This window comes from Dactylosporangium sp. NPDC050588 (assembly GCF_040654975.1).
Lineage (GTDB): Bacteria > Actinomycetota > Actinomycetes > Mycobacteriales > Micromonosporaceae > Dactylosporangium > Dactylosporangium maewongense.
The window spans coordinates 57,672-170,619 of record NZ_JBFAJA010000009.1; the positions used below are offsets into that span (position 1 = coordinate 57,672).

The 112,948-nt window shown below is 72.1% G+C and carries 111 protein-coding genes and 3 pseudogenes (2 of these 114 only partly in view); 93 read left to right on the forward strand and 21 right to left on the reverse strand.

The window, feature by feature from the left end; genetic code table 11:
* The 13 genes from AB0I21_RS07945 to AB0I21_RS08005 all read left to right on the forward strand — a co-directional run.
* A protein-coding gene (locus AB0I21_RS07945) for a DUF402 domain-containing protein (RefSeq protein WP_360559627.1) crosses the window boundary here: on the forward strand, positions 1–58 show its 3' portion. The gene continues 593 nt to the left of window position 1, outside the view; 58 of the gene's 651 nt are visible here — the last part of the coding sequence; the start codon falls outside the window, past its left edge; its stop codon occupies positions 56–58.
* Positions 59–60: 2 nt separating this feature from the next.
* Complete coding sequence (locus AB0I21_RS07950; protein WP_360559714.1) at positions 61–714, forward strand: DUF402 domain-containing protein; 654 nt, start codon at positions 61–63, stop codon at positions 712–714.
* Between the two features lie 154 nt (positions 715–868).
* Entirely contained in the window at positions 869–1,339 is a 471-nt protein-coding gene (gene rpsP / locus AB0I21_RS07955) for a 30S ribosomal protein S16 (RefSeq protein WP_360559628.1), read from the forward strand.
* Entirely contained in the window at positions 1,314–1,571 is a 258-nt protein-coding gene (locus AB0I21_RS07960) for an RNA-binding protein (protein ID WP_033357826.1), read from the forward strand. Before rpsP ends, AB0I21_RS07960 begins: the two co-directional genes overlap by 26 nt.
* 3 nt (positions 1,572–1,574) lie before the next feature.
* A complete protein-coding gene (gene rimM, locus AB0I21_RS07965; RefSeq protein ID WP_360559629.1) occupies positions 1,575–2,126 on the forward strand; it encodes a ribosome maturation factor RimM in 552 nt (183 codons plus the stop codon).
* A complete protein-coding gene (gene trmD / locus AB0I21_RS07970; protein WP_360559630.1) occupies positions 2,123–2,839 on the forward strand; it encodes a tRNA (guanosine(37)-N1)-methyltransferase TrmD in 717 nt (238 codons plus the stop codon). Before rimM ends, trmD begins: the two co-directional genes overlap by 4 nt.
* Before the next feature lie 98 nt (positions 2,840–2,937).
* Entirely contained in the window at positions 2,938–3,294 is a 357-nt protein-coding gene (gene rplS, locus AB0I21_RS07975) for a 50S ribosomal protein L19 (protein WP_033357828.1), read from the forward strand.
* An 813-nt stretch (positions 3,295–4,107) separates the two neighbouring features.
* Positions 4,108–4,920, forward strand: a complete 813-nt coding sequence (gene lepB / locus AB0I21_RS07980; RefSeq protein WP_360559715.1) for a signal peptidase I — start codon at positions 4,108–4,110, stop codon at positions 4,918–4,920.
* Between the two features lie 21 nt (positions 4,921–4,941).
* On the forward strand, positions 4,942–5,583 hold the full coding sequence (gene lepB / locus AB0I21_RS07985; RefSeq protein WP_360559631.1) for a signal peptidase I: 642 nt from the start codon (positions 4,942–4,944) through the stop codon (positions 5,581–5,583).
* Positions 5,584–5,602: 19 nt separating this feature from the next.
* The gene (locus AB0I21_RS07990) at positions 5,603–6,064 is read left to right on the forward strand and encodes an NUDIX domain-containing protein (RefSeq protein ID WP_360559632.1); all 462 of its coding nucleotides are present in this window, start codon (positions 5,603–5,605) and stop codon (positions 6,062–6,064) included.
* The gene (locus tag AB0I21_RS07995) at positions 6,064–6,810 is read left to right on the forward strand and encodes a ribonuclease HII (protein WP_360559633.1); all 747 of its coding nucleotides are present in this window, start codon (positions 6,064–6,066) and stop codon (positions 6,808–6,810) included. Before AB0I21_RS07990 ends, AB0I21_RS07995 begins: the two co-directional genes overlap by 1 nt.
* A complete protein-coding gene (locus AB0I21_RS08000) occupies positions 6,807–7,127 on the forward strand; it encodes a DUF2469 domain-containing protein (RefSeq protein ID WP_033357832.1) in 321 nt (106 codons plus the stop codon). Before AB0I21_RS07995 ends, AB0I21_RS08000 begins: the two co-directional genes overlap by 4 nt.
* A gap of 94 nt (positions 7,128–7,221) precedes the next feature.
* Positions 7,222–7,740 carry a M23 family metallopeptidase gene (locus AB0I21_RS08005; RefSeq protein WP_344507935.1) on the forward strand — a complete coding sequence of 173 codons (519 nt, stop codon included), beginning with the start codon at positions 7,222–7,224 and terminating at the stop codon, positions 7,738–7,740.
* On the opposite strand, the gene AB0I21_RS08010 is transcribed toward AB0I21_RS08005, so the two are convergent.
* From AB0I21_RS08010 to AB0I21_RS08020, 3 genes are read right to left on the reverse strand one after another with little or no spacing between them, the layout of a single operon-like run.
* Entirely contained in the window at positions 7,737–8,924 is a 1,188-nt protein-coding gene (locus AB0I21_RS08010) for an aminotransferase class V-fold PLP-dependent enzyme (protein ID WP_360559634.1), read from the reverse strand. The genes AB0I21_RS08005 and AB0I21_RS08010 overlap by 4 nt on opposite strands.
* Positions 8,925–8,974: 50 nt before the next feature.
* On the reverse strand, positions 8,975–9,943 hold the full coding sequence (locus AB0I21_RS08015) for a tyrosine recombinase XerC (RefSeq protein ID WP_360559635.1): 969 nt from the start codon (positions 9,941–9,943) through the stop codon (positions 8,975–8,977).
* A complete protein-coding gene (locus tag AB0I21_RS08020) occupies positions 9,940–10,278 on the reverse strand; it encodes a hypothetical protein (protein WP_360559636.1) in 339 nt (112 codons plus the stop codon). The genes AB0I21_RS08015 and AB0I21_RS08020 overlap by 4 nt, the downstream gene beginning before the upstream one ends.
* A gap of 86 nt (positions 10,279–10,364) precedes the next feature.
* Here AB0I21_RS08020 and AB0I21_RS08025 point away from each other — a divergent pair.
* From AB0I21_RS08025 to dprA, 5 genes and pseudogenes are all read left to right on the forward strand, one after another.
* Positions 10,365–10,655: pseudogene (locus AB0I21_RS08025) on the forward strand (helix-turn-helix domain-containing protein); the annotation flags it as partial.
* Between the two features lie 45 nt (positions 10,656–10,700).
* Positions 10,701–11,270 carry a GNAT family N-acetyltransferase gene (locus tag AB0I21_RS08030; RefSeq protein ID WP_360559716.1) on the forward strand — a complete coding sequence of 190 codons (570 nt, stop codon included), beginning with the start codon at positions 10,701–10,703 and terminating at the stop codon, positions 11,268–11,270.
* Between the two features lie 87 nt (positions 11,271–11,357).
* Entirely contained in the window at positions 11,358–11,717 is a 360-nt protein-coding gene (locus tag AB0I21_RS08035) for a YraN family protein (protein WP_344507927.1), read from the forward strand.
* Positions 11,717–13,231, forward strand: coding sequence for a YifB family Mg chelatase-like AAA ATPase (locus AB0I21_RS08040; RefSeq protein ID WP_360559637.1), 1,515 nt, complete (start codon positions 11,717–11,719; stop codon positions 13,229–13,231). Before AB0I21_RS08035 ends, AB0I21_RS08040 begins: the two co-directional genes overlap by 1 nt.
* Positions 13,228–14,436, forward strand: a complete 1,209-nt coding sequence (gene dprA, locus AB0I21_RS08045; protein ID WP_360559638.1) for a DNA-processing protein DprA — start codon at positions 13,228–13,230, stop codon at positions 14,434–14,436. The genes AB0I21_RS08040 and dprA overlap by 4 nt, the downstream gene beginning before the upstream one ends.
* A gap of 902 nt (positions 14,437–15,338) precedes the next feature.
* Here dprA and AB0I21_RS08050 read toward each other — a convergent pair.
* A complete protein-coding gene (locus AB0I21_RS08050; RefSeq protein WP_360559639.1) occupies positions 15,339–16,517 on the reverse strand; it encodes a pyridoxal phosphate-dependent aminotransferase in 1,179 nt (392 codons plus the stop codon).
* Positions 16,518–16,631: 114 nt separating this feature from the next.
* Here AB0I21_RS08050 and AB0I21_RS08055 point away from each other — a divergent pair, with 114 nt between their 5' ends.
* The 8 genes and pseudogenes from AB0I21_RS08055 to AB0I21_RS08090 all read left to right on the forward strand — a co-directional run bounded on the left by AB0I21_RS08055 (position 16,632) and on the right by AB0I21_RS08090 (position 24,417).
* Positions 16,632–17,534: a hypothetical protein gene (locus tag AB0I21_RS08055; RefSeq protein WP_360559640.1), complete on the forward strand. Its 903-nt coding sequence runs from the start codon at positions 16,632–16,634 to the stop codon at positions 17,532–17,534.
* 531 nt (positions 17,535–18,065) lie between these two features.
* Positions 18,066–18,890: a 30S ribosomal protein S2 gene (rpsB, locus tag AB0I21_RS08060; protein WP_344507918.1), complete on the forward strand. Its 825-nt coding sequence runs from the start codon at positions 18,066–18,068 to the stop codon at positions 18,888–18,890.
* A 37-nt stretch (positions 18,891–18,927) separates the two neighbouring features.
* On the forward strand, positions 18,928–19,755 hold the full coding sequence (gene tsf / locus AB0I21_RS08065) for a translation elongation factor Ts (RefSeq protein ID WP_360559641.1): 828 nt from the start codon (positions 18,928–18,930) through the stop codon (positions 19,753–19,755).
* 100 nt (positions 19,756–19,855) lie between these two features.
* Complete coding sequence (gene pyrH, locus AB0I21_RS08070; protein WP_344507914.1) at positions 19,856–20,647, forward strand: UMP kinase; 792 nt, start codon at positions 19,856–19,858, stop codon at positions 20,645–20,647.
* Positions 20,644–21,201, forward strand: a complete 558-nt coding sequence (frr, locus tag AB0I21_RS08075) for a ribosome recycling factor (protein WP_344507912.1) — start codon at positions 20,644–20,646, stop codon at positions 21,199–21,201. The genes pyrH and frr overlap by 4 nt, the downstream gene beginning before the upstream one ends.
* A 107-nt stretch (positions 21,202–21,308) precedes the next feature.
* Positions 21,309–22,127 (forward strand): annotated as a pseudogene (locus AB0I21_RS08080) (phosphatidate cytidylyltransferase); the annotation flags it as partial.
* Between the two features lie 59 nt (positions 22,128–22,186).
* Complete coding sequence (gene rlmN / locus AB0I21_RS08085) at positions 22,187–23,377, forward strand: 23S rRNA (adenine(2503)-C(2))-methyltransferase RlmN (protein WP_344508179.1); 1,191 nt, start codon at positions 22,187–22,189, stop codon at positions 23,375–23,377.
* Positions 23,374–24,417 (forward strand): DivIVA domain-containing protein, encoded by a 1,044-nt coding sequence (locus AB0I21_RS08090; RefSeq protein ID WP_360559642.1) that lies wholly within the window; start codon positions 23,374–23,376, stop codon positions 24,415–24,417. The genes rlmN and AB0I21_RS08090 overlap by 4 nt, the downstream gene beginning before the upstream one ends.
* A 64-nt stretch (positions 24,418–24,481) precedes the next feature.
* Here AB0I21_RS08090 and AB0I21_RS08095 read toward each other — a convergent pair whose 3' ends face one another.
* Positions 24,482–24,700 (reverse strand): DUF2631 domain-containing protein, encoded by a 219-nt coding sequence (locus AB0I21_RS08095; RefSeq protein ID WP_360559643.1) that lies wholly within the window; start codon positions 24,698–24,700, stop codon positions 24,482–24,484.
* A gap of 132 nt (positions 24,701–24,832) precedes the next feature.
* Between AB0I21_RS08095 and AB0I21_RS08100 the strand changes: the two genes are divergently transcribed.
* The gene (locus AB0I21_RS08100; RefSeq protein WP_360559717.1) at positions 24,833–26,440 is read left to right on the forward strand and encodes a Rieske 2Fe-2S domain-containing protein; all 1,608 of its coding nucleotides are present in this window, start codon (positions 24,833–24,835) and stop codon (positions 26,438–26,440) included.
* A gap of 20 nt (positions 26,441–26,460) precedes the next feature.
* Entirely contained in the window at positions 26,461–27,168 is a 708-nt protein-coding gene (locus tag AB0I21_RS08105) for a DUF2786 domain-containing protein (protein WP_360559644.1), read from the forward strand.
* Positions 27,169–27,521: 353 nt separating this feature from the next.
* Here AB0I21_RS08105 and AB0I21_RS08110 read toward each other — a convergent pair whose 3' ends face one another.
* Positions 27,522–28,556 (reverse strand): YihY/virulence factor BrkB family protein, encoded by a 1,035-nt coding sequence (locus AB0I21_RS08110; protein ID WP_360559645.1) that lies wholly within the window; start codon positions 28,554–28,556, stop codon positions 27,522–27,524.
* Between the two features lie 217 nt (positions 28,557–28,773).
* On the opposite strand from AB0I21_RS08110, the gene aspS reads away from it, so the two are divergent.
* The 6 genes from aspS (at position 28,774) to AB0I21_RS08140 (ending at position 35,383) form a co-directional block, all read left to right on the forward strand.
* Positions 28,774–30,003: an aspartate--tRNA(Asn) ligase gene (gene aspS, locus AB0I21_RS08115; RefSeq protein ID WP_360559646.1), complete on the forward strand. Its 1,230-nt coding sequence runs from the start codon at positions 28,774–28,776 to the stop codon at positions 30,001–30,003.
* A gap of 189 nt (positions 30,004–30,192) precedes the next feature.
* Positions 30,193–31,380, forward strand: coding sequence for a 1-deoxy-D-xylulose-5-phosphate reductoisomerase (dxr, locus tag AB0I21_RS08120; protein WP_360559718.1), 1,188 nt, complete (start codon positions 30,193–30,195; stop codon positions 31,378–31,380).
* Positions 31,380–32,678 carry a site-2 protease family protein gene (locus AB0I21_RS08125; protein ID WP_360559647.1) on the forward strand — a complete coding sequence of 433 codons (1,299 nt, stop codon included), beginning with the start codon at positions 31,380–31,382 and terminating at the stop codon, positions 32,676–32,678. Before dxr ends, AB0I21_RS08125 begins: the two co-directional genes overlap by 1 nt.
* A 33-nt stretch (positions 32,679–32,711) precedes the next feature.
* The gene (gene ispG, locus AB0I21_RS08130) at positions 32,712–33,878 is read left to right on the forward strand and encodes a flavodoxin-dependent (E)-4-hydroxy-3-methylbut-2-enyl-diphosphate synthase (RefSeq protein ID WP_344507898.1); all 1,167 of its coding nucleotides are present in this window, start codon (positions 32,712–32,714) and stop codon (positions 33,876–33,878) included.
* A gap of 70 nt (positions 33,879–33,948) precedes the next feature.
* Positions 33,949–34,788, forward strand: a complete 840-nt coding sequence (locus tag AB0I21_RS08135; protein WP_360559648.1) for a GNAT family N-acetyltransferase — start codon at positions 33,949–33,951, stop codon at positions 34,786–34,788.
* A 76-nt stretch (positions 34,789–34,864) separates the two neighbouring features.
* Positions 34,865–35,383 carry a hypothetical protein gene (locus AB0I21_RS08140; protein WP_360559649.1) on the forward strand — a complete coding sequence of 173 codons (519 nt, stop codon included), beginning with the start codon at positions 34,865–34,867 and terminating at the stop codon, positions 35,381–35,383.
* 7 nt (positions 35,384–35,390) lie between these two features.
* Here AB0I21_RS08140 and AB0I21_RS08145 read toward each other — a convergent pair whose 3' ends face one another.
* Positions 35,391–36,215: a helix-turn-helix transcriptional regulator gene (locus AB0I21_RS08145; RefSeq protein ID WP_360559650.1), complete on the reverse strand. Its 825-nt coding sequence runs from the start codon at positions 36,213–36,215 to the stop codon at positions 35,391–35,393.
* 114 nt (positions 36,216–36,329) lie between these two features.
* Here AB0I21_RS08145 and AB0I21_RS08150 point away from each other — a divergent pair, with 114 nt between their 5' ends.
* Positions 36,330–37,037, forward strand: a complete 708-nt coding sequence (locus AB0I21_RS08150) for an SDR family oxidoreductase (RefSeq protein WP_360559719.1) — start codon at positions 36,330–36,332, stop codon at positions 37,035–37,037.
* Here AB0I21_RS08150 and AB0I21_RS08155 read toward each other — a convergent pair.
* Positions 37,007–37,912 (reverse strand): LysR substrate-binding domain-containing protein, encoded by a 906-nt coding sequence (locus AB0I21_RS08155; protein ID WP_360559651.1) that lies wholly within the window; start codon positions 37,910–37,912, stop codon positions 37,007–37,009. The two genes, AB0I21_RS08150 and AB0I21_RS08155, sit on opposite strands and share 31 nt — an antisense overlap.
* 70 nt (positions 37,913–37,982) lie before the next feature.
* On the opposite strand from AB0I21_RS08155, the gene AB0I21_RS08160 reads away from it, so the two are divergent.
* Positions 37,983–38,330 carry a nuclear transport factor 2 family protein gene (locus tag AB0I21_RS08160; protein ID WP_360559652.1) on the forward strand — a complete coding sequence of 116 codons (348 nt, stop codon included), beginning with the start codon at positions 37,983–37,985 and terminating at the stop codon, positions 38,328–38,330.
* A gap of 91 nt (positions 38,331–38,421) precedes the next feature.
* Here AB0I21_RS08160 and AB0I21_RS08165 read toward each other — a convergent pair whose 3' ends face one another.
* The gene (locus tag AB0I21_RS08165) at positions 38,422–40,845 is read right to left on the reverse strand and encodes an FAD-dependent oxidoreductase (RefSeq protein WP_360559653.1); all 2,424 of its coding nucleotides are present in this window, start codon (positions 40,843–40,845) and stop codon (positions 38,422–38,424) included.
* Positions 40,846–41,044: 199 nt separating this feature from the next.
* On the opposite strand from AB0I21_RS08165, the gene AB0I21_RS08170 reads away from it, so the two are divergent.
* The 10 genes from AB0I21_RS08170 to AB0I21_RS08215 all read left to right on the forward strand — a co-directional run bounded on the left by AB0I21_RS08170 (position 41,045) and on the right by AB0I21_RS08215 (position 50,696).
* A complete protein-coding gene (locus AB0I21_RS08170; RefSeq protein WP_360559654.1) occupies positions 41,045–41,965 on the forward strand; it encodes a phosphotransferase in 921 nt (306 codons plus the stop codon).
* Between the two features lie 17 nt (positions 41,966–41,982).
* Entirely contained in the window at positions 41,983–43,524 is a 1,542-nt protein-coding gene (locus AB0I21_RS08175; protein WP_360559655.1) for an amino acid permease, read from the forward strand.
* 62 nt (positions 43,525–43,586) lie between these two features.
* Complete coding sequence (locus AB0I21_RS08180; RefSeq protein ID WP_344507879.1) at positions 43,587–44,330, forward strand: FCD domain-containing protein; 744 nt, start codon at positions 43,587–43,589, stop codon at positions 44,328–44,330.
* 37 nt (positions 44,331–44,367) lie between these two features.
* Positions 44,368–45,693, forward strand: a complete 1,326-nt coding sequence (locus AB0I21_RS08185; protein WP_360559656.1) for a glutamine synthetase family protein — start codon at positions 44,368–44,370, stop codon at positions 45,691–45,693.
* A gap of 6 nt (positions 45,694–45,699) precedes the next feature.
* Positions 45,700–47,049, forward strand: a complete 1,350-nt coding sequence (locus AB0I21_RS08190; protein ID WP_360559657.1) for an aldehyde dehydrogenase family protein — start codon at positions 45,700–45,702, stop codon at positions 47,047–47,049.
* A complete protein-coding gene (locus tag AB0I21_RS08195; protein WP_360559658.1) occupies positions 47,050–47,817 on the forward strand; it encodes a 3-oxoacyl-ACP reductase in 768 nt (255 codons plus the stop codon). It abuts the gene before it with no gap.
* Positions 47,814–48,500 carry a gamma-glutamyl-gamma-aminobutyrate hydrolase family protein gene (locus AB0I21_RS08200; RefSeq protein ID WP_360559659.1) on the forward strand — a complete coding sequence of 229 codons (687 nt, stop codon included), beginning with the start codon at positions 47,814–47,816 and terminating at the stop codon, positions 48,498–48,500. Before AB0I21_RS08195 ends, AB0I21_RS08200 begins: the two co-directional genes overlap by 4 nt.
* Positions 48,501–48,510: 10 nt before the next feature.
* Positions 48,511–49,404 carry an LLM class flavin-dependent oxidoreductase gene (locus tag AB0I21_RS08205; protein ID WP_360559660.1) on the forward strand — a complete coding sequence of 298 codons (894 nt, stop codon included), beginning with the start codon at positions 48,511–48,513 and terminating at the stop codon, positions 49,402–49,404.
* Positions 49,405–49,409: 5 nt separating this feature from the next.
* On the forward strand, positions 49,410–50,129 hold the full coding sequence (locus tag AB0I21_RS08210; RefSeq protein ID WP_360559661.1) for a gamma-glutamyl-gamma-aminobutyrate hydrolase family protein: 720 nt from the start codon (positions 49,410–49,412) through the stop codon (positions 50,127–50,129).
* An 18-nt stretch (positions 50,130–50,147) separates the two neighbouring features.
* Entirely contained in the window at positions 50,148–50,696 is a 549-nt protein-coding gene (locus AB0I21_RS08215; protein WP_360559662.1) for a Uma2 family endonuclease, read from the forward strand.
* On the opposite strand, the gene AB0I21_RS08220 is transcribed toward AB0I21_RS08215, so the two are convergent.
* Positions 50,667–50,864, reverse strand: a complete 198-nt coding sequence (locus AB0I21_RS08220) for a hypothetical protein (protein WP_360559663.1) — start codon at positions 50,862–50,864, stop codon at positions 50,667–50,669. The two genes, AB0I21_RS08215 and AB0I21_RS08220, sit on opposite strands and share 30 nt — an antisense overlap.
* Before the next feature lie 53 nt (positions 50,865–50,917).
* Here AB0I21_RS08220 and map point away from each other — a divergent pair, with 53 nt between their 5' ends.
* Both map and AB0I21_RS08230 read left to right on the forward strand, forming a co-directional pair.
* The gene (map, locus tag AB0I21_RS08225) at positions 50,918–51,775 is read left to right on the forward strand and encodes a type I methionyl aminopeptidase (RefSeq protein WP_344507862.1); all 858 of its coding nucleotides are present in this window, start codon (positions 50,918–50,920) and stop codon (positions 51,773–51,775) included.
* A 79-nt stretch (positions 51,776–51,854) separates the two neighbouring features.
* Positions 51,855–52,589, forward strand: a complete 735-nt coding sequence (locus AB0I21_RS08230) for a VIT1/CCC1 transporter family protein (protein ID WP_360559664.1) — start codon at positions 51,855–51,857, stop codon at positions 52,587–52,589.
* Positions 52,590–52,859: 270 nt separating this feature from the next.
* Here the strand turns inward: AB0I21_RS08230 and AB0I21_RS08235 are convergent, their stop codons facing one another.
* Positions 52,860–53,291 carry a ferritin-like domain-containing protein gene (locus AB0I21_RS08235; protein ID WP_360559665.1) on the reverse strand — a complete coding sequence of 144 codons (432 nt, stop codon included), beginning with the start codon at positions 53,289–53,291 and terminating at the stop codon, positions 52,860–52,862.
* On the reverse strand, positions 53,288–53,752 hold the full coding sequence (locus AB0I21_RS08240) for a hypothetical protein (protein WP_360559666.1): 465 nt from the start codon (positions 53,750–53,752) through the stop codon (positions 53,288–53,290). Before AB0I21_RS08240 ends, AB0I21_RS08235 begins: the two co-directional genes overlap by 4 nt.
* 290 nt (positions 53,753–54,042) lie before the next feature.
* On the opposite strand from AB0I21_RS08240, the gene rimP reads away from it, so the two are divergent.
* The 18 genes from rimP (at position 54,043) to dapB (ending at position 72,258) form a co-directional block, all read left to right on the forward strand.
* Positions 54,043–54,645 (forward strand): ribosome maturation factor RimP, encoded by a 603-nt coding sequence (gene rimP, locus AB0I21_RS08245; protein WP_360559667.1) that lies wholly within the window; start codon positions 54,043–54,045, stop codon positions 54,643–54,645.
* Positions 54,642–55,700 (forward strand): transcription termination factor NusA, encoded by a 1,059-nt coding sequence (gene nusA, locus AB0I21_RS08250; RefSeq protein WP_360559668.1) that lies wholly within the window; start codon positions 54,642–54,644, stop codon positions 55,698–55,700. Before rimP ends, nusA begins: the two co-directional genes overlap by 4 nt.
* Positions 55,701–55,705: 5 nt before the next feature.
* Positions 55,706–56,002, forward strand: coding sequence for a YlxR family protein (locus AB0I21_RS08255; RefSeq protein WP_344507850.1), 297 nt, complete (start codon positions 55,706–55,708; stop codon positions 56,000–56,002).
* 159 nt (positions 56,003–56,161) lie between these two features.
* Positions 56,162–59,224 carry a translation initiation factor IF-2 gene (gene infB, locus AB0I21_RS08260; RefSeq protein WP_360559669.1) on the forward strand — a complete coding sequence of 1,021 codons (3,063 nt, stop codon included), beginning with the start codon at positions 56,162–56,164 and terminating at the stop codon, positions 59,222–59,224.
* An 82-nt stretch (positions 59,225–59,306) separates the two neighbouring features.
* Positions 59,307–59,681, forward strand: a complete 375-nt coding sequence (locus AB0I21_RS08265; RefSeq protein ID WP_360559670.1) for a hypothetical protein — start codon at positions 59,307–59,309, stop codon at positions 59,679–59,681.
* 20 nt (positions 59,682–59,701) lie between these two features.
* Complete coding sequence (locus AB0I21_RS08270; RefSeq protein ID WP_344507844.1) at positions 59,702–59,998, forward strand: DUF503 domain-containing protein; 297 nt, start codon at positions 59,702–59,704, stop codon at positions 59,996–59,998.
* Positions 59,999–60,097: 99 nt separating this feature from the next.
* Positions 60,098–60,571, forward strand: coding sequence for a 30S ribosome-binding factor RbfA (gene rbfA, locus AB0I21_RS08275; protein WP_360559671.1), 474 nt, complete (start codon positions 60,098–60,100; stop codon positions 60,569–60,571).
* Positions 60,568–61,602, forward strand: a complete 1,035-nt coding sequence (locus tag AB0I21_RS08280) for a bifunctional oligoribonuclease/PAP phosphatase NrnA (RefSeq protein ID WP_360559672.1) — start codon at positions 60,568–60,570, stop codon at positions 61,600–61,602. The genes rbfA and AB0I21_RS08280 overlap by 4 nt, the downstream gene beginning before the upstream one ends.
* 53 nt (positions 61,603–61,655) lie before the next feature.
* Complete coding sequence (locus AB0I21_RS08285) at positions 61,656–62,057, forward strand: hypothetical protein (protein ID WP_360559673.1); 402 nt, start codon at positions 61,656–61,658, stop codon at positions 62,055–62,057.
* A gap of 129 nt (positions 62,058–62,186) precedes the next feature.
* Complete coding sequence (locus tag AB0I21_RS08290) at positions 62,187–62,405, forward strand: DUF6186 family protein (RefSeq protein WP_360559674.1); 219 nt, start codon at positions 62,187–62,189, stop codon at positions 62,403–62,405.
* Between the two features lie 536 nt (positions 62,406–62,941).
* Positions 62,942–64,228, forward strand: a complete 1,287-nt coding sequence (locus AB0I21_RS08295) for an MATE family efflux transporter (RefSeq protein WP_360559720.1) — start codon at positions 62,942–62,944, stop codon at positions 64,226–64,228.
* 13 nt (positions 64,229–64,241) lie between these two features.
* Positions 64,242–65,108, forward strand: a complete 867-nt coding sequence (locus AB0I21_RS08300) for a DUF3626 domain-containing protein (RefSeq protein ID WP_360559675.1) — start codon at positions 64,242–64,244, stop codon at positions 65,106–65,108.
* Positions 65,109–65,119: 11 nt separating this feature from the next.
* On the forward strand, positions 65,120–66,010 hold the full coding sequence (gene truB, locus AB0I21_RS08305; protein WP_360559676.1) for a tRNA pseudouridine(55) synthase TruB: 891 nt from the start codon (positions 65,120–65,122) through the stop codon (positions 66,008–66,010).
* Positions 66,011–66,228: 218 nt separating this feature from the next.
* Positions 66,229–67,170 carry a bifunctional riboflavin kinase/FAD synthetase gene (locus AB0I21_RS08310; RefSeq protein WP_360559677.1) on the forward strand — a complete coding sequence of 314 codons (942 nt, stop codon included), beginning with the start codon at positions 66,229–66,231 and terminating at the stop codon, positions 67,168–67,170.
* A gap of 98 nt (positions 67,171–67,268) precedes the next feature.
* Positions 67,269–67,538 carry a 30S ribosomal protein S15 gene (gene rpsO, locus AB0I21_RS08315; RefSeq protein WP_360084705.1) on the forward strand — a complete coding sequence of 90 codons (270 nt, stop codon included), beginning with the start codon at positions 67,269–67,271 and terminating at the stop codon, positions 67,536–67,538.
* A 207-nt stretch (positions 67,539–67,745) separates the two neighbouring features.
* Entirely contained in the window at positions 67,746–70,193 is a 2,448-nt protein-coding gene (locus tag AB0I21_RS08320) for a polyribonucleotide nucleotidyltransferase (RefSeq protein WP_360559678.1), read from the forward strand.
* Between the two features lie 3 nt (positions 70,194–70,196).
* Positions 70,197–71,510, forward strand: a complete 1,314-nt coding sequence (locus tag AB0I21_RS08325) for a pitrilysin family protein (protein ID WP_360559679.1) — start codon at positions 70,197–70,199, stop codon at positions 71,508–71,510.
* Positions 71,511–71,520: 10 nt separating this feature from the next.
* Positions 71,521–72,258 carry a 4-hydroxy-tetrahydrodipicolinate reductase gene (gene dapB, locus AB0I21_RS08330; RefSeq protein WP_360559680.1) on the forward strand — a complete coding sequence of 246 codons (738 nt, stop codon included), beginning with the start codon at positions 71,521–71,523 and terminating at the stop codon, positions 72,256–72,258.
* Between the two features lie 83 nt (positions 72,259–72,341).
* On the opposite strand, the gene AB0I21_RS08335 is transcribed toward dapB, so the two are convergent.
* A complete protein-coding gene (locus AB0I21_RS08335) occupies positions 72,342–72,950 on the reverse strand; it encodes a GNAT family N-acetyltransferase (protein ID WP_360559681.1) in 609 nt (202 codons plus the stop codon).
* A 186-nt stretch (positions 72,951–73,136) separates the two neighbouring features.
* Here AB0I21_RS08335 and AB0I21_RS08340 point away from each other — a divergent pair, with 186 nt between their 5' ends.
* The 18 genes and pseudogenes from AB0I21_RS08340 to AB0I21_RS08425 all read left to right on the forward strand — a co-directional run bounded on the left by AB0I21_RS08340 (position 73,137) and on the right by AB0I21_RS08425 (position 93,310).
* Positions 73,137–74,474, forward strand: coding sequence for a glycosyltransferase 87 family protein (locus AB0I21_RS08340; RefSeq protein ID WP_360559682.1), 1,338 nt, complete (start codon positions 73,137–73,139; stop codon positions 74,472–74,474).
* A gap of 69 nt (positions 74,475–74,543) precedes the next feature.
* Positions 74,544–75,758, forward strand: a complete 1,215-nt coding sequence (locus AB0I21_RS08345) for a crosslink repair DNA glycosylase YcaQ family protein (RefSeq protein ID WP_360559683.1) — start codon at positions 74,544–74,546, stop codon at positions 75,756–75,758.
* An 89-nt stretch (positions 75,759–75,847) separates the two neighbouring features.
* The gene (locus AB0I21_RS08350) at positions 75,848–76,435 is read left to right on the forward strand and encodes a DUF2752 domain-containing protein (RefSeq protein ID WP_360559684.1); all 588 of its coding nucleotides are present in this window, start codon (positions 75,848–75,850) and stop codon (positions 76,433–76,435) included.
* A 12-nt stretch (positions 76,436–76,447) separates the two neighbouring features.
* Positions 76,448–77,185, forward strand: coding sequence for an FAD-dependent thymidylate synthase (gene thyX, locus AB0I21_RS08355; protein WP_344507818.1), 738 nt, complete (start codon positions 76,448–76,450; stop codon positions 77,183–77,185).
* 36 nt (positions 77,186–77,221) lie between these two features.
* Complete coding sequence (dapA, locus tag AB0I21_RS08360) at positions 77,222–78,175, forward strand: 4-hydroxy-tetrahydrodipicolinate synthase (protein WP_360559685.1); 954 nt, start codon at positions 77,222–77,224, stop codon at positions 78,173–78,175.
* The gene (locus tag AB0I21_RS08365) at positions 78,172–79,860 is read left to right on the forward strand and encodes a ribonuclease J (RefSeq protein WP_360559686.1); all 1,689 of its coding nucleotides are present in this window, start codon (positions 78,172–78,174) and stop codon (positions 79,858–79,860) included. The genes dapA and AB0I21_RS08365 overlap by 4 nt, the downstream gene beginning before the upstream one ends.
* A gap of 4 nt (positions 79,861–79,864) precedes the next feature.
* Positions 79,865–80,266, forward strand: a complete 402-nt coding sequence (locus AB0I21_RS08370; RefSeq protein ID WP_344507811.1) for a DUF2784 domain-containing protein — start codon at positions 79,865–79,867, stop codon at positions 80,264–80,266.
* 2 nt (positions 80,267–80,268) lie between these two features.
* A complete protein-coding gene (locus AB0I21_RS08375) occupies positions 80,269–82,908 on the forward strand; it encodes a DNA translocase FtsK 4TM domain-containing protein (RefSeq protein ID WP_360559687.1) in 2,640 nt (879 codons plus the stop codon).
* 1,726 nt (positions 82,909–84,634) lie between these two features.
* Positions 84,635–85,564 (forward strand): AEC family transporter, encoded by a 930-nt coding sequence (locus AB0I21_RS08380; protein ID WP_360559688.1) that lies wholly within the window; start codon positions 84,635–84,637, stop codon positions 85,562–85,564.
* Between the two features lie 8 nt (positions 85,565–85,572).
* Positions 85,573–86,184 (forward strand): helix-turn-helix domain-containing protein, encoded by a 612-nt coding sequence (locus AB0I21_RS08385; protein ID WP_360559689.1) that lies wholly within the window; start codon positions 85,573–85,575, stop codon positions 86,182–86,184.
* A 25-nt stretch (positions 86,185–86,209) separates the two neighbouring features.
* The gene (locus AB0I21_RS08390; RefSeq protein WP_360559690.1) at positions 86,210–86,653 is read left to right on the forward strand and encodes a DUF3291 domain-containing protein; all 444 of its coding nucleotides are present in this window, start codon (positions 86,210–86,212) and stop codon (positions 86,651–86,653) included.
* Positions 86,654–86,681: 28 nt separating this feature from the next.
* Entirely contained in the window at positions 86,682–88,112 is a 1,431-nt protein-coding gene (rimO, locus tag AB0I21_RS08395; protein WP_344507801.1) for a 30S ribosomal protein S12 methylthiotransferase RimO, read from the forward strand.
* Positions 88,109–88,669: pseudogene (pgsA, locus tag AB0I21_RS08400) on the forward strand (CDP-diacylglycerol--glycerol-3-phosphate 3-phosphatidyltransferase); the annotation flags it as partial. The gene rimO and the pseudogene pgsA, both read left to right, overlap by 4 nt.
* A gap of 228 nt (positions 88,670–88,897) precedes the next feature.
* The gene (locus AB0I21_RS08405) at positions 88,898–89,383 is read left to right on the forward strand and encodes a CinA family protein (protein ID WP_360559691.1); all 486 of its coding nucleotides are present in this window, start codon (positions 88,898–88,900) and stop codon (positions 89,381–89,383) included.
* A gap of 99 nt (positions 89,384–89,482) precedes the next feature.
* Positions 89,483–89,959, forward strand: coding sequence for a helix-turn-helix transcriptional regulator (locus tag AB0I21_RS08410; protein WP_344507797.1), 477 nt, complete (start codon positions 89,483–89,485; stop codon positions 89,957–89,959).
* Between the two features lie 756 nt (positions 89,960–90,715).
* A complete protein-coding gene (locus tag AB0I21_RS08415) occupies positions 90,716–91,504 on the forward strand; it encodes a hypothetical protein (protein WP_360559692.1) in 789 nt (262 codons plus the stop codon).
* A 156-nt stretch (positions 91,505–91,660) separates the two neighbouring features.
* Positions 91,661–92,524: a PspA/IM30 family protein gene (locus AB0I21_RS08420; RefSeq protein ID WP_344507793.1), complete on the forward strand. Its 864-nt coding sequence runs from the start codon at positions 91,661–91,663 to the stop codon at positions 92,522–92,524.
* A 33-nt stretch (positions 92,525–92,557) separates the two neighbouring features.
* The gene (locus AB0I21_RS08425) at positions 92,558–93,310 is read left to right on the forward strand and encodes a hypothetical protein (RefSeq protein WP_360559693.1); all 753 of its coding nucleotides are present in this window, start codon (positions 92,558–92,560) and stop codon (positions 93,308–93,310) included.
* A 29-nt stretch (positions 93,311–93,339) separates the two neighbouring features.
* Here the strand turns inward: AB0I21_RS08425 and AB0I21_RS08430 are convergent, their stop codons facing one another.
* From AB0I21_RS08430 to AB0I21_RS08445, 4 genes are all read right to left on the reverse strand, one after another.
* Positions 93,340–94,128, reverse strand: coding sequence for a hypothetical protein (locus AB0I21_RS08430; RefSeq protein WP_360559694.1), 789 nt, complete (start codon positions 94,126–94,128; stop codon positions 93,340–93,342).
* A 76-nt stretch (positions 94,129–94,204) separates the two neighbouring features.
* Positions 94,205–94,681 (reverse strand): carbohydrate-binding protein, encoded by a 477-nt coding sequence (locus tag AB0I21_RS08435; RefSeq protein ID WP_360559695.1) that lies wholly within the window; start codon positions 94,679–94,681, stop codon positions 94,205–94,207.
* A gap of 55 nt (positions 94,682–94,736) precedes the next feature.
* On the reverse strand, positions 94,737–95,549 hold the full coding sequence (locus tag AB0I21_RS08440; protein ID WP_360559696.1) for a DNA-formamidopyrimidine glycosylase family protein: 813 nt from the start codon (positions 95,547–95,549) through the stop codon (positions 94,737–94,739).
* Between the two features lie 9 nt (positions 95,550–95,558).
* The gene (locus AB0I21_RS08445; RefSeq protein ID WP_360559697.1) at positions 95,559–96,494 is read right to left on the reverse strand and encodes an LLM class F420-dependent oxidoreductase; all 936 of its coding nucleotides are present in this window, start codon (positions 96,492–96,494) and stop codon (positions 95,559–95,561) included.
* Positions 96,495–96,506: 12 nt separating this feature from the next.
* Here AB0I21_RS08445 and AB0I21_RS08450 point away from each other — a divergent pair, with 12 nt between their 5' ends.
* The 4 genes from AB0I21_RS08450 to AB0I21_RS08465 all read left to right on the forward strand — a co-directional run bounded on the left by AB0I21_RS08450 (position 96,507) and on the right by AB0I21_RS08465 (position 100,250).
* A complete protein-coding gene (locus AB0I21_RS08450; RefSeq protein ID WP_360559721.1) occupies positions 96,507–97,283 on the forward strand; it encodes an SAM-dependent chlorinase/fluorinase in 777 nt (258 codons plus the stop codon).
* A gap of 108 nt (positions 97,284–97,391) precedes the next feature.
* Positions 97,392–98,234, forward strand: a complete 843-nt coding sequence (locus tag AB0I21_RS08455; protein ID WP_360559698.1) for an SAM-dependent methyltransferase — start codon at positions 97,392–97,394, stop codon at positions 98,232–98,234.
* 70 nt (positions 98,235–98,304) lie between these two features.
* A complete protein-coding gene (locus tag AB0I21_RS08460) occupies positions 98,305–99,510 on the forward strand; it encodes a cellulase family glycosylhydrolase (protein ID WP_360559699.1) in 1,206 nt (401 codons plus the stop codon).
* Positions 99,511–99,923: 413 nt separating this feature from the next.
* Positions 99,924–100,250 (forward strand): GNAT family N-acetyltransferase, encoded by a 327-nt coding sequence (locus tag AB0I21_RS08465; protein WP_360559722.1) that lies wholly within the window; start codon positions 99,924–99,926, stop codon positions 100,248–100,250.
* Between the two features lie 19 nt (positions 100,251–100,269).
* Here AB0I21_RS08465 and AB0I21_RS08470 read toward each other — a convergent pair whose 3' ends face one another.
* Positions 100,270–100,740: an oxidoreductase gene (locus AB0I21_RS08470; protein ID WP_360559700.1), complete on the reverse strand. Its 471-nt coding sequence runs from the start codon at positions 100,738–100,740 to the stop codon at positions 100,270–100,272.
* A gap of 307 nt (positions 100,741–101,047) precedes the next feature.
* Positions 101,048–106,204, reverse strand: coding sequence for a DEAD/DEAH box helicase (locus AB0I21_RS08475; RefSeq protein WP_360559701.1), 5,157 nt, complete (start codon positions 106,202–106,204; stop codon positions 101,048–101,050).
* 130 nt (positions 106,205–106,334) lie between these two features.
* On the opposite strand from AB0I21_RS08475, the gene AB0I21_RS08480 reads away from it, so the two are divergent.
* Positions 106,335–106,730, forward strand: coding sequence for a hypothetical protein (locus AB0I21_RS08480; RefSeq protein ID WP_344507776.1), 396 nt, complete (start codon positions 106,335–106,337; stop codon positions 106,728–106,730).
* 81 nt (positions 106,731–106,811) lie between these two features.
* Here the strand turns inward: AB0I21_RS08480 and leuE are convergent, their stop codons facing one another.
* Positions 106,812–107,450, reverse strand: coding sequence for a leucine efflux protein LeuE (leuE, locus tag AB0I21_RS08485; protein WP_360559702.1), 639 nt, complete (start codon positions 107,448–107,450; stop codon positions 106,812–106,814).
* On the reverse strand, positions 107,450–108,640 hold the full coding sequence (locus AB0I21_RS08490; protein WP_360559703.1) for a bifunctional pyridoxamine 5'-phosphate oxidase family protein/GNAT family N-acetyltransferase: 1,191 nt from the start codon (positions 108,638–108,640) through the stop codon (positions 107,450–107,452). The genes leuE and AB0I21_RS08490 overlap by 1 nt, the downstream gene beginning before the upstream one ends.
* A 77-nt stretch (positions 108,641–108,717) precedes the next feature.
* On the opposite strand from AB0I21_RS08490, the gene AB0I21_RS08495 reads away from it, so the two are divergent.
* From AB0I21_RS08495 to AB0I21_RS08510, 4 genes are all read left to right on the forward strand, one after another.
* Complete coding sequence (locus AB0I21_RS08495; RefSeq protein WP_360559704.1) at positions 108,718–110,040, forward strand: aminotransferase class I/II-fold pyridoxal phosphate-dependent enzyme; 1,323 nt, start codon at positions 108,718–108,720, stop codon at positions 110,038–110,040.
* A 143-nt stretch (positions 110,041–110,183) separates the two neighbouring features.
* Positions 110,184–110,975: a hypothetical protein gene (locus AB0I21_RS08500; RefSeq protein ID WP_360559705.1), complete on the forward strand. Its 792-nt coding sequence runs from the start codon at positions 110,184–110,186 to the stop codon at positions 110,973–110,975.
* 197 nt (positions 110,976–111,172) lie between these two features.
* Positions 111,173–111,904, forward strand: a complete 732-nt coding sequence (locus tag AB0I21_RS08505) for a hypothetical protein (protein ID WP_360559706.1) — start codon at positions 111,173–111,175, stop codon at positions 111,902–111,904.
* A gap of 68 nt (positions 111,905–111,972) precedes the next feature.
* A protein-coding gene (locus tag AB0I21_RS08510) for an acyl-CoA dehydrogenase family protein (protein ID WP_344507765.1) crosses the window boundary here: on the forward strand, positions 111,973–112,948 show its 5' portion. The gene runs 167 nt beyond the window's last position; only the first 976 of its 1,143 coding nucleotides appear in the window; its start codon is at positions 111,973–111,975; the stop codon falls past the right edge of the window.

The window sequence follows — 112,948 nt, forward strand, 5'->3', positions numbered from 1 at the left end:
CTGGAGCATCCCCCCGCCCGTCGCCGAGGGCTGGGACCGACCGAGGGAGCGTCGTTGAGCGTGAGGTTCACGCCCGGGCAGGTCGTCGTGCACCGCAACGTGCGCCTGGGCCGGATCGGCTGGGTCCGGCCGGCCCGGGTCGTCTCCGACGACGAGCGCGGCCTGCTGCTGTGGATCGCCCGGGGCACCCCGGTGGTCAACGAGGTCTCCGGCGACGGCTTCGGCATGCGCACGATGCCCTTCGCCGAGTTCGTGACCCGGGGCACGGCGCTGAAGCACAGCACCTGGGACGGGCCCGGCGTGCTCAAGCTGCACCGGCCCGGCGACCCGGCGCACTCGGTCTGGTGGTTCCACGACGATCGGGACCGCTTCAAGAACTGGTACGTCAACCTGGAGCGCCCGGCGGTCCGCTGGAGCGACGAGGGCGGCGCGTCCGGCGTCGACGTCACCGACTGGGACCTCGACATCGTGGCGGCTCCGGACCGGACCTGGCACTGGAAGGACGAGGAGGAGTTCCTGGAGCGCCTCGCCCTGCCGGAGCACTACTGGGTGCCTGACGAGGCCTTCGTGCGGGCCGAGGGTGAGCGGGTCGTGAAGGAGATCGAGGCGGGCGACTTCCCGTTCGACGGCACGTGGACCGACTTCACCCCGCCGGCGAACTGGACGGTCCCGGATCTTCCGCGGGGTTGGGACCGCGGTTTTTGCGGTGGGTAGCGGGTCTGGCACAATGGACGGCTGGTATCAGGTTTCGCGTCGAGCCCTCTAACCCGGCGTCGGGTCCTTTCCATCAGAGCAGCCGAAGGCGCCAATCCCCACGGTGTCCGGACGTTCGCTCGGCTTCCACACAGATCCAGGAGCGAGCAACCAAGTGGCCGTCAAGATCCGGCTCCTGCGGATGGGCAAGATCCGCAACCCGCAGTACCGCATCGTCATCGCCGACTCGCGCACCAAGCGTGACGGTCGGGCGATCGAGTTCGTCGGGCTCTACCACCCGAAGGAGGAGCCCTCGCGCATCGAGGTCAACTCCGAGCGCGTCCAGCACTGGCTGTCGGTCGGCGCGCAGCCGAGCGAGGCCGTGCAGGCGATCCTCTCCAAGACCGGTGACTGGCAGAAGTTCAAGGGTCTGCCCGCGCCGGCCGAGCCGCTGAAGGTCAAGGCCGTCGCCGCCGACCGCCGCGCCACCTACGAGGCCGAGGCGCAGGCCGCCGCCGGTCTCGCCGAGGCGCCGAAGGCGAAGAAGGCCGAGCCCAAGAAGAAGACCGAGGCCGAGGCTCCGGCCGAGGCCCCGGCCGCGCAGGCTGAGGAGCAGACCGGTGCCGGCGCCGGCGCGGAGGCCTGACGTGTTGCGCCCCGCGCTGGAGCACCTGGTCAAGGGCATCGTCGACAACCCTGACGATGTCCGCGTCCGCATGGTCGACTCCCGTCGCGGTCAGCGCCTCGAGGTCCGGGTCAACCCGGAGGACCTCGGCACGGTGATCGGTCGCGGTGGCCGCACCGCGAAGGCGCTGCGCCAGGTGATCACGTCGATCGGTGGTCGCGGCGTCCGCGTCGAGATCGTCGACGCGTACTGATCCATGCTCCTCGTCGTCGGTCAGATATTCCGTGCGCACGGCATCCGCGGCGAGGTCGTCGTGGACATCCGCACGGATGATCCGGCAGATCGTTTCGCCGTCGGGTCGGTCCTGGTGACCGACTCGACGGCGGTCCGGCATCTGCAGAAGGTCCCGGCCGGTGCCTGGCGCCCGCCGGCGACCCTCACCGTCGAGTCGGTCCGCCCGCACCAGGGCCGGCTGCTCGTCGTGTTCGAGGGCATCTACGACCGCAACCTCGCCGAGGACATGCGCGGCGTGCTGCTCTGCGTCGACAGCGCCGACATCCCCGCCCCGACGGACCCCGATGAGTTCAACGACCACGACCTCGTCGGTCTCTCGATCGTCGACGCGGCGGGGGAGAAGGTCGGCGAGCTGCTGCGCATCGACCACGCCCCGGCGCACGACCTGCTCGTCGTGCGGCTGGTCGACGGGCGGACCGGCCTCGTGCCGTTCGTCCGCGAGATCGTGCCCGAGGTCGACGTGCCGGGTGGGCGGATCGTCATCACCCCGCCGGAAGGCCTCTTCGACCTATGAGGGTCGACGTCGTCACGATCTTCCCGGAGTATCTCGCCCCGCTCGACCTGTCGCTCATCGGCAAGGCCCGCCGCACCGGGATCCTCGAGCTCGCCGTGCACGACCTGCGGACCTGGACGCACGACGTGCACCGCACCGTCGACGACACACCGTATGGCGGCGGTCCGGGCATGGTGATGCGGCCCGAGCCGTGGGGGCAGTGCTTCGACGACCTCGCGTCGCCTTCCACGCATCTCGTCGTTCCCACGCCCGCCGGTGTGCCGTTCACACAGGACCTCGCACGCGCGTTTTCTGCGGACCCGCACCTTCTGTTCGCTTGTGGGCGATATGAGGGGATCGACCAGCGGGTGATCGACCACGCGGCCACCCGGATGCGGGTGAGTGAGGTCTCGCTCGGCGACTACGTCCTGTTTGGCGGCGAGGTCGCCGTGCTGGTCGTCATGGAGGCGGTGACCCGGCTGCTGCCCGGTGTGCTCGGCAACGCCGACTCCCTGGTGGAGGAGTCGCACGCCGCCGGTGTACTGGAAGCGCCCATGTACACGAAGCCGCCGACCTGGCGGGGGCTGGACGTGCCCGAGGTGCTGCGCTCCGGCGACCACGGCAAGATCGCCCGCTGGCGGCGCGAGGAAGGCCTGCGACGCACCGCTTCCCGGCGGCCCGACCTGCTCGAGGGGACCGGATTTCAGGTTCCGGGTGTCGATGTGGCAAAGTAGTGGGGTTGCTGCGGGCTGATGCCTGCGCACCTCCTGATCATCTTTACGTTCGCGCGCCATGGATTCGGGCGTGCCTTGAGTGACGAGGAACTGCCGCGATGAACACGCTGGACGCGCTCGACGCAATGTCGCAGCGGACCGATATCCCGAGCTTCCGCGCCGGCGACACCATCAAGGTGCACGCGCGGGTCGTCGAGGGCAACCGGTCCCGGGTCCAGGTCTTCCAGGGCGTCGTGATCCGTCGCCAGGGCGACGGCCTGCGCGAGACCTTCTCGGTCCGGAAGGTGAGCTTCGGCGTCGGCGTCGAGCGCACCTACCCGGTCAACAGCCCCGCCGTCGACCGCATCGAGGTCGTCACCCGCGGTGACGTGCGCCGGGCCAAGCTCTACTACCTGCGCGACCTCCGTGGCAAGAAGGCCAAGATCAAGGAGAAGCGCGAGACCAAGGTCGGCTGAGCCGCACCCTGATCGACTTCCGGCGAGGAGGACCCGTCCACGGGCCCTCCTCGCAGTCGTTCGCCTGAAAGCTCGCGTTCCGGTCAACCGGCGCCGGGCTCCCCATTTTGGTCTTGTGCCTCTAGGCTGACGCCGATGGCAAGCGACTACGGCCGCGATGGTTACGACGATCGCGGCGATGACATACACCCACGCCGCCGCCCCCTGGATCAGGAGGGCGGGGAGCGTGGGCGTCCTGGTTTCGGCGGCAACACCTACCCGGAGCACGACTACTGGGGGCAGACGCAGGCGGGGCAGTCCCAGCAGGCGTTCGACGCCTGGGGGCGGCACCGTGGTGGTGACCCGGACCGGGATGATCAGCGCGGCGGTGACTGGAACCGGCCCGCCCGGTCCTGGGACGACGACCCGCACGGCGACCGTGGGCGCGAGTCCGGCCGGGGCCGCTGGGACCGCGACGAGCCGCCGGTCGTGCGTGACCGGGCGTTCGAGGACCGGGGCTATGCCGACCAGGGCTACGGCGACCGGGGGCGTGACGGCGGGGGCTACGACGACCGCGGCTATGACCAGCGGGGCCGCGGCGACCGCGGCTATGACGCGCAGGGTTACGACACGCGCGGCTACAACCGCCGCGGCTACGACGACCGTGGTTACGACGACCGTGGTTACGACGACCGCGACGGCTACGACGACCGCCGCTCCGGCGAGCAGGGCTCGTACCGGGGCCGGGGCGCGTCCGCCGGCCGCCGCGGCGCCTATGACGACGACAGCTCCGCCGCCTCGTGGAGCAGCAAGGTCCGCAAGAAGCGCAAGAACATGCCGCTGTGGCAGGAGCTGCCGCTGCTGCTGATCGTCGCGTTCTGCCTGGCGGTGCTCATCCGCACGTTCCTCGTGCAGGCGTTCTTCATCCCGTCCGGCTCGATGGAGAACACCCTCCTCGTCGGCGACCGGGTGCTGGTCAACAAGGTGCTCTACGACGTCCGCGAGCCTCAGCGCGGCGAGGTCGTCGTGTTCGAGGGCCCGGCCAACTGGGCGCCGGAGAACCAGGTCGACAAGGACGCCGGCTTCTTCGCCGAGCTCGGCCGCACGGTCGGCGACCTGGTCGGCTTCAGCCAGCCCGGCGAGAAGGACTTCATCAAGCGCGTCATCGGCCTGCCCGGCGACACCGTCTCCTGCTGCGACGTGCAGGGCCGCGTCTTCGTCAACGGCTACCCGCTGGACGAGTCCGCGTATGTCTACGAGGACTCGCCCCTGGACGCCACCCCCAACCCGAAGCAGTGCACGGCGCGCCGCTTCGGCCCGATCAAGGTCGAGCCGGGGCAGATGTTCGTGATGGGTGACCACCGCGGCGTCTCGCAGGACTCCCGCTGCCAGGGACAGGTGCCGATCGACAACGTCATCGGCCGGGCCTTCGTCATCCTGTGGCCGAGCGGGCGGTGGGCCTGGCTGCCGGTACCGGACACATTCAAGAACGTGCCGAAGAGCGCTTCGGCCTCGGTCGGCCCGCGGGTCACCAGAACGCCTGATTTACCTTTGGTGCCCGATATGGTGCTTGCACCACTCGCGGTGACTCTCACGGTTTCGACCCGTTCGGCGCGTCAGGAGCGGTTGAGACGTCGCCGATGGTGACGAGCACGTACCCTTCAGGGCGTGATTGACGAGCAGACCAAGCGCCCCAACACGTTTTGGCGCGAGTTGCCAGTGCTGCTGGGCGTGGCGATCATCGTCGCCGTCGTGGTGCGGGCATTCGTCCTTCAGACGTTCTACATCCCGTCCGAGTCGATGGAGAACACCCTCCTCATCCGCGACCGCGTGCTCGTCAACAAGCTCGTCTACGACTTCCGCTCCCCGCACCGGGGTGAGGTGATCGTCTTCGAGGCGCCCGCGTCGTGGCGCAACGACCCGTCCGAGGAGGACTTCATCAAGCGGGTCATCGCGACCGGCGGCGACCACGTCGTGTGCTGCGACGACAAGCAGCGCATCACCGTGAACGGCAAGGCCCTCGACGAGACCTACATCTACGCCGACGAGAACGGGCTGCAGGATCTCCCCAGCGAGGAGCAGTTCGACGTCACGGTGCCGGCCGGGCGGCTGTGGGTGATGGGCGACCACCGGTCGAGGTCGGGCGACTCGCGGTACAACTTCGTCCGGTACAAGGACCCCGTCCAGGCGACGATCCCCGAGGACAACGTCGTGGGCAGGGCGTTCGTGGTGTTCTGGCCCTTCTCCAGGGCGAAATGGCTCAGCGTGCCGGAGACCTTCGACAAGGTGCCGGCGCCGACTGCGAAGTGAGACGTCGTAATCTCGTCGTATGACCCACGACGGGGGACGACACATCGACCGTCGGGCCGCGCGGGTGCTCCTGCTCGACCCGGACGGCCGCGTGCTCATGCTGCACGGGTGGGACCCCGCGCGCCCGTCGCACACCTACTGGTTCACCGTGGGCGGCGGGCTGGAGCCGGGGGAGACCCTGCTCGACGCCGCCGTGCGGGAGGCGTTCGAGGAGACCGGGCTGCTGTTCTCCCCGGCGGACATGGTCGGCCCGGTGCGCACCGACACGGTGTCGTTCCCGTTCGACGGTTCCTGGTTCGCGCAGGAGCAGTCGTTCTTCGTGGCACGGACCGCTGACACCCGTGTCGATCTGTCCCGACTCAACGAGGCGGAGCAGGGCTGCATCGACGAGGCGCGCTGGTGGTCGCCCTCTTCGCTGGAGTCCTCCGGTGAGCTCTTCTACCCACCGGACCTGCCCGCGTTGCTGAGGGAGGTGGCGTGATGCTGGCGCCACCCCGCACCGTCGTGCACCGTGCCGCCGGGCTTTGGGCCCTGGAGCGGGCGCTGCAGCGGCGCGGCTTCGAGCGGGTCGCCGGCGCCGACGAGGCCGGCCGGGGTGCCTGCGCCGGGCCGCTCGTGGTGGCCGCGGTCATCCTCCCGCAGGGCCGCCGCGGCGAGATCGAGGAGCTCAACGACTCGAAGCTGCTCACCGCCGCCGCCCGGGAGCGGATCTACGACGAGGTCGTCGCCCGGGCCCTCGCCTGGTCGGTGGTGATCATCCCGCCGGGTGATATCGACCGCCGGGGGCTGCACGTGTCCAACCTCGCCGGCATGCGGCGCGCCTTGGCCGGCCTCGCCGAGCGCCCCGACTACGCCCTCACCGACGGCTTCCGGGTCGACGGGCTCGGCACGCCCGGCCTCGCCGTGTGGAAGGGTGACCAGGTCGCCGCCTGTGTGGCGGCGGCGAGCGTGGTGGCGAAGGTCACCCGGGACCGGATCATGCGGGGGCTGCACACCACGCACCCTGAATACGGCTTCGACGAGCACAAAGGGTATTGCACGCCGGTGCACCAGGCGGCGCTCGTTGCGCACGGGCCGTGCGCCGAGCATCGTTTCTCCTACGCGAACGTGGCGGCGGTGGGGCAGCGGAGGCAAAGGCGCGGTAACGTCGGCGTGGCGCCCGGCGAGGCCGCGACGGTGCCGGCGCAAGTGGGCGACAATGTGGCTATGGAAGGCGGACCGCGATGAGCGCCGAGGATCTCGAGAAGTACGAAACCGAGATGGAGCTCCAGCTCTACCGGGAGTATCGCGACATCGTCCGCCAGTTCTCGTACGTGGTGGAGACCGAGCGCCGGTTCTACCTGGCCAACCAGGTCGATCTGCACGTGCGCAACTCCGACGGCGAGGTCTACTTCGAGGTCGAGATGCACGACGCGTGGGTCTGGGACATGTATCGTCCTGCCCGGTTCGTGAAGAACGTCCGGGTGATGACCTTCAAGGACGTCAACGTCGAGGAGTTGGAGAAGCCCGACATCTCGCTGCCCGACAACGGCTTCGGAGGCTGACGCTGCCCGCCCGCTTGTCCACAAGGCCTCTGTTGTCCACAGGTCGGTGGGCCGGCGGGTGAGGGGGCGGGTGGGATCGGCATAGCTTCGTCGCATGCCGTTCCGCTTCTTGGCGCTGGTACTGGTAGCGCTGTCGTTCGCTGTTCCCGCTGTCGCCCCTGGCGCTCCCGCGCGTGCCGCACCGGCGGTGCCCGACGGTGGTCCGGGGGCGTTTCGCTGGCCGCTGGGGCCGCCGGTGGCCGTGGTCCGCCGGTTCGAGCCGCCACCCGGACCGTATGGCGCCGGACATCGCGGCGTGGATCTGCGCGGCTCCCCGGACGCCGTGGTGCACAGCGCGGGCCCCGGGGTGGTCGCGTTCGCCGGGATGGTCGCCGGGCGGCCGGTGGTGAGCGTGTCGCACCCGGGTGGGCTGCGCACGACCTACGAGCCAGTGGACCCCTCCGTGAAGGCCGGCACCGTCGTCTCCGCCGGCACCCCGCTCGGCACGCTGCGGCCCGGCCACGCCGGCTGCCCGGCGGCCGCCTGCCTGCACTGGGGGCTGCGCTCCGGGGAGGTGTATCTCGACCCGCTGACGCTGCTGCGCCGCGGCCGGGTCCGGCTCCTGCCGCGCTAACGCCGCAGGAGCTTGGGCAGGCCCTCCACGAGGCGCTGGAAGTCGTCCTCGCGGTTGTAGACCTGCGCCGACAGCCGTAGGTAGCCGCGGCCGCGCCAGGCGGCGAGCCCGACCTCGGTGGCGAGCTCGTCGGAGATCCTGCGGCGCAGGGCGGTGGCCGCCGCCGGCTCCGTCACCGCGCCCTGAGGCAGCGGCACGACGGTCATCGGCAGCCCGGTCCGCGGCGGCACGGCCTCGCCGAGGGCCTCGGCGAGCAGTGCCTGGCCGTGCTCGGCGAGCGCGGTGTTGTGCCGGCGCACCGCGTCGAGGCCGAGGGAGCGCAGCACGAAGAGGCCCGTCGGCGCGGCGAGCCACGGCGTGTAGTCGCGCGCGCCCAGCCACTCCAGGCTGTCCGGGAAGCCGGCGTCCTGGTTCCAGGACACGACCAGCGACTGGAGCCGCTCCCGCCAGCGCGGCGCCACCGACAGCAGGGCCGTGCCGCGGGGTGCGTAGGCCCACTTGTGCAGGTTGCCGACCCAGAAGTCGGCGCCGATGCCGGCGACCGGGTCGGGCAGGATGCCGGGCGCGTGCGCCGCGTCGACCAGGACCGCGGCCCGTTCGCCGGCGCGGCCGCGGACCGCCTCGACGATCCTGCGGACCGGCAGGACCCGCGCGGTCGCCGCGGTGATGTGGTCGACGACCACCAGCCGCGTCCTGCCGGTGACGGCGTCGAGGACCGCCTCGACCGCGGCGTCGTCGTCGGGGGCGAGCGGCATACGGGCCACCCTCCGGCTCGCGCCGGTCCGGCGGCAGAAGGCGTCCACGGCGAGGTCGACCGCGCCGTAGCCGTGGTCGGTGGTGACGATCTCGTCGCCGCTGCCGAGGCTCCCGCCATCGCCGCCAATGCCGCCGCCGAGCGCGGCGAGGACCGTGGACGTGCCGGTCGTGGCGTTGTCGACGAGGGCCGTCAGGCCGGGGTCGGCGCCGACGAACGCGGCGAGGTGCCGGCGCACGTGCGCGATGCGCTCCTCCAGGCCGACGCTGAAGAACCGCGGCGGGTTGGCCTCGACCTCGTCGCGCAGCCGCTGCTGGGCCCGCTGCACCGGGATCGGCACCAGGCCGAAGGAGCCGTGGTTGAGCTGCGCGACCGCCGCGTCGTTGGAGAACAGCAGGCGTGCGCCGGGAATCGGCTCCGGAGCGGACATATCCACGATCTTAAGGTCCTGCGCCGCCCTTCCGGGTCGCGTTGCCGGAGTCAGGCGCGGGGGTGGGCCTGCTCGTACGCGGACCGGAGCCGCTCGATCGACACGTGGGTGTAGATCTGGGTGCTGGCCAGCGAGGCGTGCCCCAGCAGCTCCTGCACCGAGCGCAGGTCGGCGCCGCCCTCGAGCAGGTGGGTCGCGGCGGAGTGGCGCAGGTCGTGCGGGGAGGTGTGCGGCAGGCCGGTCGCCCTGGCGTGCCCGTCGACGAGGCGCCGGGCGGCCGTGGGCTGCAGGCGGCCGCCGCGCGCGCCGAGGAGCAGCGCCGCGCCGCTCGCGGGGCCGGCGAGGGCCGGGCGGCCGCTGCGCAGCCACTCGGTCAGCGCCTGCTCGGCGGGCAGCCCGTAGGGCACCGCGCGCTCCTTGTCGCCCTTGCCGATGACCCGCACGACACGGCGCATCCGGTCGACGTCGCCGACGTCCAGGCCGCACAGCTCGCTGACCCGGATGCCGGTGGCGTACAGCAGCTCCAGCACCAACCGGTCGCGCAGCCCCACGGCGTCGTCGCGGCCCGCGGGGGCGGTCACGAGCGTCTCGGCCTGGTCGGCGCGCAGCACGGTCGGCAGGTCGCGGTGCGCCTTCGGACTGGCGAGGCGCTGGCCCGGGTCGGTGGCGAGCAGGCCCTCGCGGTGGGCCCAGGCGGTGAACGTCCGCGCGGCGGCGGCGTGCCTGGCCAGGCTGGCACGGGCGGCGCCGGCCGCGCGCCGGCGGGCGAGCCAGCCGCGCAGCACCGCCAGCGTCAGCTCGCCCGGGGCGGTCGCGCCGGCGCGGGAGGCGTGGTCGAGCAGGGAGACGACGTCGCCGACGTACGCGCGGACGGTGTGCTCGGAGCGGTTGCGCTCGGCGGCGAGGTGGCGGGCGAAGTCGTCGACCGCGGTGCGCATGCCGTCCGGCAGCGCTTCATGCTGTTCCGCGACGCCGGTCGTCTGCGGCGGAGCCGCTCTTCTCGTCTTTTGCGTCGTCATTTGCGGCGGAGCTGGTCTTCGAGGAACCGCTCGATCAGGCCCCGGACCACCGCCGCCATCGTGAAACCGTGCTCGGCGCACCAGGCGCGCAGCTCGGCGTGCCGCTCGGTCGGCAGGCGAAACGTGACGAGCTGGCTCTCCTCGCCCGCCGGCAGGGCGCCGCCGAGGGCGTTGTTCAGCACGCCGGCGCGCATCTCGACGGCTGCGGCGAGCAGGTTGCCGCCGCCGGCCTGGGCCGGCGTGCCACGGTCGAGGAGCCAGACGGTGATCTCCTGGCGGGTTGGGGCGGGGAGCGTCTCGAGCAGCTCCACGAGCTTGTCGGCAGGGGCAGTCATGCCACCAACGATAGTGCCCGCTATCGCTGTGCGATATCGCCTTGAGTTCTTTGACTCCGTCAGGAAAATCGTTGACTATGTCAAGTATGACTGTCGCGGCCGTACGGGAGTTCAACCGCTACTACACGAACCTCATCGGGGTGCTGCGGGCCGGCCTGCACGACTCCGCCTACTCGCTGGCCGAGGTGCGGGTGCTGTACGAGCTGGCCGTGGACAGCGCGCACGACACGGCCGAGCTGCGGCGGCTGCTCGACATCGACGCCGGGTACCTGAGCCGGATCCTCGGCAGGCTGGAGGCCGACGGGCTCGTCGCGCGGTCCCGGTCCGCATCGGACGCGCGCCGCCGCCGCATCGAGCTGACGCCGGCCGGGCGGGAGGCGTTCGCGGCGCTGGACGCGCGCTCCGAGGAGCAGATCGCCGGGCTGCTCGCCTCCGTCGGCGAGGTCGACCGGCGGCGGCTGGTCGGCGCGATGGACACGATCCGGTCGGTGTTCGAGGGCGTCCTGCCGCCGCGCGCCGTGGTCCTGCGGCCGCCGCTGCCCGGCGACCTGGGCTGGGTCGTGCAGCGCCACGGCGCGCTCTACGCCGCGGAGTACGGGCTGGATGCCACCTTCGAGGCGCTGGTGGCCCGCATCGTCGCCGACTACGCGGCCTCGCACGACCCGAGGACCGAGGCGGGGTGGATCGCCGAGGTCGACGGCGCTCCCGTCGGGTCGATCTTCTGCGTACGGGCGGACGAGGGCGTGGCGAAGCTCCGGCTCCTGTTCGTGGAGCCGGCGGCGCGGGGGATGGGCGTCGGCGGCACGCTGGTGGACGAGTGCGTGCGGTTCGCGCGCCGGGCCGGGTATCGGGAGATGGTGCTCTACACGCAGGACGTGCTGCTCGCCGCCCGGCGCATCTACCAGCGGGCCGGGTTCGTGCTGGAGAGCGCCACCCCGGCGTTCGTGTACGGCGTGGACGTCGCCGAGGAGCAGTGGCGCCTGTCGCTGTGACGTTCCCGTTTTCCACAAGCGGCCCGTTGTCCACAGGTTGCCCGCTCGCGTCGCGCCCCGTTTCGCGAAACGCGGCAGGCTCCCGACATGACCAACACCAACCAGATCGTGGGCCGCTTCGGCGAGCGCCTGGCCGTGCGGCATCTCATCGCCCGTGGCCTCGTCCCCCTCGACCGCAACTGGCGCTGCCCGTCCGGTGAGATCGACGTGGTCGCCCGCGACGGGCCGGTGCTGGTGTTCGTCGAGGTGAAGACCCGCCGGGGCGCCAAGTTCGGGGCGCCGGCGGAGGCGGTCAGCGCCGACAAGGCCCGCCGCGTGCGCCGGCTCGCCGCCCGCTGGCTGGCCACGCACGGCGCCGGCGACCGGCGGCAGGTCCGCTTCGACGTGGTGGCCGTCCTGCTCGGCGCCGACACCGTCGGCGTGCGGCACCTCCGCGGGGTCTTCTGATGGGCTACGCGAAGATCCGCTCCGTCGCCCTGCAAGGGGTGGTCGGGCAGGTGATCGTGGTCGAGGCCGACGTCGCGCCCGGGCTGCCGAGCCTCGTCGTGTCGGGCCTGCCCGACGCCGCGCTCACCGAGGCCCGCGACCGCATCCGGGCCGCCGTGCACAACTCCGGGGCCACCTGGCCGCAGCAGCGCATCACGGTCAACCTGTTGCCCGCCCATGTGCGCAAGCACGGCTCCGGGTTCGACACCGCCATGGCGCTCGCCGTGCTCGCCGCCGGCGCCGACCTGCCGACGCGCCTGCTGGTCGACGCGGTCATCCTCGGCGAGCTCGGCCTCGACGGCACCCTCCGGCCCGTCCGCGGGGTGCTGCCCGCCGTGCTCGCCGCCAGCCGCGCCGGCGCCGGCCTCGTCGTCGTCCCACCCGGCAACGTCGACGAGGCGCGGCTCGTGCCCGACGTGCGGGTCCGCGCCGCCGACTGCCTCGGCCGCATCATCGGCTTCGTCCACGGCACCGAGACGCTGCTCGACCCGCCCACGCAGCCGCCACCGGCGCAGCGCCCGCCGGCCGACCTCGCCGACGTCCTCGGTCAGGAGCGCGGCCGCCGCGCCATCGAGCTGGCCGCCGCCGGCCGGCACCACCTGGCGATGTTCGGCCCGCCCGGCGCCGGCAAGACGCTGCTCGCCCAGCGGCTGCCCGGCATCCTGCCCGAGCTCACCGAGCGGGAGTCCATCGAGGTCACGGCGCTGCACTCGGTCGCCGGCGAGCTGCCTGCCGGCGCCGGCCTGATCCGCCGGGCGCCGCTGCAGGCGCCGCACCACACGTCCTCGATCGCGGCGCTCGTCGGCGGCGGCTCCGGCATCGCCAAGCCCGGCGCGATCAGCCTCGCCCACCACGGCGTGCTGTTCCTCGACGAGTGCGCCGAGTTCCAGGCCAGCGCCCTCAATGCCCTGCGCGAGCCGCTGGAGCACGGCGAGGTGCGGCTGCGCCGGGTCCACGGCGAGACGGTCTATCCAGCAAGGGCCCAGCTGGTCCTCGCCGCCAACCCGTGCCCGTGCGCCCGGCCCGGCGGCGACGCCATGTGCCAGTGCCCGCCGGGGGTGCGCGTCCGGTACCGGTCCAGGCTCTCCGGCCCGCTGCTGGACCGGGTCGACCTCCAGGTCGACGTGGTGGCGGTGCGCTCGGCGGCGCTCTTCGGCACCGAGCCGGCCGAGTCGTCCGCGACCGTCGCGGCGCGGGTCGTGCGGGCGCGGCAGGCGGCGGCGAGCCGGTGGGCGCCGCACGCCCGGTCCAACGGGGAGGTCCCCGCCGCCGTCCTGCGCGACCGGCGCTTCCGGCTGCCGCGCGCCGTGCTGCACCCGCTGTCCACCGCGATGGACCGCGGCCAGCTGTCGGCCCGGGGCATGGACCGCGCGACCCGCGTCGCGTGGACCGTCGCCGACCTCGACGGCCGCGACCGCCCCACCATCGGCGACGTCCATGAAGCCCTCGAGATGCGGTCAAGGAGAGGCCGATGAGCACCATCGACCGGGCGGCGCGGCTGGCGCTGGCCCATCTGGTGGAGCCCGGCAGCCGGGAGCTCGGGCTGCTGGTGCGGGCTGTCGGGGCGCCGGAGGCGCTGGTCATGGTGCTGCACGGGCACGGCGTCACCGAGGCGCTCGCCGGCGCGGTCCACGCCCGCCTCGACGCCACCCTGCTCGACGCGCGCACCGGCTCCGCGGACGCGTGGGCCGAGCGGGTCGCGCTCACCCTGGCCGGCGAGATGACCGAGCGGGCCGGCCGGCTCGGCGCTCGCATGGTCACCGCCGTCGACGACGAGTGGCCCACCGCGCTCGACGACCTCACCCGGGTCAGCCACGACGGCGCCGACGCCCTCCGCCGCGACACCGACCCGCCGTTGTGCCTGTGGCTGCGCGGGCCCGTCCGGTTGGAGGAGGCGCTGGAGCGGTCGGTGTCCGTGGTCGGTGCCCGGGCCATCACCCACTATGGCGAGTTCGTCGCGTCGGAGCTCGCCTTCGGCCTGGCGGAGCGCGGCTGGGCGGTGGTCTCCGGCGGCGCGCTCGGCGTCGACGTCACCGCCCACCGGGGCGCCCTCGCCGCCGGCGGGGTGACCTGCGCGGTGCTCGCCTGCGGCATCGACCAGGTCTACCCGGTCTCCAACGCGGCCGTGTTCGAGCGCATCACCGAGGAGGGGCTCCTGCTGACCGAGTGGCCGCCGGGCACCCGGCCGCACAAGACCAGGTTCCTGACCCGCAACCGGGTCATCGCCGCCGCCACCCGCGGCACCGTGATGGTCGAGGCCGGCTCCCGCAGCGGCGCGCGCAACACGCTGTCCTACGCCCGCCGCCTGGAGCGCTCCGCCATGGTCGTCCCCGGCCCGATCACCTCCGCGATGTCGGTCGGCTGCCACGTCGAGCTCCGCACCCCCGGCACCGTCCTCGTCACCCGCGTCGACGAGATCGTCGAGGAGGTCGGGCGGCTCGGGGAGCTCGCCGACCCCATCCACGGCGACGAGCGCCCCGAGGACGCCCTCGATGCCACCCAGGCCAGGGTCCTCGACGCGGTGGCCCCTCGGGCCGCCCGCTCGGCGGAGGAGATCGCCGCCATCGCGGGCGTCGCCACCCGCGCCGCCCGCCGGACCCTTCCCGTTCTGGAGCAGCACGGCTTCGTCGTCAGCACCGAAGCCGGCTACCGCCTCGCCCCGAAGAAGGCCCGCTCGTGACAGCCTCCCCGACCCGGCACGCCGTCAGCCGGCCGTCCTTGCCACCGCGCACGCCGGCCGCATCCGGACGGGTGCGCCCGCGAGCAGTGGCCAGACCGCACCCGCGGAAGGAGCGCCGGGCCGCCCGGGATGCCTCTCCTGGCCCGCAGCCCTGGCCCGCAGCCCTCGCCCGCAGCCCTGGCCCCCGACCGTCGCCGGTTCGCCCCGCGCCTCCGGGCGGCGTTGCCTCCGGGCGGCGTTGCCTCCGGGCGGCGTTGCCTCCGGGCGGCGTTGCGTCCGGGCGGGGGTTGCGTCCGGGCGGCGTTGCGGTTGGGTGGCGTTGTGTCCGGGCGGCGTTGCGTCCGGGCGGGGTTGTGTCCGGGCGGCGTTGCGGTTGGGTGGCGTTGCGTCCGGGCGGGGGTTGCGTCCGGGCGGCGTTGCGGTTGGGTGGCGTTGTGTCCGGGCGGCGTTGCGTCCGGGCGGGGTTGTGTCCGGGCGGCGTTGCGGTTGGGTGGCGTTGCGTCCGGGCGGGGGTTGCGTCCGGGCGGGGTTGTGTCCGGGCGGCGTTGCGTCCGGGCGGGGTTGTGTCCGGGCGGCGTTGCGGTTGGGCGGGGTTGTGTCCGGGCGGCGTTGCGTCCGGGCGGGGTTGTGTCCGGGCGGCGTCGCGTCCTGCGGGGTCGGGTCTGGGCGGGGGTCGTGTCCGAGGTTGTCGTGTCAGGCGGGGGCGGGTCTGGGCCGGGTTGCGTCTGGGCGGCCTCGTGTCCGGGGGCGTCGTGTCTGGCGGCGTCGGCTGCCAGATGTGTTCTCTGATCAGTCGGGTCGGCCGGGTTCGTGGATGGTCAGCGCTCTGGGCGTGGTGCGGTGCCGCTTGTCGAACGGCTGCTGTGGCCGTCCACACCCACGATCATGTGACGGGGGCGGGGTCAGAGGCGGCGGAGGCGGGTGATGGCTTCCTCGATGACCTCGTCGCGCTTGCAGAAGGCGAACCGGATGATGTGGCGGCCGGCGGCGGCGTCGTCGTAGAAGACCTGGGTGGGCACGGCGACGACGCCGCAGCGGTCGGGCAGGGCCAGGCAGAAGTCGACGCCGTCGGTGCCGCCGAGAGGGGTGATGTCGGCCGTGACGAAGTAGGTACCTTCCGAGCGGAGGACGGCGAAGCCGGCGGCGGTCAGGCCCTCGCAGAGGCGGTCGCGCTTGCGCTGGAGGTCGTCGCGGAACTGCTCGTAGTAGGAGGGCGGGGAGTTCAGGGCCACGGCGATCGCGGGCTGGAGGGGGCCGGCGTTGACGAAGGTGAGGAACTGCTTGACGCGCAGGGCGGCGGAGACCAGGTCGCGGGGGCCGCAGATCCAGCCGATCTTCCAGCCGGTGCAGGAGAAGGTCTTGCCGGCGGAGGAGATCTGCAGCGTGCGGGCGCGCATGCCGGGCAGGGACGCGATCGGCACGTGAGGGGCGTCGGCGTCGGTGAAGACCAGGTGCTCGTAGACCTCGTCGGTGACGGCGACCGCGTCGAACTCCTCGCAGAGGGCGGCGATCTGCGCCAGCTCGTCGGGGGTGAAGACCTTGCCGGTCGGGTTGTGGGGGGAGTTGAGCAGGACGAGCCGGGTGCGGGAGCCGAAGGCGGCGCGCAGCTCCGCCGGGTCGAAGGCGTAACCGCCGTCGTGGGCGCGCAGGGTCACCGGGCGGCGGACCGCGCCGGCGAGGGCGATGGAGGCGGCATAGGAGTCGTAGTAGGGCTCGAAGCAGACGACCTCGTCGCCGGGCTCGCAGAGGGCGAGGATGGTGGCGGCGATCGCCTCGGTCGCGCCGGCCGTGACGATGATCTCTCCGTCGGGGTCGTAGTCCAGGCCCCAGAACGCCTTCTGGTGGGCCGAGATCGCCGCGCGGAGCTCCGGGACGCCGGGGCCCGGCGGGTACTGGTTGCGACCGGAGCGGAGGGCCTCGGCGGCGGCGTCGAGCATGGCGGCGGGGCCGTCGGTGTCGGGAAAGCCCTGGCCGAGGTTGACCGCGCCGGTGCGGACCGCGAGTGCCGACATCTCGGCGAAGATGGTCGTGCCGAAGGGGCGCATCCGGGCGACGAGTTGATCACGCGAGGCGTCAGTCACCCACCGAGTATGCGACGCCGGTCACTGCTGGAGTTGCCCAGGACCGTCACCGGCGGATATCCGGCAGTGCACCGGAGTGGCGGGGATCATCCGGACCGCCTACCGTGACGGACCGTGGATGGACGCCGGAACTACTCCCCGGACCCGGATGCGGAGCCCCGCTGGTACCCGGACGACCGTGGATACGACGAGCCTGGCCGCGGCGAGCGCCGCGACGACCGCCGGGACGACCGGTCGCGCGACGACCGCGGCTACGGGGACGACCGCGGCTACACGCCGACGCGGTACGCCGACGAGCGTGAGTACGACGACGGCTACCGGGTCCCGGAGCCGCGCAGCGCGTCCCGCGGTTACGGCGGCGACCCGCTGCCGTACGGCGACAGTCCGAGCGGGCAGTTCAGCGCCCCGCTCCCATCGGCTCCCGAGCACCCCGACGCCGCCGAGTCGGTCTCCAGGTCACGGCGCTCCGAGGCGATCGACCGCAGCGCGCTGCAGCGGCCGGTGTCCGGCGGTGCGCCGAGCGCGCCCGTGAGCGCTCTGTCGTCGCCCGTGGTGACGGTGCCCACGGTGCCGGCGCCCCCGGCGGCGCCGCAGGGCGGGTACGGCCAGCAGGCTCAGCAGAGCCAGCAGGACGCGTTCGCGGCGCCGACGACCCTGACCGCGGCGATCCCGCCGCCGTCGGCGGCGCCCGCGGCCGCTGCCGCGGAGCCGGGCGGTGCGGTGTACCGGTCGAAGCGGCCGGGGCTGGCCGTCGTGCTGGTGCTGCTCACGATCGTCTTCGAGGTGCCGGTGCTGCGGTTGTTCCTGACCGCGATGACCGCCGACAAGATCGAGGCCACCGGCACGCTCGCGAGCATCTTCATGATCCTCGGGCTGCCGATGTTCGCCCTCGGCCTGTACGGGCTGATCGGTGGCGCCGCGGCCGCCGCCTCGGGGGCGCGGGCCTGGCTGCGGACGCCGCTGGCGTACCTGCCGATCGCGGTGCTGCTGTTCATCGCCGCGGCCCTGTCCACCTGACCGGCCGCGCCGTTCCCACGTGACGAGCCGGCGGCCGGTCCACGTGACCGGCCGCGGCCTGTCCACCGCAGACGCGCCGCGGCCCTGTCCACGTGACGAGCCGCGGCTTGCGCATAGGACCGGCCTCGGCCTGTCCGGCCCGACGGGCTGCGACCCTGTCCACGTGACGAGCCGACGACCGGCTGACCGGCGAGCGCTGAACCAGACACCGAGGCCCTCCGCCGCGGTGGGCGGACGAGGCCCTGCCGGGTGACGGACCGGCCTGGTCGGCGCGGCGGCCGGGGGCGGATTCGTGGGTCGGCGGCGACTGCGCGTACACTTCCGGACGGCGACCGTGCACGCACGGTCGACCTCGCGCGCCCTCCCGCAGCCCGCCGCTTTCTCGCGCCGGGCCAGAAACCAGGGCGGCGGCCGCCCTGGTCCCGATCCGCAGCCACGCGCTGGGTCGGGTGAGACGGCCGACGACCGGGCGCCAGGACGGCGGACCGACCGGACCGTCGTGGAAACCAGGATCGAAAGGATCCCACGAACATGGCTGTGACCATGCGTCAGCTGCTGGAAAGCGGCGTGCACTTCGGACACCAGACCCGCCGTTGGAACCCGAAGATGAAGCGCTTCATCTTCACGGAGCGCAACGGTATCTACATCATCGACCTGCGCCAGACGCTGGACTACATCGACAAGGCCTACGACTACATCCGCAACACCGTCGCCGAGGGTGGCTCGGTGCTGTTCGTGGGCACGAAGAAGCAGGCGCAGGAGGCGATCGCCGAGCAGGCGACGCGTGTCGGTCAGCCGTACGTCAACCACCGCTGGCTGGGTGGCATGCTGACCAACTTCCAGACCGTCTACAAGCGGCTGCAGCGGATGAAGGAGCTCGAGTCCCTCGACCTCACCGGCACCGCGCAGGGCTACACGAAGAAGGAGACCCTGCAGCTGTCGCGCGAGCAGACCAAGCTGAGCCGCACGCTCGGTGGTCTGCGCGACATGCAGAAGCTCCCGTCGGCGATCTGGGTCATCGACACCAAGAAGGAGCACATCGCGGTTGACGAGGCCCGCAAGCTGGGTATCCCGGTCATCGCCGTGCTCGACACCAACTGCGACCCCGACGAGGTCGACTTCCCGATCCCGGGCAACGACGACGCCATCCGCTCCGCCGCCCTGCTGACCCGCGTGGTCGCGGACGCGGTCGCGGACGGTCTCATCGCCCGGTCGGGCCGCGCCACCCGTGCCGACCAGAAGCCCGAGCCGGGCGTCGTGGCCGGCGACGAGCCGCTCGCTGAGTGGGAGCGTGAGCTGCTCGAGGGTGCCAAGCCCGACGACGCCGCTCCCGCCGCCGAACCCACCCAGGCCTGACACGAGCCGTCAAGGCGAACTCAAGCGAGAGAGAGTCATGTCCAACTTCACCGCCGCGGATGTCAAGCGACTCCGCGATCTGACCGGCTCCGGCATGATGGACTGCAAGAAGGCGCTCGAGGAGGCCGAGGGCGACTTCGACAAGGCCGTCGAGCTGCTGCGTATCAAGGGTGCGAAGGACGTCGGCAAGCGTGCCGGCCGCACCACGGCCAACGGCCTGGTCGCCCACGTCGGCTCGGGTCTGGTCGAGATCAACTGTGAGACCGACTTCGTCGCCAAGAACGAGGCGTTCGTCGAGCTCGGCCAGAAGCTGGCCAAGCATATCGACGAGACCAAGCCGGCCGACGTCGAGGCCCTGCTGGGCTCGAAGCTCGGCGACAGCACGGTGGCCGAGCTGATCCAGACCGAGTCGGCGCGCATCGGCGAGAAGCTCGTCATCAACCGCCTCGCGGTCCTGGGCTCGCCGGTCGCGATCTACATGCACCGCAAGAGCCCGGACCTGCCCCCGCAGGTCGGCGTCGCGGTCGAGTTCACCGGCAAGGACGACGAGGCCGCCCTCGCCGACGCGCGTGGCATCGCGATGCAGATCGCGGCCATGCGGCCGAAGTACCTGACCCGCGAGGACGTCCCGGCCGACACGGTCGAGTCGGAGCGCCGCATCGCCGAGCAGACCGCTCGCGAGGAGGGCAAGCCGGAAGGCGCCCTGCCGAAGATCATCGAGGGCCGGGTCAACGGCTTCTTCAAGGACTTCGTCCTCGTCGAGCAGGCGTCGGTCAGCGACAACAAGAAGACCGTCAAGCAGGTGCTGGCCGAAGCCGGCATCGAGGTGACACGGTTCGTCCACTTCGAGGTCGGCCAGGCCTGATAGCAGGGCGCGGAGGGGGTCACGGAATCCACACTGGATGCCGGGACCCCCTCGTCATATCCCCTTCCAGCGGCAGAACGGACACGGAGAGGTTGCCCAGATGACGCACACCGCTGTGGAAGCGGCAAGGCAGGCATTGACGCCGGCCCCGATCGGGGTGCGACGCGTCGTGCTGAAGCTCTCCGGCGAGGTGTTCGGCGGTGGCGCCGTCGGCGTCGACCCGAACGTGGTGCGGCACATGGCCCGCCAGATCGCGGCCGTGGTCCGCCGCGGTGTCCAGGTGGCCGTCGTCGTCGGTGGCGGCAACTTCTTCCGGGGCGCCGAGCTGTCCCGGGCCGGCATGGACCGGTCCCGCGCGGACTACATGGGCATGCTCGGCACCGTCATGAACTGCCTCGCGCTGCAGGACTTCCTGGAGAAGGAAGGCATCGACACGCGGGTGCAGAGCGCGATCAGCATGGCGCAGGTCGCGGAGCCGTACATCCCGCGCCGCGCGATCCGGCACATGGAGAAGGGGCGGGTCGTGATCTTCGGCGCCGGCGCCGGCATGCCGTACTTCTCGACCGACACCGTCGCCGTGCAGCGCGCCCTGGAGATCCACGCGCACACGGTCCTGATGAGCAAGAACGGCGTCGACGGTGTGTACACGGCCGACCCCCGTACCGACCCGACGGCCCGCAAGCTCGACAGCCTGACGTTCGCCGATGCCCTGCTGCAGGGCCTGCGGGTCGTCGACCAGACCGCGTTCAGCCTCTGCCAGGAAAACGCGCTGCCGATGCTCGTGTTCGGCGCCGAGGGGGAGGACAGCGTGGCTCGCGCGTTGAGTGGTGAGAGGATCGGCACGCTCATCACCGCTGAGCCCATCCCGGACCGAGGAGGAAAGACCACGTGATCGAAGAAGCTCTCTTCGAGGCCGAAGAGAAGATGGAGCGCGCGATCGAGCACGCCAAGGAGGAGTTCGCGGTCATCAGGACCGGCCGAGCGACCCCGGCGATGTTCGGCAAGGTGATGGTCGACTACTACGGCACGCCCACCCCGCTGCCGCAGATGTCGTCGATCGCCATCCCGGAGCCTCGTATGGCGATCATCAAGCCGTACGACGCCTCGGTGATCGGTGCGATGGAGAAGGCGATCCGCGACTCGGACCTCGGGGTCAACCCCAACAACGAGGGCACGCAGATCCGGATCAACCTCCCGCAGATGACCGAGGAGCGGCGCCGCGAGATGATCAAGATCGCGCGGCACAAGGCCGAGGACGCCCGGGTCGCCGTGCGCAACGTGCGCCGTAAGGCGAAGGAAGAGCTCGACCGCATCGTCAAGGACGGCGAGGCGGGCGAGGACGACGGGCGCCGCGGCGAGAAGGAGCTCGACGACCTGACGCACAGGTTCGTCGCCCAGATCGACGAGCTGCTCAAGCACAAGGAATCAGAGCTCCTCGAGGTCTGATGACGCCCCCCGGTAACCCTTCGACCAGGGCGCGGCACATTGATGCCGCGCCCGAGGCGTCTATGCCAAACGAACCAGCGCCGGCCGGCGAGAAACCCAAGCGCCGCGCCGGCCGCAACCTTCCCGCCGCGATCGGTGTCGGCGTGGGCCTGGGCGGTGCGGTCATCGCCTCGCTCTTCGTGTGGATCCCGGCGTTCCTCGGTCTGGTGGTGCTCGCCGTCCTGGTCGGCATCTGGGAGATGGTCCGTGCCGTCAGCGTCAACAAGGCGAGGCCGCCGCTCGCGCCGCTGCTCGTCGGCGGGCCGGCCATGGTGGTGCTCGCCTGGTTCGGCGGCGCCGAAGTCCTGCCGGTCGGCCTGCTCCTGACGCTGCTGGCGGTGTTCGTGTGGCGGTTCGCCGGCGGTCCCCGCGACTACCAGCGGGACGTCACCGCAGGTGCCCTGATCGCGGTGTACGTGCCGTTCCTCGGCGCCTTCGCGGCGCTGCTCGCGCACCCCGGCAAGGACGTCTCCGACGGCGCGGTGCGGGTCCTGGTGACGATCGTCGCCGTGGTGCTGTCCGACACGGGTGGATATGTGACCGGTGTCTTCCTCGGCAAGCACCCGATGGCACCTTCCGTCAGCCCGGCGAAGTCGTGGGAGGGCTTCGCGGGGTCGGTCGTGTGGACCGGTGCCGGCAGCGCGGTGGCGATTCCGCTGCTCCTGTCCGACGCCGTCTGGTGGCACGGGGTCGTCTTCGGGGTCGCGGTCGCGGCCGCGTCGGTGCTCGGCGACCTCGGCGAGTCGCTGATCAAGCGCGACCTGGGCGTCAAGGACATGAGCAACCTGCTACCAGGTCACGGTGGGCTCATGGACCGGCTGGACTCGATCCTGCTCGCCCTGCCGACCGCGTACGCCGTTCTGGCGTTCCTGGTGCCCCCGTCCTAGTGCCCTTGGCCAGCGGTACTGAAGATCACGCGACTCGGCATGGGACACTTGAAGACGTCATGACACAGCTTCCCGTTCTGAACCTCGAATCCACCGCGACCGGCACGACGAGTGACGGCCGCCGGGCGACCATGCCACCGCGTCACCTGGCCGACCTCGATCTCGCCGGGCGCCGGGCCGCCGTCGCCGAGCTGGGGGAGCAGGCGTTCCGCGCGGGGCAGGTGTCGGCGCACTACTTCGGCCGGCTGGTCCGCGACCCCGCCGACATGACGGACCTTCCCGCCAGGAGCAGGGACGCGATCGCGGAAGCGCTGCTGCCGCGCCTGCTGCACCCCGTACATGAGAAAGCCACCGACGACGGGGCGACCCGCAAGACGTTGTGGCGGCTTCACGACGGCTCCCTCGTCGAGAGCGTTCTCATGGGATATCCAGACCGCGTGACGGTGTGCGTGTCGAGCCAGGCGGGCTGCGGGATGGCGTGCCCATTCTGTGCCACCGGCCAGGCCGGGCTCACCCGCAACCTCTCCACCGCGGAGATCGTCGACCAGGTCGTCTGGTTCGCCGGGATGGCCGCCCGCGGGGTCCTGCCCGGCAGCCCGGACCGGCTGTCGCGGGTCGTGTTCATGGGCATGGGCGAGCCCCTCGCCAACTACAACCGGGTCGTCGCGGCGGTCCGCAGGCTCACCGACCCCGCCCCGGAAGGGCTCGGGCTCTCCCAGCGGCACATCACCGTGTCCACCGTCGGGCTGGTCCCGGCGATGCGCCGGTTGACGCAGGAGGGGCTGTCGGTGACGCTTGCGCTGTCGCTGCACGCACCCGATGATGATCTGCGCGACACGCTCGTGCCGGTCAACCAACGTTGGAAGGTCGCCGAAGTGCTTGATGCCGCGTGGGAGTATGCGGCTCGCACTGGTCGGCGCGTGTCCATTGAATACGCAATGATCCGGGATGTGAACGACCACCCGTGGCGGGCGGATTTGCTCGGCCGGCTCTTGTCCGGCCGTCTCGCGCATGTCAATCTCATCCCGCTCAATCCGACACCCGGGAGTAAGTGGGACGCTAGTCCCAAGCCGGTGGAGCGAGAGTTCGTCCGGCGCCTCCGGGCGGCAGGGGTCGCGACCACGGTGCGCGACACCCGCGGCCGGGAGATCGACGGGGCCTGCGGGCAGCTTGCCGCCTCAAACGGTGGCAAGGTGGGAGAGCGTGAAACAGGCTTGCTAGCACGGCGAGCGAACGAGGAGACACAGTGAGTCAGGGTCAGCGGTTCCGGCGCCGTGCGCTGCGGCGGGGATACAAGGTCGACGAGGTCGACTCGTTCCTCGACCGGGTCGAGGCCACCCTCTCCGGTGACCCGATGGGCGCGCCGGTGAGCGCTCAGGAGGTCCACGATGTGGTCTTCCGGGTGCGCTTCGGCGGATATGACGAGTGGCAGGTGGACCTGCACCTCGACCGGGTCGAGCGCCAGCTGGCCGAGCTGGAGGAGCGCGGCGGCGGTGGCTTCGGCCGCGCTCTCGACTCCCGCGGTGGCGAGATGCGCAGCGGCGAGATGCGCATGGCCCCCGAGCGGATGCCCGAGCGCATGCAGCCCGAGCGCATGGGCCCGCCCCCGATGGAGCGCATGCAGCCCGAGCGGATGGGCCCCCCGCCCATGGAGCGCATGCAGCCGGAGCGGATGGGCCCGCCCCCGATGGAGCGGATGCAGCCGGAGCGCATGGGCCCCCCGCCGATGGCGCCGCCGCCCCCCCTGCCGCCGCGGCCGGCCCCCACTCCCGCCGGCCCGCCCCGCGACCCGAACTACGGCCGTTACGACGAGCCCACGTACGGTGGCGCCTTCGACGACGACCGGGGCTACGAGGCGCCGCGCCAGCCGCGCGCGGACATGACCGCCGAGATCCGCATGGACCGCGACCGGCCCGAGCCGGCGACCTACGGCGGCGCGCCCGACCGTGACCGCGACCCGTATGGCGGCGGCCCCGACCGCGACCCGTACGGCGAGCCCTACGGCGGCCCGCCCCAGGCCGCGCCGGTGCAGCACCAGTCGACCGAGGTGGCCCGCATCGACCAGCTGCGTCGCACGTTCCAGCTGCGCCGCTTCGGCAGCGGCTACGACCGCGCGCAGGTCGACCGGCTGTTCGAGGGCGTCATGGCGTCACTGTCCGGCCGTGGCGGCCCGCTCACCGACGGTGACCTCGACCCGTCGCACTTCAACCTGGTGCCCGGCGGCTACTTCGAGGCGGAGGTCGACGCCGCCCTCAAGGAGGTCCGTGACCTCGTGATGCGCCGCCGCTGAGCGCAGACGCGAAAAGGCGCACCGGTGCTTCCGGTGCGCCTTTTGCCGCATGTACGACCAGCGACTACCGAAGGCCGTTCCGGCGCAGCACCCAGTCCCCGACGAGGGCGAGCACCAGTACACCGGCGGTCGCGATCAACCAGATGTCCTCGACCCGGCCCTGGTGGTTGCCGACCAGCATCCCGAGGATGAGCAGCACGGTGACGGCAGCACCGAAGCGGGCGGCCCGCGGGTGTCCCGGCTTGTGCTGGTCGGGAGAGGTCACAGGCTCGTGCTCGGCCACGACGCGTCCTTTCGCTGCAGGTGTGCTTCGCGACAAAGTCTGGCATGCGGCACCCGGACCGACGGTTGCGGGTCGGTCGGGTAGCGTCGGAGCGGCATGCCAGTTGTAGTTCGAGGGAGGAACGCGGTGCGGATCACCGGGACGGGACACGCCAGCCTGCGCATCGACACCGATGCCGGCAGCATCCTCTGTGATCCGTGGGTCAACCCGGCGTACTTCGCGTCGTGGTTCCCGTTCCCCGACAACTCCCTGCTCGACTGGGAGACGCTCGGCGACTGCGACTACCTCTACGTGTCCCACCTGCACCGGGACCACTTCGACGCGGAGCACCTGAAGCGCTTCGTGTCGAAGAAGGCGACGGTGCTGCTGCCCGAGTTCCCCACGTCGGAGATGCGCGACGAGCTCGAGGCGCTCGGCTTCACCAGGTTCCTGGAGACCAAGAGCGACCACGTCCACGAGCTCGACGGCGGCCTGAAGATCATGATCCAGGCGCTCACCTCGCCGACCGACGGGCCGATCGGTGACTCCTCGCTGTGGGTCGAGCACAACGGCGTCCGCGTTCTCAACCAGAACGACGCCCGCCCGACCGACCTCACCACGTATGCCGAGCTCGGGCACGTGCACGCGCACCTGCTCCAGTTCTCCGGCGCCATCTGGTACCCGATGGTCTACGACCTGCCGCAGGCCGCGAAGACCGCGTTCGGCAAGCAGAAGCGCGACCGGCAGTTCGACCGGACCTTCCGGTACATCGACGACCTCAAGGCCTCGCACGTGGTGCCCATCGCGGGGCCGCCGTGCTTCCTCGACGACGAGCTCTGGCAGTTCAACGACATCTTCGGTGACGAGGGCAACATCTTCCCCGACCAGTGGGTGTTCCAGCAGGAGTACGCCAAGCACGGCGGCACCAACTCCACGGTGCTGCTGCCCGGGTCGGTGATGACGGTGACCCCCGACTCGGTCTCCACCGTGCACCCGGTCGACGTCGAGGAGTTCTTCGCGCACAAGCGGGAGCACCTGGAGGAGATGCGTGAGCGGAAGCGGCCGATCATCGAGGCCGCGAAGGCGTCCTGGCGGCACCCCGAGGTCGACGTGCTCAAGGAGATGAAGCGGCGGATCGAGCCGCTGCTGGACGAGTCCGTCTACCTCGCGAAGGGCGTCGGCGGCCCGGTCCGCTTCGACCTGGTGGGGTACGACGGCACCTCCGTCGAGTCGATCGTCGTGGACTTCCCGGGCAAGCAGGTCCGCCAGTACGCCGACGAGAAGGTCCGCTACCGCTTCCGCACCGAGCGCGCCCTCATCGAGCACCTCCTCTTCATCGAGGAGGTCGACTGGGTCAACTCGCTCTTCCTGTCCTGCCGCTTCACCGCCACCCGCATCGGCCAGTACAACGAGTTCGTCTACTCGTTCTTCAAGTGCCTGTCGGAGGAGCGCCTGCAGTACGCGGAGGGCTGGTTCGCCGAGCAGAAGCCCGACGCCGAGGACATCAAGCTGGGCGACTGGATCGTGCAGCGCCGGTGCCCGCACCTGAAGGCCGACCTGACCCGCTTCGGCATCGTCGACGGCAACACGCTCACCTGCCAGCTGCACGGCTGGAAGTTCGACCTGCCCAGCGGGCGCTGCCTGACGAGCGTGGGGCACGAGCTGCGCTCCCGCGCTGCCGGTGCTGCGGCGCCGGCTTCTGCTCCTGCTCCTGCTCCTGCTCCTGCTTCCGTGGATGGCGCTGCGGCGGAATTGTCGTAGGTCGGCGGTAGCCTCTGTTCGTGTTGGAGAAGGTTCGGAAGCTGCTCGCCAAGGCCGAGGATCCCGCGTGCACGCGGGAGGAGGCCGAGGCGCTGACCGCCAAGGCCGCCGAGCTCATCGGCAAGTACGGCATCGATCAGGCACTGCTCGCCGCCACCGACGGCCTGCGCCCGCAGACCGTCGGCAACCGGCTGGTCGAGCTGCACCCGCCGTATCTGCGCGAGAAGGCCCATCTCCTGCACGTGGTCGCCACCTCCCTGCGCTGCCGTTCGGTCCGCCTGCAGCACCGCACCCGCGACGGCCTGCGCATCTCCATGCACCTGTTCGGCTTCGAGTCCGACGTCGCCGGCGTCGAGCTGCTGTTCGCGTCCCTGCTCGTCCAGGCGGCGCGCGGCGTCCTCACCGAGCCCGTCCCGCCCGGCGAGCAGGTCGCCGCCTGGCGCCGGTCCTGGCTCATCGGCTTCGGCTCGGCGGTCGCCCACCGTTTCGCCGAGGCCGACGAGCGCAGCCGCGCCGCCACCCCCGACCAGCCGGGCGTGGCCCTCGTCCTGGCCGACCGGGGCCGCGCCGTCGACGTGGCGGTCGACGAGCAGTATCCGGACCTGCGCACCGCCCGCCCCCGCCGCTTGACGGGCGGCGGCTTCGACGCGGGCAGCGCCGCCGGCCAGCGTGCCGACCTCGGCAACCCCCGCGTCCCGACCGCCGCCCGCCAGCCCTTACCAGGCTGACCCGCCCCGCCCGGGACTCACCCGGGATCTCAACCCCCCACCGCCCCAACCCAGTGTTTGCCTGATTCGTCCCGCGCCGGTCTGCGCTTGTTCACGGGTTGGCCGTCGCGGGTGGCGAGGAGGGGTCCTCGAGGGCGGAGGGGCAGCGGCGTTGCTGCGCTGGTCTTGGCAGGCTGCGGCGAGGTCGGCTCGGGGGTCCGCCTCCACAGCTCATGATCCCGGATGGTTGTGGGCGCTGCTGCCCGACACGCACAACGCCCAGGCCCGCATCCGGGTCTCCGCGCTCAACGAGGTGGTCCGGCGCGTCGGCCTGGTGGTTCTGGCTGCCGGAGTCGCTTGGGAGCAGGGGGAAGTCAGCGGGTGGGGGTGTTGAGCTGGTTGTGGGCGAAGGCCTGGGGGTCGGTGTCGGGGTCGCGGTCGAGTTGCTCGTCGACGGGGACCCACTGGTCCTCGACGACGGGTTCGGGGACGCCGACGCGCAGGGCCTCCAGCTGGGCGCCGAAGGCGATCCCCAGGAACAGGGCGATCCCCGTCAGGTTCGCCCACAGGAGGAGGGCCATGATGCCGGTGAGCGCGCCGTAGGTGGCGCCGAAGGCGTCGCTGCTGCTGACGTAGAACGCCAGGAGGGCGCTGATGAGCCACCAGAAGGCGGTGGAGAGGGCGGCGCCGAAGAGGAGCCAGGAGAAGGCGGGCTGGCGGCGGCGCGGGGCGAAGCGGAAGATGGCGGCGACCGCGGTGACGACGAGGGCGACGCTGAAGGGCCAGCGCAGGAACTGCCAGACGGCGTCGACGGGGGCGCCCCAGGAGGGGTAGTGGGCGCGGACGGAGCGGCCGAGGTCGCCGCCGGCCACCAGCATGAGGAAGCCGGCCAGGGCGGGGATGCCGGCGCCGGCGGCGAGCAGGACCGCGCGGCCGTACTTGAGGTGGGCGGGACGGTCGCGTTCGACGCCGTAGATGCGGTTGGCGCCGCGCTCGATCTGGGCCATGGCGGTGGTGAGGGCGACCATCCCGGTGAGCAGACCGGCGGTGAGGGCGAACTCGCCGATGTCCTCGGCGCGCTCGGAGTCGGCGAGCAGGTCGTGGACGAGCTGGTCGCTGGCGCCGGGGGTGAGGGCGAGGACGGTGTCCGCGACGACCTCGCCGCCCTCGGCGACGCCGAGCTTGCTGACCAGACCGGTGAGGGCGATCAGGAACGGCACGATCGCGAGGCAGAGCTGCAGCCCGAGGGCGCGCGCGTGGCTGAAGCCGTCGCCGTACCGGAAGCGCAGGAAGGCGTCGCGCAGCAGGCACCAGCCGCCGTGGCGCCGCAGCGTGTGCCAGGCGTCGTCGGCGGAGAGGTCGTCGCGGGCCATCAGGCGCGTTTCGGGGACCTGCCGGGTGCTGCTCACGCGGGTTGATTTCCCGTCGCGGCGGAACCGAAAACTTGCCTATGATCGATGGGCACGGCGATGAAGCGGACGCATCCGCGCCTGACGACCGCATGGTGGTGCTGCCGCTGAGCCGTTGCGTCGAGGTCACGGCGGCGTGCCGTGGCGAAGGTGTGGTGGCACCGCGACCGGCCCCATCGCCCACACCTCCGGGGAGCGGAGTCTCTCGGGAGGTGTCATGCATCGCATCCTGTCCAGCCAGCTTTCTCAGTACGTCGGCCAAACGGTGAACGTCGCGGGCTGGGTCCATCGGCGGCGGCTGCTCGCCAAGGTCGCGTTCGTGGTCCTGCGCGACCGCGAAGGCCTGCTGCAGATCGTGTGCAAGGAGTCGGCGGTGCCGGCGGAGGAGCAGGTCGTCGCGGTGACGGGGCGGGTCGTCGCCAACGAGGCGGCGCCCGGCGGGGTGGAGCTGGTCGAGCCGGTGTTCACCGTGCTGGGGGAGGCCGAGCCGCCGCCCGTGGAGCTGTTCCGGCCGGAGCTCAACGCGTCGCTGCCGATGCTGCTGGACCACGCCGCCGTGACGTTGCGGCACCCGCAGCGCAAGAAGGTGTTCGCGGCGTCGGCGAAGGCGGTCGGCGCGTTCCGCCGGGCGCTGGACGAGCGGGGCTTCACCGAGGTGTTCACGCCGAAGATCGTCGGCAGCGCCACGGAGAGCGGCGCCAACGTGTTCGAGATCGACTACTTCGGCGCGAAGGCGTACCTGGCGCAGTCGCCGCAGTTCTACAAGCAGACCATGGTCGGTGTCTTCGAGCGGGTGTACGAGGTCGGCCCCGTCTTCCGGGCGGAGCCGCACGACACGTCCCGCCACCTGGCGACGTACACGTCCCTCGACGCCGAGCTGGGGTTCATCGAGAGCCACCGCGACGTCATGGCCGTGCTCACCGAGGTGATCCGGGCGATGGTCGGCGCCGTGGAGGAGTTCGGGTTCCAGGCGGCGGTGCCGGCGCAGATCCCGGTGCTGCACTTCCTGGAGGCGCTCAAGATCGCGGGGGCGCCGGAGGACGAGCCCGACCTCGCCCCGGAGCACGAGCGCGCGCTGGGGGAGTGGGCCGCGCGGGAGCACGGTTCGGACTTCCTCTACGTGGAGGGGTACCCGATGCGCAAGCGGCCCTTCTACACCCACCCGCAGCCGGGTGAGCCGCGCTGGTCCAACTCCTTCGACCTGCTGTTCCGGGGGCTCGAGCTGGTCACGGGCGGGCAGCGGCTGCACCGGCACGAGGACTACCTGGCGGCCCTGAACCACGACACGGGGTCGCTGGAGACGTACCTCGAGGCGTTCCGGCACGGCATGCCGCCGCACGGCGGGTTCGCGATCGGGCTGGAGCGGTTCATGGCCCGTCTGACCGGCGCTTCGAACGTCCGCGAGACCACGCTCTTCCCGCGTGACCTGCACCGCGTGGCCCCGTAATTCGATTGCTCGGTGGCAAGTGATGATCTATAATTGGTACATGTGTACTAACGGGGATGGCATCTGGGATTCACCGCGATGACGGTCGGTCGCGGGGGCGCACCACTGTGTGCCCCCGCGGCATCGGCACCCGGTCGGCCACCTCGACACGTGCACGCCTGAGACAATGGACGGGTGATCCCCCGCGAGATCGTCCTGCTGGGCTCGACCGGCTCGATCGGCACCCAGGCGATCGACATCGTCCGTCGTAATCCCGACAAGTTCCGAGTGGTCGCGATCGGTGCCGGCGGTGGCAACGTCCGCCTGCTCGCCGAGCAGGCGCTGGAGCTCGGCGTCGACGCGGTCGGCGTGGCGAAGGCCACCGCCGCGCAGGACCTGCAGCTCGCGTTCTACACCGAGGCCGCCCGCCGCGGCTGGGCGACCGGCGACTTCCGGCTGCCGAAGATCCTCGCCGGGCCCGACGCGATGACCGAGCTGGCGCAGTGGCCGTGCGACATGGTCCTCAACGGGGTCGTCGGCTCGCTGGGCCTGGCCCCGACGCTCGCCGCCCTGCGTGCCGGCCGCATCCTGGCCCTGGCCAACAAGGAGTCCCTGGTCGCCGGTGGTCCGCTCGTCCGAGCCGCCGCCCGGCCGGGCCAGATCGTCCCGGTCGACTCGGAGCACTCGGCCCTCGCGCAGGGGCTGCGGGGCGGCGCGGCCAAAGAGGTCCGGCGCCTGATCCTGACGGCGTCGGGCGGCGCGTTCCGCGGCCGGACCCGCGAGCAGCTCGTCGGGGTCACCCCGCAGGAGGCGCTCGCCCACCCGACCTGGGACATGGGCCCGGTCGTCACGATCAACAGCGCCACGCTCGTCAACAAGGGCCTCGAGGTGATCGAGACGCACGAGCTGTTCGGGGTGCCGTACCGCGACATCCACGTCATGGTCCACCCGCAGTCGGTGATCCACTCGCTGGTCGAGTTCCACGACGGCTCGACGCTCGCCCAGTGCAGCCCGCCCGACATGCGCCTGCCGATCGCGCTCGCCCTCGGCTGGCCCGACCGGGTCGCCGACGCCGCGCCGGGCGTGGACTGGACCAAGGCCCACACGTGGGAGCTGCGCCCGCTCGACGAGGAGGCGTTCCCCGCGGTCGCCCTCGCCAAGGCGGCCGGGGAGGCGGGCCGGTGCCGGCCGGCGATCTACAACGCCGCCAACGAGGAGTGTGTGGCCGCGTTCACAGCGGGTGAGCTTCCTTTCCTCGGAATTGTGGAGACTTTGGAGCAGACCCTTACGGACGCACCCGACTTTGCCGAACCAGGTACCGTCGATGACGTGCTCGCCGCCGAATCCTGGGCGCGGGCCTATGCGCGCGAGCGGATCGCGGGCGGGAAAGGGGCCTGATGGCGTTCACGGTGGGGATCGTCCTCTTCGCGGTGGGGATCCTGTTCGCGGTGTGTCTGCACGAAGCGGGGCACATGCTGACCGCCAAATGGTTCGGCATGCGGGTGACCAAGTACTTCGCCGGGTTCGGCCCGACGATCTGGTCGTTCAAGCGCGGCGAGACCGAGTACGGCATCAAGGCGCTGCCGTTCGGCGGCTTCGTGAAGATCGTCGGGATGACCCCCCAGGAGGACGACGTCGACCCGGTGACCGGGGTCGCCGGCGCCGACGACCCGCGGGCCATGTGGCGCTTCCCGGTGTGGAAGCGGACCATCGTGATGAGCGCGGGCTCCATCACCCACTTCGCGATCACCCTCATCACGCTGTGGGTGCTCTTCTCGTTCGTCGGCATCCCCGACCCGGAGACCAAGGCCGAGAGCTGGCCGGTCCGGGTCGGCCCGGTCGCCGAGTGCATCAGCACCAAGTGGGAGTACGACGCGAGCACCAAGGCGCCGAAGGCCTGCGACCCGGCCAAGGACCCGAAGAGCCCGGCGGCGCAGCTCGGCCTCAAGCCCGGTGACCTGATCACGTCCATCGACGGCGTTGCGACCCCGAGCTCCAGCGTGCTGCGCGAGGAGCTCAAGAAGGTCACCAACAAGAGCGTCGCGGTGACGTGGACCCGCGACGGCAAGACGCTCAGCGGCACCGCCGCCATCCCCGAGGCGCAGCGGATCAAGGCCGACGTCGTCAAGCCCGCCGACAAGATCACCGCGGACGACCTGGAGCAGGGCGGCCTGCTGGGCATCAGCATCGCCCCGCGGACCTCGGACATCCCGCACGTCTCGTACGGCCCGGTCGAGGGCGTCGACAAGACCTTCACCATCACCTGGTCGCTGATCGACCGCACGTTCGCCTCGTTCAAGGACATCCCGGAGAAGGTGCCCAACCTGTTCAAGGCGATCTTCGGCGAGAAGCGCGACCCGGAGACCCCGGTCAGCGTCGTCGGCGCCAGCCGGATCGGCGGCGAGCTGTTCGAGCTCGGCGACTGGGCCTCGCTGCTGCTGCTCTTCGCCAGCCTGAACCTGTTCTTCGGCATCTTCAACCTGTTCCCGCTGCTGCCGATGGACGGCGGTCACATCGCGATCGCCTGGTTCGAGCGCGTGCGGTCCTGGTTCGCGGCCAAGCTGGGCAAACCCGACCCAGGTCGGGTGGACTACTACAAGCTGGCGCCCATCACGCTGGGCGTGATAGGCATCCTCGGCGTCTTCGTCCTGCTGACGGTGACCGCCGACTTCGTGAACCCGATCAGCCTCAAGTAGACGATCACAAGACCTGAACAGGTGGCGCATTCCATGACCGCTGTCAGCCTCGGCCTGCCGGCCGTCCCTCCGCCGGCACTCGCACCGCGCCGCAAGTCCCGCCAGATCATGGTCGGCTCCGTGCCGGTCGGTGGCGGCGCGCCGGTGTCCGTGCAGTCCATGGCGACCACGCTCACCGCCGACGTCAACAGCACGCTCCAGCAGATCGCCGAGCTCACCGCCTCGGGCTGCCAGATCGTGCGGGTCGCCGTGCCCAGCCAGGACGACGTCGAGGCGCTGCCGGCGATCGCGAAGAAGTCGCAGATCCCGGTCATCGCCGACATCCACTTCCAGCCGAAGTACGTGTTCGCGGCGATCGACGCCGGCTGTGCGGCCGTCCGGGTCAACCCGGGCAACATCCGCCAGTTCGACGACAAGGTCAAGGAGATCGCGAAGGCGGCCTCCGACGCGGGCATCCCGATCCGCATCGGCGTCAACGCCGGCTCCCTCGACAAGCGCCTGCTGGAGAAGTACGGCAAGGCGACGGCCGAGGCGCTGGTCGAGTCGGCGCTGTGGGAGTGCTCGCTGTTCGAGGAGCACGGCTTCCGCGACATCAAGATCTCGGTCAAGCACAACGACCCCGTCGTGATGATCCGGGCGTACCGGCAGCTCGCCGAGCAGTGCGACTACCCGCTGCACCTGGGCGTCACCGAGGCCGGCCCGGCGTTCCAGGGCACGATCAAGTCGTCCGTCGCGTTCGGCGCGCTGCTCGCCGAGGGCATCGGCGACACGATCCGCGTCTCCCTGTCGGCGCCGCCGGTCGAGGAGATCAAGGTCGGCAACGCGATCCTCGAGGCGCTCGGCCTGCGCGAGCGCGGCCTGGAGATCGTCTCGTGCCCGTCCTGCGGCCGCGCCCAGGTCGACGTCTACACCCTGGCCGAGCAGGTCACCGCCGCGCTCGACGGGTTCCCGGCGCCGCTGCGGGTCGCGGTCATGGGCTGCGTCGTCAACGGTCCGGGTGAGGCGCGTGAGGCGGACCTCGGCGTCGCGTCCGGCAACGGCAAGGGGCAGATCTTCGTCCAGGGCAAGGTCATCAAGACGGTGCCCGAGTCGCAGATCGTGGAGACCCTGGTCGAGGAGGCGCTGCGCCTCGCCGAGGAGATGGGCGTCGATCTGCCCGAGGAGCTGCGCGGCCTCGGACCCTCCGTCACGGTCCACTAGTGCCTGACACGGGGACGGCGGCGGCGGGTATGTGCGGCTGTCCCCGGGTGGATCTGGCAGGCTTGTACGCATGCTAACGGTGGCGGCGAGGCTCCTCGGCGACGCCGAGCGCGGCGCGGTCGAGCGGCTGCTCGACGGCGACCCGTTCGGCGGCGCCCAGGTCGCCGAGCGGATCTCGATGGCCGGGCTCGCGTGGTGGCGACAGGACGCCCGGATCTTCGGTTACGGGTCGCGCCGCCACCTGGAGTCGCTGTGCTGGCTCGGCGCCAACCTGATCCCCGTCAACGCCTCGGCACCGGCCGTCGCGGCGTTCGCCGACATGGTCGCGGGTGAGCCGCGCGGCTGCTCGTCGATCGTCGGGTCCGCCGACGCGGTCCTCGGCCTGTGGAGCCGGCTGGCACCCTCGTGGGGGCCGGCGCGAGACGTACGGCCGAACCAGCCGCTGATGGCGACCTCGTCGCCGGCGCCGGCGCCCGCCGACCCGGGGGTGCGCCTCGTCCGGCCCGACGAGATCGACCTGCTCTTCCCGGCGGCGGTCGCGATGTACACCGAGGAGGTCGGCGTCTCACCGACCGCCGACGGCGGCGAGCGCTCCTACCGGGAGCGGGTCGGCGAGCTCGTCCGGGCCCGCCGGGCGTACGCGCGGGTGATCAACGGCAAGGTCGTGTTCAAGGCCGAGCTGGCGGTGGTCACCAAGCACACCGCGCAGATCCAGGGCGTCTGGACCGCGCCGGAGTGGCGCGGCCGGGGGCTGGCCCGGGGCGGGATCGCCGCGATCGTGCGCGACGCCCTGCGGCGCGTGGCACCATCGGTCAGCCTGTATGTCAACGACTACAACACCCCTGCCCGCGCGGTGTACGAACGGTGCGGGTTCCAGCAGGTGGGCACCTTCGCGACCGTACTGTTCTAAACCGCCATTTCCCGGCAAACTGCCCCCGCGTGCAGGATGATCAAGAGGCCACCCGGCTGAACAAGGGAAGCTTCGCATGGGCCACATCATCCGGCAGCTGACGCCCAACACCACGCGCTACTACTGGTACCCGGGGGACAAGAAGGAGTGGCTGCGCGCCCTCGTCGCCTGCGGGGCCGGCGGGGCGGTGTTCGGGCTGACGGTCCTGCTGACCAGGAGCGTCGTCGCCGCGACGGTGCTCGGCGTCTCCACGAGCGTCGGGTGTGCCTGCTTCAACCTCGGCCGCCGCGACACCAGGGCGCTCGACGGCCTCGACACCGCCACGATCACCCGCCGCGAGGCGGTCGCCGCCTCGGGCCGGGGCGCCTGGCGCGGCATGGTCGAGGGGGTCGCGGTCGCGCTCGCCGTGCTGCTCGTCGCGTACCTGCCGGCCCAAGGCCTCCTGGCCGACTGGCTGCTGCCGCTGGTGCCGGCGCTCGCCGCGGGGATCGCCCGCCAGGGCGGCCTGCTCAGCGCCCGCCTCACCCACGAGTCGGCGAAGGCCTCGACCCTGCCCGGCTTCCGCAACCAGATCGCCCAGGCCGCCCGCCACTGACGGCGGGTCAATCCGCGTACGCGGGGCGCTGGCGCAGCGAGCACAGCACCCACGCGCTGTGCGAGCCCGCCTCGGCGGTGTAGAAGATCACCTTCTGGCCGGCGTCGGCGATGTCGAGCACCTCGCAGTCGAAGACCAGCTCGCCGTGGACGGGGTGGTCGAGGCGCTTCGTCGTGGTGCGGCGGACGCAGACCTGGTGCTCGTCCCAGCGGCGGGTGAACTCCGGGGCGGCCGAGCGCAGCCGCGCGATCAGCGACTGGATGCCGGGGTCGCCGGGGTACCGGACGGACGCCGCCCGCAGGTCCGCCACGCACTCGTCGGCGAACTGCGACGTCTCCGGCGCCGTCAGGTCGGCGGGGCCGGTGAACAGGTTCCAGATCATGTTGCGCGAGCCGGGCATGACGGCGGCGGGGTCACCCATCAGGGCGACGGCCATCGGGTTCCAGGCGAGCAGCTCGTACTTCGCGTCGATCACGAACGCCGGGGTGTCGTCGAGGCGGTCCAGGAGGTGCAGGATGCCCGCCGACACATGCGGCGACGGCCCCGCGGGGAGGGCGGGCTGCTCGCCGGCGACCTGGAAGAGGTAGGTGCGCTCGTCGTCGAGCAGGCGCAGCGCCCGGCCGAGCGCGCCGAGCACCTGCCGCGACGGGCGGGGCCCGCGGGCCTGCTCCAGGCGGGCGTAGTAGTCGACCGAGATGCCCGCGAGCCGGGCCACCTCCTCGCGGCGCAGGCCGGGGGTGCGCCGGCGGGCGCCGCCGTCGATGCCGACGTCGGCCGGGAGGACCTTCGCCCGGCGGCTGCGGAGAAACGCGGCGAGCTGTTCCCGGTCCATGCGCTCCATGCTGCCGGACCGCGCGGCGGCAGGCCAGGCGCCAACCAGGGACCGCCGATCCGATGTTCGGCACGGCTCTGCCGCGACCGCCGCCCGGCGGGCAGCGTGGCGGCCATCGACGAACCACGCGTCGCCCTCGTCACGGGCGCGAACAAAGGCATCGGATTCGAGATCGCGAAGCTGCTCGGCACCAGGCACGGCATGAAGGTCCTGGTCGGCGCGCGGGACGCGGTGCGCGGCAAGGAGGCGGCCGCGGCGCTCGGCCCGTTCGCGACGGCGATCACCCTGGACGTGACCGACGAGGACAGCGTCGGCCGGCTGGCGGCCCTGGAGCGGCTCGACGTGCTGGTCAACAACGCCGGCGTGCTGCTGGAGCGGGGCGCGCCGCCCAGCGGGACCCCGGTCCAGCTGCTGCGGAACACGTTCGCGACGAACGTGTTCGGCGTCGTCGCGGTCACCAACGCGGCGCTGCCCGCGCTGCGGCGCTCCGACGCGGGGCGGATCGTGAACCTCAGCAGCGGGCTGGGGTCCCTGGCGTTCACCACGGAGCCGTCGCACGTGTACGCGCAGAACCCGCTCCTGGCGTACAACGCGTCCAAGAGCGCGCTGAACGCGGTCACCGTCTCCTACGCCAACGAGCTGCGCGCGACGGCGATCAAGGTCAACGCCGCCGACCCCGGCTACTGCGCGACCGACATGAACGGCCACTCCGGCCCGCGGACCCCGGCGCAGGGTGCGATCGCTGCCGTCCGTCTGGCCACCCTCCCGGCGGACGGCCCGACCGGCGGCTTCTACGACGAGGACGGCCCGGTGCCCTGGTGATCAGGCATCTGGTCTGACGGGAACCGGGCGAGGAACGCCGCGGCGGCGGCCGATCGGGGGCCGGTGCGGCGCCACGCGAGGCCGAGCCGGCCGCTCAGCGCGGGGCGCGTGATCCGCAGCGCGTGCAGCCCGGCGAAGCCGCGGGCGATCGACGCCGGCAGGATCGCCACGCCCAGCCCGCGCGCGGCCAGCCGGGCCACCACCTGCGGCGTTCCCGCCTCGAACGCCACCCGCGGTGCGAACCCGGCGGCCGCGCACGCCGACTCGAGGATGCCGCGGATGCCGGTGCCGCCGGGGAGGCAGACGAGGGGCCGGTCCCGCAGGTCCGCGATCCGCACCGCCGACCGCCGGGCCCAGGCGTGACCGGTGGCGACCGCGGCGTCGATCGCCTCGTCGGTGAGCATGCGCACGCCGAGGTCGGGCGGCGGGGTGTCGTACGCGATGACCGCCGCGTCCAGACGCCCGGAGAGCAGCCCTTCGACGAGCCGGTCGGTGGTGTCCTCGGTGAGGGTGATCTCGACCCCCGGGTGCGCGGCGTGGAAGTCCGCGAGCACCCCGGGCAGGTCGACGTCGTGCGAGGTCACGGTGCCGATCGCGAGCCGGCCGCGGGCCAGCCCGGCGAGCTCCGCGGCGGTCTGCCGGGCGCCCTCGACGGCCGCGAGGGCCGCCCGGGCGTAGGGCAGGACCGCCGCGCCGGCCGCGGTCAGCCGGACCTCCCGGCCGGACCGGTCCAGCAGCTCCTGCCCCAGCTCCCGCTCCAGCTTCCTGACCTGCGCGCTCACCCCCGGCTGCGCCACCCGCAGCCGGGCCGCCGCGCGGGTGAAGCTCGCCTCCTCGGCGACGGTGACCAGGTACACCAGCTGATGCAGCTCCATAAGCACCGATGCTAGAAGTCAGCAGGAACGGGTCTTGGAGTTATACGACGAACGGGCGCACGGTGGACGCATGACCGCGACAGCGAAGACCCCCGAGGACCTGACCCGACTCTTCGTCGAGCGTGCCAACGCCGGCGACGCGGAGGGGCTCGCCGCGCTGTACGAGCCGGACGCCGTCCTCGCCTACCCGCCGGGCGAGACCACCGTCGGCCGCGACGCCATCCGGAAGGTCTGCGAGGCGATGATCGAGCACGTGCCGCACTTCGCGCTGGAGCCGCTCACGCCGACCGTCCTCAGCGGCGACCTGGCACTGACCGGGACCCGGTCCGCCGACGGCAAGGGGGGCCGCGTCCAGGTCGTGCGCCGCCAGCCCGACGGCTCCTGGCTGCGCGTCATCGACAGGCCCGAGCAGCCCTGACCGCACCCGCACCCGCACCCGCGTCGGCGTCGGCGTCCGCGTCCGCCTCCGCGTCCGCGTCCGCGTCCGCGTCCGCGTCCGCGAAGCAGGATCAGGCGCGCACCCGGAGCATCTTCGGGTCGTAGAGGGGCTCGGCGCGCACGACGGCGGGGGACCAGCGGTCGAAGACGGAGATCTCGACGGGGGTGCCGACCGGCGTCGTCGCCGGCAGGTACGCGTAGGCGATCGACGCTCCGACCCGGTAGCCGAACCCGCCGGACGTGACCCGCCCGCACGGCACGCCGTCGACGCGGACCGGCTCGCCGCCGAGGCAGACGGTGGCGGGATCGTCCAGCACGAGGCAGCGCAGCACCCGGTCGGGGGCGTCGGGAAGGGCGTCCCGGCCGATGAAGTCCTTCGACCGCGCGACGAACGGGCCGAGGCCGGCGGAGATCGGGTCGGTGTCGGTGGTGAGGTCGGCGCCCCAGACGCGGTACCCCTTCTCCAGGCGCATCGAGTCGATCGCCCGGTAGCCGCCCGGCCGCAGCCCGAGCGGGGCGCCGGCCTCCATCAGCAGGTCCCACAGCGTCAGCGTGTACTCGGCCGGCGCGTACAGCTCCCAGCCGAGCTCGCCGACGAAGGTGACCCGCTGGGCGAGGACCGGCACCGGGCCGACCGTGAGCCGTGCGGCCCGCATGAACGGGAAGTCCGCGTCGGCCAGCGACGCGTCGGTGAGCGGCTGGAGGATGTCACGGGCCGCCGGCCCCCACAGGCACAGGCAGCCGTGCGCCGACGTGACGTCGTCCACCAGCACGTCCGGACCCGCGAACCGGCGGATCCAGGCCGCGTCCCGCACCCCGCTCGCGGTGCTGGTGACGATCCGGAAGTGCGCCTCGCCGAGTCGCGTCACGGTCAGGTCCGCCTCGACCCCTCCGCGGGTGTTGAGCATCGAGGTGTACGTGAGCCCGCCCGCCGGACGGTCGACGTCGTTGGCACACAGCCGTTGCAGCAGCCGCAGCGCGCCCGGGCCGCGCACGTCGAGCTTCGCGAACGACGACTGGTCGAACAGCCCGGCGGCGGTGGCGGTCGCGGCGACCTCGGCGGCGATCGCCGGCGACCAGTGCCGCCCCGCCCATCCGCGCGGCGCGGTGACGCCGGGCACGGCGAGCTCCGCGTTGACGCCGAACCAGTTCGCCCGCTCCCACCCGGCCTTCTCGCCGAGCGCGGCGTCGAGCGAGGCAAGGCGCGGCCACACGGGGGAGCGCCGCAGCGGGCGGCCGGCGGTCCACTCCTGCCCGGGGTACACCACGTCGTAGTAGCGGGAGTAGCCGTCGAGCGCCTTCGCCGCCGCCCAGGTGCGGCTCGCCGCGTGGGCGCCGAAGCGGCGGACGTCCATCGTGGACACGTCCCACTCCGGGGCGCCGCCGACGATCCACTCGGAGATCACCTTGCCGACGCCGCCGGCCGCGGCGAGCCCGTGCACGCAGAAGCCGGCGGCGACCCAGAAGCCGGCCACCGAGGTCTCGCCGAGCAGGAACTCCCCGTCCGGGGTGAACGCCTCCGGCCCGTGCACGATCCGGTCCATGCCGACCGTGCGCAGCGCCGGGACCCGGTGCCGCGCGTTGCCCCACGACTCGGCGAACGTGTCCAGGTCGGGCTCGAACAGGGTCCGCGCCGCCGACAGCGGGTCGGGGTCGTCCCACAGCGCCGGCTGGCGCACGTAGCCGCCGACGAGCAGGCCGCCGACCGGCGCGGGGGCGCCGCGGAAGTACACGATCCGGTCGGGGTCCCGGACCGTCGGGATGTCCACTGTGGAGCCGGCGCCGTCCAGCGCACCGGTGACGACGTACTGGTGCTTGATCGGCACGATCGGGATGTCGACGCCGGCGAGCCGACCGACGTGCCCCGCGGCGGCGCCGGCGGCGTTGACGACGACCTCGGTGGCGATCCGGCCGGCGCTCGTCGTGACCGCGGCGACCCGGCCGGAGACCGTCTCGACGCCGGTGACGCGGACCCCGGTGACGATCCGGACGCCGAGCGCGGTCGCGCCCGCGGCGAGCGCGGCGGCCAGCTGCGCGGGCTCCAGCCAGCCGTCGCCGGGCAGCCAGCCGGCGGCGAGGACGTCGCCGACGTCGAGCAGCGGCAGCCGTTCCTTCGCCTGCGCGGCGGTCAGCAGGTCGAGCTCCAGGCCGTACGTGGTCGCCGAGCTGACCTGCCGGCGCAGCTCCTCGACGCGCGAGGGGGTGGTCGCCAGGCGCAGCCCGCCGACGCCCCGCCAGCCGGGGTCCAGCCCGGTGAGGGTGCGCAGCTCCGCGTACAGGCCGGACGAATACATGATCATCCGGGTCTGGCTGATCGTGGAGCGCAGCTGCCCCACGAAGCCGGCCGAGTGCCAGGTCGTGCCGTCGGTGAGCTCGTGCTGTTCGAGCAGCACGACGTCGGTCCAGCCGAGTCGTGCCAGGTGATACGCCACGCTGCAACCGGCGACGCCGCCGCCGACGACCACCGCGCGGGCGGCTGCTGGAAGGTCCGACATTGCATGATTGTGATCCCGCGTGCCGGGCTTGTAAAAGGTCTGAAGCAATACCGGTAAACGCGAAGATCCCTCTTGACGACCGGCCGTGGCAGGCGTTAACTGTGCCCCACTATGACGTCGGTCACTACAGTCCCCGGGGTGTAAAAGGTCTGTAACCGGCGTGGACCGCGCGGCGAAGGGGCCGGGTGCCATGACTGCGGTGCCGTCCATCGCGGACCTGCTGGAGCGGGTCCCGTCGTGGGTGGGCCGCGCGGTCGAATGGCAGCGGCTGCAGGGCGGGCTGTCCCATCACATCTACCGGGTCGACGTCGACCGGGTGCCCTACGTGCTGCGGGTGCTGGAGCCGGCGGTGTCCGCCGCCGGCCTCGGCGTCCCGCCGGAGCAGGAGATCGCCAACACCGTGCTCGCGGCGCGGACCGTCGGCGCGCAGGTCTACGAGGTCCTGCCGGACGTCCCGGCGGTCGTCATCGAGTACCTCCCGGGCCGGACCCTCGGCGCCGCCGACGTGCGCCGCCCCGAGATCGTCCCGTCCATCGCGACCGCCTGCCGCCGGCTGCACGCCGGCCCGGCGTTCGGCAACGAGTTCGACATCTTCGCCAAGCGGGCCGAGCTGCTCGGCGTCTGCGCGCGGCACGACCTGCCGCTGCCGGACGGCTACCTGGACCGATCGTCCACAGTGGACGCGCTGGAAAGGGCGCTGGCGGCGCGGCCGCTGCCGCGCGTGCCGTGCCACAACGACCTGCTCGCCGAGAACTTCATCGTCACCGGCGACGGTGTGCGGATCATCGACTACCAGCTGTCCGGCAACAACGACCCCGCATTCGAGCTCGGCGACATCGCCGCGGAGGCCGACTACGACCCGGATCTGGTCGGCCTGCTGGCGGGGGAGTACTTCGCCGACGCAGACGAGGCTCTCCGCGCGAGGGTCCGGCTGTATCAAGTCGCGTCCAACGTCACCTGGACGCTGTGGTTCACCGTCCACCATGGACTGTTCAAGTCCGCCGCGTTCGACTACGCGGCGGAGGCGGCCGAGAAGTGGGGCCAGGCCAAGGATGCCTTGGACGACCCCGGCCTCGGCAGGCTCCTGGCGGCGGCCAACGGAAGGAACCCCCACCCCTAAAAACCGAGGAGGTGCCCATGGCATCACCGACCGTCGACGCAGACGAACAGCGGCTCGCCGAGCTGGGCTACAAGCAGGAGCTGCGCCGCAAGTGGAGCGGCTTCTCCAACTTCGCCATCTCGTTCTCCATCATCTCGATCCTCGCGGGCTGCTTCACCACGTTCGGCCAGGCGTGGATGAACGGCGGCCCGGTCGCCATTTCCTGGGGCTGGCCGCTCATCTCGATCTTCATCCTGATCATCGGCTTCTGCATGTCGGAGCTGGTGTCGGCGTACCCGACGGCCGGCGGCATCTACTGGTGGGCCGCCAAGATGGGCAAGCCGATCCACGGCTGGTTCACCGGCTGGCTCAACCTGATCGGCCTGATCGCCGTGACCGCGTCGGTCGACTACGGCTGCGCGACGTTCCTGAGCCTGGTGCTCGACGCGTACACCTCGTGGGACAGCGGCAACCTGTACCTGACGTTCCTGTTGTTCGTGGTGATCCTCGTGCTGCACGCGGCGATCAACATCTTCGGGCACAACGTCATCGACGTGCTGCAGAACGTCTCGGTGTGGTGGCACGTGTTCGGTGCCGCCGCGGTCGTGCTGATCCTGGTGTTCGTGCCGGAGAAGCACCAGAGCCTGCAGTTCGTCTTCACCGAGCGCTTCAACAACTCCGGCTACTCCGACGGGCTGTACTGGTTCCTGGTGCTGCCGTTCGGCTTCCTGCTCACCCAGTACACGATCACCGGCTTCGACGCGTGCGCGCACGTGTCGGAGGAGACGAAGGGCGCGTCCACGGCCGCCGCGAAGGGCCTGTGGCAGTCCATCTTCTACTCGGCGATCGGCGGCTGGATCCTGCTGCTGTCGTTCCTGTTCGCGGCGACCGACGTCGACGCGATCACCGAGGCCGCCGGCTTCTCCGGCGCGATCTTCGAGACGTCGCTGAGCTCCGGCTTCTTCAAGGCGGTCATCCTCATCTCCACCATCGGGCAGTTCTTCTGCGGCATGAGCTGCGTGACGAGCATGTCCCGGATGACCTATGCGTTCAGTCGTGACCGGGCCGTGCCGGGCTGGCAGCTGTGGTCCAAGGTGGACCGCAACGGCACCCCGGTGAACGCGATCCTGGGCGCTTCCGCGGCCGGGCTCGTGCTCACCCTGCCCGCGCTGTACAAGAGCCCGACGGGCGCGCCCACCGCCTTCTACGCGGTGGTCTCGGTCGCGGTCATCGGCCTGTACCTGGCCTTCCTGATCCCGATCTACCTGCGCCTGCGGATGGGCGACAGGTTCGTGCCCGGCCCGTGGACGCTCGGCTCGAAGTACAAGGTGCTGGGCTGGATCGCGGTCATCGAGATCGCCGTCATCTCGGTCTACTTCGTGCTGCCGCTGTCGCCGGCCGCGATCCCCGGCAACAAGGACTTCTCCTGGCTCAACGTCAACTACGCGCCGCTGGCGATCCTGCTGGTCATCGGCGGCGCCGCGCTGTGGTGGACGCTGTCGGCGAAGCACTGGTTCAAGGGCCCGATCCGCACGATCGACGAGGCGATCGCGGAGGACACCGCGGCGTCCGTCGACTAGGGAATGATGTGGTCCGGGCGGCGCGCGAACGCCGTCCGGACCCATCGAGGCGAGGAGGGCGGATGCCGGTGGCCACTGAGCCCCTGTCGGGTGTGCCGATGTGGCGTCCGGTCCGGGGCGGCAACGCCTTCGAGATCACCGTGGCACGCCTGGCCCAGGCGATCCGGCTGGGTCTCGTGCCGGTCGGCGAGCGGCTCCCGCCGGAGCGCGAGCTGGCGGAGCGCCTGCAGGTGAGCCGGGTGACGCTGCGCGAGGCGATCGCCGCCCTGCGGGAGGCCGGCTTCCTCGAGTCGCGGCGCGGGCGCTCCGGCGGCACGTTCGTGGTGCGCTCCACCGGCGACTCGCACCCCGACGCCGCCGAGCAGGACGCCGCCGCCCTCGCCCGCGAGATGGGCGACGCGCTGCACGACGCGCTGGACTTCCGGCGGGTCCTGGAGCCGGGCGCGGCCGCGCTCGCCGCGACGAGGTCGCTGTCGGCCGCGGACCGGGCGCACCTGGTCGCCTGCCTGGCCGCGGCCCGCACCCGCGACCCGAGGACCCGGCGGGTCAACGACTCCCGCCTGCACCTCGCGATCGCCTCGGCGAGCGGCTCCACGTCGGTGGCCGCCTCCATCGCCGACGTGCAGCTGCGCCTGGACCGGCTGCTCGCCGCGATCCCGGTGCTGCGCCGCAACCTCGACCACTCCGACGCCCAGCACGAGCGGGTCGTCGAGGCGATCCTCGGCGGCGACCCGGTCGTCGCCCGCACCGAGATGGAAGAGCACTGCGACGCGACCGCCGCCCTGTTGCGCGGTCTGCTCGGTTGAGTTTATGGTTTGTTTCTAGACCTTTAGGGGATGGGCGATGCTGACGATCGAGCAGCTGCGCGTTGCGGTGAGCGAGGGTGAGATCGACACGGTCGTCGTGGCGGTCACCGACATGCAGGGCCGGTTGCAGGGCAAGCGGTTCTACGCCCCGCACTTCCTCGACGAGGTCGTCGCCCACGGCACCGAGGGCTGCAACTACCTGCTCGCGGTCGACGTCGACATGAACACCGTCGAGGGCTATGCGATGTCGTCCTGGTCCTCCGGCTACGGCGACTTCGCGATGATCCCCGACTTCGCCACCCTGCGCCGCATCCCGTGGCAGCCCGGCACCGCCCTGGTCCTCGCCGACCTGCGCTGGCTGGACGGCGAGTCGCCGGTGGCCGCCTCGCCCCGGCAGATCCTGCGCGCGCAGCTCGCCGGGCTCGCCGACACCGGCCTCACCGCCTACACCGGCACGGAGCTGGAGTTCATCGCCTACCGGGACAGCTACGAGGAGGCGTACGCCAAGGGGTACCGCGACCTCACCCCGGCCAACGTCTTCAACGCCGACTATTCGCTGCTGCAGACCGCCCGGATCGAGCCGCTGCTGCGCCGCATCCGCAACGACATGGCGGGCGCCGGCCTGGTCCCGGAGAGCGCCAAGGGCGAGTGCAACCTCGGCCAGCACGAGATCGCGTTCCGCTACGACGAGGCGCTGCGCAACGCCGACGGGCACGTGCTCTACAAGAACGGCGCCAAGGAGATCGCGGCCCAGGAGGGCGTGTCGATCACCTTCATGGCCAAGCCCAACGCGCGCGAGGGCAACTCCTGCCACATCCACTTCTCCCTGAGAAGAGACGGGCAGCGGGTGGACGAACCGACCTTCCACCACGCCATGGCCGGCCTGCTCGCGACCATGCGCGAGTTCACCCTCATGTACGCGCCGAACATCAACTCCTACAAGCGCTACCAGGCGGGCTCGTTCGCGCCGACCGCGGTGCGCTGGGGCAACGACAACCGCACCTGCGCGCTGCGCGTCGTCGGCCACGGCCCGTCGCTGCGGGTCGAGAACCGGGTGCCCGGCGCCGACGTCAACCCCTACCTGGCGATCGCCGCGATGGCCGCCGGCGCGCTGCACGGCATCCGCAACGAGCTGCCCCTCGAGGACATCTACACCGGCAACGCGTACCAGGACGACACCGCGCCCCGGGTGCCCTCGACGCTGCGCGAGGCGCTCACCCTGTGGGAGGGCAGCGACCTGGCCCGCGCGGCATTCGGTGAGGACGTCGTGGCCCATTACGCCAACAACGCCCGGGTCGAGCTGGCAGCGTTTGACGCGGCGGTCACCGACTGGGAACTCCAGCGCGGCTTCGAAAGGCTCTGAACACGCATGCATGACGTCATTTCGCCGGTGACCGAGGAAGTGGTCGCCACGGTGCCATCCCTGGGCGTCGAGGAGACCGACGCCGCGATCGAGAAGGCCCACCAGGCGTTCCAGGCATGGCGGGCCGTGGCGCCGGGCGACCGGGCCCGGCTGCTGCGCCGCTTCGCCGCGCTCGTCGACGAGCACAACGAGGAGCTCGCGCAGCTGGAGGTCCGCAACTCCGGGCACACCATCGGCAACGCCCGCTGGGAGGCCGGCAACGTCCGGGACGTGCTCAACTACTACGCCGGGGCGCCCGAGCGGCTGAGCGGGCGGCAGATCCCGGTCGCCGGCGGCATGGACGTCACGTTCTACGAGCCCCTGGGCGTCGTCGGGGTCATCGTGCCGTGGAACTTCCCGATGCCGATCGCCGGCTGGGGCTTCGCCCCCGCGCTCGCCGCCGGCAACACCGTCGTGCTCAAGCCCGCCGAGCTCACCCCGCTGACCGCCCTCCGCCTGGGCGAGCTGGCCCTGGCGGCCGGCCTGCCCGAGGGTGTGTTCACGGTGCTGCCGGGCAAGGGCTCGGTGGTCGGGGAGCGGTTCGTCACCCACCCGCTCGTGCGCAAGGTCTGCTTCACCGGCTCCACCGAGGTCGGCAAGCGCATCATGGCCGGCTGCGCGCAGCAGGTGAAGCGGGTGACCCTGGAGCTCGGCGGCAAGAGCGCCAACATCGTCTTCGCCGACGCGGACCTCGCGAAGGCGGCCGCCGGCGCGCCGGGCGCGGTCTTCGACAACGCGGGCCAGGACTGCTGCGCCCGGTCCCGCCTGCTCGTCCAGGCCAGCGTGTACGACGAGTTCATGGGCCTGCTGGAGCAGTCGGTGACGGCGTTCCGGTGCGAGGACCCCGCCCTGGAGACCGCGCAGATGGGGCCGCTGATCTCCGCGGGGCAGCTGGCATCGGTGCGGTCCTATGTGGACGACGCGCTGATCACGGGCACCGCGCCCGGCGGACCCGGCTACTGGATGGCGCCGACCGTGCTCGCCGCGGACTCGACGCAGGACCGGCACTGGCGCGAGGAGATCTTCGGCCCCGTCCTGTCGGTGCTGCGCTTCGACGACGAGGCCGACGCGATCCGCCTCGCCAACGACACCGAATACGGCCTGTCCGGCTCCATCTGGACCGGCGACCTGGGCCGCGGGATCCGCGTCGCCCGCGGCGTCGAGGCCGGCAACCTCAGCGTCAACTCCAACTCCTCGGTGCGGTACTGGACGCCGTTCGGCGGCGTGAAGCAGTCCGGCCTCGGCCGTGAGCTCGGCCCGGACGCGGTCGCCGCGTTCAGCGAAGTCAAGAACGTCTTCTTCAGCACGGAGGTCTAAGTGCAGGCTCGTCTCCAGGACCGGGTCGCGGTCATCACCGGCGCCGGCAGCGGCATCGGGCTCGCCACGGCGCGCCGGTTCGCGGCCGAGGGCGCCAAGGTCGTCGTCGTGGACCTCAACCCCGACGCCGGCAAGGCCGCCGCCGAGGAGGTGGGCGGCGAGTTCGTGGCCGCCGACGTCTCCGACGAGGAGCAGGTCAGGGCGCTCTTCGACGGCGTCGCCGAGCGGCACGGGCGGCTCGACATCGCGTTCAACAACGCCGGCATCTCCCCGCCGGACGACGACTCGATCCTCGACACCGGCCTCGAGGCGTGGGAGCGGGTGCTGAAGGTCAACACCACCAGCGTCTACTTCTGCTGCAAGTACGCCATCCCGCACATGCGCGCCCAGGGCAAGGGCTCGATCATCAACACCGCGAGCTTCGTCGCGCTGCTCGGCGCCGCCACCTCGCAGATCGCCTACACCGCGAGCAAGGGTGCGGTGCTGTCGATGACCCGCGAGCTCGGCGTGCAGTTCGCCCGCGAAGGCATCCGGGTGAACGCGCTGTGCCCCGGGCCGATCGCCACCCCACTGCTCATGGAGCTCTTCGCCAAGGACCCCGAGCGGGCCGCCCGGCGCCTCGTGCACGTGCCGATGGGCCGCTTCGGCGCCCCGGAGGAGATCGCCGGCGCGGTCGCGTTCCTCGCCAGCGACGACGCGTCGTTCATCACCGCCTCCACGTTCCTCGTCGACGGCGGCATCACCGGCGCGTACGTGACGCCGCTGTGACCGCACTGGTCGGGATCACCGCATACGTCGAGCCAGCCCGCTGGGGCGTGTGGGACACGCGGGCGGTGCTCGTCCCCGAGGGGTACGTGCGGATGGTGCGGGCGGCCGGCGCCCGGCCGGTCATCCTGCCCCCGTCGGCGGACGACGCCGCCGACCTGGTCCGCCGCCTCGACGGCCTCGTCCTGGCCGGCGGCGCCGACATCGAGCCGGCGCACTACGGCGCGCCGGCCCACCCGGCGACGAAGACCCGCCCGGACCGCGACAGCGGCGAGCTGGCCGTGCTCGCCGCGGCGCTGGACGCCGACCTGCCGGTGCTGGGGGTCTGCCGCGGCATGGAGCTGCTCGCCGTCGCCTGCGGCGGCACGCTCACCCAGCACCTGCCCGACGTCCTGGGCAACGAGCGGCACCAGCCGAGCCCCGGCGTCTACGGGGCGCACCCGGCCCGCTTCGCGCCCGGCTCCCGGGCCGAGGCGATCTTCGGCGGGACAGCGGAGGTCAACTCCTACCACCACCAGGCCGTCGACGATCCGGGCGAGCTCACCGTCACCGGATGGGCCGACGACGACGTGATCGAGGCCGTGGAGCACCCGGAGCGCCGCTTCGTCCTCGGTGTCCAGTGGCACCCCGAGGAGGCCCTGGACGTCCGCCCGTTTGCCGCCCTCGTGCGGGCGATTCCTGGGTAGGTTGGGAGCCATGCGCATCGGATGCGGACTGCCGGTGTCCGGGTCGTGGGCCACGCCGGAGATCCTCGCGGAGGTCGCCACCGAGGCGGAGCGGCTCGGCTACGACTCGCTGTGGACCTTCCAGCGGCTGCTGTCGGCGGACGGTCCGATGTACCGCAGCGTCCTCGACCCGATCGTCGCGCTGACCTTCGCCGCCGCCCGGACCAGCCGGATCCGTCTCGGCGTGGCCGTGATCAACCTGCCGTTCGTGTCGCCTGTCGTGCTCGCCAAGCAGGTCGCCACCCTCGACGTGCTCAGCGGCGGCCGGGTCGACCTCGGGCTCGGCGCCGGCTGGTCGTCCGACGAGTTCACCGCGACCGGCGCCTCGACGGCGCGGCGGGCGGCGCGGACCCGCGAATACGTCGCGGTGCTGCGGGCGCTGTGGTCGGGTGCCGCCGCGTTCGACGGCGAGTTCTACACCGTGCCGGACGGCCGCATGGAGCCCCGTCCGGTGCAGCGCCCCGGCGTGCCGATCCTCCTCGGCGGCGCCGTCGAGGCCGCGATCCGCCGGGCGGGTGAGATCGGCGACGGCTGGGTCAGCCGCTCCGCCACCGACCTGTCCGGCATCGCGTCGGATGTCGCTCTTGTACTGGAGGGCGCCAGGTCCTCCGGTCGCGCTTCGCCGAGGATCGTCTGCCGCGGTGTGGTCAAGCTCACCGAGACCGAGTTGGACTCCGACGGCCGGCCGCCGCTGTCCGGCAGCTACGAGCAGGTCCGCGAGGGCGCCGCGTGGCTCGGCACGCAGGGCGTCACCGAGGTCTTCTACGACCTGAACTGGGACCCGCTCATCACCCTCGCCCCGGAGGCCGCCCGCGACAGGGCACTCGAGATCCTCCACAACCTCGCCCCGGTGGGATTAAGTTGATGGGCATGTCGCGACCGGTGATCGGACTGACCACCTACGCCGAGGAGACCCGCTTCGGGCTCAACGACACCTTCTCGGCCGTGCTTCCACTGTCCTACGTGCACGCGGTGCACTCCTCCGGCGGCCGGGCGGTCCTCGTGACCCCCGACGACCCCGACATCGACGTCCTGGACGGCCTCGACGGGATCATGTTCACCGGCGGCTCCGACGTGAACCCGGACCTGTACGGCGAGCCGCCCCACGCCACCACGAAGGTCAAGCCCGAGCGCGACACCGCCGAGCTGCTGCTCATGCGCGCCGCGCTCGCCCTCGATCTGCCGCTGCTGGGCATCTGCCGCGGCATGCAGCTGATGTGCGTCGCGTATGGCGGCCGCCTCCACCAGCACCTGCCCGACGTCCTGGGCCACAACGACCACCGCCCCGTCAGCGGCCCCAAGTTCGGCGAGCACCCCGTCGTCCTGACGGGTGGCACCCTCGCCGCCAAGATCCTGGGCGACTCGGTGATGGTCAACTCGTTCCACCACCAGGGCTGCGCCGACCCCGGCACGCTGACCCCGACCGGCTGGTGCCCCGACGACAACCTCATCGAGGTCGTCGAGGACCCGTCGAAGCCCTTCGCCGTCGGCGTCCAGTGGCACCCCGAGGACACCACCGACTTCCGCGTCTTCGCCGCCTTCATCGAAGCCGCCCGCGCCCACCGGACCTCAGTGGCCATACGGCCATAAGTTTGCTAAGCTCGCCGCATGAAGGTGATGGACGTGCTCGTGGAGATTCCCGGCGGGGACGAGACGGACGGTCTCGTCACGGTCGACGATGTCCTGCGCCTCGCTCCGAACCGGAAATACCGGTTCGAGCTGCACGAGGGAGTGCTGCGCATGATGCCGCCGCCGGCGTGGAGGCACCAGAAGATCGCGTCAAGACTTGAACGCTACTTCGAAGACGCCGGCCGAAGCGTTTGCCAGGGAAATGGCATCAAGTTCAACAGCCACAACTACCGGATTCCCGATGTGCTGGTGCTGAAGCACGGCGTAGCGGTCGACGAGGACAGTTCGGTCCATCCACCCGATCTGTTCGAGATCGTGGTGGAGGTCGTCTCGCCGGGCACGGTCGACGAAGACCGCCTGCTCAAGTCGAAGATCTACGCCTCGGCGGGCATTCCGGAGTATTGGCTGGTCGAGCGTCGCCCTGACGGCTACGTCGTCCTCCTCGGCCGGCTGCGCGACGGCGGCTACGCGTGGGACCGTGAGGTGGCCCTGGAGGAGCTACTCGCCGGTGGCGGCGGCCTCGTCTGAGGTGCGGTGGTCGATGCGCAGGTCGGGGGCGGTCTCGCGGTAGTGCTCGCGGTCCTCGGAGTCGGCGAGGAGGGCTTCGGCCTGGGCCTTCGGGTCGTCGCTGCCGGCGGCGAGCTCTTCGGGCAGGAGGTCCTCGGCGCGCTGGGAGACGCGGTCGTCGTCGATCATGCTCAGGGGGTTACCCAGACCATGCCGTGTTGATGCGCGTTAGGCTTTTCGGCATGACCGTCCGCGCACCGCTCGCCCCCGGCACGCAAACACCCTGGCGTCAGGTTCCGGCCTCGATCGCGCGCCCCGAGTATGTGGGGAAGCGCGGGCCGAGCAAGCAGCGCGGGTCGGACGTGCAGACCCCGGAGATCATCGAGCGGATGCGGGTGGCGAGCCGGCTCGCCGCGCAGGCGACGGTGCTGGCGGGGGAGCACGCCAAGCCGGGGGTGACGACCGACGAGATCGACCGGGTGGTGCACGAGTTCCTCTGCGACCACGGGGCGTATCCGTCGACGCTGGGCTACAAGGGGTTCCCGAAGTCGTGCTGCACCTCGCTCAACGAGGTGATCTGCCACGGCATCCCCGACTCGACGGTGATCGAGGATGGCGACATCCTCAACGTGGACGTGACGGCGTTCATCGGCGGGGTGCACGGCGACACCAACCAGACGTTCTGCGTCGGTGACGTCACCGAGGAGGCCCGGCTGCTGGTCGAGCGGACCCGCGAGGCGATGATGCGGGGCATCCGGGCCGTCGCGCCCGGCCGGCCGATCAACGCGATCGGGCGGGTCATCGAGGCGTATGCGAAGCGCTTCGGCTATGGCGTGGTGCGCGACTTCACCGGCCACGGCATCAACGAGGTGTTCCACACGGGCCTCTACGTGCCGCACTACGACAACCCGCGGCTCACCACGGTGATGGAGCCCGGGATGACGTTCACGATCGAGCCGATGATCACGCTCGGCACGCACGACTACAACATCTGGAAGGACGGCTGGACGGTCGTCACCAAGGACCGCAGGTGGACCGCCCAGTTCGAGCACACCATCGTGGTGACGGACGACGGCTTCGAGATCCTGACCCTGCCGTGACCGGCCCGGAGCGAAGCGGAGCGGCCGGGCACCATGGGCTCAGCCGCTTGTCGCGGCGCCGGAGCGGAGCGGAGGCGTCGTGACGAGCCCTGCTGGGCATCCGGCGGGGCACCCGGCGGCGCACCCCGCGGCGCTGGACGCGCATCACCATGCCGACGTCTCGGGTGGGTGGTTGCGGGCCGCGGTGTTCGGGGCGATGGACGGGCTGGTCACCAACATCGCGCTGATCGCCGGGGTCGGCGGTGGCGGGATCGCGCCGCGGACGATCGTGCTGACCGGCGCGGCGGGCCTGGTCGCCGGGGCGATCTCGATGGGGCTGGGCGAGTTCACCAGCGTCCGAGCGCAGAACGAGCAGGTCGCCGCGGAGGTCGCGAAGGAGCGGCGGGAGCTGACCCGCTTCCCCCAGGAGGAGGCCGAGGAGCTCGCCAGGATCTGGGAGCGCCGGGGGCTGCCGCCGGACCTGGCGCTGGAGGTCGCCTCGACGCTGGGGCGGGACATCGACGAAGCGGTCCGGGTCCACGCGCAGGAGGAGCTCGGGGTCGACCCGGACGAGGCACCCAGCCCGTGGGTGGCCGCCGGGTCGTCGTTCGTGTGCTTCTCGATCGGCGCGCTGGTGCCGCTGCTGCCGTATCTGCTCGGCGCCACCAGCCTGTGGCCGGCGCTGGCCGCGGGCGGTGGCGGGCTGTTCGTCGCCGGGGCGTTGATCTCCCGGTACACCCGCCGGCGCTGGTGGGCGTCGGGTGTCCGGCAGCTGCTGCTCGGTGCGGCGGCGGCCGGTGCGACGTATCTGGTCGGGAGGGTCATCGGAGTGTGAGACCTGATCGTCCGGGAAGGCGCAGGTGGTGCTCTTCCCGGACGGCAGGGCTCACGAGACGGTGTGTTTAACGACGCGGCTGCATCGTCGGACCGGCCCAAGCGGTGCGGCGCATGTCGGTCTCCTCTCGTTCGGACGCTCGTGGCGTGATGCAACGATCGTCGCGGAGCGGACACGTCCATGGGGTCCTGCGCCCTTGCGATGGCACGCTTTCGGGAGTACCGGAGGTTTCAGATCTCGCGAGGCCGGATCGCCCTGTTTGTCGGGTTCCTAGACCTTGCCGGGGAACGCGCTGGTCAGCGGCGTCGTGCCGGCCGCCTGGCGCAGGGCGGCGCCCCGGGTGGCGCAGTCGACGAGCGCGTCGACGGCGAGCTTGCGCACCTCGCCGGACGTCGGCGGCAGCGCCAGCCGCCACTGTGCGGCCGTGCGGTCCTCCACCATGGCGAGGAGCTTCAGCGCCGACGCGCGGTCGGTGACCGGGAACGGCAGTGCATACGCGGGCGCCGCGGGCGGTGGCGTGACCCCGGCGCCGGACAGCCGGACCACGAGGTCGTCGCGGCGGGCGCGGTGGGCCGACTCGGCGTTGCGGGCAAGGCCGACCGTCCCGCCGTCGAGCTTGGCGCCGGCGGTGCCGTAGGCGTAGATGGCGGCGTGCTCGGCCTGCAGCGCCGCCACGAGCCGCTCGTCGGCGGGCGTCGTCATGTCAGGATCTCCACGTGTGCGGCGCGGCAGGCGGCGATGGAGCCGAGCAGGGCCGCCCGGTAGGACGGAGCGGCCAGGCAGGCGCCGGTCGCGTCGTCCTGGCCGGTCTTCTCCAGCCCGACGAGCTCCTTGATCGCGGCCGCCTGGTCCTGCACGACCGGCCCGGCGGACGCGCTCGCCGCCGGCATCGGGCCGTGCTCGTCGATGCCGATCTCGCGGGCGAGCGCGACGACGTGCGCGGCGTGGTCGTCCTTGAGCGGGCCGAGCCGGTCCTGCAGGGCGGGGAACGCGGTCAGCACCTCGGCGTAGCGGTCCCGCAGTGCCACCGTGCGGGTGAGCAGCGGCAACAGCACGTCGGGCGCCGGGTGCCAGGTCGCCGCGGACCGCTTCGGGACGTCGCAGGCGGCGAGGGTCGCCACCACCCCGGCTGCGGCGGCGAGGACGGCTCTGCGGGAGGACACGCGCACAGTGAACACCATCCGGCGCGATTTAGGGGAACACGACCCGCGGTGGTGGCCTCCGGCGCGGTCCGGGTGGGGACACCGGGTGAGACCTCGGGTGGAGACACCGTAGGGACACGGTGGGACCCGGGTGGGGACACGGTGGGAGCGCCGCCGGAACGCCGGACGTCACGTCGCGTTACGCTCTGCGGGGAGCCGCCCGTGGGTACCGACGCGGGCGGCGTGAGGCTGTGCCAGAGCTCCGGATGGGCGTGACGCGTCCATGGCGGTGCAGAGAGAGGGTGTCGATCATGGCTCAGCAGCGGGATCGCCGCAGCGGCGGTTCGCGGGATGCTGGGGCCCGTGACGCCGGTGCGCACCGCGAGCGTCTGCGGAAGGTCGTCGAGCCGGTCGTCGTGGCGGCGGGCTTCGACCTGGAGGAGCTCGAGGTCAGCCGGGTCGGGCGGCGGCACCTGCTGAGGGTCGCGGTCGACAGCGACCGGGGTGTCGACCTGGACGCCGTCGCCGAGGTGTCGCGGGCCGTGTCGGCCGCGCTGGACGAGGCCGAGGCGGGCGGCGACGAGCTGATCGCGGGGGAGTACGAGCTGGAGGTCGGCTCCCGCGGGGTCGACCGGCCGCTGACCGAGCCGCGGCACTGGCGGCGCAACCGGACCCGCCTGGTGCAGGTCGACGCGGCCGGCGTGCCCGTCACCGGCCGGGTGACGGCGGTGAGCGACACCGGGGTGACCCTGGACGTGGACGGCACCGCGCGGACGGTCGCCTTCGAGGACCTCGGCCCCGGCCGGGTGCAGGTCGAGATGAAGCGCCTGGCCGAGCTGCCAGAGGACGAAGACGACGACTTCGCGGATGACGAAGACGATGACGACGACGAGGAAGGGGAGGACGAGGCGTGAACATCGACCTGGCGGCGCTCCGCGCGCTGGAGCGTGAGCGGGAGATCCCGTTCGAGACCATCCTCGCGGCGATCGAGACCGCGCTGCTGACCGCGTACCGGCACACCGAGGGGGCCAACCCGCACGCCCGCGTCGAGATCGACCGCAGGAGCGGCGCGGCGTCGGTGCTGGCGCAGGACCTCGACGAGGACGGCACGATCGTCCGCGAGTACGAGGACACCCCGCACGACTTCGGCCGGATCGCGGCGATGACCGCCAAGCAGGTCATCCTGCAGCGGCTGCGCGAGGCGACCGACGAGGCGCACTTCGGCGAGTACGTCGGCCGCGACGGCGACCTGGTCACCGGCGTGATCCAGGCGCACGACGCGCGCGCCGAGAAGGGCATCGTCTCCATCGACCTCGGCAAGATCGAGGGGCTGCTGCCCGCGGCGGAGCAGGTGCCGGGCGAGCGGTATGAGCACGGCCAGCGCATCAAGTGCATCGTGGTCCACGTGGTGAAGGGCTTCCGCGGGCCGCAGGTGACGCTGTCGCGGTCCCACCCCAACCTGGTGAAGCGGCTCTTCGCCCTGGAGGTCCCGGAGATCGCCGACGGGACCGTCGAGATCGCCGCGATCGCACGTGAGGCAGGTCACCGCACGAAGATCGCGGTGCGCACCACGGTCGCCGGGGTCAACGCCAAGGGCGCCTGCATCGGCCCGATGGGTCAGCGGGTCCGGGCCGTCATGAGCGAGCTGCACGGCGAGAAGATCGACATCATCGACTGGTCGGACGACCCGGCCCAGTTCGTCGGCAACGCGCTGTCGCCGGCCAAGGCGCTCAACGTGGAGGTCGTCGACGCGGGTAACCGGGCCGCCCGGGTGACCGTCCCGGACTTCCAGCTTTCCCTGGCCATCGGCCGTGAGGGCCAGAACGCGCGGCTCGCCGCGAGGCTCACCGGCTGGCGCATCGACATCCGCCCGGACAACGCCACGGACGGCGCCTCCGACAACGGCTCGGCCGGCAACGTCGATCACGTCACGGGACCGGGCGCGGCACAAGCCGAAAGCGCAGGGTAGACTTCTTGACGGTTCGTCGCACGCCCCCGGTCCGCACCTGTGTTGGTTGCCGGTTGCGTGCGTCATCCTCCGAGTTACTGCGGTTTGTCGCGATCGAGTCCGGCCCTGACCAGTTCATGGCCGTCCCCGATCCGGCCCGCAGACGGCCGGGTCGGGGAGCGCACCTGCATCCTGATCCGGCTTGCCTGGCGCTAGCGGAGCGTCGGCGCGCCTTCGGGCGGGCCTTGCGTATCGCCGGAGTCCTCGACACCGGCCCGCTGGCCGAAGCCGTCACCCTGGCGGCAGCGGAGCAATCGCAGTGATCGGAACCGCCGATGGTGGGCGCGAGATGCCCCACCCGGACACGCAAGGTAGGACGACGGACATGAGCACACGATGAAGTCCCTGAGATGACCAGGCTTCAAGTGCACGAGTGAGGTCGGCGCGGACCCATGCCGCCCGGCCTCGAGGTGAGGAGTGTAGTGGCAGGCAAGGCCCGCGTACACGAGCTGGCAAAAGAGCTCGGGGTCGAGAGCAAGACCGTGCTCGCAAAGCTGCAGGAGCTTGGCGAGTACGTGAAGTCCGCATCCAGCACGGTCGAGGCGCCAGTGGCGCGCCGGCTGCGAGCGAGCTTCGAATCCGGAGGGGCCGCACCGGCACCCTCGGCTCCTCCTGCGCCGGCATCGTCGGCTCCCTCGGCCGCGCCAGTGCCCACGGCACCGCGTCCGGGCCCGGCAGTCCCGGCAGCCAAGCCCTTCGCGCCCCCGAAGCGGCCGCAGCCGCCCGCGGGTGGCGGACCCGGTGGCGGGCGTGGCCCGGTCCCCGGCCCGCCGCGCCCCGCGGCTCCCGCGGTCAAGCCGACGAGCGCGCACGACATCGAGGTGGCGGCCGCCGAGCAGCGCGCCGCCGCGCTGAAGGCGGACCAGGACGCGGCTCTGAAGGCCGCGAAGGAAGCCCGCCAGCGGGAGACCACCAGGCGTGAGAGCACGCCGCCGCCCAGCGGTGGTGCGCCGACGCCCGGCCCGCGTCCCGGTCCGGCGACGCCGGCGCCCCAGCCGGGTGCCGCGCCGACCCCGGGTGCCCCGCGTCCAGGCCAGGGGCCTCGTCCCGGCGGCGCCCGCCCGCCGGCGCGCTCCCCGGGCAACAACCCGTTCGGTGTCTCCGGCGGCGCTCCGGCGCGGCCCGCACCGGGTGGCGGCAACATCCCGCGGCCCAATCCGGCCGCGATGCCTCCGCGGCCCAACCCGGCCTCGATGGGCGGCCCCCGGCCCAACCCGTCGCAGATGCCGAGCCAGCGTCCGGGTCGCCCGGGCGGTGGGCCCGGTGACCGTCCCGGTCGTCCGGGTGGCGGTCCCGGCGGTGGCGGCGGTGGCTTCCGCTCCGGCGGCGGCGGCGGCGGTCGTCCCGGCGGTCCCGGTGGCGGCGGCGGCGGTGGCGGTTTCCGTCCCGGTGGCGGCGGCGGCGGTGCCGGTGGCGGCTTCCGTCCCGGTGGCGGCGGCGGTGCCGGAGCCGGCGGTGGCTACCGTCCCGGTGGCGGCGGCGGCGCGCCCGGCGCGGGCGTCGGCGGTGCCGGTCGTCCCGGTGGCGGCGGTGCCGGTGGCCGTGGTCGCGGCGGCGGTGCCGCGGGTGCCTTCGGGCGTCCCGGTGGCCGGCCCACCCGTGGCCGCAAGTCCAAGAAGCAGCGCAGACAAGAGTTCGACAACCTGTCCGCGCCGACGATGGGTTCGGGCGCTCCCCGGGGTCAGGGTCAGTCGATCCGGCTCCCGCAGGGTGCCTCCCTGTCCGACTTCGCGGACCGGATCAACGCCAACCCGGGCTCGCTCGTCCAGGAGATGTTCAACCTGGGTGAGATGGTGACGGCGACCCAGTCGTGCACCAACGAGACCCTGCTGCTGCTCGGTGAGCACCTGGGCTTCAACGTCGAGATCGTCAGCCCCGAGGACGAGGATCGCGAGCTGCTCGCGCGCTTCGACATCGACATCGATGCCGACGTCGACGAGGAGCGCCTGGTCATCCGGCCGCCGGTCGTGACCGTCATGGGTCACGTCGACCACGGTAAGACGAAGCTGCTCGACGCGATCCGCTCCACCAACGTCGTGGCCGGCGAGGCCGGTGGCATCACCCAGCACATCGGTGCCTACCAGGTGCACGTGCCGCACGGCGAGGACGGCGAGGACCGCGCGATCACCTTCATCGACACCCCGGGTCACGAGGCGTTCACCGCCATGCGTGCCCGTGGTGCGCAGGCCACGGACATCGTGGTCCTGGTGGTCGCGGCCGACGACGGCGTCATGCCCCAGACGATCGAGGCGTTGAACCACGCCCAGGCGGCCGAGGTGCCGATCGTGGTCGCGGTCAACAAGATCGACAAGGAGAACGCCAACCCGGCGAAGGTCCGCCAGGAGCTGACGCAGTACGGGCTGGTCGCCGAGGAGTACGGCGGCGAGACCATGTTCGTCGACATCTCCGCGAAGAGCCGCATCAACATCGAGGGTCTCCTCGAGGCCGTGCTGCTCACCGCCGACGCCGCGCTCGACCTGCGCGCGCCGATCGACGGTCCGGCGCAGGGCATCGCGATCGAGTCGCACCTCGACCGTGGCCGTGGTCCCGTCGCCACCGTGCTGGTGGAGAAGGGCACGCTCAACGTCGGTGACTCGATCGTCGCCGGCCGTGCCTACGGCCGCGTCCGGGCGATGCTCGACGAGAACGGCACGCCCGTGCCGTCCGCAGGGCCGGCCCGTCCGGTCCTGGTGCTCGGTCTGACCTCGGTGCCCGGCGCCGGTGACACGTTCCTCGCCACCGACGACGACCGCACCGCGCGCCAGATCGCCGAGCAGCGGCAGGCCCGCCGCCGCGCGGCCGAGATGGCCTCGCGCACCGGCCGGGTCACCCTGGAGAACCTGTTCGACCAGCTCAAGGAGGGCGAGAAGACCACGCTCAACCTCATCCTCAAGGGTGACGGTTCGGGTTCGGTCGAGGCGCTCGAGGACGCACTGGTCAAGATCGTCGTCGCCGACGAGGTCCAGCTCCGGATCATCCACCGGGGCGTGGGCGCCGTCACCCAGGACGACGTCAACCTGGCGAGCGCGTCCGACGCGATCGTCATCGGGTTCAACGTGCGGGCCGAGGGTCGCATCCGCGAGCTGGCCGACCGCGAGGGCGTGGAGATCCGGTACTACACGGTCATCTACCAGGCCATCGAGGAGATCGAGACCGCGCTCAAGGGCATGCTCAAGCCCATCTACGAGGAGGTCGAGCTCGGCACGGCGGAGATCCGCGAGGTCTTCCGCTCGTCGCGCTTCGGCAACATCGCGGGCTGCATCGTCCGCACCGGGCTCATCCGGCGCAACAGCAAGGCGCGCCTGCTCCGCGACGGGGCTGTCATCTCCGACAACCTCACCATCGCGGGCCTGCGCCGCTTCAAGGACGACGCCACCGAGGTCCGCGAGGGCTTCGAGTGCGGTATCACGCTCGGCAACTTCAACGACATCCAGCTCGGTGACGTCATCGAGACCTGGGAGCTGCGGGAGAAGCCGCGCGGCTGATGCCGTCCAGCTGAGAGGGGCCGCCGCGGGTTCGCGGCGGCCCTTTCTTTGATGTTGGTTTCGGGCGTACCGTCGATGCGTCATGAACCTCATCTGGTGGTCGATCGAGGTCCGCGACGGGGATACCCCGGCGCGGCAGTGGCGGGACGCCTGGTCGCGGTCGCTGCTCGAGGCCGCTGTGACGCACGGGGCGCATGACTTCATCTGGCAGGCCGAGCCGTTCGGGGTCGTGCTGGAGCTCGGCTTCGCCGAGACCGGCGACTGGGACCGCTTCCGGAGCCTTCCGGCGGTGACCGCCGCCGTCGACGCGGTCGACCCGACGTCGATCTACGTGTACCCGGGCCGCGGCGGCAGCGCCGGCGCCGGGCTGCCCCGGCGCAGCCCGCGCCCGATCGTCGAGGACGCCGCAGCACTCCCGGTCTCACCTGCTTTTATCCTGGTGGCCAGACTTCCGTAGAGTCGTTAGGATCTTGGGCCGTGTATACCGGAACCGCGGTCTTCGACATGCTTCTGCCCGGTGACTCCCGTTCACTGAAGGCCAAGCGCGCCTACGTGCGGCCGCTGGTGGCCTACCTGCGCAAGTTCGAGGTGTCGGTCGCCGAGGTCGGCGCCCTCGACCTGCACGGACGCGCCGAGGTCGGCGTCGCGGTGGTCGCCGCGGAGGCCGGGCACGTGCGGGAGGTCCTGGACACCATCGAGCGGGCGGTCGCGGGCCGCCCCGAGATCGAGTTGCTCTCCGTGCGCCGCCGGCTGCACGGTGACGATGACGAGTAGACCCGCGCCTGGTCCGGGGCGCTGGACGCGGCCTCCAGGTCGCGGCGCGGGTAGTGTCAGAGCGTTGGTCAGATCGTTTTGGCTGCGGAGGTGTTCGAGATGACGGATCCGGCAAAGGTGCGCCGACACGCCGAGCGGGTGAAAGAGCTCGTCGCATCGGTGGTGCGGACGCAGGTCAAGGACCCTCGGCTGGGGATGATCACGATCACCGACGCGCGGATCACCGCTGATCTGCGTGAGGCGACTGTGTTCTACACGGTGCTCGGTGACGCGACGGCACAGTCGGGCACTGCGGCGGCGCTGGAGAGCGCCAAGGGGCTGCTGCGTTCGACCGTCGGCAAGGCCCTGGGGCTGCGCCACTCGCCGAGCCTCACCTTCGTGCACGACGACGTGACGGAGCACGCGAAGCACATCGACGATCTGCTGGCGACCGCGCGCAACGCCGACGCGGAGGTCCAGCGACGGGCCGCCGGGGCGCACTACGCGGGCGACGCCCAGCCCTACAAGCTCGACGACGAGGCGGGGGCCGAAGGCGCCGACGACGAGGTCGTCGTCGGCCAGGACAGTCGGTGACCGCACCGCAACCGTCGCCCGGGGAGTGGGCCGCAGCGGTCTCAGCGCTGCGCGGCCTGCCCCCGGGCGCTCGCGTGCTGCTCGCCTGCCACGTCAACCCCGACGGTGACGCCCTCGGCAGCATGCTCGGTTTCGCGCTGGGGCTGCGCCGCTTCGCCCCGTCGCTGGTCGTCGAGGCGACCTTCCCCGGCCCGCTGACCGTGCCCGCGCCCTTCGACGAGCTGCCGGGCGTGTCCATGCTGGTGCCGGCGACCGCCGTCACGCCGCCCGCGCCCACGCCCGACGCGATGCTGGTCTTCGACGCCGCCAGCGTCGAGCGGCTCGGTGACCTCGCCGGCGTCCTGGCCGCGGCCCCGGTCGGCATCGTGCTCGACCATCACGCGTCCAACCCCGGCTTCGGGGCCGTCAACCTCATCGACCCGTCCGCCGCCGCGACGTCGGTCGTCGCCGAGGAGCTGCTCGGCCGGCTCGGCGTGGCCCTGGACGCCGAGATCGCCGAGTGCCTGTACGTGGCGCTCGCCACCGACACGGGCTCGTTCAAGCACGGCTCGACCACGCCGGCGGTGCACGAGCTCGCGGCCCGGCTCATCGCCACCGGCATCCCCGTCGGCGACATCTCCCGCCGCCTGTTCGACACCCGGCCCTACAGTGCGGTCCGGCTCTTCGGCGTCGCCCTGGCCCGCACCGCGTTCGAGCCCGCCGGTGGTCTCGGTCTCGCGTGGACCTACGTGACGCTCGCCGACCTCGCCGAGTTCGGCCAGCCCGCGGGCGCGGTGGAGGCGCTCATCGACTCCGTGCGCTGCGTCGCGGAGGCCGACGTCGCCTGCGTGGTGAAGCCCGTCGGGCCGCACGAGTGGTCGGTCTCGCTGCGCAGCAAGGGCGCCGTCGACGTCAGCCGGGTCGCCGTCGGTCTCGGCGGCGGCGGGCACCGCTTCGCGGCCGGGTTCAGCGCGACCGGCACGGTCGACGAGGTGATCGCCGCGATCCGCACCGCGCTCACGGAATCGGTCGTCCTGGCGGATCAGGGTTAAACGGGGGCTGACATCGCTGGCACACCGGGTGTCGCGCCGGTGACAATCGATAGATGGACCGACCTGAGCTGGTTGCGGAGGTCGACCGGGGCTGGGCCCGCCCGGTTGTGCTCGCCCCGGTCTTCGCCCTGGTCGCCCTGGTGGGCGGGGCGCTGCCGTCGTTCTCCCTGCGGGCCAACCTGCTCGTCCTCGGCGCCGGGGGAGCGCTGCTGTGGCTCGGCATGTCCGCCACCGTGCCGAAGCGTCCCGCGCCGGCACGACTGCCCCGGGCGGCGGCGTGGTGGCTGCTGCCGGTCGGGCTCTTCGCGGTCATCGAGGGCGTCACGTTCCTGATCGGGTCGCGGGCCTATCCGACGCTGTCCCGCCTCGCCGACCCCTTGCTGGAGCACTACCTGGCCCGCGCCGCCGCCTATTTCGGCTGGCTGTGGGCCTTCTGGGCGATGGTGCGGCGATGACGGTCGAGCGGGCGGGGAAGGCGGCGATGGCGGGGGTGCGGCGATGAGCGGCCAGCGAAGCGGCACGGGCCGCTCATCATGTGACAGGGTCGAGGCAGGCCGACGCCGGAGCGCAGCGGAGGTGGCGGCATGACGGTTGCGCAGGTGGCCATCGCGGCCGCGTTCGCCGTGTCGCTGGGGCTCTTCGCGGTGGTCGAGATCGCCGCCCGGCGGGAGGGCTCGAAGGTGCCGACGCTCGGCGAGGTCTGCGGCGTCGTCATGCGCTACCGGGTCGGCCCGCTGCCGGTCGGCCGGATCGCGATGTTCGGCTTCTGGTGGTGGCTCGGCTGGCACTTCCTGGCGCGTTGACGAGCGTCCTGACGTATGCCCTGACGGACTTCCGACAGGTGAACCCGCCGGTAACTGCGTCCAGATCGCGGGATGACGTCGCACATCGTGGAACTGAACGATAGCTTAGGAATATGCGCATCGTACGAATTCTTCGCTGCCCGTCCCGGGGCTGACCGCTTCCAGCGGAACCCGGCGGCGGGCGTCTCACGGCCCAGGAAACACCACAGCCGCCAAGCGAGGAACAGATGCGCCAGACCCACCGATCCACGTTGCAGGCCGACACCACCCACAGTCGGTCTCCTCGTCGTGTGTTGGCGTGGCCGCCGGTGACCCCGGCGCCCCTGCGATCGGACCGTCGATACTCCAACCGCGTCACCGAGTCAGGAGACCGTCTTGCCTGAGCAGCCGAAGTCCCAGCCCAAGCCGCAGGAGCCCACCACCGAGACGCGTGAGCGCGCCCGTGCCGCCCTGCAGATGTCGATGGATCGCCGGGGCTGATCACCCTGTAAGTAGCGTGTAGGGAGGCTTCTCCTTACGCTGTCGCGGTGACCCCGATGCGTCGTGTCGCCGCCCTCGCCCTGCCTGCGCTCGTGGTGCTCGCCGCCGAGCCGCTCTACGTCCTCGTCGACACGGCGGTCGTCGGGCACCTCGGCCGCGAGGAGCTGGGTTCGCTCGCCATCGGCGGGCAGATCATGGCGCTCGCCGTCTGGCTGGGCAACGTGCTCGCCTACGGCACCACCGGCCGCGCCGCGCGCCGCTTCGGCGCCGGGCAGCGCGGTGCCGCGGTCGCCGAGGGCGTCCAGGCGTCCTGGCTGGCCTTCGCCGGCGGGGTCGTCATCATGGTGGCCCTCGAGGTGTTCGCCGGGCCGCTGACCCGTGCCGTCGCGGGGTCGCCCGGCCCGGTCGCCGACGGCGCCGCCGACTGGCTGCGCATCGCCGCGCTGGGCGCGCCCGGCCTGCTGCTCGGGACGGCGGGCAACGGGTGGATGCGCGGCGTGCAGGACACCCGCCGCCCGCTCTATTACGTGCTCGGCGCCAACGCGCTGTCGGCCGTGCTCTGCCCCCTGCTCGTGCACCCGCTGGGGTTCGGCCTGGCCGGCTCCGCGATCGCGAACGTCGTCGCGCAGACGGCGGCCGGCCTGCTGTTCGTCCGGGCGCTGCTGACCGAGCGGGTCCCGCTGCGACCGCACCTGGACGTGATCCGCCACCAGCTGGTGCTCGGCCGCGACCTGCTGCTGCGCGGTGCGGCGTTCCAGGCGTGCTTCCTGTCCGCGTCGGCGGTCGCGGCCCGCTTCGGCACCGCCAGCCTCGCCGCGCACCTCATCGCGATCCAGCTGTTCTTCTTCACCGCGCTCGCCCTGGACGCCGTCGCGATCGCCGCGCAGTCCCTCGTCGGCGCCGCGCTCGGCGGCGAACAGGTCGACGAGGCGCGCCTGCTCGCCCGCCGCATCACCGCCGCCGGGCTGGTCTCCGGCGCCGTGTTCGCGGTCCTGGTCGCGGCCGCCCTCGCCACCGTCCGGCCCTGGTTCGGCGCCGATGATCAGGTGTACGCCCAGGCGAAGACCGCCTGGTGGTGGTTCGTCGCGATGATGCCGGCCGCCGGCGTGGTCTTCGCGCTCGACGGGGTCTTCCTCGGCGCCGGCGACGTGCGGTACCTGCGCAACCTCACGTTCGTCTCGGCGCTCGGCGGCTTTCTGCCCGGCATCTGGCTGGCGTACCTGCTCGACGCCGGCCTACGCGGGGTGTGGGTCGCGCTGTGCCTGTTCATCGCGCTGCGCCTGGGCGGCCTGCTGTGGCGCCTCGCGGGCGACAAATGGGCGGTGGCCGGCGCGGTCCGCTGACATACTGCGCGCCGTGGACGCACAGCTCACGGCCGCGCAGCTGGAGGCGCTCGGGCACGTGCGGGCGGCGGCCGGCCCGCGCACCGACCCGGTCGACGCCGTCGTGACGATCAACTTCCATCCCGACCGCATCGACGCCGGCGGCCGCACCGTGATCGCGGGGCTGCTCGCCGACGGCCGGTTCCGCAGCCAGTTCGAGACCGGCATCTCCAACGGCGGCCTCACCGCGCACCCGGGCGGCGACCGCGACCGCTGGGAGGAGCGCATGTTCGGCGGCGCCTACCAGCGGCCCGGCGTCGTGCCCGCCGACCGGCCCAAGTACGGCGCCCTCGACCTGCGCCGCCACCCGGCCGGCGCCGCCCGCCGCTTCGGCTCCGCGCACCTGCGCCTGCGCCCGGAGGTCAACACACGCGCCACGTTCACCCTGGGGGACAGCTTCAACGAGCCCCGGGAGGCGGGCGTGTTCGACGCGTTGGCGCCGGTACTGGCGGGCCTCGCCGACCACGTCGCGGCGGCCGGACCGCTGGACGACTACGTCGAGGCGCAGATCCACGGCCCGGTCGACCTCGCCCGGGACGTGGCGGCGCTCGTCCTTGACGACAGCTTCGCCGGCCACCTGCCCGCCGCGGAGACGCTCGCGGACCGGTACGGCATCAAGCTCGAATGGCGGGCGGGGCCGCGCCTGAGCCCGGACGAGATCGACGACGAGTTCCGGGGTCCCGAGGTGCGCCCCCTGGCGGTGCTGCTGTGCGAGCGCTGGTCGCGGCCCTTCGTCGACGCCGAGCTGATCGGCCGCGCCGCCCGCGCCGCCCGCGCCGATCCCGAGCGGCTGCAGCTGTTGAAGTACCTGTGGCACACCCTCACTGTGCACGGCAGTTAGGCTGACCCGTCGTGGCGCAGAAGGCAGCAACGCAGGGCGGGCTCGTCGTCGTCGACAAGCCGGGCGGGATGACCTCGCACGACGTGGTGTCGAGGATGCGGCGGCTGGCGAAGACCCGCCGGGTCGGGCACGGCGGCACCCTCGACCCGATGGCGACCGGGGTGCTCATCATCGGCGTGGAGAAGGCGACCCGGCTGCTCACGTACGTCATCGGCAGCACCAAGGAGTACCGCGCCACGATCCGGCTCGGGCAGGCGACCGTCACCGACGACGCCGAGGGCGAGATCGTGTCCACTGTGGACGCGAGCGGGGTCACCGACGGCGACGTGCACGCCGGGCTCGCGCCGCTGCGCGGGGAGATCCTGCAGGTGCCCAGCGCCGTGTCGGCGATCAAGGTGAACGGGGTCCGCTCCTACCACCGGGTCCGCTCCGGCGAGGAGGTCGCGCTGCAGGCCCGGCCGGTCACCGTCGCCCGCCTCGAGGTGCTCGGCATCAGCCGCTCGGACACGTGGGTCGACGTCGACGTCGACGTCGCCTGCTCGTCCGGGACCTACATCCGCGCGCTCGCCCGGGACCTCGGCGCGGCGCTCGGCGTCGGCGGGCACCTGACCGCGCTGCGCCGCACGGCCGTCGGCGCGTTCACCCTCGCCGAGGCGGCGACCCTGGACGAGCTGGCCGAGCGGGACGACCCGGTCACGATGCCGCTGCCGGCCGCCGCCGCGCGGTCCTTCCCCCGCCGCGACGCCGACGAGGTCGAGGCGAAGACGCTCTCGCACGGCGGGTCGCTGGCCCCGATCGGGGTCGCCGAGCCGTACGCGGTCTTCGCGCCCGACGGCAGCGTGCTCGCCATCGTCCGGGAGAAGGACGGCCGGGCGCGGCCGGAGATCGTGCTCGTGCCCTGACACCACCGGGTACACCCGCCGCGACCGCCACCCGAGCGCCCGCTGCGACTCGTACACCTGCCGCAAACGTCACACGAGCGCCCGCTGTGACCCGTACACCTGCCGCAAACGTCACACGAGCGCCCGCTGCGACCCGTACACCTGCCGCAAATGTCACAAGAGCGGCTGTCGCCACCCGTACACCTGCCGGAAACGCCGCAAGAGTTAGGCTCGCAACCATGCAGCGGTGGCGGGGAACGCAGGCGGCGCCGGGTGGATGGGGGCGCGCGGTCACCACGATCGGCGTCTTCGACGGCGTGCACCGGGGGCACCAGCAGGTGATCGGGCACGTCGTGAAGCGGGCCGGCGAGCTGGGCGTGCAGTCGGTCGTGCTGACCTTCGACCCTCACCCGTCGGAGGTGGTCCGGCCCGGGTCGCACCCGGCGGTGCTGAGCGAGCCGTCCCGCAAGGCGGAGCTGATCGAGGCGCTCGGCGTCGACGTGCTGTGCGTCATCCCGTTCACGGTCGAGTATTCGCACCTGTCGCCGGAGGCGTTCGTCCACGACGCGCTGGTCGAGCACCTGCACACCGCGCTGGTCGTGGTGGGGGAGAACTTCCGGTTCGGCCACAAGGCCGCCGGTGACCTGCAGCTGCTGCACCGTCTCGGGCGCACGTTCGGCTTCGGGGTGGAAGGCGCGCCGCTGGTGGCCGACGAGGGCACCGTGTTCTCCTCGACCTATATCCGGGCCTGCGTCGACGCCGGTGACGTGGTCGCCGCCGCCCGCGCGCTGGGCCGCCCGCACCGTGTCGAGGGCGTCGTCGTGCGCGGCGACCAGCGCGGCCGTGAGCTGGGCTTCCCCACGGCCAACCTGCTGACCGCGCCGAACACCGCGGTCCCCGCCGACGGCATCTACGCCGCCTGGGTGACCCGCGACCGGGACGGCGAGCCGCACCCCGCGGCGGTCTCCATCGGCACCAACCCGACGTTCTCCGGCAAGGAGCGGCGGGTCGAGTCCTTCCTGCTCGACTTCGCCGGCGACCTCTACGGCGAGCGGATCGCCGTCGACTTCGTCGAACGCCTCCGTGAGCAGCGGGTGTACACCGGCGTCGAGCCGCTGGTCGAGCAGATCCACGACGACGTCGCACAGGCCAGACGAGTGCTGGACCGTCCCGTCTGTTAGCCTTGTGTCGACGCCGGGTGACCGGCGGGGGCCAGGCTGCCTGCACGACGCCGCGGGACCGGCCTCTTCTGTACGCACACCCAGTTCAAAGGGAGATCATGGCGCTCGACTCTGCGCAGAAGACCGAGATCATCGGCAAGTACGCGACCGTCGAAGGGGACACCGGCTCGCCGGAGGTCCAGGTCGCGATGCTGACCAAGCGGATCGCGGACCTCACCGAACACCTCAAGAAGCACAAGCACGACCACCACAGCCGGCGCGGCCTGCTGCTGCTGGTCGGCCGTCGCCGCCGCCTGCTCAACTACCTGCAGCGCAGCGACATCGCCCGCTACCGCTCGTTGATCGAGCGGCTCGGCCTGCGGCGATAACGACTCGCACGGTGGGGAGCGGCGTCCATGCGTCGCTCCCCTTCGTGTAGTGACACACTGGTATGGACAGTCGCCCCGCCGAGCGTGTCGGCGCACCGGTCCTCGGTAGTGGCTTCCGGGCAGATCAGCCCCGTGAGCTTCGATCGAAGACCGGCCGCAGACAGCTCCGCCTGGGCGCACCACAAACCCAAAGGAGCACCACAACACATGACCGAGCAGAGCACTCTCGGTACGCACACCAGCACCGCGGTCATCGACAACGGCGCGTTCGGCACCCGGGAGATCACGTTCTCCACGGGCCGCCTCGCCCGCCAGGCCGCCGGTTCCGCGCTCGCCCAGCTGGGTGAGACGGTCGTGCTGTCGGCGACGACGGCCGGCAAGTCGCCGAAGGACCAGTTCGACTTCTTCCCGCTGACGGTCGACGTCGAGGAGCGGATGTACGCCGCGGGCCGGATCCCCGGCTCGTTCTTCCGCCGCGAGGGCCGCCCCAGCGAGGACGCGATCCTCACCTGCCGCCTGATCGACCGGCCGCTGCGCCCCAGCTTCGTCAAGGGCCTGCGCAACGAGGTCCAGGTGGTCGAGACGATCCTCGCCCTCGACCCGGCCCACCCCTACGACGTCGTGGCGATCAACGCCGCCTCGATGTCCACCAAGCTGTCCGGCCTGCCGTTCTCCGGCCCGATCGGCGCCACCCGCATGGCCCACGTCGACGGCCAGTGGATCGCGTTCCCGACGCTCGAGGAGCTCGGCCGCGCCACGTTCGACATGGTCGTCGCCGGCCGCACCCTGCCCGACGGCGACGTCGCGATCATGATGGTCGAGGCCGAGGCGACGGAGCACACCGTGGCCCTCGTCGCCGGCGGCGCGCCCGCGCCGACCGAGGAGGTCGTGGCCGGTGGCCTCGAGGCCTCCAAGCCCGCCATCCGCGAGCTGTGCCGGGCCCAGTCCGAGCTGGCGGCCGTGGCCGCGAAGCCGGTCCAGGAGTTCCCGACCTTCCTCGACTACCAGCCCGACGCCTACGAGGCCGTCGCCGGCGCGGTCAAGGACGAGGTCTCCGAGGCGCTGCGCATCTCCTCCAAGGCGGAGCGCGAGGAGGCCCTCGACCGGATCAAGGAGGCCGCCTTCCAGCGCCTCGCCGAGGGCTTCGAGGGTCGCGAGAAGGAGGTCGGCGCCGCGCTGCGGTCGCTGACCAAGAACGAGGTCCGCGCCCGCGTCCTGCGCGAGCAGGTCCGCATCGACGGCCGCGGCCCGCGCGACATCCGTCCGCTGACCGCCGAGGTCCAGGTGCTCCCGCGGGTGCACGGCTCGGCCCTCTTCGAGCGCGGCGAGACCCAGATCCTGGGCGTCACCACGCTCAACATGCTGCGCATGGAGCAGACGCTGGACACCCTGGCGCCGGAGAAGTCCAAGCGCTACATGCACAACTACAACTTCCCGCCGTACTCGACCGGTGAGACCGGCCGGGTGGGCTCGCCGAAGCGGCGCGAGATCGGCCACGGCGCGCTCGCCGAGCGGGCCCTGATCCCGGTGCTGCCGGCCCGCGAGGAGTTCCCCTACGCGATCCGTCAGGTCTCCGAGGCGCTCGGCTCCAACGGCTCCACGTCGATGGGCTCCGTCTGCGCCTCGACGATGGCGCTGCTGTCCGCCGGTGTGCCGCTGAAGGCGCCGGTCGCGGGCATCGCGATGGGCCTCATCTCCGACGAGGTCGACGGCAAGACCGAGTACGTGACGCTCACTGACATCCTCGGTGCCGAGGACGCCTTCGGCGACATGGACTTCAAGGTCGCCGGCACCCGTGACTTCGTGACGGCCCTGCAGCTGGACACGAAGCTCGACGGCATCCCGTCGGACGTCCTCGCGGGCGCCCTGCAGCAGGCCCACGACGCGCGGCACGTCATCCTCGACGTGATGGCCGAGGCGATCGAGTCGCCGGCCGGCATGAGCCAGTACGCGCCCCGCGTGACCACGGTCAAGATCCCCGTCGACAAGATCGGCATGGTGATCGGGCCCAAGGGCCAGACCATCAACGCGATCCAGGACGAGACCGGCGCCGAGATCAGCATCGAGGACGACGGCACGATCTACGTCGGCGCGACCAACGGCCCGTCGGCCGAGGCCGCGGTCGAGCGGATCAACGCCATCGCCAACCCGACGATGCCGAAGGTCGGCGACAAGTTCCTCGGCACCGTGGTGAAGACGGCCGCGTTCGGCGCGTTCATCTCGCTGCTGCCGGGGCGCGACGGCCTGCTGCACATCTCGAAGGTGGGCAACGGCAAGCGCGTCGACCGGGTCGAGGACTTCCTCAACGTCGGCGACAGGGTCGAGGTGCAGATCGCGGACATCGACAACCGCGGCAAGATCTACCTGGACAAGGTGCTGTCCGAGGCGGAGGCCGCCGCGGCGGCCGAGGCCGCGGCCGCGGGTGGCGGTGCCCCCGCGGGCGGCGACCGGCCGGCCGGCCGGGACCGCGGCGACCGTGGTGACCGTGGCCCCCGCTCGCGTGAGCGTGGTGACCGCGGCGACCGTGGTGACCGTGGCCCCCGTCAGGCGTCGTCGCCTTCCTCGTCGTCGGAGGGCGGCTCGGACGAGGGCGGCTCCGCCGAGGGTGGCGAGGACGGTGGCGAGTTCCGTCGTCGGCGGAACCGGCACAGCTGAGACATGGTGAGTCGACCGCTGACCCAGACGTTGGCAGATGACCCGCTGGGTGGCACGGTGCGCCGCACCGTGCTGCCCAACGGGCTGCGCATCCTGACCGAGGCAATTCCGTCGATGCGAAGCGTGTCGTTCGGCGTCTGGGTCGGCATCGGCTCACGGGACGAGACCCCGGCACTGTCCGGGGTGTCCCACTTCCTGGAGCACCTGCTCTTCAAGGGCACCAAGCGGCGCAGCGCGCTGGAGATCTCCTCGCAGATCGAGGCGGTCGGCGGGGAGACCAACGCGTTCACCGCCAAGGAGTACACGTGCTACTACGCGCGCGTGCTCGACGCCGACCTGCCGCTCGCCATCGACGTGGTGTGTGACCTGGTCATCGACTCGGTGCTGACCGACGCGGACGTCGAGACCGAGCGTGGCGTGATCCTCGAGGAGATCGCCATGCACGACGACGAGCCCGGCGACGAGGTGCACGACGTCTTCACCGAGGCGATCTTCGGCAACCACCCGCTGGGCCGGCAGATCTCCGGCACCGTGTCGAGCATCTCGGCGCTGACCCGCAAGCAGATCGACGGCTTCTACCGCCGGCGGTACCAGCCGTCGCAGATGGTCGTGGCAGCCGCCGGCAACCTCGACCACGCGAAGGTCGTCAAGGCGGTCCGGGCGGCGTTCGCGGGCCTGTCGGACGCCATGGACCCGGCACCGCGGCGCTCCCGCACCACGAAGGTGCCGTCCCGGTCGGGGCAGATCGTGGTCCGCGCCAAGGACACCGAGCAGGCGCACGTGGTGCTCGGCTGCGTGGGGTACCCGCGCCAGCACGACAACCGCTTCGCCCTCGGCGCGCTGAACAACGTGCTCGGCGGCGGCATGTCGAGCCGGCTGTTCCAGCAGATCCGCGAGCAGCGCGGGCTGGCCTACTCGGTCTACTCCTTCACGTCGCAGTACAGCGACGCGGGGCTCTTCGGGGTCTACGCCGGCTGCGCGCCCGGCAAGGTCGAGGAGGTCCTCGCCATCACCCGGGACGAGCTGGCCAGGGTCGCGGAGGAGGGCGTCACCGACGCGGAGGTCGAGCGCGGCAAGGGCATGCTCAAGGGCGCCGTCGTGCTGGGCCTGGAGGACACCGGGTCCCGGATGAGCCGTCTCGGCAAGGGTGAGCTGCTGTATGACGAGCTGCTCTCCGTCGACGAGGTGCTGCGCCGGGTCGACCTCGTCACGCCCGAGATGGTCCGTCAGGTGGCCGGTGAGCTGCTGTCGCGGCCGATGTCCCTCGCGGTGATCGGTGAGTTCGACGACAACGCCTTCGCGGGAGCTTTGGGATAAATTATCCCGCGTGACTTCGCAGATCAGGGTCGGCGTGCTGGGCGCGCGCGGCCGTATGGGCACCGAGACCTGCCAGGCCGTCTCCGCCGCTTCGGATCTCTCGCTCGTGGCGTCGCTGGACGTCGGTGACGCCTTGGCGCCCGATTTCGACGTGCTCGTCGACTTCACCACGCCGGACGCGGTGATGGACACGCTGCGGTGGTGCGTCGCCAACGGCGTGCACGCGGTGGTGGGCACCTCCGGCTTCACCACCGAGCGGCTGGACGAGGTGCGGTCCCTGCTGGCGTCCGCGCCCGGCGTCGGCGTGGTCATCGCGCCCAACTTCGCCGTCGGCGCCGTGCTGATGATGGAGTTCTCGGCGCGCGCCGCCCGCTACTTCGAGTCGGTCGAGGTGGTCGAGATGCACCACCCGCAGAAGATCGACGCGCCCAGCGGCACGGCGCTGCGCACCGCCCAGCTCATCGCTTCGGCGCGGGCCTCCGCGGGGCTCGGACCGGTGCCCGACGCCACCACCGAGGAGATGGCGGGGGCCCGCGGCACCGACGTCGAGGGCGTCCCGGTGCACTCGCTGCGGGCCCGCGGGCTCGTCGCGCACCAGGAGGTGCTCTTCGGCGCCGCGGGGGAGACGCTCACCATCCGGCACGACTCGTTCGACCGGAAGTCCTTCATGCCGGGGGTGCTGCTCGCCGTCCGCGCCGTCGTCACCCGGCCGGGACTGACCGTCGGGCTCGGCCCGCTGCTCGACTAGCGTCACGTTGCGTAACCGATTCGCGTTTCGTCTGACGATTCCAGATATTGGGATCCGGAAGCCCCAATTCGGGCGCAACAGGGTCACATCGAGGTAACGACGGGGTCTTCCTGGGCCTCGAGTGACGTGTGCCAACGGACCTGCGGGATGAGCAGATCATCAACATCGAGTGACCGGCTGACCCCGTCCGGGGCCCAGCCGGAACTCTCCAGAAATCGACGCGTAACACGGTCTTCAGCGAATGTCCAGGCAAGCGCTGTCGTGAATCCGTCAGTACGCCACAAATCCACACTAGCCGCCAGCAATCGGCTGCCGTGGCCGCGCCGTCCCCACCTCGGTTCAACCAGGACATCGGTGATCGCGGCGGCCTTCGTCAGGACGGTGTGATCTTCCTCCGGAGCCAGTGCCGTGTCGTCTGCCGGACCTGACGCGGCAAAACCCACGACGTATGCTGAGGTCGGTCCGGCGCTGGGCGACTCCTGTTGCTCCACCGCGACCAGGACCCGGTGCTCGGGGGTCGGCGGCTCCGTGATTGCGTCCCGCCACCTGCGGGTAATCCAGTCCTCGTCCAGTTGGTCGAGGATGTGTTGGGGCAGGAGTCGCCGATAGGCGACCCGCCAGGTCGTGAGTTGGATTCGCGTGATCTCGACGACGTCGTCGAGTCGCGCCGGTCGGACGAACCCGAGCGTCATGACGCAGCAGCCTACGGATGTGTGTTCCGCGCCACGGAGTGGCTACGGAATTTGTGTGAAGAGCCACGTGGCTGGGTAGCGGCGGCTCGTCACAGTTGGACCCGAGCAACCGTTGAGTCAGGCAGCAGGTAGCCAGCAACGAGCGAGTGGAGGGCAGCACAAGTGGCGGAGCGAGGACGAGTCGCCGTGTTGACGGCCGTCCGGCCCAAGCTTCGGCCCCGGGTCAAGCAGGTGCTCATCGTGGTGGCCGTGTGGGCCGTCGTGTGGGCCTTCTTGTACGTGGCCGCGGCGAGAAACGGGTATTTCGACCTCAAGGTCTACTACGGCGCCATGGACTACTGGGTGAACAAGGGTGGCGACATCTACGACTACCTGGTGCCCGGCACGCCGTACGGCTTCACCTACCCACCGTTCGCCGCCGCGCTGATGTCGCCGATGGCGCTGATCGGGTGGCACACCGCGATCGCGATCAGCGTGACGATGAACGTCGTCGCCCTCGGCTGCATCATCACCTGGCTCATCGGCCCGGTCATCAAGCGTCAGGGCTGGCAGTTCTGGTTCTCCCTCGCCATCGCGATGGGCATCGTCGCCGCCTTCGAGCCGGTGCGCGAGACCGTCAACTTCGGTCAGGTCAACATCCTGCTGCTCTTCATGGTCGTCGGCGACCTGCTGCTGCTGGTCCGCGGGGGCTCGCGCCTCGGCGGCATCGGCGTCGGCCTGGCCACCGCGATCAAGCTCACGCCGGGTGTGTTCATCCTGTACCTCGTGGTGACCCGCCGCTGGCGCGCCGCCGCCGTCTCCACGGCCACCGCGGCCGCCGCGACCTGGGCGGCGGCGACCTTCGCGCCGGACGCCTCGCGGGTCTTCTGGACCGACGCGATGTGGAACACCGACCGCGTCGGCTCCGCGACGTTCGTGTCCAACCAGGCGCTCAGCGGCCTCGTCGCCCGCCTGTTCAACCCGGACCCGATGAAGCCGCTGTGGGCGCTGCTCGTGCTCGGTGCGCTCGCCGTCTGGGCATGGCGGGTCCGCAAGGCGGTCAAGGCCGGTGACGAGCTCGCCGGGCTGGCGCTGACCGGCCTCGTCGGCTGCATGATCAGCCCGATCAGCTGGATCCACCACCTCGTGTGGGTCCTGCCCTCGATGGCGGTCCTGCTCGACCACGCGACCGACCGCAGCACCGAAGCCCGCCGCCGGCGTCACATCATGATCTTCGGGATCTTCTCGTACCTGCTGCTGTGCAGCCGCACGCCGTGGGCCTTCCACATGAAGTTCGACGGCCTCGGCCTGATCGGCGGCAACGCGTACATCCTGCTCATGATCGCCCTGCTGATCACCCTGCCGATCCGGGAGCCCGCCTCGGAGAGCTCCGGCCCGGCGCGCCGGGCCAACCCGGCCACCTCCACCGGCCCGGTCGTCGAGGACGTGCCCGACCCGGACCTCGTCGAGATCGACCGGCGGGTGAGCGCCGCCTTCGACGCGAAGGACGCCGGGGAGCCGTCCCGGCCGCTCGTCGGCGCATAGATCGATCGTTGCAAGGGGCGGCCTCCGGGCCGCCCCTTTTTTGTCATACCCCGGGGTTAGCCTCGCGGGGTGCTGACACTTACGCAGGCGCGGAGGATCGCTCTCGCCGCCCAGGGCTTCGCCGACAGGGTCCCCACCGGCGTCCCCGAGCGGCGCCACCTGAAGCGGGTCCTCGGCCGCACAGGTCTGCTGCAGATCGACTCGGTGAATGTCGTCCAGCGCGCGCACTACCTGCCCGCCTACAGCCGCCTGGGCCCCTACCCGACCGAGCTGCTCGACAGGATGGCCTACCGGCGCCCCCGCGAGCTGTTCGAATACTGGGCCCACGAGGCGTCCCTCGTCCCGGTCCACCTGCACCCGGCGCTGCGCTGGCGCATGCAGTCCGGCGCCGCGTGGGGGCGGATGGTCCGGCTGGCCCGCGAGCAGCCCGACCTGATCCGCCGGGTCCTCGAAGAGATCCGCGCGAAGGGCCCCATGACCGCCAACGAGGTCGAGGGTGACCTGGCCAAGCCCCGCAGCAAGGACCACTGGGGGTGGAACTGGTCGGACACCAAGACCGCGATCGAGTGGCTCTTCTACACCGGCGAGGTCAGCGTCGCCAGCCGCAACTCGTCCTTCGCCCGCGTCTATGACGTCCCCGAGCGCATCTTCCCCGCCGCGGTCCTCGCCGCCCCCACCCCCGACCCGGCCGACGCCTATCGCGACCTGGTCCGCGTCGCGGCCCGCTCCCTCGGCATCGCCGCGGAGGCCGAGCTGCGCGACTACTTCCGCCTGCCCCTGGCCGGCGCCCGCACCGCGATCGCCGAGCTGGTCGAGTCCGGCGAGCTCATCCCCACCGAGGTGGAGGGCTGGCAGCCCCGCGCCTACCTGCACCACGAGGCCCCCACCCCGCGCCGCATCGGCGCCGCCACCCTCGTCAGCCCCTTCGACCCGCTGATGTGGGAGCGGGCCCGCGTGGCGCGGCTGTTCGGCTTCACCTACCGCATCGAGATCTACGTGCCGCCGCTCCAGCGCCTCTACGGCTACTACGTCCTGCCGTTCCTCCTGGGTGACCGCCTGGTGGCCCGCGTCGACCTCAAGGCCGACCGGCGCTCCTCGACCCTGCTGGTGCCGGCCGTGTGGGTGGAGCCCCTGACCGGGCGCGGCGCCCCATCCCGCCCCGAGGTGGCCTCGGCGCTGTGGGCGGAGCTGCGGCGGTTCGCGGGGTGGTTGGGGCTGGAGCGGGTGGACTTACCGGTCGCGGGTGACTTCGCCGTGGACCTGGCCAAGGCGATGACCGCCTGACCGCCCGGCCTGACGACTGCGCCGCCGCCGCATGATCGTCGGCGTGCTCGGCGGCGGGGATGGTGCTGGGACGGTGTAGCGTGAAGAGCGTGACATCACCCCTTCAGGCCGTGCCCGCCAGTGACGGGATGGCCGCGCACCTTCTGCCCGGTGGGTCCGCCGCGGACGTGGTCCAGCCCGGCGCGGGTGGTCACGAGGTGCCGCCGTATGGCTACCAGTATGCCTACGTGACACCGCCGAAGGGGCGGCTCGCGAGGCTGGCGGAGCGGACGCCGAGGTGGGTGTCGCCGCTCGGGCTGACGGCGCTGGTGTCCGGCGGGGTGGCTTATACGCTGCTCATGCGGCCGACGCAGGCGGGTGCGACCGACGCGCCGACGTGCGTGATGAAGCTGTTCACCGGGTTCGACTGCCCGGGGTGCGGCGGCACGCGCGCGGCCTGGTATCTGCTGCACGGTGACATCCCGGCCGCGGCGCACCACCACGCGATGCTGGTGTTCGCCGCGCCGTTCCTCGCGTACATGTACGCGAGCTGGACCATCAACCGGCTGGCGAACCGTAAGGTGCTGCCGACGATGCAGCTGTCCAGCGGCACGCTGATCGGATTCCTCGTGGCGTGGCTCATATTCTCAGTGGTCAGGAACCTGCCGTGGGCGCCATTCGACTGGCTCTTCGTTTAGTAGGCTCCTGAAATGCTCGAAGCCAAAGCCATCGCCTGGACCCATTTCGAACCGCCCGCGGACGTGCCGTGGGACACGGACGCGGATGGCGGTCAGGCGCTGGCGGAGTTCGCGGGCCGGGCGTGCTACCAGTCGTGGAAGAAGCCCAACCCGGCGACCGCGACCAATGAGGGCTACCTGCGGCACATTCTCGAGGTCGGGCACCTGTCGGTGCTGGAGCACGGCACCGTCACGTTCTACCTGACCGGGGTGTCCCGGTCGTTCACGCACGAGCTGGTCCGGCACCGGCACTTCTCCTTCTCGCAGCTGTCGCAGCGGTATGTGCCGGGTCGTGAGGCCCAGATGGTCGAGCCGGACGTGATCGCCGAGGACCCGGCGCTGCACAAGGTGTTCGTGGAGGCCTCCGAGGCGGCGCTGCGCGCGTACAACGAGCTGCTGGAGGGCCTGGAGGCCAGGTTCAGCGAGGTCGAGAACGGCACCAGCCGGCGCAAGCAGGCCCGGCAGGCGGCGCGGTCGGTGCTGCCCAACGCGGCCGAGACGAAGATCGTCGTGACCGGCAACTACCGGGCGTGGCGGCACTTCGTGACGATGCGGGCGACGGAGGCGGCGGACGTCGAGATCCGTGAGGTGGCGATCGCGTGCCTCAAGGAGCTGCAGCGCGTGGCGCCGAACGTATTCGCGGATTTCACCATCAGTACGCTGGCTGACGGCACCGAGGTCGCCGCCGCTCAGTACAGCTGGGAATCTTGAGCTGAGCGACCGGAAGGCGTCCGCTAGGTTGTGCGTATGACACGCACCGGTTCCGACCCCGGCCGGCCGTTCGGCCGGCTGCTCAGCGCGATGGTCACGCCATTCCGCGCTGACGGTTCGCTCGACGTCGACGGTGCGGCGCGGCTGGCCGCTCACCTGGTCGACGACCAGGACCATGACGGCCTGGTGGTCAACGGGACCACCGGCGAGTCGGCGACGACCAGCGACGCCGAGAAGGACCAGGTGCTGCGGGCCGTCATCGAGGCCGTCGGCGACCGGGCCACGGTGATCGCCGGCGTCGGCACCAACGACACGCACCACACGATCGAGCTGGCCCGCGCCGCGGAGAAGGCGGGCGCCGACGGCCTGCTCGTCGTCACCCCGTACTACAACAAGCCCCCGCAGGCGGGCATCCTCCAGCACTTCCGGTCGATCGGCGACGCCTCCGGGCTGCCGGTGATGGTGTATGACATCCCCGGCCGGACCGGCGTGGCGATCGAGACCGACACCATGTGCCGGATCGCCGAGCACGACCGGGTCGTCGCGGTGAAGGACGCCAAGGGCGACCTCGGCGAGAGCGCCTGGGTGATCAAGCGCACCGGTCTGGCGTATTACTCGGGTGAAGACAAGCTGACCCTGCCGCTGCTGTCGGTCGGCGCCGTGGGCGTGGTCGGCGTGCCGACGCACGTGTTCGGGCCGGAGACGAAGCGGATGATCCTGGCGCACGAGGAGGGCGACGTCGCCCGCGCCCGTGCGCTTCACCTGCAGTTGCTCCCCGCGTTCTGCGGGTTCTTCCGCACGCAGGGAGTCATCCTCACCAAGGCCGCCCTGACGCTGCTGGGCCTGCCCGCCGGGCCGGTGCGCCCGCCGCTGGTGCCGGCGAACGCGGCGGAGCTCGGCCGGCTGCGGGAGGATTGCGCTGAGGCGGGCCGCACGATCGGCACCGCGGACCAGATGGCACATCACAACGACCTCGGAGTGGCCCTATGACGGTGGCACACATCGAGCTCGAACCACCGCCGCCCCTCATTCCAGGAGCCCTGCGGGTCACGCCGCTGGGCGGGCTGGGCGCCATCGGGCGCAACATGACGGTGTTCGAGCTCGACGGCAAGCTCCTCATCATCGACTGCGGGGTGCTGTTCCCCGACGTGGAGCAGCCCGGTGTCGACCTGATCCTGCCCGACTTCTCGTCGATCCTCGACCGGCTCGACCAGGTGCAGGCGATCGTGCTCACCCACGGCCACGAGGACCACATCGGTGCCGTGCCGTATCTGCTCGCCCACAAGCCCGACATCCCGCTCGTCGGGTCGAAGTTCACCCTCGCGCTGGTCGAGGCGAAGCTGGCCGAGCGCCGCATCGAGCCGTACACGCTGACGGTCAAGGAAGGCCAGGTCGAGCGGCTCGGGCCGTTCGAGTGCGAGTTCTTCGCGGTCAACCACTCCATCCCGGACGCGCTCGCGGTGGCCGTGACGACGACGGCCGGCACCGTGCTGCACACCGGCGACTTCAAGATGGACCAGCTGCCGCTCGACGGCCGGATCACCGACTTGGCCGGGTTCGCCCGGATCGGCGCCAAGGGCGTCGACCTGCTGCTGTCCGACTCGACCAACGCGGAGATCCCCGGGTTCGTCACCCCGGAGCGGGAGATCGGCCCGGTCCTGGAGCGGACCTTCGGCCGGGCCAAGGGACGGATCATCGTCGCGTCGTTCGCGTCGCACGTGCACCGGGTCCAGCAGGTGTTCGACGCCGCGCACCTGCACGGCCGCAAGGTCGCGCTGATCGGCCGGTCCATGGTGCGCAACATGGGCATCGCCCGCGACCTGGGGCTGCTGCGGATCCCCGCGGGGCTGCTGGTGCCGATCGACGAGGCGATGGGGCTGCCCGAGGACCGGGTCGTGCTGATGTCGACCGGCTCGCAGGGTGAGCCGATGAGCGCCCTCGGCCGGATGGCCAACGGCGACCACCGGCACGTGCAGATCGGCGAGGGCGACACGATCGTGCTCGCGTCGTCGCTGGTGCCGGGCAACGAGACCGCGGTGTACCGCGTGATCAACCAGCTGTCCCGGGCCGGCGCGCTCGTCGTGCACAAGGACGTCGCCAAGGTCCACGTGTCCGGGCACGCACCCGCCGGTGAGCTGCTCTACCTGCTCAACGTGGTGCAGCCGCGCAACTTCATGCCGGTCCACGGCGAGTGGCGGCACCTGCGGGCGCACGCCCAGCTCGCCCGCGACGCCGGCGTCCCCGACGACCGGGTCGTGCTCTGCGAGGACGGCGACGTCGTCGACCTCGTCGACGGCAAGGCCTCCCTCGTCGGTCACATCCGGTCGCGGTACGTGTACGTCGACGGCCTCGCCATCGGCGACGTCGGCGAGTCGCTGCTCACCGAGCGCCGCATCCTCGGCGACGGCGGGTTCATCGCGGCGACCGTGGTCATCGACTCGGTGACCGGCAAGGTCGTCGCCGGCCCGACCGTGTCGGCGAAGGGCTTCTCCGACGACCCGGCGGTGTTCGCCGCGGTGCTGCCGCTGGTCACCGAGGCGCTCAACAAGGCCGCGACCGAGGGCATCACCGATCCGCACCAGCTGCAGCAGATCGTGCGGCGCACCGTCGGCCGCTGGGTCAATGAGGCGTACCGGCGCCGGCCGATGATCGTCCCGACGGTGGTGGAGGTCTAGCGAGATGTACGAGGTGCTGGCGTCCACCGTGCTCGTCGTGCACTTCGGCTATCTCGCGTACGTGGTGCTGGGCGGGTTCCTCGCCTGGCGCTGGCCCAGGGCGTTGTGGCCGCACCTCGCGGCCGCCGCCTGGGGCCTCGCCGTGGTGAGCATCCCGCTCACCTGCCCGTTGACGCTGGTCGAGCACTGGGCCCGCCGCAAGGCCGGCGAGACCGGCGTCGGGCGCGGCTTCATCGACCAGTACATCGAAGGCGTCCTCTATCCGGAGCGCTACACCCATCTGTTGCAGGTGTTGGTGGGTGTACTGGTGGCGGTGTCCTACGTCGGGATCTACGTGCGCTACAGAAAGCGCCGGAACACGACCCGCCGCTCCGAAGAAATGTCGGAGCCTACCGCTACGGTGTGACCATGGCGGGCCGCACCTCTCAGGCCGGCCGCGGCGGCACCCCCAGCGCCCGCGGCGGTTCGAGCACGCCGTCCAAGCGGACAACTCCGGCGAAGCGGACTGCTGCGGCTTCGACTGGCCGCTCGACCTCGGCTTCGACCTCCCGGGCCGCCGCCAAGCGGGCTCCCGCGGCGCGCCGCACGGTGACGCCACGGGCGCGGCGGCGCGGCGGCGCCGTGGTCGCCACGCCGCTCGGGCTGCTCGGGCGGGGCATGATCGCGGTCTGGATGGGTGTCGCACACGGCGTCGGCTGGGCCGCGCGGGCCGTGGGCCGCCAGGCGGCCAGCGCGCGCGGGCTCGACCCCGAGCACCGCCGCGACGGCGCCGGCCTGGGCCTCATCGGTCTCGCCGTGCTGCTCACCGCCGCATTGTGGTTCCAGTCCGCCGGGCCCGTCGGGCACTGGCTCGCCGGCATCTGCCACACGTTCATCGGCGGCGCCGCGGCGATCCTGCCGGTGCTGCTGGTCGTCGGCGGCATCCGGGTCATGCGCTCCGACCCCGAGGAGGACCACCGCGGCCGCGGCCTCGTCGGCTGGAGCGCGCTCTTCCTCGGCGGCACCGGCCTCATGCACCTCGCGGCCGGCAGCCCCGAGGCCCCCCAGCTCATGGACAAGGCCGGCGGGCTGCTCGGCCGCGCCGCCGGCGGCCTGCTGGAGAAGGCCGTGACCTCCTGGGTCGCGGTCCCGCTGCTGCTCCTGCTCGCCGGGTTCGGCCTGCTGGTCGTCACCGCCACCCCGATCAGCCGCATCCCGCAGCGCTGGCGGCAGCTGCGCGACCTCGCGCTCGGGCGCGTCGAGGACCCGACCCTCGACGTCGACGAGGAGTTCGAGGAGCTCTACGAGGAGCCGGAGCCGCGCCCGGCGCGCCGCGCACCGGCCCGCCGCCGGCAGGCCGCGCTGCCGCACCCGCTCGACGACGAGGAGGGCCCGCTCGGCTACGACGCCTCGGCTCCCGACCTCGGCCCCGGCGGTGGCTTCGGTGACGACGCGATCGTGCACGACACCGTCGTGCTGCCGCGGCCCGCGGCCGCCTCGCGCAAGAAGGCCAAGGAGAAAGAGAAGGAGAAGGACCCGCCGGAGCACTCGCCGCTGCCGACCCGCGCCGAGCAGCTCGCGCTCACCGACACCGACTACAAGCTGCCGCCGCCCGACCTGCTCGGCACCGGCGACGCACCGCGCGGCCGCACCCGGGCCAACGACGAGGTGACCGCGGCGCTGCAGGGCGTGTTCGAGCAGTTCGGCGTCGACGCGCTCGTCACCGGATTCACCCGCGGCCCGACGGTCACGCGCTATGAGGTCGAGGTCGGCCACGGCGTCAAGGTCGAGCGGATCACCGCCCTGTCGCGCAACATCGCCTATGCGGTGAAGTCGCCCGACGTGCGCATCCAGAGCCCGATCCCCGGCAAGAGCGCCGTCGGCGTCGAGATCCCCAACCCCGACCGCGAGAATGTCGCGCTCGGCGACGTGCTGCGTTCGCGCGTCGCGGCCGGCGACCACCACCCGCTGATCGTGGCCCTCGGCAAGGACATCGAGGGTGGCTATGTGGTGGCCAACCTGGCGAAGATGCCGCACATCCTGATCGCCGGCGCGACCGGCGCGGGCAAGTCGAGCTGCCTCAACTCGCTGCTCGTGTCGCTGCTGACCCGGGCGACGCCCGACGAGGTGCGGCTGCTGCTGGTCGACCCGAAGCGGGTCGAGCTGACCAGCTATGAAGGCATCCCGCACCTGGTCACGCCGATCGTCACCAACCCGAAGCGGGCCGCCGACGCGCTCGACTGGGTCGTGCGCGAGATGGACATGCGCTATGACGACCTGGCCGCCGCCGGCGTCCGCCACATCGACGACTACAACCGCAAGGTCCGCGCCGGGCAGATCACGGCGCCGCCGGGCAGCGAGCGGGTGATCCGTCCTTACCCGTATCTGCTGGTCGTCGTCGACGAGCTCGCCGACCTCATGATGGTCGCGCCGCGCGACGTCGAGGACTCGGTGGTGCGCATCACGCAGCTGGCCCGCGCGGCCGGCATCCACCTGGTCCTGGCCACGCAGCGCCCCAGCGTCGACGTCGTCACCGGTCTCATCAAGGCGAATGTGCCGTCGCGGCTGGCGTTCGCGACGTCGTCGCTCGCCGACTCCCGCGTCATCCTCGACCAGCCGGGCGCCGAGAAGCTCATCGGCCGCGGCGACGGCCTCTTCCTGCCGATGGGCGCCTCGAAGCCCATCCGCATCCAGGGCGCCTGGGTCAGCGAGACCGAGATCAACGACATCGTCAAGTTCTGCAAGGAGCAGCGCGAGCCCGAGTTCCGCGACGGCGTCACCACCAAGCCCGAGGACACCAAGAAGAAGGTCGACGAGGAGATCGGCGACGACCTCGACCTGCTGCTCCAGGCCATCGAGCTCGTCGTCACCAGCCAGTTCGGCTCCACCTCCATGCTGCAACGCAAGCTGCGCGTCGGCTTCGCCAAGGCGGGCCGCCTCATGGACCTGATGGAGACCCGCGGCATCGTCGGCCCCTCCGAAGGCTCCAAGGCCCGCGACGTCCTCATCAAGCCTGACGAGCTCCCCGAGGTGCTCACCGCTCTGAAGGACTTCGAAGACGACGCCTGACCCCGCTTGCCACGCAGCGCCTGCCACTGCCGCAGCGGGCCCTGCAAGCTGCGCGCCGGCCACGTCAGGGTCCACGTGGGCTTGACGGAGACCTGCGGCGTTGCCGTACTTTCCGGGGTTCCGAGGCTCGTGACGTCCTCATCAAGCCTGATGAGCTCCCCGAGGTTCTCGCCGCTCTGAAGGACTCCGAAGCCGGGCGCCTGCCCCTGCTTGCCACGCAGCGGCTGCCACTGCCGCGGCGGGCCTTGTAAGCTGCGCGCCGGCCTCGTCAAGGCCGGCCGTCCACGTGGGTTTGGTGGAGACCTGCGGCGTTGTCGGGCTTTCCGGGGTTCCGAGGCTCGCGACGTGCTCATCAAGCCTGACGAGCTTCCTGAGGTTCTCGCCGCTCTGAAGGACTCCGAAGCCGGGCGCCTGCCCCTGCTTGCCACACAGCGCCTGCCACTGCCGCAGCGGGCACTGCAAGCTGCGCGCCGGCCTCGCCGAGCCCGGCCGTCCGCGTGGGCTTGGTGGAGACCTGCGGCGTTGTCGGGCCTTCCGGGGGCTCCAAGGCTCGCGACGTCCTCATGAAGCCTGACGAGCCCCTGAGGTTTTCGCCGCTCTCTAGAACTCCGAAGCCGGGCGCCTGCCCCTGCTTGCCACGCAGCGGCTGCCACTGCCGCGGCGGGCCTTGTAAGCTGCGCGCCGGCCTCGTCAAGGCCGGCCGCCCTCGTGGGTTTGGTGGGCTCCGAAGTCGACGCCTGACCCCGTTGTCGTGCAAGCGGCTGCTGCTCTCGTGGCTGGGGACGCACGAGCTGCGCGTCGGCCCCTCCCAGGCCGGCCAGCTGCCTCATGGAGTTCTGGGAGACCCGTGGCGTCGTCGGCTCTTCGAGGGTTGCAAGGCCTGCGACGTTCTTGTCAGGCCTGATGAGTTCCTGAGGTTCTCGCCGCTCTCCAGGACTCCGACGACGGCGCGTGACTCAGCTGTAGAGCAAGCGGCTGCCGCTTCCGTGGTGGGGACGCACGAGCTGCGCGTTGGCTTCACCGAGGCGGGACGCCTCATGGACCTCACGGCCGGCGAGGCGCGAGCCACGGCGCTGGCACGCGAGGTGTGCGGCGTGGCGTGGTCGCGGGAGGGGCGTGGATCTGCGACCTGCACGGCGAGGCGCGACGGGCGAGCCGCCAAGTGGGCCGCGGGGCGCGGGGTGCTGGGGGCGAGTCACGGTGTGCGGGGACGCGAGGTGCGGGGCGAGGCGTGATCGCGTGGTTCCTGCGGGAGGAGGTCGGCCCGGGCGGCACCCGATCTGCTGCACGCATGACTGCCGGGCGGGTTGGGGCCGGGCCTGTCAAGGGCGGGGGCCGTGCGATGGGGATGGATTGCGGTGGCTGGGGCTTGCTCGGTGGCTGCCGCGTTGCTCTTGCTGTGTTCGGGTGGCGCGCCAGTTGGTCGGGGGCGGCGGCGCGGTGGGTGTCTTCAGGCTGCTGGAGGCCGCTGATCTTCGTGGGCGTGGGCGTGGGCGTGATCGAAGGATGGGGGTGGTCGCCATCGTGGCCAGGTCTGTCCTTCGATCAACGGGCGTGCGGAGGCGGGGGCGTGGGTCGTGTGCTCAAGGTGACGCTGCGGGCGGGGTGGTGCTGGGGGGTGAGGGGACGATGCGACAGTCCGAGGGGAGGGCCGGCGCGCGGGACGGGTGGGTGACATGGGTGAGCGGGTGAGGACGGTCGTGCTGGGGGAGGGTGCCGTGGTGAGGTGGGGGTGTTAGCGGCGTTCGTGCCGATCTGGGCGCTTACCGCTGTCGGCTACGTCGCCGGGCGGACCGGGGTGCTGGGGCTCGGGGCGGTGGACGTGCTCGGGCGGTTCGTGTTCTACGTGGCGATGCCCGCGGCGCTGCTTGACACGTTGAGCCGGCGGCCGGTTGCCGGGCTTGCGGGGGCGGGGGTCGCCGCGTTTGTGGGTGCCACGGTGGTGGTGGGCGCGGTCGGGTTCGGGGTGGCGCGGTGGGTGTTCCGGCGATCGTTGGGGGAGCAGACCATCGCCGGCATGGCGGCCGGGTACGTCAACGCGGGGAACCTCGGCATACCGGTGGCGGTGCAGGTGCTCGGGGACGCGTCGTTCATCGCGGTCGTGCTGCTCATCCAGACGACCATCCTCACGCCGGTGATCCTGGGGACGCTGGACCTGGCTCGGGTGGAAGAAGCACAGGGGCGGGCGTGGCGGCGGCTGGTGACAGTGCCGCTGCGGAGTCCGGTCATGCTGGCCTGCGTCGCCGGGGTGGCGCTCGGGGCCGCGGGGCTGAAGCTGCCGCCGCTGCTGGCCGGGGTCGCGGCGCTGCTCGGCGACGCCGCGGTGCCGTCCGCCCTCGTGGCGCTGGGGTTGTCGCTGGTACGCACGAACGACCCCGACCAGGCACCCGCCCGCCCGGTCGAGGTGGCGCTGTCGGTGGTGCTCAAGTCGTGCGTCCAGCCGCTCGTGTGCTTCCTGCTCGCCAGGTACGTCCTCGGGCTGCACGGCGCAGGGCTGTTCGCGACGGTGTTGTGTGCCGCGCTGCCGACCGCGCAGAACACGTTCGTGTTCGCCCGTGCGTACGGCGTCGACGGGCGCTTCCCGCGGGACGCCGTCGTCGCGTCCACGGCGGTGTCGATGGTGACGCTGACGGTGGTGGCTGTCCTGCTGGGATGATTGGTCGGGTGGATGCCGATGCGATCGCAGCGCTGGCCGAGCCGCAGCGCCGGGCCGTGTACGAGTACGTCGCCCGCAGCGGGGAGGCGGTCAGCCGCAACGCGGTCTCGGACGGGCTGGGCATCGGGCGGACCCTGGCCGCGCACCATCTGGACCGGCTGGCCGAGGCGGGACTGGTCGACGTGTCGTTCGCGCGGGTCAACGGGCGCAGCGGGCCCGGAGCGGGGCGGCCGTCGAAGCTGTACCGGCGAGCCGCGGCCGAACATGAGCTGAGCCTGCCGCCGCGGGACTACCGGACCCTGGCCACGGTGTTCGCCGACGCCGTCGAGGAGGCCGGGGTGGAGCCGGTCCTGTACGAGGCGGCGCGGCGGCAGGGCGAGCGCCTGAAGCGGGACGCGACCGGCGACGAGGAGCTGCTGCGGGGGCTGGGGTACGAGCCGTACGAGGACGGTGCGGTGTGGCGGCTGCGGAACTGCCCGTTCGACGGGGTGGCGAGGACGCACGCGGCGCTGGTCTGCGGGGCGAACCTGGCGCTGCTGGAAGGGGCGCTCGGGGAGCGGGTCCAGATCGACCCCCGGCCGGAGGGGTGCTGCGTGACCGTTCGGCGGTACCAAAAATAACCACGGTTAGTTTTAGAATGACGCCATGACCTTCCACCTCGCGCAGCTGAACGTCGGCCGGACCGTCGGGCCGAAGGAAGACCCCCGCATGGCCGGCTTCTACGGCGACCTCGACCGGATCAACGCCATCGCCGACGGCTGGCCGGGGTTCGTCTGGCGGCTCGTCGACGACGGCGGGGCCGACGCGACCTCGCTGCGCCCGTTCGGCGGCGACCTGCTCGTCAACCTGTCCGTGTGGGAGAGCCTCGAGACGCTGCGGGACTTCACGTTCCGCAGCGGTCACCTCGACGTCCTGCGACGGCGGCGCGAGTGGTTCGTGCCACTCGGGGACGTGTACGCCGTCAACTGGTGGATCCCGCCGGGGCACATCCCGACGGTCGAGGAGGCGGGAGAGCGGCTGGACCTGCTGCGACGCAAGGGCCCGTCATCCGATGCGTTCACGTTCCGCGACCCCTTCCCCGCAGCCTGAGCCCCGATCGGCCCGGTACCCTCGGAGCATGCCCGCCAATGCTGACCGTCGCGTCGCCCTGCTCACCCTCGGCTGCGCTCGTAACGAGGTGGACTCCGAGGAGCTGGCCGCCCGCCTCGCGGCCGGCGGCTGGGCGGTCACCACCGACGGCACCGACGCGGACGTGGTCGTCGTCAACACCTGCGGGTTCGTCGCCAAGGCCAAGCAGGACTCGATCGACACGCTGCTCGCCGCCGCCGACACGGGCGCCAAGGTCGTCGCGACCGGGTGCCTCGCCGAGCGGTACGGCGAACAGCTGGCCGGTGAGCTGCCCGAGGCGCACGCGGTCCTCGGCTTCGACCACTACCCGGACATGGCGGCGCGCCTCGACGCGATCATGGCCGGCGAGACCATCGCCTCGCACGCGCCGCGCGACCGGCGCACGCTGCTGCCGCTGACCCCGGTGGCGCGCCGCGAAGCGGTCGAGGTGGTCGTGCCGGGCCACCTGCCGGCGCACCTGCGCGGCGTGATGCGGCAGCGGCTCGAGAAGGGGCCCGTCGCGCCGCTGAAGCTGGCCAGCGGCTGTGACCGGCGCTGCTCGTTCTGCGCGATCCCCTCGTTCCGCGGCGCGTTCGTGTCCCGGACCCCGGACGAGGTGCTCGCCGAGGCGGAGTGGCTGGCGTCCACCGGCGTCCGCGAGCTGGTGCTCGTCAGCGAGAACTCCACCTCGTATGGCAAGGACCTCGGCGACCCGCGCCTGCTGGAGCGCCTGCTGCCGCAGCTGGCGGCGGTCAGCGGCATCGTGCGGGTGCGGGTGTCCTACCTGCAGCCGGCCGAGACCCGGCCGGGGCTGGTCGAGGCGATCGCGACCACGCCGGGCGTCGCGCCGTACTTCGACCTGTCGTTCCAGCACTCCAGCGAGCCGGTCCTGCGGCGGATGCGGCGCTTCGGGTCGACCGAGCGGTTCCTGGAGCTGCTCGAGTCGGTGCGCAAGCTCGACCCGGAGGCCGGCGCCCGCAGCAACGTGATCGTCGGCTTCCCGGGCGAGACCCGCGAGGACGTCGACGAGCTGGCCCGCTTCCTCACCGAGGCCCGCCTCGACGCGGTCGGCGTGTTCGACTACAGCGACGAGGACGGCACCGAGGCCGCCGACCTGCCCGACAAGGTGTCCGAGAGCGACATCAAGAAGCGGTACGACTGGATGAGCGCCCTCGCCGAGGAGCTCTGCGCGCAGCGTGCCTCCGACCGGATCGGATCCCAGGTCGACGTCCTCGTCGACTATCTCCTCGACGACTCGGTCGAAGGGCGCGCCGGGCACCAGGCACCCGAGGTCGACGGATCCACGACCCTCGTCGCCGGCGACGGGCTCGACCCGTTCTCGCTGCGCCCCGGTGACCTCGTCCGGGCCAGGGTCGTCGACAGCGTCGGCGTCGACCTGGTCGCCGTCCCGATCGAGATGATCAGTCCGGCGGCCTCATGACCGTTCTCAAGCCCGTCCCGTTGCTCAACGCGGCCAACGTCCTGACCGTCGTGCGGATGGTGCTCGTCCCGGTCTTCGTCTTCTTCGTCGTGGCGGGCGGGCTGACGGACACCGGCTGGCAGCTCGCGGCGGGCATCACGTTCGTCGTCGCGTCGGCGACCGACTATGTCGACGGGTGGATCGCCCGGACGTACAACCTGGTCACCTCCTTCGGGAAGGTCGTCGACCCGATCGCCGACAAGGCGCTGACCGGCGCGGCGTTGGTGCTGCTGTCGCTGTACGACCGGCTGCCCTGGTGGGTGACCGTGCTCATTCTCGTGCGCGAGTGGGGGGTCACCGCCCTGCGCCTGTGGGTGATCAGGCACGGCGTCATCCCCGCGAGCCGGGGCGGCAAGGCGAAGACGGCCCTGCAGATCCTGGCGATCGGCTGGTACCTCACGCCGCTGCCGGACGGGCTCGCCGCCGTGGGACCGTGGCTGATGGCGGGCGCCCTCATCGTGACGGTCGTCACTGGATTGGATTACGTCGTGCGGGCGTACCGGGTGCGCCGCGACTCCCTGCGCCGCCGCCGCGCGAGCGCCGCGAGTGGCGGGCCGGACACGTTCGGCGAGGCCGACCGGCTGGCCGCCCAGGATCAGATGCTGAGCACGCCGATCGCCGCACCGGCGGTCGCGCCCGTGGCGGACGAGCCGGTCGCATGAGCGGACCGCTCGACCTGGTCGCCCTGGACCCACGCGGGCTTCCCTTCGGTGCGCGCGGCGCCGGGACGTGGCGGAGGTGACGGCGTGAGTGCGGCTGAGGTGCTGGCGACGCTGCAGGGGCGGGGCGAGACGCTCGCGGTCGCCGAGTCGCTGACCGGAGGGCTGCTGGCCGCCGAGTTCGTCGCCGTGCCCGGGGCGAGCGTGGTGTTCCGCGGTGGGATGGTCGCGTATGCGACGGATTTGAAGGCGGCGTTGCTGGATGTACCGCCGCCGCTGCTGAACTCGCACGGACCGGTGGATCCGTCCGTCGCGGCCGCCATGGCCGCCGGGGCGCGGGAGCGTTGCGACGCCGACTGGGCGGCCGCCACGACGGGCGTCGCGGGCCCGGATCCGCAGGGTGGCCAGCCTGTCGGCAGAGTGTACGTCGCCGTCGCCGGACCCCTGCCCGAGCACGCCGCCGTCCGGGAGCTCACCCTGCCGGGTGACCGCTCCGAGGTCCGCGCGGGCGCCGTCGAAGCGGCCGTCACGCTCCTCGCCGAGGTGCTGGCGACTACCATCACCTTGCGATAACGGCGGGGTAGGGTGTCGATCGGCGCCGCACCAGGTACCGTGGCGGGTACCAGTTTTCGCGGGGAACCATTCGCGGACTGCCTCAGAGGGGGTGCCAAGGTGCTGCTTCGTCGAGTGATCGGTGACGCGCTGCGTGCGCGGCGGCAGGCCCAGCACCGGACCCTGCGCGAGGTGTCGACCGCCGCCAACGTCAGTCTCGGCTATTTGTCCGAGATCGAGCGCGGGCAGAAGGAGGCGTCCAGCGAGCTGCTGGCCGCCATCTGTGAGGCGCTCGGTGCCGCGCTGTCCGAGGTGCTGCGCGACGTGAGCGACACGCTCGCCACGGCGGAGGACCTGCCACGCGTGCTCGTCCCGGTCGGTGCGCCCGAGTCCACGCAGGACGCCGCGCCCGCATCCGACCCAGCCGCCGCGGGAGCAGGCCCGTCCGCGCCGGAAGCCCGGCTGTCCGGCCGCAGCGGCCCGAAGACCAAGGTCACCACCGACGCGAAGCTGTCGGTAGCGGTGCGCCACGACGGCCCGCTCCGCACGACACTGCGCGCGACCCGCAACCCGCGCGAAGTCGTCTACGCCGCCTGACGCCTTCGCCCGCCACCGGTCGTCTCCGCGACCACACGCCCCTCCACGCTGCCCATAGCCAGAAGGCCACTTGCCCGTCGGTCGTGCCATAGGCGCCGTTCGGGTCTCTGGCGTGCCGCTCGCCCGTGCCGCCGTAGGGCCTCGCCGGCGTGCGTTTCGGGCCGCTGCTCGTGTGACCTGTCCGACCGCTCGTCCAGGGCTGCCGTTGGGTTGCCGGCCGTGTCTGTTGGGCAGCTGCCGTGTCGGCCGCGCCTTGTCGGGGTGCTGCCATGTCGGTCGTGTCGCAGTCGGGGCGTTGGATTGCCGTTCGGGCAGTCGTTGGGTCGCTGGCCGTGCCTGTCGGGGGCGTTGCCGCGGCGCGGTTGGGGCGCTGAGTGCCGGGCGTGCGGGTCGTTGGGGTCGAGGCTGTATTGCCCGTCTGAGGGGTGGCTGGGGCTGCTGGCGGGTGGCGGCCGGTGGGGTGTTGCCGCCGTGTTGGCGTTGGGGTAGGTGGTCGGCGGATGAGTGGGGTTGTCGCGCGGCTCGCGAGGGCCCGGAGCGGTAGAGGGCTGGCGGATCGCCCGGGGGGTGGGGTCGAAAGCGGAGGGTGAGGGGCGGCGGGCGTACCGGCGACGCCGCGGCGAATCCGGAAGCACGGCGGACTCGATCGTGCCTGCCACACTGGGGCGCCGGGTGTGCTCGGTGGCTTCTGACAGTCGGATTGGCTTCGGTCTTGTTCGGTGCTCGTCAGTGGAAGGCAGACTTGCAGTTGTGGGTGTGAAGGAGCAGCTGACCGAGCCCTGGGGGCTCGTCGCGGCCGGTGTGCTGGGTGGAGTGGGTGGGGCGGTCGGCGCCGCGCTCGCTCCGGCTGGGGTGCTTGCCGGGATTCCGGTGGGGCTTGCCGTCGCCGGCGTCGTGTACGGCGTCCGGATCGGCGTCGGTGCGCTGTTCGGGCGGGGGTCGGGTAGGCGGTCCGCGCGGCATCTGCCGGCGCCGGCGCGTGGTGGAGACGCTGAGCGGTGGCTGCGGAGGGCTGAGTCGGCGGTACAGACGCTGCATCGGCAAGCGGAGACGCCCTCCGACGCCGTCCTGCGGGTGCAGGTTGCCGGGGTCGACGAGCGGGCGGCCGAGGCGCTGGGAGATCTGGTCAGGTTCGCCGGTCAGGTGACGCTGATCGAGCGGACGTCGGCGGGCATCGACGTCGCCCGGCTCGGGCATGACCGGGCGCAGCTGGCGCGGGGGATCGACGGGCTGCCGGCGGGGCCGTTGCGGGCGGAGCGGGAGCGGGCCCTGCGGGCGGTGACCGATCAGCTCGGTGTGGCACGGCGGCTGCACGACGCCCGCGAGATGCTGCTCGCGCGGATGCAGTCCGCTGTGCTGGGTCTCGAAGGGCTGGTCGCGCGGATGGCCGAGCTGCTGGCCCTCCACGCGGCGTCCGACGTCGGCACGTCGCTCACGGCGGTGAAGGTGGCAGAGCTCGCCGCGGGACTGGAGGGCATGCGCGACGGTCTGGCGGAGGCGGAGCGGCTGTCACGCTCGGCGCTCACCGGGGAGCAGGTGCAGTAGTGCGCATCCCTGAGATCACCCTGAGTCGCACGTGTTTCACACCGCTTTGTCCGCATTATCCCACCGTTTGAGTTGACGCTGGGCGTGACGCTCTCGCGCTCGCCTGACACGATGGAAGCCGCACGTTTGTAGTGCCGGCGCAGAGAGGACCGCGAGATGGCGAATCCCGCCGTGAAGGGCTGGAAGTACCTGATGGCGCTCTTCGGCGCCAAGATCGACGAGCACGCCGATCCGAAGGTGCAGATCCAGCAGGCGATCGAGGAGGCGCAGCGCCAGCACCAGGCCCTGGTGCAGCAGGCCGCGGCCGTGATCGGCAACCAGCGGCAGCTCGAGATGCGGCTGTCCCGGCAGATGGGTGAGGTCGAGAAGCTGCAGGCCTCGGCCCGGCAGGCGCTCACCCTCGCCGACAAGGCCCGCGCCGAGGGCAACGAGACCAAGGCCGTGGAGTACGAGCAGACCGCGCAGATCTTCGCCACCCAGCTCGTCGCGGCCGAGCAGGGCATGGAAGACATGAAGACGCTGCACGACCAGTCGCTCAACGCGGCCGCCCAGGCCCGCCGCGCGGTCGAGAACAACGCGATGCTGCTGCAGCAGCGCCTCGCCGAGCGCACCAAGCTGCTCAGCCAGCTCGAGCAGGCCAAGATGCAGGAGACCGTCGCCAAGTCCCTCGAGTCGATGAGCGGCCTCGCCGCGCCGGGCAACACGCCGTCGCTGGACGAGGTGCGCGAGAAGATCGAGCGCCGCTACGCCAACGCGATGGGCCGCGCCGAGCTCGCCTCCAACTCCGTCGAGGGCCGCATGCTGGAGGTCCAGCGCACCACGCTCGACATGGCCGGCAGCTCCCGGCTCGACCAGATCCGCGCGAGCATGGCCGGCGACCAGCTCGCCGCCGCGCCCGCGACGCCCAGCACGCCCGCCGCGGCCTCCCCGGGCCCGCGGGACGCCGGCGTCGCGCGCCTCGACGAGATCCGGGCGAGCCTGAAGGACAAGCAAGCGGGAGACACCGCCAGCGCCGGCTGACGAGTTCAAGGTCTATTGGGGGGAGTGCCGGTCATGGCGTCGGAGCGGGCGAAGCATCTGAAGCGACTGCGGCGGCTGCACCGCTCCGCGCGTGGCTGGTCCGTGCGGGCCGGCCTGCTGACCGGCGCCACCGCGATTCTCGTGCCGTACAGCGGCCTCGGGCTGCCCGACGCCTTCTGGGCGGCCGGTGCCGGGGGCTCCATCGCGATCGCCATCTGGCGCTGGATGGACCTGCGGGCCTTCCGGGCCCTGCCCGTGCCGCCCGAGCCCGACCCGGCCCTCGTCGGCGCCCAGGCCCGGGAGAAGCTCGTCGGGATCGTCGCCAAGCTGCCAGCGGGGCGCACGGCGATCGCGGAGTTCGGCAAGCAGCGCGAGTCGTTCAAGCTCCGCGGCCTGACGGTCGCCGAGCCGTGGCGGCGCCTCGACCGCGCCTCGGCCATGCTCGCCGGGCTGGTCGGCCGGCTCGGCCCGCACGCGGAGGCCGCCGTGCTCGACGCGACCGTCGCCGAGCAGTCGCTGCGCGACCTGGCCCAGCGGACCGCGTCCGTCGAGCGTGCCATGAGCCTCGGCCCGGCCGGCGACTCGCTCCGGCCCGCCCACGCGTCCCTGGCGGCGCAGCTGGAGCAGGGCGTGTCGGCGTATGAGCAGTTCGTCACGGCGGCGGCCGGCTGTGTCGCCGAGGACAGCGCCACGATCGGCAATCTGGCGGATGCGACAGCGTTCCTGAAGGGTGTCGCCGAGGCGATGTCGGACCTGCGCTCGACCCCGCGGGCCAGCACCGCCTGAAGCGCCGCGTCCCACGCGCCGCGCGGCGGTTACTCGTTGGGGAGCAGGTAGCGCCAGCTGGCTCTGACCGTGTCGCCGGACGCCGACGTGTACGCGGGCCAGGCGCCGCGCTGGTCCAGGTCCCGGGTCAGGGTGCGGACCACGGCCCGCGCGTCCTCGCCGGACAGGTCCGCCTTGCGGAGGCCGCCGGCGTCGGGGGCGGGCAGCTTCACGTCGGCCGGCCAGGGGTTCACGGTGGCGGGCTCGCCGTCGACCGGCATCGCGACGAGGCGCACCCGGTCCGCCAGGTACGGCTGGGCCGTCGCCGCCACCGACTTGTGCACGGCGGCGAGGCGGTCGCGGGCGTCGTACAGGACGTCGGCGTAGACGTGGTCGGTCTTCAGCTCGTCGAACCCCTCGGCGGTGAACGCGAGCGGCCCCGACGGCGACCACGTGCTCACCCTCGTCACGGGCGCGTTGAGGATCGTCGGCGCCGCGGACCGCGGCTTCTGCGCGTCGCTGGAGCCCAGGTCGGCGAGCAGGCCCGCGGCGAGGGTCTGCAGCGCGTCCGGGTCGAGGCGGGACCGGTACGCGGCGTCGGCGATCGCGTCGCCGTCACCGAAGACGACGAGGCGGGGCGCGCGCAGGGCGAGCATCGCCGTGCCGACCAGGCCGCCGGTCAGCTCCCAGACGGCCAGCGGCGTGCCGTCGGGCGGTCGCAGGGTCGGGGCCGGGGTCGCGGAGGCGAGCGGAGTGCCGTCGCAGGCGCCGAGCGCGGAAGCCACGAGCGTGGCGGCCGAGGCGGCGAACAACCCCCGCCGGCTCAGCCGGTGATGCACCGGTACAACACCACACCCAGCGTCACGCCCAAGACCCTACCGCGTGCCCGCAACGATCAGTGCGGGGGCGTGAGCCTCACGACAGCCGACTCCACAGCGCGGGCGCGGCGGCCGGTGACCAGTCCGACTGTGATCTGTGCGCCTGTCTGCACGCATAGACGCCGCCCTGGTACGCCACCTGCGCCCCGACCTGGTAGGCGACGCCCACGGCCCACGCCGGGACGGTCTTCTTCGCCGCTGGAGACCGCGTTGCGGCGGTGGATGAGGGCGGTTTCGAGCTTGGCGAAGGCGGGACGGCAGACGAGCGGACCACCTCGGCGGGAGTGGTGACTACGGGTGAGGATGTAGGCGCTGACGGTACAGTGGCCTCGTCGAAACCGGTGGGAGCCGGCGGCAGGCAGGCGGCCCCGACGCCCGCGGAGTTGTAGCAGAGGTGGGTGTCGTCGGCGCCCACGACCGGTCCGCCGTTCGAGCGCGCGACCGTGACGGCACCCAGCGTGAACACGATCAGCGCCGCCGTGCCCCACAGCAGCGTCCGATCTGTCGGACCCAACCGGTGAACTCCGTGCACGCCCAGCACTCCCTCGCCTGACCAGCGAGTTCGCAGCCTACGGGCCAGGTGTCGCGGAGACAACCGGCTGGCAGCGCGGGCACCAGTACGTGATCCGGTCGTGGTCGCCGCCGGTCCAGCGCTCGATCCGGGTGCCGCATCGACGGCATTCCCTCCCGGCGCGCTCGAACACCCAGTTGGTCTCGCCGCGGCGCAGCGAACCGGTCGTCGTCTGCGTCCAGCGGCCCCGGTTGGAGTTCAGCAGCCGGTGCGCCAGGTCCACCATCGCGGGCAGGTCCGGCACCGCGCCGACCTCGGTCCACGGGTTGACACCCCTGAGGAACAGGACCTCGGCCTTGTACAGGTTGCCGATGCCCGCGAGATTGCGCTGGTCGAGCAGGGCGTCGGCGACGTGCCGGTCGGGCCTGGCGGCGAGCCGCGCGACCGCCTCCGCCGGGTCCCAGCCGTCGCCCATCAAGTCGGGCCCGAGGTGGCCGATCAACTGGCGCTCGTCCCTGGTCGGCACCAGTGCGAGCTCGTGCAGGTGGAAGCCGACGGCGACGGCCGTCGCGGTGTGCAGCGCGACCCGGATCAGGTGCGCGGGGCGGCCGGTCCAGCGCTCGCCCGGGCGGTACGTGCGCCACGCCCCGTCCATCCGGAGATGCGAGTGCAGCGTGTAGGCGCGGTCGGGCTCGCGGGTCAGGCGGAGCAGCAGGTGCTTGCCGTAGCTGGCGGATTCGTGCACCCGCCAGCCGGCGAGGTCCGTGGTCGCGAGCTTCGGCACCCGGAAGTCGCTGCGGGTCAGCTCGTGACCGTCCAGGGCGTCGGCGAGCACGCGGGCGGTGTTCCAGACGGTGTCGCCTTCGGGCACCGTCCTAGCTTATGGGAGCAGCGGCGCCACTTCCGTGGCGAGCAGGTCGAGGTGCTCCAGGTCGTGCAGGTCGAGCACCTGCAGGAACGCCCGCGACGCGCCCGCCTTCACGAAGTCGGCCAGCTGCTCCGCCACCCGCGCCGGCGTGCCGTAGAGCTGCCCGCCCGACGCCGGCGGACCCTTCGGGTCGAGCCCGGACGCCTCCGCCCGCCGCCGGATCTCCGCCTCGGTCGCGCCGCACACGATCGTCTGGGCGAACGAGAACACGATCGGCGCCCGCCCGTCGCGCCCCTCGGCCTCGATCGCGACGACGACCCGGTCGTAGGACGCGGTCGTCTCCGCCAGGCTCGAGAACGGCACGTTGAACTCGTCGGCGAACCGCGCCGCCAGCCGCGGGGTCCGCTTGAGGCCCTTGCCGCCCACGATGATCGGCGGGCCGGGCCGCTGCGCGGGCTTCGGCAGCGCGGGCGAGTCGGTGAGGTCGTAGTGGCGGCCCTGGTAGCTGAACGTGGCGCCGTCCGGCGTCGCCCACAGCCCGGTCACGATCTCCAGCTGCTCCTCCAGCCGGTCGAACCGCTCGCCGACCGGGGGGAACGGAACCCCGTACGCCAGGTGCTCCCGCTCGAACCAGCCGGTGCCGAGCCCCAGCTCGACCCGGCCACCGCTCATCGCGTCGACCTGCGCCACCGCCACCGCGAGCGGCCCCGGAAGCCGGAACGTCGCCGAGGACACCAGCGTGCCGAGGCGGATCGTGGACGTCTCGCGGGCGAGCGCGCCGAGCGTCACCCACGAGTCGGTCGGGCCGGGCGCCCCGCCGCGGGTCGCCATGTAGTGGTCCGAGCGGAAGAAGCCCTCGAAGCCGAGCCGCTCGGCGTGCCGCGCGAAGGCGAGCTGGTCCTCGTACGTGGCGCCGAGCTGAGGTTCGATGAACACGCAGAGCCGCATGCGTCCGACACTATCCTGATGGACCCCTGGATCTCCTTCACCACCGACTACGGGCTCGAGGACGGGTTCGTCGCGGCCTGCCACGGGGTGATCGCCCGCCTGGCGCCCGCCGCGCGGGTCATCGACGTGACGCACCTCGTGCCGCCCGGCGACGTCGGCCGAGGGGCGCACGTGCTGGCACAGACCGTGCCGTCGCTGCCGCGCGGCGTACACCTCGCCGTCGTCGATCCCGGGGTCGGCACCGCACGCCGGCCGATCGCGATCGAGGCCGCGGACGGCGGGTTCCTCGTCGGGCCGGACAACGGGCTGCTGATCCCGGCGGCGGAGGCCCTCGGCGGCATCCGTCGCGCCGTCCACCTCACCAACGCGGCATGGTTCGCGCCGGACGTGTCGCACACCTTCCACGGCCGCGACGTGTTCGCCCCGGTGGCCGCCCGCCTCGCCGCGGGCGCCGACCTGTCCCTGGCAGGAAGTGCCACCGCGGCTCTTGTACGACTACCGCGGCCGTTCCTGGACGTGACGCCGTCCGGTGTGGTGGCCTCGGTACTGACGGTCGACCGGTTCGGCAACCTGCAGCTGGCTTCGCCCGGTTCCTTCCCCAGGGGCTCGGTCACCGTCAACGGCGCGCCGGCCGTCTCGGGCGGCACCTTCGGCGACGCGCCCGCCGGCGGGCTCGTGGTGTTCACCGACTCCGCCGGCTACCTGGCCGTCGCGGTCAACGGTGGCAGCGCCGCCGAGCTGCTCGGCGTCCGGGCCGGCGACCGCGTGACCATCGCTCACGCCCCGTAGCCTCATCGTCGCCGCACGTGGTTGAGAGTGACGGAGGGTGATGTCCCGGCATATGATCCAGCCGTCCGATCGATCACACATGGCATCACAACTGGCGGAGAGTAGGACATGTCAGGCGCCGACTGGATGAAGCCCAAGCCCGACGAGGCCCACGAGCCGGTCGACCTGCAGACGGACCGGCCACACCCGGCCCGGGTCTACGACTTTCTGTTGGGCGGCAAGGACAACTTCCCCGCCGACCGGGGCGCCGCCGAGGCCGGCCTGCGGGCCAACCCCAACAGTCGCATCCCCCCGCGCGAGAACCGGGCGTTCCTGCGCCGCGCGGTGGAGTACCTGGCCCGCGAGGCGGGCATCCGGCAGTTCCTCGACATCGGCACCGGCATCCCGACGTCACCCAACGTGCACGAGGTCGCCCAGGCGATCGCGCCCGACTCCCGGATCGTCTACGTCGACAACGACCCGATCGTCCTCGCCCACGCCCGCGCGCTGCTGACCAGCAAGCCCGAGGGCCGCACCGAGTACATCGACGCCGACCTGCGCGACACCCGCCGGATCCTGGACTCGCCGCAGCTGCGCGAGGCCATCGACTTCGACCAGCCGGTGGGCCTGCTGCTGATCGCGATCCTGCACTTCGTGGGCGACGCCGACGAGCCGTACCGGATCGTGCAGGAGCTCGTCGACGCCCTTCCGTCCGGCAGCTACCTCGCGCTGTCGCACCTCACCGGCGACTTCGACCCCGTCGCCTGGGAGCACGTCGCCGCCATCTACGCCCGCCAGGGCGTGACGATGCAGGTCCGCCCGCACGCCGACATCGCCCGGTTCTTCACCGGCCTGGAGCTCGTCGACCCCGGCCTGCCGCTCGTCACGAAGTGGCGCCCCGACGCCGAGGTCTCGCCCGACGTCACCGACACCCAGGTCTCCGTCTACGGAGGTGTGGCCAGGAAGGCCTAGGCCCGGCCTGTGAGCCGCTTTTCGGGGTTCCCGGGGGTGTGACCCGGGGGCGGCCGGGCAGTGGCGTGCGGTGGCTCGCAAAGCTCCGGCGCTGGCGATGGTGCTGCTGCTGCTCGTGACGGGGCTGGTGGTGCCGGTGTCGTGGCCGCGCGCCCTGCAGACGGTGTGCACCACGGACATCGTCCAGGCCAGGGCCGTCGCCGGGCTGGCCAACTTCTCCGCCTGGCTGCGCCGCAACAACGCGACCGGGTTCATCGGGGAGATCGGCTGGCCCGCCGACCGCGACGCGGCGCAGTGGTCCGCGGTCGCCGAGGCCTGGTACAACGCCGCCGACGCCGTCGGGCTGCCCGTCACCGCCTGGGCGGCCGGCACCTGGCCGGCCAACTATCCGATGGCCGTCTACCGCCCGGTCGCGCACGGCATGGACGTCGACGTCGTCGGCCCGCAGGCCCACGTCGTCGAGCGCCACGGCACCTCCGCCGGCTACCTCCGCGGCGTCAACCTGGCCGCCGGCTCCTTCGCCACCTCCGAGGTCAACGGCGGCTTCGGCAGCGCCAACCCCGGCCGGTACGGCGACGACTACACGTACGAGACCCCCTCCAGCTACGAGTTCCTGGCCTCGCGCGGCATCCGCCTCGTCCGCCTCGCCGTCAACTGGGAACGCCTCCAGCCCGTCCCATTCGGGCCCTTGTCCTCCGAGGAGGTCGCCCGGGTCCGCCTCGCGCTCGACCACGCCAGCGCCGCCGGCCTCCTCGTCGTGCTGGACCTGCACGGGTACGGCGACTTCGCCCTCGGCGGCGGCCGCCACCAGCAGACCCTGCTGCGCCTCGGCGCCCCCGGCCTGCCGACCACCGCGCTGGCGGACTTCTGGCGCCGCATGGCCCCCGCCGCCGACAACCCCGCCGTCATCGGCCTGGGCCTGCTCAACGAGCCCACCCGCCTCGCCGCCGACGGCCGCGCCGGCGCCCTGATCTGGGAGCGCGCCGCCCAGCAGACCGTCGACGCCCTCCGCGCCATCGACGACCGCCGCGCCCTGCTCGTCAGCGGCTACATGCCGATGGGCCCGCCCTCGTGGGGCCTCATGCACCCGCGTGCCTGGATCCACGACCCGCTGCACCGCGTCGCGTACGAGTCCCACGCCTACTTCGACCACGACGGCAGCGGCCATTACTGGAGCTCCTACGCAGACGAGCTCCGCGACGTCACCTGGCCCCATCCCACCCTCTGCCAGCGACTGACCCCACTGACCCGTCAGGTGCTTCAATCGTCCGGGTGATCGCCGTCCGCTCCGCCCACCCCGCCGACCTGCCCGCCGCAGCCGACGTCTGGCACGCGGCGAACGCCGCCCGCGGCCTCCCGCCGACCCCACAACGTCTTGCGCGCGTCCGCGAGAAACTGGCCGCCCCGGACGCCCAGGTCCTGATCGCCACCCTGCCCACGCCCCCCTCCACCGCCCCCGCGTCCGGCCCTGCCGGTTCCGTGGCCGGGTCTGCTGGTCTGGTGGCTGTTCCAGCTCCGTCCGAGTCTGGACCGTCACTCGCCGGACCTGCCAGTTCCCCGACCGAACGCTCGGGTTCTGCGGACGCGCTCGCCGGCGCCGGGTCGGCACCCGCTGGTTCGACGGCCGGACAGGACGGGTCCGCGACCGCTCCGGCGCTGGACGCGGCGGCGGCGAGCGGAACCGGGGCGATGCCTGCCGAGGCCGGGACGGTGGTCGGCATGGCCTTGGTCGAGCCGGGGCGCGCCGACGACGGCGAGGGTGCGTTGATTCCCGGGTACGGTCACGTGTCGATGGTGTTCGTCCACCCCTCCCACTGGTCGAACGGCTACGGACAGCACCTCCTCCGCGCGGTCCACGCCCTCGGCTACACCCGCACGACGCTGTGGACCCGCCGATCCAACGAACGCGCCCAACGCCTCTACGCCGCCGCCGGCTACGTCCCGAACGGCCGCACCACCCACCTCTTCGACGGCGACGAGATCATCCAGCTGGAGCGCCGCGCCGGGCCGGTCTGACCCGTGCCGCCGGGCCGGCTCACCGCGGTCCGTCCCAGGTCCAGTGCGGCATCATGACGTCGGCGGGCACCTGGGAGTCCGGCGGCGAGTACTGCATGACGTCCGCCGCCGCCCAGGTCATATAGTCACGCAGCGCCGCCCGGAACTCCGGGTCCGCGGGCAGTCCGGCGTCGTCGCACGCGAGCACGAAGCAACGCACGAACCGCTCCCCGAGGTCGTCCTCGGCGCCCATCCGCGCGTGCAGGTCGAGCACGCCGAAGTGGGTGCCGCACGTCTGCGAGTACGCGGGCGGACCGCCGAACGCCTCGGCCAGGTACGTCCCGAGCCGCTGAACATGCTCAGGATGCTGCCCCGGATGCCCGAACGGATGGTTGAGCACCGGATCCGCAAGGCACCGCTCATGCAACGCCGCCGCCAGCGCCTGGAACGCCGGGGCGCCACCGGCGTGCTCGAACAGCGAGACCCGTCGCTCGCCCGCGAGTTCACTCATCGCGCCGTCTCCTTCCGTGGTCACACGCGATGGTCGCGTGCCGGTCGCCAGCTCCGCAGCCGAAGCGTCCAGCTGGGTGCGGTTCAGCTCTGCGGGTGGAGCGCTTGATCTGGTGTGGCTCAGTTCCGTGGGTGGTGCGTTCGGTCGGGTGGGTGGCTCAGCTCTGTAGGTGGTGCGTTCGGTCGGGTGGGTGGCTCAGCTCCGTAGGTGGTGCGTTCGGTCGGGTGGGTGGCTCAGCTCTGTGGGTGGTGCGTTCGGTCGGGTGGGTGGCTCAGCTCCGTAGGTGGAGCGCTTGATCGGGTGTGGATCAGTTCCGCAGGCGGAGTCCCTTCGGGGTGGTCCGGAACCCGGCCGCCGACAGCGCGTCGCCGAGCGCCGACGCGTGGATGGACTCCCCGTCGGCACGCTCGACCGACATCGCGCCGAGCGCACCGCCGTGGACGGCGTCGGCGAGGGCCTTCGCGGCGAGCACGAGCAGTTCGGTGTCCTCGACGTACGACAGCAGCGTCCGCCCTCCGCGCTCCACATAGATGACGAGATCACCGCCGACCGTGACGACGAGCGCGCCCGCCTTGCGCCCCGGCCGGTGCCCGGAGCGCTCACCGTCACCGGCGTCGACGACCCGCTCGGGCCAGGGCAGCGCGGCCCCGTACGGATTGGCTGGGTCGGTCGAGGCGAGCACCAACGCGTCGCGGGTGTCGGTGCCGCCCCGCAACCGGTCGACGGCCCCCGGCAGCGCGAACTGCGCCGCGCCCAGACCTTCCACGAAGTAGCCCCGCCGTGCGGCGCCCCGCTCCTCCATCGCCGCGAGCACGGGATACACGCCGGCGAACGCCCCCGGCAGATCCTCGGCCATCACCGCCCCACGGGTGACGATCCCGTGCCGGTCCAGGAGCAGCTCGGCGTTGGCAGTCGCCCGGCGGGTCGGGTCGAGGTCCCGATCGGGCAACCGGTGCCACCGCCCGGCCCCGGTCGGCGGCCCTGACCGCCCGCCGGCGAGCGACGCCCGCGCCGCCGCGATGCCCGCGCGCCGGTACCGCGACCGCGGCGCCGCCGGCTTCGCCTTGTGCGCTCCACCGCCACCGAGCTTCGCCCGCAGCGGACCGAGCGTGTCGTTGGACAGCTGCCCGGCCCACACCAGGTCCCAGACCGCGTCGAGCACCTCCGCCTCGCTGACGAACCCCGGCGCACCCCAACCGTCCGAGTCCCCACCCGGACCGCCGGCGTCGCGTGAGCCCGCCGACCCGGCGTGCAGCGACGCTTCGACGCCGCGCAGGGTTTCGCTGATCGAGCCGGGTGCCGCCTTCGCCCTCCGCAGCCTGGCGACAGGAACCGGCGGCGGCACGACCGCATCAGGCTCCGCGCCACCGGCGAAACCGCCCGCACGCCCCCGCGCGGTGGCCTCGTCGCCCGCTGCGGGCAAGGCCACGGCTCCGTTGTCAGGCTCAGACAAAGGCGTCGGCCCACCGGCCCCCGACGAGACCACGGACCCGTCCCCGGATGCCGGCGCCGCCCCGGCATCGCCGCTGGATGCTGGCCTCGCCACGGACCCGCCGCCGGGCGCCGACCAGGGCATCGACTCGCCACCGGATGCCGATGACCTGACGCCCTTCCCGCCCGGACGCGCCCGGCCTTCGGCCGCGGAGGACCCAGTCGCGGATGACGGGCTCGCGCCGCTCCTGGACGACGACCCAGCGGCAGATGACGGGCTCGCGCCGCCCCTGGACGACGACCCAGCCGCAGAGGGCGAACTCGCGCCTCCCTTCGACGACGACCCGGCTGCGGGCGGCAGCTCCCTGCCCACCGCGGAAGGTGGCGGAGCGGAGGCGAGGATCTCGTTGACCCGCTCCGCCAGCGTCCGCAGGAACAAGGCCTGCCCACCCGCGAGCGCGGTGAGGATCGCGGCGTGGACCGGGCCGCCGACATCGGTGGGCGGCGGGAGGAGCAGCGACGCGGTGTCGGCGAACGCGAGACTGACCCACCCGTCGTGCTCGCCGATGGCGCCGCCCCCGGACCAGAGCAGGTCGCCGGACGCGCACAGCTCGTCGAGGTAGGCGGGCGTGTAGTCGGCGACGCGGGCGGGCAGGATCAGCCGCTCCAGGGCGGATGCCGGCATGGCGATGCCCTGGAGCTGCTCGACCGCGGCGGCGACGGCGTCGATGCCCCGGGCCCGGGACGAGCCGACCTGGTGCCACTGCGGCAGGAAGCGGGCCAGCGCTCGGGGCGGCACGGGCTCGATCTCGCGGCGCAGCGCGGCCAGGGACCGGCGGCGCAGCAGCCGCAGGATCTCGGCGTCGCACCATTCGGTGCCGGCGCCGCCGGGCGTGAACTCGCCGGAGACCATCGCCGGCAGGCGGCGCAGCGCCTGCTCGACGACGAAGACGCCGAGCCCGAAGCGGGCCGCGCAGGTCGCCGCGGTGAACGGCGCGTGCGTGCGGCCATAGCGGGTGACGAGGTCGCCGAGCGGGTCCGCGACCGGCTCCAGGTAGGCGGAGGGGAGGCCGACGGGCAGCGCCACGCCGAGGGCGTCGCGGAAGCGGGCCGCGTCCTCGACCGCGATCCAGCGGGCCTCCCCGGCGACGCGGACCTGGATGGCGCGGCGCTGCGCGCCCAGCTCCGCCGCCCACGCGGGGTCGGCACCGCGGGCGGTGAGCTCGGCGTCGGACAGGTCGCCCAGGACGCGGAGCATCTCGGCGACGTCCTCGGCGTCGCGCGGGGTGCGCTGGTCGCCGAGCCACTGCAGGGTGCGCTCGGTCTCGGAGACGACCTCGGGGTCGAGGAGGTCGCGCAGCTCGACCCGGCCGAGGAGCTCGGCGAGCAGCGTCGGGTCGAGGGCGAGCGCGGCGGCCCGGCGCTCGGCGAGCGGTGCGTCACCCTCATACAGGAAGGCGCCGACATAGCCGAAGAGCAGCGACCGGGCGAACGGTGACGGCCGCGGCGTCTCCACCTCGACGAGGCGCAGCTTGCGCCCGGCGATGTCGCGCATGACGCCGACGAGCCCGGCGACGTCGAACACGTCCTGCAGGCACTCCCGCGCGGCCTCGAGGGTGATCGGGAAGTCGGCATAGTCGCGGGCGACGTCGAGCAGCTGGGCGGAGCGCTGCCGCTGCTGCCACAGCGGCTGGCGGCGGCGCGGGTCGCGGCGGGGCAGAAGCAGGGCGCGGGCGGCGCACTCGCGGAACCGGGCGGCGAACATGGCCGACGTGCCGACGGTCTCCTCGACGATGCCGGCGATCTCGTCGGGGTCGAACGCGACCAGGTCGGCGCCGGGCGGCTCGTCGGCGACGTCGGGCAGGCGGACCACGATGCCGTCGTCGCTGGGCATGACCTGCGCGTCGACGCCATAGCGCTCGTTGAGCCGGCGGGCGATCGCCAGGGCCCACGGCGCGTTGACCCGGGCGCCGAGGACACAGTGGACGGTCATCCGCCAGTCGCCGAGCTCGTCGCGGAACCGCTCGACCAGCACGGTGCGGTCGTCGGGCAGGTGACGCGTCGCTTCGCGCTGCTCGCGCAGGTAGGCCAGGAGGTTGTCGGCGGCCCACTCGTCGAGCCCGCCGCTGCGCAGCTGCTGGTGGGCGGCCTCGTCGCCGGCCTTGACGAAGCCGCGCAGCCGGGCGCCGATCGCGCGGCCGAGCTCGACGGGGCGGCCGGGGGAGTCACCCTTCCAGAACGGCATCTTCGCGGCGGCGCCCGGCGCGGGGGAGACCAGCACCCGGTCGGGGGTGATGTCCTCGATGCGCCACGAGGTCGAGCCGAGCAGGAACACGTCGCCGACGCGGGACTCGTAGACCATCTCCTCGTCGAGCTCGCCGACGCGGGCGGCCTTCTCCGCGCCGGCCAGGAACACGCCGAAGAGACCGCGGTCGGGGATGGTGCCCCCGCTGGTGACGGCGAGGCGCTGGGCGCCGGGGCGGGCGGTGAGGACCCCGTCGGTGCGGTCCCACACGATGCGGGGGCGCAGCTCGGCGAACGCGGTCGACGGATAGCGCCCGGCGAGCATGTCGAGCACCGCGAACAGCGCCGACTCGGGCAGCTCGGCGAACACGGCGGTGCGGCGCACCAGGGCCGCCAGCTCGTCGACGTGCCACGGCTCCATGGCGACCATCGCGATGATCTGCTGGGCGAGCACGTCCAGCGGGTTGCGCGGATAGCGCAGCTCCTCGATGCCGCCCTCGACCATCCGCTCGGCGACCACGGCGCACGAGACGAGGTCGCCGCGGTGCTTCGGGAACACCACACCGCGGGACACGGCGCCGACCTGGTGCCCGGCGCGCCCGACCCGCTGCAGGCCGGCGGCGACGCTCGGCGGCGCCTCGATCTGCACGACCAGGTCGACGGAGCCCATGTCGATGCCGAGCTCCAGGCTGGAGGTGGCGACGACGGCCGGCAGCTGGCCGGACTTGAGCGCCTCCTCGATGTGCTTGCGCTCCTCGCGGGAGACGCTGCCGTGGTGGGCGCGCGCCACGACGGGCGCGGCACCGTTGGCGGTGCCGGCCTGCGCCATCATCTCCGCCGGCGTCCGTGGCGGGGTGGGTGAGGGGACACCGGCACGGACCGCGGACAGCTCGTTGATCCTGGCGCAGAGGCGCTCCGCGCCGCGTCGCGAATTGGTGAACACGATCGTGGAGCGGTGGCCCTCGATCAGGTCGAGGACCCGCTCCTCCACGGCGGGCCAGATCGACGCCTGCCTGGGCGCCCCGTCGTCGTCCTGCGAGGGGTCGGCCTCGCCGAGGGCGGTCATGTCCTCGACGGGCACCTGCACCTCGACCTGGATGGTCTTGGCGCTGGGCGGCTGCACGACCTCGACGGGCGCGGACCCGCCGAGGAACCTGGCGGTCTCCTCGATCGGGCGGACGGTCGCGGACAGGCCGATCCGCTGCGCGGGCCGCTCCAGCAGGGCGTCGAGCCGCTCCAGCGACAGCGCCAGGTGCGCGCCGCGCTTCGTCGCGCAGACCGCGTGGACCTCGTCGACGATGACCGTCTCGACGCTGCGCAGCGACTCCCTGGCCTGCGAGGTGAGCAGCAGGAAGAGCGACTCGGGCGTGGTGATCAGGATGTCGGGCGGGGTCTTGGTGAACGCGCGCCGCTCGTCGGCCGGGGTGTCACCGGTGCGCATGCCGACCCTGATGTCGGGCGGCTCCTGCCCGAGTCGCGCCGCCGCCTGCCTGATGCCGGCGAGGGGTGCCCGCAGGTTGCGCTCGACGTCGACCGCCAGCGCCTTCAGAGGGCTGACATACAGCACCCGGCAGCGCTTCGCCGCCTCGACGTCTGGCCGGGCCGCCAACTGATCGAGGGACCACAGGAACGCGGCCAGGGTCTTGCCGGAGCCGGTCGGCGCGACCACGAGGGCGTGCCGGCCGGCGCTGATCGCCTGCCACGCGCCCGCCTGCGCGGCGGTGGGCGCCGCGAACGCCGCACCGAACCACTCCCGCGTCGCCGCACCGAACCGACCCAGCTCGTCCATGCCTCCATCCTGCCCCCGGGGTATGACACTTTCCCCTGCCCGGCCGACGCCGCCGATAGGATTAGTCCGATTTGTACGAAAGGGGGAATTTGGCTAAGATGCACCAATCCCCAGAACACAGGAGCAGCCGGTGGCAGCACAGCGCACGATCGCCCAGCGGGCGATCCGCCAGGAGTCGGAAGTGCTGCTGCGCCAGCTGGACGCATACCTGGCCGCCCTGCGCACCGGATGCGGCACCACCGACGTCGGGCATGCCGAGCGGATGGCCGAGGCACTGCGCCGCCTGATCGCCGACACCGCCAGGTCGAGCGCGGTCGACCGGGCCCGCGTCCGCGCCGCCGTGCACTACTTCGTCTACCGCGGCGCCGCCGGCGACGGCCCGGCCCGCACCGGCGGCGGCGCCAGGCTGGCGCTGCTGACCGGCGGCCGGGCCCCCGCCGACCGGCGTCGTCAGGGTGACGACGACCGCGTCGTCAACGACCTGCTCCGCGACCTCGGTCGCGCCGACCTGATAGTCGAGCACTGATGACTTGCCTGGCCGGGCAGCGAAGAGGGTCCCCCATAACCAGTGGGGGACCCTCCATGCGTTACGGGACCGGTCGCGGCGCTAGGAGATGCTGGCCGTCGCCAGCTTGATGCTGAACGCCAGGAACAGGCCGCCGACCGAGGTGCTCAACCCGGCGGCGAGCTTCCGCCGGGAGCGGAACTGCTCGGCCAGATACCGCCCGGCGAAGATGAGCACGGACAGATAGATCGCGCTCAGCACCTCGGCGACGATCCCGAGCAGCAGGAAGCTCACCGCCGGATGGGCATAGCCGGGGTCGACGAACTGGATGAAGAACGACACGAAGAACAGGATCGCCTTGGGGTTGAGCAGACTGATCACCAGCGCGCGCCGGAACGGGCGGTCGGCCGGCGGCTCGGGCTGCGGCGCCGAGGCGGGCGCCCGTAACCGCCGCACGGTGTCGACCACCAGGCGGATGCCGAGATAGGCCAGGTAGCCGGCGCCCGCGTACTTCACCAGGAGAAACAGCCAGGGATAGGTGTGCAGCAGCGAGGCGACGCCACCGGCCGAAAGGACCATGAGCACCGCGTCACCGAGCCAGACCCCGGCCGCGCCCCGATACCCGTCCCGCACGCCGCGACGGGCGGCGACGGACAGCACGTACAGCGAGTTGGGGCCGGGCAGGAGCACGATCGCGGCCGTGCCCAGCAGATACGTCCAGGGGTTGGTCACGCCGAGCATCAGCGCCCGCCCGCTTCCATCGCCGCGGTCAGCCGGTCCTGCGCCGCGGGCCACTCGTCGGCGAGCATCGAGAAGCAGACCGTGTCGCGAAGGCTGCCGTCGGGCCGCTGCCGGTGCGCGCGCAGCACACCCTCGCGCTGCGCGCCGAGCCGCGCGATCGCCTGCTGCGAGCGCTCGTTGCGGATGTCGGTGTGCCACTCGAGCCGGACCGCGCCCAAGGTGTCGAACGCGTGCGCCATGAGCAGCAGCTTCGACTCGGTGTTGATCGCCGTGCGCCAGTGCGGGCGGCCGAGCATCGTGTGCCCGATCGCGATCGAGCGGCGCGCCTCGTCGATCGCGTAGAAGGAGGTGCTGCCGAGGATCTCTCCCGTCGACGGATTCCGCTGTACGAAGGGAGTCCGTGCCGGATCCTTGATCGCCGCGTCCACGATCGCGGCCATCCCGGCGGCCGAGGCGGGTCGGGCGACGGTGAGGTGCGTCCAGACCTCGGCGTCGTCGAGCGCCGCGAACAGGCCCTCCGTGTGCACGTGGTCGAGCGGCTCCAGCACGACGTGCCGTCCCCGCAGCGTCGGCGCGCCCCGCCAGCCGTCCTCGGCAGGGCGAAGATAGCCAGGCAGCGGCACGAGCACGCCGGGTGCGGGCTCTGGCTGCCCGGCGACGAGCTTCAGCGGTACAACACCCGCCCAATGCGGCAAGAGCAGGTCTTCCTCGTCGTCGCCGACGCCGCCGGTGCGGACCTTCGCCGAGACCTCCCGCAGTGTCAGGGCCAGCACCGCGGTCTTGGCCAGCTCCTTCGGGTCCGGCGGGCGGCTGTCGGCGGCGCGGCCGGGCATGATCTTGTCGACCAGCGCCGCGAACGCCCGGTCGCGCTCGCCGGGGTCGGTGACCAGCCGCGCGGCGCCGTGCGCGACCACGGAGCGGTAGTTGGCGCTGTGGTGGAACTGGGAGCGGGCGAGGACCAGCCCGTCGATCAGCGTCACCGTCACGCAGATCGGCAGGCCGCCGGGGCGGGCCGCGAGCGCCGAACTGCTCCCGGTCGAGCCGTGCAGGTAGACCGTGTCGCCGATGCGCGCGTGCAGGTTCGGCAAGACCCGCGGCTCACCGTCGACGACGAATCCGACGTGGCAGACATATCCCTCATCGAGGACCGAGTGCACCAGATCGGCGTCGTACGACGCGCGCTCGCTCATCCGTCTCGGCGTCGTTTTCGGCGTTCGCTGGTAGGTTTCCACCATGACCTCGTTTGTTCTAGTACAATCCCTGAACTGTGGCAGTACAGTACCAGCCGACCGGCGCGACGGCAGCCCAGATTTCGGCCAGCGTCGAGCGCGGCATCCGCACCGGCGAGCTCGATCCGGGCGCGGCGCTGCCGTCCGTCCGCGCGCTCGCGGCAGGCCTCGGTGTGAGCCCCGCCACCGTCGCGGCCGCCTATCGGTCGTTACGCGAGCGGGGCCTGGTCGAGACGGCGGGCCGCGGCGGCACGCGGGTCCGTCCGCGCCCCCCTGTGGCCAGGCGCGGCCAGCACGGGTTGGCGGTGCCCGCCGGCGGCCTCGACCTGGCCAGCGGTGCCCCCGATCGGGCGCTGCTGCCGATGTACGCGCCGCATCTGATCCGATTAGCCGAGACCATGCCCGCGGTCGGCTACTCCGGGGGAGGCCCGCTGCCTGAGCTGCTCGACCTGGCCGGTGAGCGGTTCGCCGCCGACGGCATCCCGTCCGGGCGCCTCACCGTCACGGGCGGGGCGCTCGACGCGATCGAGCGCGCCCTCGTCGCGCACCTGCGCCCCGGCGACAAGGTCGCGGTCGAGGACCCGGGCTGGGCAAACCTCCTGGACCTGGTCGCGGCGCTCGGCTACACGCCCGTGTCCGTGCCCGTCGACGACGAGGGCCCCACCGAGGAAGGACTGCGGGCGGCGCTGAGCGCGGGGGTGGCCGGACTGGTCGTGACGTCCCGCGCCCAGAATCCCACCGGAGCGGTGATCTCCGGGCGGCGAGCCGCTGCGTTGCGGCGTCAGCTCAGCATGTACCGCCAGCTGCTGGTCCTGGAGGACGACCACGCGGCGGAGCTCGCGCACGACAGGGCGCACCCGTTGGCCGGCTCGACCGGTGCGTGGGCACACGTCCGGTCGTTGTCCAAGCCGTACGGGCCGGATCTCCGTGTCGCGGTGGTCGTCGGCGACGAGGTGACCATCGCAAGGATCGAAGGGCGCATGCGACTCGGCGCTGGCTGGGTCTCCACCGTCCTGCAACGCCTGGTCGTCGAGCTGTGGAAGGACCCGGACGCCACCGCGACGGTCGACCGTGCCCGCGACGTCTACGCGACCCGCCGGGAGGCGATGCGCGCCGCGCTGGGCGATCTGCCGGCCCGCGGCGTCAGCGGCATCAATGTCTGGCTTCCCGTGCCGGACGAGACGTCGATGGTCGCAGGGCTGCGCGAGGACGGCATCGCCGTGGCGCCAGGATCCATGTATCGGCTGCTCACACCCCCTGGGATCCGTATCACGACGGCCTGCCTCGACCCCCGTGACGCCGGACGGGTGGCCGACGCGGTGATGCGCCGCCTGGCCGGCACCTCCCGGCTGCAGGCGTGACCCGCGGGGCGGAATTGTCGGACCCGGCGGCTAGTCTCCGTGGGTGGTTGCGGGTTCTGCGGCCATCGACGCACCCGAAGTCGTCTGCGCGCTGTTGGGCAGGGAGCAGCGTTCTCAGGGCGCGTCATCAAGGAGGGAATGGCATGCGCAGCAGCACGTTCAGGACGTTCGGCATCGCCGTCGCGACGGTCGCACTGGCACTGGTGACAGCCTGCGGGGGCGGCGACGACAACACGACCAGCAGCGCCTCGAAGGGCTCCAGCGGCAGCGCGTCGCAGGCACCGTCCGCGAAGGACACGCTCGCCGCGGCCGTCAAGGACCTCAACGCGGGTGCCTACAGCTACACGATGAAGATCCCCGAAGGCACGTTCACGGGCTCGATCGACCCCGCCGGCAAGCAGCAGGTGAAGGTCGACGGGGTCGCCGCCGGCGGCGTCAAGTACACGATCGAGGGCATCACCCTCGGCACCGACTACTACTTCAAGACCAGCATCCCGACCACGGGCATCAACGCCAAGAAGTGGTACAAGCTGGATCGATCGAAGGTCAAGAAGGACGCGATCATCGGGCTGATCGAGGCGAAGGACCCGACCGTCAGCCAGGGCCTCATGTCCCGCGTCGCCACCGCCACGCAGAGCGACCCGGCCACCATCACCGGCACCTATGACCTCAGCAGCGGCGGCGACCTCGGCATCGACGACGCCGCGGTGCTGCAGGCCCTCGGCGACAAGGCCAAGTCCGCCCCGTTCACGGCGACCCTCGACGGCAAGCACCTGGTCTCCTTGAAGATCACGGTCCCTGCCTACGGCACGGTCGCCGAGCAGGCCCTGACGGTCGACTACACCGGCCACGGACAGCCGGTCGCGGTCGCCGCGCCCAAGGCCGCCGACGTCGTCGCCGCCCCCGCCGCCGTCTACGGCCTGCTCAACGGCTGACCTCCATGTCACGACACCAGCCACTCCGGCCATCCGTCCCGGGCCAGTCGCCTGCACCGGCCCGCCTGTCCGCGCGGCTCGTCCGGGCAGCGGGCCTGCCGGGTGGTGGGCGGAGCGTTCGGGCTGCGGGCCTGCCGGGTGGTGCGTGGAGCGTTCGGGCTGCGGGTTCGCGGGGTGGTGCGTGGCGCGGCAGGCTGGTGGGCGCGCTGGCGGTGGGGCTGGTCACGGCATTGGCGTTGGCGGGGTGCTCGTTCGGCAAGGGCGACCCGCCGAAGCCGACCGCCGGCCCGTCGGTCGCGCCCTCGCAGAGCGAGCTGGCGAAGAGCCTCGGCGCGCTGATCAACGGCGGCTACCGGTTCAAGGTGGTGGCCAAGGAGGGCAGCTACACCGGCGGCATCGACCCCGTCGCGGACCTGCTCGACGCCACGGTCAGCGTCACCTCCGACGGCGCCACCCTGAAGATCGACACCGTGGCGGTGCGCGGGACCGCGTTTACCCGGCTCACCGGCCTGCCCCTGCCGGGCTTCGACGGCGCCACCTGGTTCCGCGTCGACCCTGCCCGCATCACGCGGCCCGGCTCGCTCGGTCTCAGCGCCGTCAAGGACCCGACCGGCATCCAGGCGCTGATCGCCGCGACGCACGACGTACGCCGCGAGGACCGCTCCTACAACGGCACCGTCGACATGACCCGCGTGACCACCTGGGGGCCCGTCAACATCCCGCAGGTGATGCAGCTGGGGCAGGTCGCCACCAGGATCCCGTTCGAGGCGACGGTCGACGACCACGACCGTCTCGTCGCGATGAAGGTCGAGATCCCCGACAACCCCGTCACCGCCACCTACTCCGACTTCGGCACCAGCCTGACCACCACCGCGCCGGCCGGCGCCGAGCCGTTACCGGACCACCTCTACGGCATGCTCGGCCTCTGATTCCCGCCCGCCGGGCAGAGCACGATGGGGGTAGGCGAGACCGCGTCTCACGGAGAACACTGCACGTCATGGAACAGCACCTGTACGAAGCCGAGCACGAAGCCTTCCGGGAACTGTGCAAGGCGTTCCTGGCCCGCGAGGCGGTGCCGTACAACGACGAGTGGGACAAGGCCGGCATCGTCGACCGGGAGGTCTGGCGGAAGGCGGGCGCGGCCGGGCTGCTCGGGATGGACGTCGACGAGGAGCACGGGGGCGGCGGGCAGAAGGACTTCCGCTTCAACGCCGTGCTCGTCGAGGAGATCGTCGCGGCGGGGGCGTCCGGGCTCGGGTTCGGGCTGCACAACGACGTCGTGGCGCCGTACCTGACGGACCTGGCGACGGAGGAGCAGCGGAAGCGGTGGCTGCCCGGGTTCTGCTCCGGAGACATCGTGACCGCCATCGCGATGAGCGAGCCGGGCGCCGGGAGCGACCTCGCCGGGGTGCGGACCTCGGCGGTGCGGGACGGGGACGAGTGGGTCCTCAACGGGCAGAAGACGTTCATCACGAACGGTGAGCTGGCGGATCTCGTCGTCGTGGTGGCGAAGACCGATCCCGCGCTCGGGGCGCACGGCATCAGCCTGTTCGTGGTCGAGTCGGGGACGCCCGGGTTCACGCGGGGGCGCCGCCTGGAGAAGGTCGGCCTCAAGGCCAACGACACCGCCGAGCTGTTCTTCGACGACTGCCGCATCCCCGCCGACCACCTGCTCGGGCAGGAGAACTCGGGCTTCTACCACCTGATGGCGAACCTGCCGCGGGAGCGGCTCGGCATCGCCGTCGCCGCCGTGGCGTCGGCCGAGCAGGTGCTCGCGATCACGCTCGACTACGCGAAGACGCGGCAGGCGTTCGGCAAGCCGATCGGGTCGTTCCAGCACAACCGGTTCGTGCTCGCCGAGCTCGACACGGAGGTGACGATCGCCAGGACGTTCCTGAACCAGTGCATCGTCGAGCAGAACGCGGGGCGGCTCACCGTCGCCGACGCGGCCAAGGCGAAGTGGTGGACCACGG

What these genes read in the sequence shown, in the direction of transcription:
- rimM (WP_360559629.1), top strand. Translation starts at nt 1,575, where the DNA reads ATGCTCCTCGTCGTCGGTCAGATATTCCGTGCGCACGGCATCCGCGGC.
- trmD (WP_360559630.1), top strand. Translation starts at nt 2,123, where the DNA reads ATGAGGGTCGACGTCGTCACGATCTTCCCGGAGTATCTCGCCCCGCTC.
- rplS (WP_033357828.1), top strand. Translation starts at nt 2,938, where the DNA reads ATGAACACGCTGGACGCGCTCGACGCAATGTCGCAGCGGACCGATATC.
- lepB (WP_360559715.1), top strand. Translation starts at nt 4,108, where the DNA reads ATGCCGCTGTGGCAGGAGCTGCCGCTGCTGCTGATCGTCGCGTTCTGC.
- AB0I21_RS07990 (WP_360559632.1), top strand. Translation starts at nt 5,603, where the DNA reads ATGACCCACGACGGGGGACGACACATCGACCGTCGGGCCGCGCGGGTG.
- AB0I21_RS07995 (WP_360559633.1), top strand. Translation starts at nt 6,064, where the DNA reads ATGCTGGCGCCACCCCGCACCGTCGTGCACCGTGCCGCCGGGCTTTGG.
- AB0I21_RS08000 (WP_033357832.1), top strand. Translation starts at nt 6,807, where the DNA reads ATGAGCGCCGAGGATCTCGAGAAGTACGAAACCGAGATGGAGCTCCAG.
- AB0I21_RS08005 (WP_344507935.1), top strand. Translation starts at nt 7,222, where the DNA reads ATGCCGTTCCGCTTCTTGGCGCTGGTACTGGTAGCGCTGTCGTTCGCT.
- AB0I21_RS08010 (WP_360559634.1), bottom strand. Translation starts at nt 8,924, where the DNA reads ATGTCCGCTCCGGAGCCGATTCCCGGCGCACGCCTGCTGTTCTCCAAC.
- AB0I21_RS08015 (WP_360559635.1), bottom strand. Translation starts at nt 9,943, where the DNA reads ATGACGACGCAAAAGACGAGAAGAGCGGCTCCGCCGCAGACGACCGGC.
- AB0I21_RS08020 (WP_360559636.1), bottom strand. Translation starts at nt 10,278, where the DNA reads ATGACTGCCCCTGCCGACAAGCTCGTGGAGCTGCTCGAGACGCTCCCC.
- AB0I21_RS08035 (WP_344507927.1), top strand. Translation starts at nt 11,358, where the DNA reads ATGACCAACACCAACCAGATCGTGGGCCGCTTCGGCGAGCGCCTGGCC.
- AB0I21_RS08040 (WP_360559637.1), top strand. Translation starts at nt 11,717, where the DNA reads ATGGGCTACGCGAAGATCCGCTCCGTCGCCCTGCAAGGGGTGGTCGGG.
- dprA (WP_360559638.1), top strand. Translation starts at nt 13,228, where the DNA reads ATGAGCACCATCGACCGGGCGGCGCGGCTGGCGCTGGCCCATCTGGTG.
- rpsB (WP_344507918.1), top strand. Translation starts at nt 18,066, where the DNA reads ATGGCTGTGACCATGCGTCAGCTGCTGGAAAGCGGCGTGCACTTCGGA.
- tsf (WP_360559641.1), top strand. Translation starts at nt 18,928, where the DNA reads ATGTCCAACTTCACCGCCGCGGATGTCAAGCGACTCCGCGATCTGACC.
- pyrH (WP_344507914.1), top strand. Translation starts at nt 19,856, where the DNA reads ATGACGCACACCGCTGTGGAAGCGGCAAGGCAGGCATTGACGCCGGCC.
- rlmN (WP_344508179.1), top strand. Translation starts at nt 22,187, where the DNA reads ATGACACAGCTTCCCGTTCTGAACCTCGAATCCACCGCGACCGGCACG.
- aspS (WP_360559646.1), top strand. Translation starts at nt 28,774, where the DNA reads ATGCATCGCATCCTGTCCAGCCAGCTTTCTCAGTACGTCGGCCAAACG.
- AB0I21_RS08125 (WP_360559647.1), top strand. Translation starts at nt 31,380, where the DNA reads ATGGCGTTCACGGTGGGGATCGTCCTCTTCGCGGTGGGGATCCTGTTC.
- ispG (WP_344507898.1), top strand. Translation starts at nt 32,712, where the DNA reads ATGACCGCTGTCAGCCTCGGCCTGCCGGCCGTCCCTCCGCCGGCACTC.
- AB0I21_RS08135 (WP_360559648.1), top strand. Translation starts at nt 33,949, where the DNA reads ATGCTAACGGTGGCGGCGAGGCTCCTCGGCGACGCCGAGCGCGGCGCG.
- AB0I21_RS08140 (WP_360559649.1), top strand. Translation starts at nt 34,865, where the DNA reads ATGGGCCACATCATCCGGCAGCTGACGCCCAACACCACGCGCTACTAC.
- AB0I21_RS08145 (WP_360559650.1), bottom strand. Translation starts at nt 36,215, where the DNA reads ATGGACCGGGAACAGCTCGCCGCGTTTCTCCGCAGCCGCCGGGCGAAG.
- AB0I21_RS08155 (WP_360559651.1), bottom strand. Translation starts at nt 37,912, where the DNA reads ATGGAGCTGCATCAGCTGGTGTACCTGGTCACCGTCGCCGAGGAGGCG.
- AB0I21_RS08160 (WP_360559652.1), top strand. Translation starts at nt 37,983, where the DNA reads ATGACCGCGACAGCGAAGACCCCCGAGGACCTGACCCGACTCTTCGTC.
- AB0I21_RS08165 (WP_360559653.1), bottom strand. Translation starts at nt 40,845, where the DNA reads ATGTCGGACCTTCCAGCAGCCGCCCGCGCGGTGGTCGTCGGCGGCGGC.
- AB0I21_RS08175 (WP_360559655.1), top strand. Translation starts at nt 41,983, where the DNA reads ATGGCATCACCGACCGTCGACGCAGACGAACAGCGGCTCGCCGAGCTG.
- AB0I21_RS08180 (WP_344507879.1), top strand. Translation starts at nt 43,587, where the DNA reads ATGCCGGTGGCCACTGAGCCCCTGTCGGGTGTGCCGATGTGGCGTCCG.
- AB0I21_RS08185 (WP_360559656.1), top strand. Translation starts at nt 44,368, where the DNA reads ATGCTGACGATCGAGCAGCTGCGCGTTGCGGTGAGCGAGGGTGAGATC.
- AB0I21_RS08190 (WP_360559657.1), top strand. Translation starts at nt 45,700, where the DNA reads ATGCATGACGTCATTTCGCCGGTGACCGAGGAAGTGGTCGCCACGGTG.
- AB0I21_RS08205 (WP_360559660.1), top strand. Translation starts at nt 48,511, where the DNA reads ATGCGCATCGGATGCGGACTGCCGGTGTCCGGGTCGTGGGCCACGCCG.
- AB0I21_RS08210 (WP_360559661.1), top strand. Translation starts at nt 49,410, where the DNA reads ATGTCGCGACCGGTGATCGGACTGACCACCTACGCCGAGGAGACCCGC.
- AB0I21_RS08215 (WP_360559662.1), top strand. Translation starts at nt 50,148, where the DNA reads ATGAAGGTGATGGACGTGCTCGTGGAGATTCCCGGCGGGGACGAGACG.
- AB0I21_RS08220 (WP_360559663.1), bottom strand. Translation starts at nt 50,864, where the DNA reads ATGATCGACGACGACCGCGTCTCCCAGCGCGCCGAGGACCTCCTGCCC.
- map (WP_344507862.1), top strand. Translation starts at nt 50,918, where the DNA reads ATGACCGTCCGCGCACCGCTCGCCCCCGGCACGCAAACACCCTGGCGT.
- AB0I21_RS08235 (WP_360559665.1), bottom strand. Translation starts at nt 53,291, where the DNA reads ATGACGACGCCCGCCGACGAGCGGCTCGTGGCGGCGCTGCAGGCCGAG.
- rimP (WP_360559667.1), top strand. Translation starts at nt 54,043, where the DNA reads ATGGCTCAGCAGCGGGATCGCCGCAGCGGCGGTTCGCGGGATGCTGGG.
- AB0I21_RS08265 (WP_360559670.1), top strand. Translation starts at nt 59,307, where the DNA reads ATGAACCTCATCTGGTGGTCGATCGAGGTCCGCGACGGGGATACCCCG.
- rbfA (WP_360559671.1), top strand. Translation starts at nt 60,098, where the DNA reads ATGACGGATCCGGCAAAGGTGCGCCGACACGCCGAGCGGGTGAAAGAG.
- AB0I21_RS08285 (WP_360559673.1), top strand. Translation starts at nt 61,656, where the DNA reads ATGGACCGACCTGAGCTGGTTGCGGAGGTCGACCGGGGCTGGGCCCGC.
- AB0I21_RS08290 (WP_360559674.1), top strand. Translation starts at nt 62,187, where the DNA reads ATGACGGTTGCGCAGGTGGCCATCGCGGCCGCGTTCGCCGTGTCGCTG.
- AB0I21_RS08295 (WP_360559720.1), top strand. Translation starts at nt 62,942, where the DNA reads ATGCGTCGTGTCGCCGCCCTCGCCCTGCCTGCGCTCGTGGTGCTCGCC.
- AB0I21_RS08310 (WP_360559677.1), top strand. Translation starts at nt 66,229, where the DNA reads ATGCAGCGGTGGCGGGGAACGCAGGCGGCGCCGGGTGGATGGGGGCGC.
- rpsO (WP_360084705.1), top strand. Translation starts at nt 67,269, where the DNA reads ATGGCGCTCGACTCTGCGCAGAAGACCGAGATCATCGGCAAGTACGCG.
- AB0I21_RS08320 (WP_360559678.1), top strand. Translation starts at nt 67,746, where the DNA reads ATGACCGAGCAGAGCACTCTCGGTACGCACACCAGCACCGCGGTCATC.
- AB0I21_RS08325 (WP_360559679.1), top strand. Translation starts at nt 70,197, where the DNA reads ATGGTGAGTCGACCGCTGACCCAGACGTTGGCAGATGACCCGCTGGGT.
- AB0I21_RS08335 (WP_360559681.1), bottom strand. Translation starts at nt 72,950, where the DNA reads ATGACGCTCGGGTTCGTCCGACCGGCGCGACTCGACGACGTCGTCGAG.
- thyX (WP_344507818.1), top strand. Translation starts at nt 76,448, where the DNA reads ATGCTCGAAGCCAAAGCCATCGCCTGGACCCATTTCGAACCGCCCGCG.
- dapA (WP_360559685.1), top strand. Translation starts at nt 77,222, where the DNA reads ATGACACGCACCGGTTCCGACCCCGGCCGGCCGTTCGGCCGGCTGCTC.
- AB0I21_RS08365 (WP_360559686.1), top strand. Translation starts at nt 78,172, where the DNA reads ATGACGGTGGCACACATCGAGCTCGAACCACCGCCGCCCCTCATTCCA.
- AB0I21_RS08370 (WP_344507811.1), top strand. Translation starts at nt 79,865, where the DNA reads ATGTACGAGGTGCTGGCGTCCACCGTGCTCGTCGTGCACTTCGGCTAT.
- AB0I21_RS08375 (WP_360559687.1), top strand. Translation starts at nt 80,269, where the DNA reads ATGGCGGGCCGCACCTCTCAGGCCGGCCGCGGCGGCACCCCCAGCGCC.
- AB0I21_RS08390 (WP_360559690.1), top strand. Translation starts at nt 86,210, where the DNA reads ATGACCTTCCACCTCGCGCAGCTGAACGTCGGCCGGACCGTCGGGCCG.
- rimO (WP_344507801.1), top strand. Translation starts at nt 86,682, where the DNA reads ATGCCCGCCAATGCTGACCGTCGCGTCGCCCTGCTCACCCTCGGCTGC.
- AB0I21_RS08420 (WP_344507793.1), top strand. Translation starts at nt 91,661, where the DNA reads ATGGCGAATCCCGCCGTGAAGGGCTGGAAGTACCTGATGGCGCTCTTC.
- AB0I21_RS08425 (WP_360559693.1), top strand. Translation starts at nt 92,558, where the DNA reads ATGGCGTCGGAGCGGGCGAAGCATCTGAAGCGACTGCGGCGGCTGCAC.
- AB0I21_RS08445 (WP_360559697.1), bottom strand. Translation starts at nt 96,494, where the DNA reads ATGCGGCTCTGCGTGTTCATCGAACCTCAGCTCGGCGCCACGTACGAG.
- AB0I21_RS08455 (WP_360559698.1), top strand. Translation starts at nt 97,392, where the DNA reads ATGTCAGGCGCCGACTGGATGAAGCCCAAGCCCGACGAGGCCCACGAG.
- AB0I21_RS08465 (WP_360559722.1), top strand. Translation starts at nt 99,924, where the DNA reads ATGCCTGCCGAGGCCGGGACGGTGGTCGGCATGGCCTTGGTCGAGCCG.
- AB0I21_RS08470 (WP_360559700.1), bottom strand. Translation starts at nt 100,740, where the DNA reads ATGAGTGAACTCGCGGGCGAGCGACGGGTCTCGCTGTTCGAGCACGCC.
- AB0I21_RS08475 (WP_360559701.1), bottom strand. Translation starts at nt 106,204, where the DNA reads ATGGACGAGCTGGGTCGGTTCGGTGCGGCGACGCGGGAGTGGTTCGGT.
- leuE (WP_360559702.1), bottom strand. Translation starts at nt 107,450, where the DNA reads ATGCTCGGCGTGACCAACCCCTGGACGTATCTGCTGGGCACGGCCGCG.
- AB0I21_RS08490 (WP_360559703.1), bottom strand. Translation starts at nt 108,640, where the DNA reads ATGAGCGAGCGCGCGTCGTACGACGCCGATCTGGTGCACTCGGTCCTC.
- AB0I21_RS08500 (WP_360559705.1), top strand. Translation starts at nt 110,184, where the DNA reads ATGCGCAGCAGCACGTTCAGGACGTTCGGCATCGCCGTCGCGACGGTC.